This is a genomic window from Pseudomonas arvensis (assembly GCF_056688935.1).
On sequence record NZ_CP162038.1, the window covers coordinates 5,692,321 to 5,807,663 of the forward strand.

The 115,343-nt window shown below is 60.8% G+C and carries 108 protein-coding genes and 1 pseudogene (2 of these 109 only partly in view); 69 read left to right on the forward strand and 40 right to left on the reverse strand.

Going from position 1 to position 115,343, the window contains the following annotated elements:
- The 4 genes from AB3G88_RS25910 to rarD all read left to right on the forward strand — a co-directional run.
- Positions 1-470: the 3' portion of a TOBE domain-containing protein gene (locus AB3G88_RS25910; protein WP_480452239.1), read on the forward strand. Its footprint begins 295 nt before the window's first position; 470 of the gene's 765 nt are visible here — the last part of the coding sequence; its start codon lies beyond the left edge, outside the window; the stop codon is at positions 468-470.
- A 79-nt stretch (positions 471-549) separates the two neighbouring features.
- Positions 550-2,448 (forward strand): PhoX family protein, encoded by a 1,899-nt coding sequence (locus AB3G88_RS25915; protein WP_480452242.1) that lies wholly within the window; start codon positions 550-552, stop codon positions 2,446-2,448.
- 161 nt (positions 2,449-2,609) lie between these two features.
- The gene (locus AB3G88_RS25920; protein WP_099585709.1) at positions 2,610-3,584 is read left to right on the forward strand and encodes a serine/threonine protein kinase; all 975 of its coding nucleotides are present in this window, start codon (positions 2,610-2,612) and stop codon (positions 3,582-3,584) included.
- A 22-nt stretch (positions 3,585-3,606) separates the two neighbouring features.
- Complete coding sequence (gene rarD / locus AB3G88_RS25925) at positions 3,607-4,491, forward strand: EamA family transporter RarD (RefSeq protein WP_099585710.1); 885 nt, start codon at positions 3,607-3,609, stop codon at positions 4,489-4,491.
- 111 nt (positions 4,492-4,602) lie between these two features.
- On the opposite strand, the gene AB3G88_RS25930 is transcribed toward rarD, so the two are convergent.
- Positions 4,603-5,115, reverse strand: a complete 513-nt coding sequence (locus AB3G88_RS25930) for a glycine cleavage system transcriptional repressor (RefSeq protein WP_480452245.1) — start codon at positions 5,113-5,115, stop codon at positions 4,603-4,605.
- Positions 5,116-5,380: 265 nt separating this feature from the next.
- On the opposite strand from AB3G88_RS25930, the gene AB3G88_RS25935 reads away from it, so the two are divergent.
- Positions 5,381-7,558, forward strand: coding sequence for a malate synthase G (locus tag AB3G88_RS25935; protein ID WP_480452247.1), 2,178 nt, complete (start codon positions 5,381-5,383; stop codon positions 7,556-7,558).
- A gap of 95 nt (positions 7,559-7,653) precedes the next feature.
- On the opposite strand, the gene AB3G88_RS25940 is transcribed toward AB3G88_RS25935, so the two are convergent.
- Complete coding sequence (locus AB3G88_RS25940; protein ID WP_158878562.1) at positions 7,654-8,100, reverse strand: response regulator; 447 nt, start codon at positions 8,098-8,100, stop codon at positions 7,654-7,656.
- 246 nt (positions 8,101-8,346) lie between these two features.
- Between AB3G88_RS25940 and AB3G88_RS25945 the strand changes: the two genes are divergently transcribed.
- The 8 genes from AB3G88_RS25945 to AB3G88_RS25980 all read left to right on the forward strand — a co-directional run bounded on the left by AB3G88_RS25945 (position 8,347) and on the right by AB3G88_RS25980 (position 17,309).
- On the forward strand, positions 8,347-10,269 hold the full coding sequence (locus AB3G88_RS25945) for a putative nucleotidyltransferase substrate binding domain-containing protein (RefSeq protein WP_480452250.1): 1,923 nt from the start codon (positions 8,347-8,349) through the stop codon (positions 10,267-10,269).
- A complete protein-coding gene (locus AB3G88_RS25950) occupies positions 10,266-10,973 on the forward strand; it encodes a 3'-5' exonuclease (RefSeq protein WP_099585714.1) in 708 nt (235 codons plus the stop codon). Before AB3G88_RS25945 ends, AB3G88_RS25950 begins: the two co-directional genes overlap by 4 nt.
- Before the next feature lie 100 nt (positions 10,974-11,073).
- Positions 11,074-11,592, forward strand: coding sequence for an RNA polymerase sigma factor (locus AB3G88_RS25955; protein ID WP_112192600.1), 519 nt, complete (start codon positions 11,074-11,076; stop codon positions 11,590-11,592).
- Positions 11,589-12,557 (forward strand): FecR domain-containing protein, encoded by a 969-nt coding sequence (locus AB3G88_RS25960; RefSeq protein WP_112192601.1) that lies wholly within the window; start codon positions 11,589-11,591, stop codon positions 12,555-12,557. Before AB3G88_RS25955 ends, AB3G88_RS25960 begins: the two co-directional genes overlap by 4 nt.
- Positions 12,558-12,740: 183 nt before the next feature.
- Positions 12,741-15,170 (forward strand): TonB-dependent siderophore receptor, encoded by a 2,430-nt coding sequence (locus tag AB3G88_RS25965; RefSeq protein WP_480452253.1) that lies wholly within the window; start codon positions 12,741-12,743, stop codon positions 15,168-15,170.
- Positions 15,171-15,232: 62 nt separating this feature from the next.
- Complete coding sequence (locus tag AB3G88_RS25970) at positions 15,233-16,336, forward strand: PepSY-associated TM helix domain-containing protein (RefSeq protein WP_480452255.1); 1,104 nt, start codon at positions 15,233-15,235, stop codon at positions 16,334-16,336.
- Positions 16,333-16,515, forward strand: coding sequence for a hypothetical protein (locus tag AB3G88_RS25975; RefSeq protein WP_112192604.1), 183 nt, complete (start codon positions 16,333-16,335; stop codon positions 16,513-16,515). The genes AB3G88_RS25970 and AB3G88_RS25975 overlap by 4 nt, the downstream gene beginning before the upstream one ends.
- Before the next feature lie 164 nt (positions 16,516-16,679).
- Positions 16,680-17,309 carry a glutathione S-transferase gene (locus AB3G88_RS25980; protein ID WP_112192605.1) on the forward strand — a complete coding sequence of 210 codons (630 nt, stop codon included), beginning with the start codon at positions 16,680-16,682 and terminating at the stop codon, positions 17,307-17,309.
- A gap of 162 nt (positions 17,310-17,471) precedes the next feature.
- On the opposite strand, the gene creD is transcribed toward AB3G88_RS25980, so the two are convergent.
- The 4 genes from creD to rloA2 are packed head-to-tail and all read right to left on the reverse strand — an operon-like array spanning position 17,472 to position 21,514.
- Positions 17,472-18,845 (reverse strand): cell envelope integrity protein CreD, encoded by a 1,374-nt coding sequence (gene creD, locus AB3G88_RS25985; protein ID WP_400527272.1) that lies wholly within the window; start codon positions 18,843-18,845, stop codon positions 17,472-17,474.
- Positions 18,846-18,896: 51 nt separating this feature from the next.
- Positions 18,897-20,336: a two-component system sensor histidine kinase CreC gene (gene creC, locus AB3G88_RS25990; RefSeq protein WP_099585722.1), complete on the reverse strand. Its 1,440-nt coding sequence runs from the start codon at positions 20,334-20,336 to the stop codon at positions 18,897-18,899.
- Positions 20,336-21,004, reverse strand: coding sequence for a two-component system response regulator CreB (gene creB, locus AB3G88_RS25995; RefSeq protein ID WP_099585723.1), 669 nt, complete (start codon positions 21,002-21,004; stop codon positions 20,336-20,338). The genes creC and creB overlap by 1 nt, the downstream gene beginning before the upstream one ends.
- Before the next feature lie 9 nt (positions 21,005-21,013).
- A complete protein-coding gene (gene rloA2, locus AB3G88_RS26000) occupies positions 21,014-21,514 on the reverse strand; it encodes a retropepsin-like aspartic peptidase RloA2 (protein WP_099585724.1) in 501 nt (166 codons plus the stop codon).
- Positions 21,515-21,686: 172 nt separating this feature from the next.
- On the opposite strand from rloA2, the gene AB3G88_RS26005 reads away from it, so the two are divergent.
- Positions 21,687-22,574 carry a 1-acylglycerol-3-phosphate O-acyltransferase, YihG family gene (locus AB3G88_RS26005; protein ID WP_480452259.1) on the forward strand — a complete coding sequence of 296 codons (888 nt, stop codon included), beginning with the start codon at positions 21,687-21,689 and terminating at the stop codon, positions 22,572-22,574.
- Here AB3G88_RS26005 and AB3G88_RS26010 read toward each other — a convergent pair.
- The gene (locus AB3G88_RS26010) at positions 22,571-23,143 is read right to left on the reverse strand and encodes a DUF2780 domain-containing protein (protein ID WP_480452261.1); all 573 of its coding nucleotides are present in this window, start codon (positions 23,141-23,143) and stop codon (positions 22,571-22,573) included. The genes AB3G88_RS26005 and AB3G88_RS26010 overlap by 4 nt on opposite strands.
- 130 nt (positions 23,144-23,273) lie before the next feature.
- Here AB3G88_RS26010 and AB3G88_RS26015 point away from each other — a divergent pair, with 130 nt between their 5' ends.
- From AB3G88_RS26015 to AB3G88_RS26045, 7 genes are all read left to right on the forward strand, one after another.
- Complete coding sequence (locus AB3G88_RS26015; protein WP_158878554.1) at positions 23,274-23,900, forward strand: sigma-70 family RNA polymerase sigma factor; 627 nt, start codon at positions 23,274-23,276, stop codon at positions 23,898-23,900.
- The gene (locus AB3G88_RS26020) at positions 23,897-24,574 is read left to right on the forward strand and encodes an anti-sigma factor (RefSeq protein ID WP_480452264.1); all 678 of its coding nucleotides are present in this window, start codon (positions 23,897-23,899) and stop codon (positions 24,572-24,574) included. Before AB3G88_RS26015 ends, AB3G88_RS26020 begins: the two co-directional genes overlap by 4 nt.
- Before the next feature lie 76 nt (positions 24,575-24,650).
- Positions 24,651-25,109, forward strand: a complete 459-nt coding sequence (locus AB3G88_RS26025; protein ID WP_112192609.1) for an anti-sigma factor domain-containing protein — start codon at positions 24,651-24,653, stop codon at positions 25,107-25,109.
- A 251-nt stretch (positions 25,110-25,360) separates the two neighbouring features.
- The gene (locus AB3G88_RS26030; RefSeq protein ID WP_480452268.1) at positions 25,361-25,801 is read left to right on the forward strand and encodes a hypothetical protein; all 441 of its coding nucleotides are present in this window, start codon (positions 25,361-25,363) and stop codon (positions 25,799-25,801) included.
- Entirely contained in the window at positions 25,802-26,161 is a 360-nt protein-coding gene (locus AB3G88_RS26035; protein ID WP_480452269.1) for a hypothetical protein, read from the forward strand.
- Positions 26,162-26,295: 134 nt separating this feature from the next.
- Positions 26,296-27,270, forward strand: coding sequence for a hypothetical protein (locus AB3G88_RS26040; RefSeq protein ID WP_480452272.1), 975 nt, complete (start codon positions 26,296-26,298; stop codon positions 27,268-27,270).
- Complete coding sequence (locus AB3G88_RS26045; protein WP_112192611.1) at positions 27,271-27,624, forward strand: hypothetical protein; 354 nt, start codon at positions 27,271-27,273, stop codon at positions 27,622-27,624.
- Between the two features lie 50 nt (positions 27,625-27,674).
- On the opposite strand, the gene fdhA is transcribed toward AB3G88_RS26045, so the two are convergent.
- From fdhA to AB3G88_RS26085, 8 genes are all read right to left on the reverse strand, one after another.
- A complete protein-coding gene (fdhA, locus tag AB3G88_RS26050; protein WP_480452275.1) occupies positions 27,675-28,874 on the reverse strand; it encodes a formaldehyde dehydrogenase, glutathione-independent in 1,200 nt (399 codons plus the stop codon).
- A 182-nt stretch (positions 28,875-29,056) separates the two neighbouring features.
- Complete coding sequence (gene purU, locus AB3G88_RS26055) at positions 29,057-29,914, reverse strand: formyltetrahydrofolate deformylase (protein ID WP_016977808.1); 858 nt, start codon at positions 29,912-29,914, stop codon at positions 29,057-29,059.
- A 10-nt stretch (positions 29,915-29,924) separates the two neighbouring features.
- Entirely contained in the window at positions 29,925-30,557 is a 633-nt protein-coding gene (locus AB3G88_RS26060; RefSeq protein ID WP_112192612.1) for a sarcosine oxidase subunit gamma, read from the reverse strand.
- A gap of 123 nt (positions 30,558-30,680) precedes the next feature.
- Positions 30,681-33,698: a sarcosine oxidase subunit alpha gene (locus tag AB3G88_RS26065; protein WP_480452278.1), complete on the reverse strand. Its 3,018-nt coding sequence runs from the start codon at positions 33,696-33,698 to the stop codon at positions 30,681-30,683.
- Entirely contained in the window at positions 33,695-33,997 is a 303-nt protein-coding gene (locus tag AB3G88_RS26070; RefSeq protein WP_065885450.1) for a sarcosine oxidase subunit delta, read from the reverse strand. The genes AB3G88_RS26065 and AB3G88_RS26070 overlap by 4 nt, the downstream gene beginning before the upstream one ends.
- Positions 33,998-34,012: 15 nt before the next feature.
- Complete coding sequence (locus AB3G88_RS26075) at positions 34,013-35,263, reverse strand: sarcosine oxidase subunit beta (protein WP_010207084.1); 1,251 nt, start codon at positions 35,261-35,263, stop codon at positions 34,013-34,015.
- 22 nt (positions 35,264-35,285) lie between these two features.
- The gene (gene glyA, locus AB3G88_RS26080) at positions 35,286-36,539 is read right to left on the reverse strand and encodes a serine hydroxymethyltransferase (RefSeq protein ID WP_099585735.1); all 1,254 of its coding nucleotides are present in this window, start codon (positions 36,537-36,539) and stop codon (positions 35,286-35,288) included.
- Positions 36,540-36,693: 154 nt separating this feature from the next.
- Positions 36,694-37,422 (reverse strand): TraX family protein, encoded by a 729-nt coding sequence (locus AB3G88_RS26085; RefSeq protein ID WP_480452281.1) that lies wholly within the window; start codon positions 37,420-37,422, stop codon positions 36,694-36,696.
- A 90-nt stretch (positions 37,423-37,512) separates the two neighbouring features.
- Between AB3G88_RS26085 and AB3G88_RS26090 the strand changes: the two genes are divergently transcribed.
- On the forward strand, positions 37,513-38,553 hold the full coding sequence (locus AB3G88_RS26090; RefSeq protein ID WP_099585737.1) for a threonine aldolase family protein: 1,041 nt from the start codon (positions 37,513-37,515) through the stop codon (positions 38,551-38,553).
- A 176-nt stretch (positions 38,554-38,729) separates the two neighbouring features.
- Entirely contained in the window at positions 38,730-38,927 is a 198-nt protein-coding gene (locus AB3G88_RS26095) for a hypothetical protein (protein ID WP_099585738.1), read from the forward strand.
- Positions 38,928-38,983: 56 nt separating this feature from the next.
- Here the strand turns inward: AB3G88_RS26095 and gbcB are convergent, their stop codons facing one another.
- Positions 38,984-40,084, reverse strand: coding sequence for a glycine betaine monooxygenase reductase subunit (gene gbcB / locus AB3G88_RS26100; RefSeq protein WP_017738440.1), 1,101 nt, complete (start codon positions 40,082-40,084; stop codon positions 38,984-38,986).
- 282 nt (positions 40,085-40,366) lie between these two features.
- On the opposite strand from gbcB, the gene gbcA reads away from it, so the two are divergent.
- From gbcA to AB3G88_RS26170, 14 genes are all read left to right on the forward strand, one after another.
- Entirely contained in the window at positions 40,367-41,662 is a 1,296-nt protein-coding gene (gbcA, locus tag AB3G88_RS26105) for a glycine betaine monooxygenase oxygenase subunit (protein WP_099585739.1), read from the forward strand.
- An 860-nt stretch (positions 41,663-42,522) separates the two neighbouring features.
- Positions 42,523-43,017, forward strand: coding sequence for a type II secretion system protein (locus tag AB3G88_RS26110; protein ID WP_099585740.1), 495 nt, complete (start codon positions 42,523-42,525; stop codon positions 43,015-43,017).
- A complete protein-coding gene (locus AB3G88_RS26115) occupies positions 42,992-43,372 on the forward strand; it encodes a type II secretion system protein (protein WP_480452285.1) in 381 nt (126 codons plus the stop codon). The genes AB3G88_RS26110 and AB3G88_RS26115 overlap by 26 nt, the downstream gene beginning before the upstream one ends.
- Positions 43,359-43,865 carry a type II secretion system protein gene (locus AB3G88_RS26120; RefSeq protein WP_177411501.1) on the forward strand — a complete coding sequence of 169 codons (507 nt, stop codon included), beginning with the start codon at positions 43,359-43,361 and terminating at the stop codon, positions 43,863-43,865. The genes AB3G88_RS26115 and AB3G88_RS26120 overlap by 14 nt, the downstream gene beginning before the upstream one ends.
- Positions 43,866-43,939: 74 nt before the next feature.
- On the forward strand, positions 43,940-45,463 hold the full coding sequence (locus tag AB3G88_RS26125; protein WP_480452288.1) for a lytic polysaccharide monooxygenase: 1,524 nt from the start codon (positions 43,940-43,942) through the stop codon (positions 45,461-45,463).
- Positions 45,464-45,643: 180 nt separating this feature from the next.
- Positions 45,644-46,075, forward strand: coding sequence for a type II secretion system major pseudopilin GspG (gspG, locus tag AB3G88_RS26130; protein WP_112192618.1), 432 nt, complete (start codon positions 45,644-45,646; stop codon positions 46,073-46,075).
- Positions 46,076-46,081: 6 nt separating this feature from the next.
- A complete protein-coding gene (locus tag AB3G88_RS26135) occupies positions 46,082-46,546 on the forward strand; it encodes a transglycosylase SLT domain-containing protein (protein ID WP_480452290.1) in 465 nt (154 codons plus the stop codon).
- Complete coding sequence (locus AB3G88_RS26140; protein WP_480452292.1) at positions 46,543-47,727, forward strand: type II secretion system F family protein; 1,185 nt, start codon at positions 46,543-46,545, stop codon at positions 47,725-47,727. Before AB3G88_RS26135 ends, AB3G88_RS26140 begins: the two co-directional genes overlap by 4 nt.
- Positions 47,728-47,731: 4 nt before the next feature.
- Positions 47,732-49,369, forward strand: coding sequence for a GspE/PulE family protein (locus AB3G88_RS26145; protein ID WP_099585746.1), 1,638 nt, complete (start codon positions 47,732-47,734; stop codon positions 49,367-49,369).
- On the forward strand, positions 49,350-50,075 hold the full coding sequence (locus AB3G88_RS26150; RefSeq protein WP_480452294.1) for a hypothetical protein: 726 nt from the start codon (positions 49,350-49,352) through the stop codon (positions 50,073-50,075). Before AB3G88_RS26145 ends, AB3G88_RS26150 begins: the two co-directional genes overlap by 20 nt.
- Positions 50,072-50,626 carry a hypothetical protein gene (locus AB3G88_RS26155; protein WP_480452297.1) on the forward strand — a complete coding sequence of 185 codons (555 nt, stop codon included), beginning with the start codon at positions 50,072-50,074 and terminating at the stop codon, positions 50,624-50,626. Before AB3G88_RS26150 ends, AB3G88_RS26155 begins: the two co-directional genes overlap by 4 nt.
- Positions 50,627-50,632: 6 nt before the next feature.
- Complete coding sequence (locus tag AB3G88_RS26160; RefSeq protein ID WP_191959344.1) at positions 50,633-51,169, forward strand: hypothetical protein; 537 nt, start codon at positions 50,633-50,635, stop codon at positions 51,167-51,169.
- On the forward strand, positions 51,166-51,657 hold the full coding sequence (locus tag AB3G88_RS26165) for a hypothetical protein (RefSeq protein ID WP_480452300.1): 492 nt from the start codon (positions 51,166-51,168) through the stop codon (positions 51,655-51,657). Before AB3G88_RS26160 ends, AB3G88_RS26165 begins: the two co-directional genes overlap by 4 nt.
- Positions 51,658-51,675: 18 nt before the next feature.
- A complete protein-coding gene (locus tag AB3G88_RS26170) occupies positions 51,676-53,595 on the forward strand; it encodes a secretin GspD/PilQ domain-containing protein (RefSeq protein WP_099585751.1) in 1,920 nt (639 codons plus the stop codon).
- Between the two features lie 46 nt (positions 53,596-53,641).
- On the opposite strand, the gene etfB is transcribed toward AB3G88_RS26170, so the two are convergent.
- From etfB to AB3G88_RS26200, 6 genes are all read right to left on the reverse strand, one after another.
- Positions 53,642-54,412 (reverse strand): electron transfer flavoprotein subunit beta, encoded by a 771-nt coding sequence (etfB, locus tag AB3G88_RS26175; protein WP_480452302.1) that lies wholly within the window; start codon positions 54,410-54,412, stop codon positions 53,642-53,644.
- A gap of 10 nt (positions 54,413-54,422) precedes the next feature.
- Positions 54,423-55,643 (reverse strand): electron transfer flavoprotein subunit alpha, encoded by a 1,221-nt coding sequence (gene etfA / locus AB3G88_RS26180; protein ID WP_191946804.1) that lies wholly within the window; start codon positions 55,641-55,643, stop codon positions 54,423-54,425.
- Positions 55,643-57,595 carry a dimethylglycine demethylation protein DgcB gene (dgcB, locus tag AB3G88_RS26185; RefSeq protein WP_480452305.1) on the reverse strand — a complete coding sequence of 651 codons (1,953 nt, stop codon included), beginning with the start codon at positions 57,593-57,595 and terminating at the stop codon, positions 55,643-55,645. The genes etfA and dgcB overlap by 1 nt, the downstream gene beginning before the upstream one ends.
- A gap of 171 nt (positions 57,596-57,766) precedes the next feature.
- The gene (dgcA, locus tag AB3G88_RS26190; RefSeq protein WP_099585755.1) at positions 57,767-59,827 is read right to left on the reverse strand and encodes a dimethylglycine demethylation protein DgcA; all 2,061 of its coding nucleotides are present in this window, start codon (positions 59,825-59,827) and stop codon (positions 57,767-57,769) included.
- Between the two features lie 15 nt (positions 59,828-59,842).
- A complete protein-coding gene (locus AB3G88_RS26195) occupies positions 59,843-60,373 on the reverse strand; it encodes a DUF5943 domain-containing protein (protein WP_480452307.1) in 531 nt (176 codons plus the stop codon).
- Between the two features lie 69 nt (positions 60,374-60,442).
- Positions 60,443-61,420, reverse strand: a complete 978-nt coding sequence (locus AB3G88_RS26200) for a dipeptidase (RefSeq protein WP_099585757.1) — start codon at positions 61,418-61,420, stop codon at positions 60,443-60,445.
- A 220-nt stretch (positions 61,421-61,640) separates the two neighbouring features.
- On the opposite strand from AB3G88_RS26200, the gene AB3G88_RS26205 reads away from it, so the two are divergent.
- Both AB3G88_RS26205 and AB3G88_RS26210 read left to right on the forward strand, forming a co-directional pair.
- Entirely contained in the window at positions 61,641-62,042 is a 402-nt protein-coding gene (locus AB3G88_RS26205) for a lysozyme inhibitor LprI family protein (RefSeq protein WP_112192629.1), read from the forward strand.
- Positions 62,043-62,083: 41 nt separating this feature from the next.
- Positions 62,084-62,500 (forward strand): DUF3010 family protein, encoded by a 417-nt coding sequence (locus AB3G88_RS26210; RefSeq protein ID WP_480452310.1) that lies wholly within the window; start codon positions 62,084-62,086, stop codon positions 62,498-62,500.
- A gap of 25 nt (positions 62,501-62,525) precedes the next feature.
- On the opposite strand, the gene AB3G88_RS26215 is transcribed toward AB3G88_RS26210, so the two are convergent.
- Positions 62,526-63,719 carry an AAA family ATPase gene (locus tag AB3G88_RS26215; protein WP_112192631.1) on the reverse strand — a complete coding sequence of 398 codons (1,194 nt, stop codon included), beginning with the start codon at positions 63,717-63,719 and terminating at the stop codon, positions 62,526-62,528.
- 68 nt (positions 63,720-63,787) lie between these two features.
- Positions 63,788-64,732: a GlxA family transcriptional regulator gene (locus AB3G88_RS26220; protein WP_160385001.1), complete on the reverse strand. Its 945-nt coding sequence runs from the start codon at positions 64,730-64,732 to the stop codon at positions 63,788-63,790.
- Between the two features lie 193 nt (positions 64,733-64,925).
- Between AB3G88_RS26220 and AB3G88_RS26225 the strand changes: the two genes are divergently transcribed.
- The 5 genes from AB3G88_RS26225 to AB3G88_RS26245 all read left to right on the forward strand — a co-directional run bounded on the left by AB3G88_RS26225 (position 64,926) and on the right by AB3G88_RS26245 (position 68,870).
- Complete coding sequence (locus AB3G88_RS26225; RefSeq protein ID WP_191959337.1) at positions 64,926-65,870, forward strand: choline ABC transporter substrate-binding protein; 945 nt, start codon at positions 64,926-64,928, stop codon at positions 65,868-65,870.
- 73 nt (positions 65,871-65,943) lie between these two features.
- Positions 65,944-66,831, forward strand: coding sequence for a 3-dehydrocarnitine:acetyl-CoA trimethylamine transferase CdhC (cdhC, locus tag AB3G88_RS26230; protein WP_480452312.1), 888 nt, complete (start codon positions 65,944-65,946; stop codon positions 66,829-66,831).
- A gap of 64 nt (positions 66,832-66,895) precedes the next feature.
- Positions 66,896-67,861 (forward strand): L-carnitine dehydrogenase, encoded by a 966-nt coding sequence (locus tag AB3G88_RS26235; RefSeq protein ID WP_099585765.1) that lies wholly within the window; start codon positions 66,896-66,898, stop codon positions 67,859-67,861.
- A 13-nt stretch (positions 67,862-67,874) separates the two neighbouring features.
- On the forward strand, positions 67,875-68,351 hold the full coding sequence (locus AB3G88_RS26240) for a thioesterase family protein (RefSeq protein WP_480452315.1): 477 nt from the start codon (positions 67,875-67,877) through the stop codon (positions 68,349-68,351).
- 255 nt (positions 68,352-68,606) lie between these two features.
- Positions 68,607-68,870, forward strand: coding sequence for a hypothetical protein (locus AB3G88_RS26245; protein WP_017735989.1), 264 nt, complete (start codon positions 68,607-68,609; stop codon positions 68,868-68,870).
- Positions 68,871-68,975: 105 nt separating this feature from the next.
- Here AB3G88_RS26245 and gbdR read toward each other — a convergent pair whose 3' ends face one another.
- On the reverse strand, positions 68,976-70,079 hold the full coding sequence (gbdR, locus tag AB3G88_RS26250; RefSeq protein ID WP_099585767.1) for a choline metabolism transcriptional regulator GbdR: 1,104 nt from the start codon (positions 70,077-70,079) through the stop codon (positions 68,976-68,978).
- A gap of 524 nt (positions 70,080-70,603) precedes the next feature.
- Positions 70,604-71,980: an L-serine ammonia-lyase gene (locus tag AB3G88_RS26255; protein ID WP_158876711.1), complete on the reverse strand. Its 1,377-nt coding sequence runs from the start codon at positions 71,978-71,980 to the stop codon at positions 70,604-70,606.
- 4 nt (positions 71,981-71,984) lie between these two features.
- Between AB3G88_RS26255 and AB3G88_RS26260 the strand changes: the two genes are divergently transcribed.
- The 4 genes from AB3G88_RS26260 (at position 71,985) to choV (ending at position 75,438) form a co-directional block, all read left to right on the forward strand.
- Positions 71,985-72,200 carry a hypothetical protein gene (locus tag AB3G88_RS26260; RefSeq protein WP_143522468.1) on the forward strand — a complete coding sequence of 72 codons (216 nt, stop codon included), beginning with the start codon at positions 71,985-71,987 and terminating at the stop codon, positions 72,198-72,200.
- 196 nt (positions 72,201-72,396) lie between these two features.
- Positions 72,397-73,344 carry a choline ABC transporter substrate-binding protein gene (locus AB3G88_RS26265; protein WP_099585769.1) on the forward strand — a complete coding sequence of 316 codons (948 nt, stop codon included), beginning with the start codon at positions 72,397-72,399 and terminating at the stop codon, positions 73,342-73,344.
- A gap of 73 nt (positions 73,345-73,417) precedes the next feature.
- The gene (gene choW / locus AB3G88_RS26270; RefSeq protein ID WP_010207125.1) at positions 73,418-74,263 is read left to right on the forward strand and encodes a choline ABC transporter permease subunit; all 846 of its coding nucleotides are present in this window, start codon (positions 73,418-73,420) and stop codon (positions 74,261-74,263) included.
- The gene (gene choV / locus AB3G88_RS26275; protein WP_480452319.1) at positions 74,260-75,438 is read left to right on the forward strand and encodes a choline ABC transporter ATP-binding protein; all 1,179 of its coding nucleotides are present in this window, start codon (positions 74,260-74,262) and stop codon (positions 75,436-75,438) included. Before choW ends, choV begins: the two co-directional genes overlap by 4 nt.
- A gap of 153 nt (positions 75,439-75,591) precedes the next feature.
- Here the strand turns inward: choV and AB3G88_RS26280 are convergent, their stop codons facing one another.
- Complete coding sequence (locus AB3G88_RS26280) at positions 75,592-77,526, reverse strand: BCCT family transporter (protein ID WP_250926185.1); 1,935 nt, start codon at positions 77,524-77,526, stop codon at positions 75,592-75,594.
- A 389-nt stretch (positions 77,527-77,915) separates the two neighbouring features.
- On the opposite strand from AB3G88_RS26280, the gene betI reads away from it, so the two are divergent.
- From betI to yccS, 10 genes are all read left to right on the forward strand, one after another.
- Positions 77,916-78,509 carry a transcriptional regulator BetI gene (gene betI / locus AB3G88_RS26285; protein WP_032884029.1) on the forward strand — a complete coding sequence of 198 codons (594 nt, stop codon included), beginning with the start codon at positions 77,916-77,918 and terminating at the stop codon, positions 78,507-78,509.
- Positions 78,510-78,619: 110 nt separating this feature from the next.
- On the forward strand, positions 78,620-80,092 hold the full coding sequence (gene betB / locus AB3G88_RS26290; RefSeq protein WP_480452321.1) for a betaine-aldehyde dehydrogenase: 1,473 nt from the start codon (positions 78,620-78,622) through the stop codon (positions 80,090-80,092).
- Between the two features lie 144 nt (positions 80,093-80,236).
- The gene (gene betA, locus AB3G88_RS26295; protein ID WP_480452324.1) at positions 80,237-81,931 is read left to right on the forward strand and encodes a choline dehydrogenase; all 1,695 of its coding nucleotides are present in this window, start codon (positions 80,237-80,239) and stop codon (positions 81,929-81,931) included.
- Positions 81,932-82,123: 192 nt separating this feature from the next.
- Entirely contained in the window at positions 82,124-83,566 is a 1,443-nt protein-coding gene (locus AB3G88_RS26300) for a TldD/PmbA family protein (protein WP_250926158.1), read from the forward strand.
- Entirely contained in the window at positions 83,566-84,882 is a 1,317-nt protein-coding gene (locus tag AB3G88_RS26305; RefSeq protein ID WP_480452326.1) for a TldD/PmbA family protein, read from the forward strand. The genes AB3G88_RS26300 and AB3G88_RS26305 overlap by 1 nt, the downstream gene beginning before the upstream one ends.
- 190 nt (positions 84,883-85,072) lie before the next feature.
- The gene (locus tag AB3G88_RS26310) at positions 85,073-85,963 is read left to right on the forward strand and encodes an alpha/beta fold hydrolase (protein ID WP_480452328.1); all 891 of its coding nucleotides are present in this window, start codon (positions 85,073-85,075) and stop codon (positions 85,961-85,963) included.
- Positions 85,964-85,998: 35 nt separating this feature from the next.
- Complete coding sequence (gene mdtD, locus AB3G88_RS26315) at positions 85,999-87,426, forward strand: multidrug transporter subunit MdtD (RefSeq protein ID WP_099585776.1); 1,428 nt, start codon at positions 85,999-86,001, stop codon at positions 87,424-87,426.
- 130 nt (positions 87,427-87,556) lie between these two features.
- A complete protein-coding gene (gene dbpA, locus AB3G88_RS26320) occupies positions 87,557-88,894 on the forward strand; it encodes an ATP-dependent RNA helicase DbpA (protein ID WP_244643590.1) in 1,338 nt (445 codons plus the stop codon).
- Between the two features lie 53 nt (positions 88,895-88,947).
- A complete protein-coding gene (locus AB3G88_RS26325; protein WP_099585778.1) occupies positions 88,948-90,126 on the forward strand; it encodes a BaiN/RdsA family NAD(P)/FAD-dependent oxidoreductase in 1,179 nt (392 codons plus the stop codon).
- 221 nt (positions 90,127-90,347) lie between these two features.
- Positions 90,348-92,531, forward strand: a complete 2,184-nt coding sequence (gene yccS, locus AB3G88_RS26330; protein WP_480452330.1) for a YccS family putative transporter — start codon at positions 90,348-90,350, stop codon at positions 92,529-92,531.
- A gap of 4 nt (positions 92,532-92,535) precedes the next feature.
- Here yccS and AB3G88_RS26335 read toward each other — a convergent pair whose 3' ends face one another.
- Positions 92,536-93,273: a substrate-binding periplasmic protein gene (locus AB3G88_RS26335; RefSeq protein ID WP_099585780.1), complete on the reverse strand. Its 738-nt coding sequence runs from the start codon at positions 93,271-93,273 to the stop codon at positions 92,536-92,538.
- A 201-nt stretch (positions 93,274-93,474) separates the two neighbouring features.
- Here AB3G88_RS26335 and AB3G88_RS26340 point away from each other — a divergent pair, with 201 nt between their 5' ends.
- The gene (locus AB3G88_RS26340) at positions 93,475-93,927 is read left to right on the forward strand and encodes a GNAT family N-acetyltransferase (protein ID WP_480452333.1); all 453 of its coding nucleotides are present in this window, start codon (positions 93,475-93,477) and stop codon (positions 93,925-93,927) included.
- 82 nt (positions 93,928-94,009) lie between these two features.
- Here the strand turns inward: AB3G88_RS26340 and AB3G88_RS26345 are convergent, their stop codons facing one another.
- From AB3G88_RS26345 to AB3G88_RS26355, 3 genes are read right to left on the reverse strand one after another with little or no spacing between them, the layout of a single operon-like run.
- Positions 94,010-94,306 (reverse strand): winged helix-turn-helix domain-containing protein, encoded by a 297-nt coding sequence (locus tag AB3G88_RS26345; RefSeq protein ID WP_099585782.1) that lies wholly within the window; start codon positions 94,304-94,306, stop codon positions 94,010-94,012.
- 19 nt (positions 94,307-94,325) lie between these two features.
- Complete coding sequence (locus AB3G88_RS26350; RefSeq protein ID WP_017735682.1) at positions 94,326-94,826, reverse strand: M48 metallopeptidase family protein; 501 nt, start codon at positions 94,824-94,826, stop codon at positions 94,326-94,328.
- Positions 94,827-94,869: 43 nt separating this feature from the next.
- On the reverse strand, positions 94,870-96,975 hold the full coding sequence (locus AB3G88_RS26355) for a putative bifunctional diguanylate cyclase/phosphodiesterase (protein WP_480452336.1): 2,106 nt from the start codon (positions 96,973-96,975) through the stop codon (positions 94,870-94,872).
- Positions 96,976-97,283: 308 nt separating this feature from the next.
- Here AB3G88_RS26355 and AB3G88_RS26360 point away from each other — a divergent pair, with 308 nt between their 5' ends.
- From AB3G88_RS26360 to AB3G88_RS26370, 3 genes and pseudogenes are all read left to right on the forward strand, one after another.
- Positions 97,284-97,949 (forward strand): polysaccharide lyase family 7 protein, encoded by a 666-nt coding sequence (locus tag AB3G88_RS26360; RefSeq protein WP_099585784.1) that lies wholly within the window; start codon positions 97,284-97,286, stop codon positions 97,947-97,949.
- Between the two features lie 543 nt (positions 97,950-98,492).
- Positions 98,493-98,699: pseudogene (locus tag AB3G88_RS26365) on the forward strand (carbamoyltransferase C-terminal domain-containing protein); the annotation flags it as partial.
- Positions 98,683-99,900 carry an MFS transporter gene (locus tag AB3G88_RS26370; protein ID WP_480452338.1) on the forward strand — a complete coding sequence of 406 codons (1,218 nt, stop codon included), beginning with the start codon at positions 98,683-98,685 and terminating at the stop codon, positions 99,898-99,900. The pseudogene AB3G88_RS26365 and the gene AB3G88_RS26370, both read left to right, overlap by 17 nt.
- Positions 99,901-100,013: 113 nt before the next feature.
- On the opposite strand, the gene fba is transcribed toward AB3G88_RS26370, so the two are convergent.
- From fba to tkt, 6 genes are all read right to left on the reverse strand, one after another.
- The gene (gene fba / locus AB3G88_RS26375) at positions 100,014-101,078 is read right to left on the reverse strand and encodes a class II fructose-bisphosphate aldolase (RefSeq protein ID WP_099585785.1); all 1,065 of its coding nucleotides are present in this window, start codon (positions 101,076-101,078) and stop codon (positions 100,014-100,016) included.
- Between the two features lie 124 nt (positions 101,079-101,202).
- The gene (locus AB3G88_RS26380; RefSeq protein ID WP_099585786.1) at positions 101,203-101,535 is read right to left on the reverse strand and encodes an MliC family protein; all 333 of its coding nucleotides are present in this window, start codon (positions 101,533-101,535) and stop codon (positions 101,203-101,205) included.
- Positions 101,536-101,595: 60 nt separating this feature from the next.
- Entirely contained in the window at positions 101,596-101,823 is a 228-nt protein-coding gene (locus tag AB3G88_RS26385; RefSeq protein ID WP_099585787.1) for a hypothetical protein, read from the reverse strand.
- A gap of 29 nt (positions 101,824-101,852) precedes the next feature.
- Positions 101,853-103,016: a phosphoglycerate kinase gene (locus AB3G88_RS26390; RefSeq protein WP_099585788.1), complete on the reverse strand. Its 1,164-nt coding sequence runs from the start codon at positions 103,014-103,016 to the stop codon at positions 101,853-101,855.
- A gap of 17 nt (positions 103,017-103,033) precedes the next feature.
- Positions 103,034-104,092, reverse strand: a complete 1,059-nt coding sequence (gene epd, locus AB3G88_RS26395) for an erythrose-4-phosphate dehydrogenase (RefSeq protein ID WP_480452342.1) — start codon at positions 104,090-104,092, stop codon at positions 103,034-103,036.
- A gap of 138 nt (positions 104,093-104,230) precedes the next feature.
- The gene (gene tkt / locus AB3G88_RS26400; protein ID WP_099585790.1) at positions 104,231-106,228 is read right to left on the reverse strand and encodes a transketolase; all 1,998 of its coding nucleotides are present in this window, start codon (positions 106,226-106,228) and stop codon (positions 104,231-104,233) included.
- A gap of 271 nt (positions 106,229-106,499) precedes the next feature.
- Between tkt and AB3G88_RS26405 the strand changes: the two genes are divergently transcribed.
- The 5 genes from AB3G88_RS26405 (at position 106,500) to AB3G88_RS26425 (ending at position 111,492) form a co-directional block, all read left to right on the forward strand.
- Complete coding sequence (locus AB3G88_RS26405) at positions 106,500-107,495, forward strand: ArsR/SmtB family transcription factor (protein ID WP_099585791.1); 996 nt, start codon at positions 106,500-106,502, stop codon at positions 107,493-107,495.
- Positions 107,496-107,513: 18 nt separating this feature from the next.
- Positions 107,514-108,704, forward strand: coding sequence for a methionine adenosyltransferase (gene metK / locus AB3G88_RS26410; RefSeq protein ID WP_099585792.1), 1,191 nt, complete (start codon positions 107,514-107,516; stop codon positions 108,702-108,704).
- Positions 108,705-108,919: 215 nt separating this feature from the next.
- The gene (locus AB3G88_RS26415; RefSeq protein ID WP_099585793.1) at positions 108,920-109,270 is read left to right on the forward strand and encodes a hypothetical protein; all 351 of its coding nucleotides are present in this window, start codon (positions 108,920-108,922) and stop codon (positions 109,268-109,270) included.
- Positions 109,271-109,365: 95 nt separating this feature from the next.
- Positions 109,366-111,030: an NAD-dependent DNA ligase LigB gene (gene ligB / locus AB3G88_RS26420; RefSeq protein WP_480452346.1), complete on the forward strand. Its 1,665-nt coding sequence runs from the start codon at positions 109,366-109,368 to the stop codon at positions 111,028-111,030.
- Positions 111,031-111,096: 66 nt separating this feature from the next.
- The gene (locus tag AB3G88_RS26425; protein ID WP_099585795.1) at positions 111,097-111,492 is read left to right on the forward strand and encodes a DUF1090 domain-containing protein; all 396 of its coding nucleotides are present in this window, start codon (positions 111,097-111,099) and stop codon (positions 111,490-111,492) included.
- A 6-nt stretch (positions 111,493-111,498) separates the two neighbouring features.
- Here the strand turns inward: AB3G88_RS26425 and AB3G88_RS26430 are convergent, their stop codons facing one another.
- Positions 111,499-111,948, reverse strand: a complete 450-nt coding sequence (locus AB3G88_RS26430; protein ID WP_099585796.1) for a c-type cytochrome — start codon at positions 111,946-111,948, stop codon at positions 111,499-111,501.
- Between the two features lie 128 nt (positions 111,949-112,076).
- Here AB3G88_RS26430 and mltA point away from each other — a divergent pair, with 128 nt between their 5' ends.
- On the forward strand, positions 112,077-113,264 hold the full coding sequence (gene mltA / locus AB3G88_RS26435; protein WP_480452349.1) for a murein transglycosylase A: 1,188 nt from the start codon (positions 112,077-112,079) through the stop codon (positions 113,262-113,264).
- A 53-nt stretch (positions 113,265-113,317) separates the two neighbouring features.
- Here the strand turns inward: mltA and AB3G88_RS26440 are convergent, their stop codons facing one another.
- Positions 113,318-113,704, reverse strand: coding sequence for an MAPEG family protein (locus tag AB3G88_RS26440; RefSeq protein ID WP_099585798.1), 387 nt, complete (start codon positions 113,702-113,704; stop codon positions 113,318-113,320).
- Between the two features lie 185 nt (positions 113,705-113,889).
- On the opposite strand from AB3G88_RS26440, the gene AB3G88_RS26445 reads away from it, so the two are divergent.
- Positions 113,890-115,149, forward strand: a complete 1,260-nt coding sequence (locus AB3G88_RS26445) for a cation:proton antiporter (RefSeq protein ID WP_480452352.1) — start codon at positions 113,890-113,892, stop codon at positions 115,147-115,149.
- On the opposite strand, the gene AB3G88_RS26450 is transcribed toward AB3G88_RS26445, so the two are convergent.
- Positions 115,143-115,343 carry the final stretch of a formate/nitrite transporter family protein gene (locus AB3G88_RS26450; protein WP_158879138.1) on the reverse strand. Its footprint extends 687 nt past the window's final position, so the window shows 201 of its 888 coding nt (coding positions 688-888); the start codon falls outside the window, past its right edge — the gene reads right to left on this strand; its stop codon occupies positions 115,143-115,145. The genes AB3G88_RS26445 and AB3G88_RS26450 overlap by 7 nt on opposite strands.

Below are 115,343 nucleotides of genomic sequence, written 5' to 3' on the forward strand. Positions count from 1 at the left end.
ACGAAGCCGCCAGTGACTTCAATCTGTTGGGCCGCCTGATGCTGCGCACCAGTGCACGCAACCAGCTGCATGGCCAGGTCAGCGCGATTGAAAGCCACGGCCGCAATGATCTGATTCATTTGCAACTCGCGGGTGGGCTGACCCTCACAGCCCAAATCACCCATGACAGCACGCAACGGCTGGAGCTGGAGATTGGCGTGGAAGTCGTCGCACTGATCAAGGCCGGCTGGCTGGAATTGCTCGCATCGCACAGCGCTGCAACACTCGGACACAATTGCATGAGCGGTACGGTAGACGCCATTCTCCACGCCGAGGACGGCCCCAGCGAAGTGCGCATCGCCCTGCCCAATGGCCCGGTTTTATGCGCCCTGGCGCAGCCCGACGTACTCAAGGCCCTGGACGCCACCGAAGGCCGGGAGATCCACGTGCAATTCGCCCCCAGTCATGTATTGCTCGGTACGCCAGTCTGAGCCGCAGAGTTCTTCAAACTGCAACAACTTCGTCACACCCGCTCCTTATGGTGTCTGCAAAAACCGCAGGGAGCCTGAGATGAGCCTATTAGAAGAAAACCAAGCCACCGACCTTGAGCAGATGGTTGGCCTCACCCGCCGCCGCTTTATCGGCGCCGGCGCCTTGTGCGGTGCCGCGATGTTCCTGGGCGGCAACCTGTTGAGCCGCAGCGCCCTGGCCGTGAATGCCGCTTCCGCCAGCCCGCTGCTGGGGTTTGCCAGCATCGCCGCCGCGACCAGCGACACCATCACCTTGCCGCCGGGCTACAGCGCCTCGGTGTTGATCAGTTGGGGCCAGCCGCTGCACAAGAGCGCGCCGGCCTTCGATCCGTCCGGCAACGGCACGGCCAAGGCCCAGGAGCAACAATTCGGCGACAACAACGACGGCATGAGCCTGTTCGCCTTCCCTGGCGACGACAACCGCGCGCTGATGGCGATCAACAACGAATACACCAACTACCGCTACCTCTACGCCCACAGCGGCGCGCCGCAATCGGCCGAAGACGTGCGCAAGGCCCAGGCCAGCGAAGGCGTGTCGGTGATCGAAGTGCGGCGCAAGGGCGACACCTGGCAGTTCGTCCAGGATTCACGCTACAACCGCCGCATTCACGGCAACTCGCCGATCCGTCTGAGCGGCCCCGCTGCCGGCCACGACTGGCTGAAAACCAGCGCCGACAAATCCGGCAAGAAAGCCCTCGGCACCTTCCAGAACTGCGCCAACGGCATGACACCGTGGGGCACTTATCTGACCTGTGAAGAGAACTTCACCGACTGCTTCGGCAGCAGCAACCCACAACAAACCTTCGACGCCGGGCAGAAACGCTACGGCGTAGTGGCCGCCAGTAAAGAGATCAACTGGCACCTGCACGACCCACGCTTCGACATGGCCAAGAACCCCAACGAACTCAACCGCCATGGCTGGGTAGTGGAAATCGACCCGTTCGACCCGCAATCCACCCCGGCCAAACGCACGGCCCTGGGCCGCTTCAAACACGAAAACGCCGCCCTCGCCGAAACCCGCGATGGCCGCGCCGTTGTGTACATGGGCGACGATGAGCGCGGCGAGTTCATCTACAAGTTCGTCAGCCGCGACAAGATCAACCACAAGAACCCCAAGGCCAACAAAGACCTGCTCGACCACGGCACCTTGTATGTGGCGATCTTCGACGCGGGCGATGGCGATGCCGACCATCCAAAAGGCAAAGGCCAATGGGTTGAGCTGACCCATGGGAAAAACGGCATCGACGCCAGCACGGGCTTTGCCAATCAGGCCGAAGTGCTGATCCATGCGCGCCTGGCCGCCAGCGTGGTCAAAGCCACGCGCATGGACCGCCCGGAGTGGATCGTGGTCAGCCCCTCCGATGGCCAGGTCTATTGCACCCTGACCAACAACGCCAAGCGCGGCGAAGACGGCCAATCCGTGGGCGGCCCCAACCCACGGGAGAAAAACGTCTACGGTCAGATCCTGCGCTGGAAAGCCAATGCCGATGACCACGGCGCGGCCGATTTCAGCTGGGATTTGTTTGTGGTGGCCGGCAACCCCGGCGTACACGCGGGCAAGCCCAAGGGCGGCTCGTCCAACATCAACCCGCAGAACATGTTCAACAGCCCCGACGGCCTGGGTTTCGACAAGGCCGGACGCCTGTGGATCCTCACCGACGGCGACTACAGCAACGCGGGCGACTTTGCGGGGATGGGTAACAACCAGATGCTCTGCGCCGACCCGGCGACCGGTGAAATCCGTCGTTTCATGGTCGGGCCGGTGGCGTGCGAGGTAACGGGGATCAGCTTTTCGCCGGATCAGAAAACGCTGTTTGTGGGGATCCAGCATCCGGGGGAAACCGGCGGTTCGACGTGGCCGGAGCATCTGCCGAATGGGAAGCCGCGGTCTTCGGTGATGGCGATTCGCAGGGATGATGGCGGGATCGTCGGCGCCTGATAGGGCCCCATCGGGGGCAAGCCCCCTCCCACATGGGAACGCATTTCAAATGTGGGAGGGGGCTTGCCCCCGATGGCGATACTCAAGTCGCCCCCTATCTCAAGCCCGGTGCGTTACCATACTCGGCCGGACGCGGCGCCCTGCTGCCCGCAGGAGTTCCCATGGCCCATCCGTTTGAAACCCTCACCCCTGACCTGGTGCTCGACGCCGTCGAAAGCATCGGTTTTCTCAGTGATGCTCGCGTCCTGGCGCTCAACAGCTACGAAAACCGCGTGTATCAGGTGGGCATCGAAGACGGCGAACCGCTGATCGCGAAGTTCTATCGCCCCCAGCGCTGGACCAACGACGCGATTCTCGAAGAACACCGCTTCACCTTCGAACTGGCCGAATGCGACGTGCCGGTCGTCGCGCCACTGATCCACAACGGTGAAAGCCTGTTCGAACACGAAGGTTTCCGCTTCACCCTGTTCCCTCGCCGTGGCGGCCGCGCGCCGGAGCCCGGCAACCTTGATCAACTGTATCGCCTCGGGCAACTGCTCGGCCGTTTGCACGCGGTGGGCTCCACCCGCCCGTTCGAACACCGCGAAGCCCTGGGTGTGAAGAACTTCGGTCACGACTCACTCAACACATTGCTTGAAGGCAATTTCATTCCCAAAAGCCTGCTGCCGGCCTACGAGTCTGTGGCCCGCGACCTGCTCAAGCGCGTGGAAGAGGTCTACAAGGCCACGCCGCACAAGAACATCCGCATGCACGGCGATTGCCACCCCGGCAACATGATGTGCCGTGACGAGATGTTCCATATCGTCGACCTGGATGACTGCCGCATGGGCCCGGCGGTGCAGGACCTGTGGATGATGCTCGCCGGTGACCGTCAGGAATGCCTGGGCCAACTGTCGGAATTGATGGACGGCTATCAGGAATTCCACGACTTCGACCCGCGTGAATTGGCGCTGATCGAACCGCTGCGCGCCTTGCGCCTGATGCACTACAGCGCCTGGCTGGCACGGCGCTGGGACGATCCGGCGTTCCCCCACAGTTTTCCGTGGTTCGGTAGCGAGCGGTATTGGGGCGATCAAGTGCTGGCGTTGCGCGAGCAACTATCAGCCCTCAACGAAGAACCATTGAAACTGTTTTAACTGCTAGAACAAGGACTCTGCAATGCACGCCGCCAACCCCCGCAAGGGGTACATCCTGGGCCTCAGCGCCTATGTCATCTGGGGCTTGTTCCCGCTCTACTTCAAAGCCATCGCCAGCGTACCCGCCGCCGAGATCATCGTGCACCGCGTGCTGTGGTCGGCGCTGTTCGGCGGCCTGCTGTTGATGGTGTGGAAGCATCCCGGCTGGTTCCGCGAACTGCGCGACAACCCCAGGCGCCTGGCGATCCTGGCCTTGAGCGGAGCGTTGATTGCGGCCAATTGGCTGACCTACGTATGGTCGGTGAACACCGGGCGCATGCTTGAAGCGAGCCTGGGTTATTACATCAACCCGCTGGTGAATGTGCTGCTCGGCATGTTGCTTCTCGGCGAACGCCTGCGTCGTTTGCAATGGGTAGCGGTCGGGCTGGCAGCTGTGGGTGTGGCGCAACAGGTGTGGCAAGTCGGCAGTTTGCCGTGGGTGTCACTGGTGTTGGCGCTGACCTTTGGCTTCTATGGCCTGATCCGCAAACAGGCGCCAGTCAAAGCACTGCCGGGGCTGGTGGTGGAAACCTGGATGCTGGTGCCGATTGCAGTCGCGTGGTTGCTGTTCAACCCGACCGCCCACAGTGCTCAGCTTGAGTTCTGGAGTACATCCGAAGCCTGGTGGCTGGTCGCCGCCGGCCCGGTGACGTTGATCCCGCTGGTGTGCTTCAACGCCGCCGCACGGCATCTGCCCTACACCGCGCTGGGCTTTTTGCAGTATGTTGCGCCGACCCTGGTGTTGCTCGAAGCCGTGCTGCTGTTCGGCGAACACCTGGCGCCCAGCACGCTGCTCGCCTTCGCCTTTATCTGGGCTGGCCTGGTCGTCTACAGCGTCGATGCCTGGCTGACCGTGCGCAAACGCTGATCAAATAACATACAGCATTCTGCAAGCCACAAACGCCGTGGCTTGCAGGCATTAACCCCAAGGTTATCCACAGGCCCATGCAAGTTTTCCATGCATAACCTTGTGGACAGATTATTCCTCGCTGCGCAGCTCCACCATCAAGTCATCCGCCAAGGTTTCCAGGGATAGCTGCAAGCGCTCCAGGGACAACGACGGCGGCACCTGCAACAACGCTTCGGCGCTGAACAACGGATCGCCACTCATGGGGGCCGGGCGCACATCCGTGCTCAAGCGCTCCAGGTTCACGCCTTGCTGGCTCAACAGGGCCGTGATCTCACGCACGATGCCCGAGCGGTCATTGCCCACCAATGTCATCACAATCGACTTGGACGCCGAGGCCTGCCCGGTACTGCCCTCACCCACCAGCACGCGAATGCCATGTGTGGATAAGTCCTCCAGCGCCCCCAACAATGCCTGGCGGCTTTCCGCTGGTACGCTGACCCGCAGGATGCCGGCAAACTGCCCGGCCATGTGGGCCATGCGGCTTTCCAGCCAGTTGCCCCCGTGGGCGGCAATGTTCTGCGCGATGCGCTCGACCAGGCCAGGTTTGTCGGCGGCGATAATTGTGAGTACAAGATGGTCCATGGCGAAGCCCTCTGAATTCAATCTACAAGGTGGACCCGGGAGTCCCCGAAAACAAATCGTGTACCATTTTTATATTTATCTGGAACAATCCAATAGTTTTTTGAGAACATCCCGTTCTCCGCTGTGACCGTACGACCAAAGTGGGTCGCTAAACGACGTATTTAGTCTAATTTTCACAACCGCAAGTCATCATGTAGTATGCGCAACTTGGCACTACATAATGAAAATCTAAAAAGCGCTTAAGCTGTGCAGAGTGAGGCAAGCAATGACTGAACACGTTCAAGTCGGTGGCCTGCAGGTCGCCAAAGTCCTGTTCGACTTCGTGAACAACGAAGCCATTCCCGGCACCGGCATCACTGCCGACCAGTTCTGGGCCGGCGCCGACAAGGTCATCCACGACCTGGCACCGAAGAACAAAGCCCTACTCGCCAAACGCGATGATTTCCAGGCGCGCATCGACACCTGGCACCAGACCCACGCCGGCCAGGCCCACGACCCGGTGGCCTACAAAGCCTTCCTGCAAGACATCGGATACCTGCTGCCAGAAGCCGCAGACTTCCAGGCCTCGACCCAAAACGTCGATGACGAAATCGCCCGCATGGCCGGCCCACAGTTGGTGGTGCCGGTGATGAATGCCCGTTTCGCCCTCAACGCCTCCAATGCGCGCTGGGGTTCGCTGTACGACGCGCTGTACGGCACCGACGCCATCAGCGAAGCCGACGGCGCCGAGAAGGGCAAGGGTTACAACAAGGTGCGTGGCGACAAGGTCATCGCCTTCGCCCGCGCCTTCCTTGACGAAGCCGCGCCGCTCAGCGCCGGCAGCCACGTCGACTCCACCGGTTACAAGATCGTCGACGGCACGCTGATTGTCAGCCTCAAGGGCGGCAGCAACAGTGGCCTGCGTGACGATGCCCAGTTGATCGGTTTCCAGGGCCCTGCGGCCGAGCCGATTGCGATCCTGCTGAAACACAACGGCCTGCACTTCGAAATCCAGATCGACGCCAGCACGCCCGTCGGCCAGACCGATGCCGCCGGCGTCAAAGATGTGCTGATGGAAGCCGCGCTGACCACCATCATGGACTGCGAAGACTCCGTCGCCGCGGTGGATGCAGACGACAAAGTGGTGATCTACCGCAACTGGCTCGGCCTGATGAAGGGCGACCTGGCCGAAGAAGTGGCCAAGGGCGGAAAAACCTTCACCCGTACCATGAACGCCGACCGCGTTTATACCGGCGTGGATGGTCAGGACGTGACGCTGCACGGTCGCTCGCTGTTGTTCGTGCGCAACGTGGGTCATCTGATGACCATCGATGCGATCCTCGATAAAGACGGCAACGAAGTGCCGGAAGGCATCCTCGACGGCCTGGTCACCAGCCTCGCCGCGACCCACAGCCTCAACGGCAACAACACCCGCAAGAACAGCCGCACTGGTTCGGTGTACATCGTCAAGCCGAAGATGCACGGCCCGGAAGAAGCTGCGTTCACCAACGAGCTTTTCGGTCGCATCGAAGACGTGCTGAACCTGCCGCGCAACACCCTCAAGGTCGGGATCATGGACGAGGAGCGCCGCACCACGGTCAACCTCAAGGCCTGCATCAAGGCGGCCAGCGAGCGCGTGGTGTTTATCAACACCGGCTTCCTCGACCGTACCGGTGACGAAATCCACACCTCCATGGAAGCCGGCGCGATGGTGCGCAAGGCTGCCATGAAGGCCGAAAAATGGATCGGCGCCTACGAAAACTGGAACGTTGATATCGGCCTGAGCACCGGCCTGCAAGGCCGTGCGCAGATCGGTAAAGGCATGTGGGCGATGCCCGACCTGATGGCGGCGATGCTCGAACAGAAAATCGCCCACCCATTGGCCGGCGCCAACACCGCCTGGGTGCCCTCGCCGACCGCCGCCGCGCTGCACGCGTTGCACTACCACAAGGTTGATGTATTCGCCCGCCAGGCCGAGCTTGCCAAGCGCGAGCGTGCGTCGGTAGACGACATCCTGACCATTCCTCTGGCCAGCAACACCGATTGGTCCGACGAAGAAATCCGCAACGAGCTGGACAACAACGCCCAGGGCATCCTGGGTTATGTGGTCCGTTGGATCGACCAGGGCGTCGGCTGCTCGAAAGTGCCGGACATCAATGATGTGGGCCTGATGGAAGACCGCGCCACCCTGCGCATCTCCAGCCAGCACATCGCCAATTGGCTGCGCCACGGCATCGTCAACCAAGACCAGGTCATGGAAAGCCTCAAGCGCATGGCGCCGGTGGTGGACCGTCAGAATGCCGGGGATGCGCTGTACCGCCCACTGGCTCCGGATTTCGACAGCAACATCGCGTTCCAGGCAGCGGTGGAGTTGGTGATTGAAGGGAATAAGCAGCCTAATGGGTATACCGAGCCGGTGCTGCACCGTCGGCGTCGGGAGTTCAAGGCTAAAAACGGCCTGTAAATGAAAAAGCCCTGATCGTGAGATCAGGGCTTTTTCTTTGGGGCTTGTAGTGACCAGACTTGCCCCCGATGAGGCCGGCACAGCTACCGACACGCTCAGGAAGCCATCCCCAACTCCCGCTTCACCAGCTTCGCCAACTTCACGCTATCAATCGGCTTGAGCAAAAAATCCACCACGCTCAAATGCATGGCATCAATCACGTCCGGGGCTTCGGCATCGCCGGACATAATGATGATCGGCAGCGCCGCACGGGTGGATTCTCGCACTTGTCGGATCAGTTCCAGGCCATTGCTGGGCGCCATGCGCAAGTCGGTGATCAGCAAACCGATGGAACTGCTCGACTTCAATAAATCCCACGCGGCCTCGCCACTCTCGGCCGTCATGCAGCGAATACCGTCCAGCCCCAGGATTTCCGCCAGCAGTTCGCGTGCGTCCTTGTCGTCGTCGACGATCAACACGCGTTGTGGCGGTAAATCAGGCTCCAGCATCACGGCGCTCAGCGCCTCGCGCTCGGCATCACTCAAAATATCGTGGTCGGACATACGGTTCTCAGCAGTTTTCATCAATCCCCCAGCACACTCGTCAGACATCTGCGGAAGGGCGATCAATGTGCACTTCGTCGGAAAGTTTGCCTAGTGGGTGTTCTACGGGGTTTGGACGATATTCATGTAAGGTTTTTCCCTAGGTGTGTGCCGTTTGTATCGACCTAGACTTACGTCCAATGGGCACCCACCGCGTAGGAGCCGACCATGCAGGACGATAACGACAAAAAAACTGCGGTCACTGTTATGAGTAAAGCTGATGCTTTCACGCAGGCGGGTAAAACCGCCGTGTTGCAGAACATCCACGGCACCCTGCAATTCCTGCAACGTTTCCCGCCATTCAATCAAATGGAAAATGCGCACCTGGCGTTTTTGGTTGAACAGTGTCAATTACGCTTCTTCGGCCCCGGCGAGAGCATTCTCAAGCCATCGGGCGGGCCGGTGGAGCACTTCTACATCGTCAAGCAAGGCCGCGTCGTGGGCGAGCGGCCGGAGTCGGCAGAAACCACCTTTGAAATCACCACCGGCGAGTGCTTCCCCCTCGCTGCGCTGCTGGGCGAACGGGCCACGCGCACTGAGCATAAAGCCGCCGAAGACACCTTCTGCCTGCAACTGAACAAACCGGCCTTTATCAAGCTGTTCGCCCTCTCCAGCCCGTTTCGCGACTTTGCCCTGCGTGGCGTCAGCAGCCTGTTGGATCAGGTCAACCAGCAGGTGCAGCAAAAAGCCGTGGAAACCCTCGGCACTCAATATTCGTTGAACACCCGCCTGGGCGAATTGGCCATGCGCCACCCGGTGATGTGCAGCCCGGACACGCCGCTGCGCGAAGCGGTGACACTGATGCACGAGCAACAAGTGGGCAGCATTGTGATTGTCGACGCGCACCAGGCGCCTCTGGGGATTTTTACCCTGCGCGATCTGCGCCATGTGGTGGCCGACGGCACCAGCAATTTCAGCCAGGCCATCGACAGTCATATGACCCAGGCGCCGTTCTTCCTGACCCCGGACCACAGCGCTTTCGACGCGGCAATCGCCATGACCGAGCGGCATATCGCCCATGTGTGCCTGGTCAAGGACCAGCGCCTGTGTGGCGTGGTGTCCGAGCGCGACCTGTTTTCCCTGCAACGGGTCGACCTGGTGCACCTGGCCCGCACCATCCGCAATGCGCCCAGGGTGGAGAACCTGGTGGCGATTCGCGGGGAGATCGGCCAGTTGGTCGAGCGGATGCTCGCCCATGGCGCGTCGTCCACCCAGATCACTCACATCATTACCCTGCTCAACGATCACACCGTGTGCCGGGTGATCGAGCTGACCCTCGCCGAAAAAGGCGACCCCGGCGTGCCCTTCAGTTGGTTGTGTTTCGGCAGCGAAGGCCGTCGCGAGCAAACGCTGTACACCGACCAGGACAACGGCATTCTGTTCGAGGCCAGGGACGCGGTGGAAGCCGCCGAGATTCGCGGTCGGTTGCTGCCCCTGGCGCAGCAGATCAACCAGAGCCTGGCGCTGTGCGGGTTCAGCCTGTGCAAAGGCAACATCATGGCCGGCAACCCCGAGCTGTGCCTGTCGCGGGCGGAATGGGCGCGGCGGTTTGCGGCGTTTATTCGTGAGGCGACGCCGGAAAACCTGTTGGGTTCGAGCATCTATTTTGATCTGCGGGTGGTGTGGGGCGATGAACAGGGTTGCGAGCACTTGCGCCAAAGCGTTCTGGATCAGGTGGCGGAAAACCGGCTGTTTCAACGCATGCTTGCAGAGAATGCCTTGCGCCAACGGCCACCTGTAGGACGTTTCCGTGAATTCGTGCTGACACGCAAAAGCGGTGAAAAGGCCACACTCGACCTCAAAGTGCAGGGGCTCACGCCATTCGTCGATGGAGCGCGCCTGCTGGCGCTGGCCAATGGTATTCACGCCAACAACACCCTGGAGCGCCTGCGTCAGTTGGTGGCCAAGGAGGTCATCGAGCCGCTGGACGGCGCCGCGTATGAAGAGGCGTACCACTTTATCCAGCAAACCCGCATGCAGCAGCACCAGTTGCAGACCCGCGAGAACCAGCCGTATTCCAATCGCGTCGACCCCGACAGCCTCAACCACCTCGACCGCCGCATCCTGCGTGAATCCCTGCGCCAGGCCCAGCGTCTGCAAAGCAGCCTGACGTTGCGGTACCAGCTGTGAGTTGGTTCGACTGGCTACGTACGAAAAAGCCCGGACTCGATGCCGCGCAACAACGGCGCCTGGAGCAACTGTCCAAGCCGGTGCCGCTGGGCGACACCCCATTGCGCGCCCAACGCTGGGTGGTGGTGGACCTGGAAACCAGCGGCCTGAACCTCAACCGTGATCAGGTACTGTCCATCGGCGCAGTGGTGATTGAAGACGGCGCGGTGGATTTCTCCCAGCTGTTCGAGCGCACCCTGCAACGCGCAGAAACAAAACTCAGCCCCAGCGTGTTGATCCACGGCCTCGGCCCCAGCGCCATCGCCGCCGGCAGTGATCCGGTAGAAGCGCTGCTGGACTTCATGGCATTCGTCGGCGACAGCCCATTGCTGGCTTTCCATGCGCCCTTCGACCAGCACATGCTGGGCCGCGCACTCAAGGACAGCCTGGGTTATCGCTTGGCGCACCCGTTTCTGGATGTGGCCGACATCGCCCCGCTGCTGTGCCCCGAGGCGCATATCCGCGAAGCCGGGCTGGATGACTGGATCAACCATTTCCAGCTGCACGTGGGCGAACGCCATCACGCCAGCGCCGATGCCCTGGCCACGGCGGAACTGATGCTGATTCTGTTCAGCCGTGCGCGACAGCAGCACATCGACTCCCCACAGGCGCTGCAGGAGCGTTTGAGCCAATGGAAACGGCGTAAACGAGCGCCATCGTTTTAATGTCATCTCCCGACGGACGCCAATTGCGCCCACCCCACGCCTCTGACACAATCGCGAATAATTCTCGTTAGTTTAAACCCCTTGTTTATTCGGTGATGCCTTGTCGTCGGCCCAGACCCCACACAGTGAGCTTGTTGGCGCGTTGTATCGCGACCATCGTGGCTGGCTGCTGGCCTGGCTGCGGCGCAATGTGGCCTGCCCGAGCCGCGCCGAAGACCTGAGCCAGGATACTTTCATGCGCCTGCTGGGCCGTGACGAGTTGCGCGAACCCCGCGAGCCTCGGGCATTTCTGGTGGCGATCGCCAAAGGCTTGTTGTTCGACTACTTCCGTCGCGCCGCCCTGGAACAGGCCTATCTCACCGAATTGATGCTGATCCCGGAAAGCGAACACCCGTCCCCGGAAGAACAGCAACTGATCCTCGAAGACCTCAAGGCCATCGACCGCCTGCTCGGCAAGCTGTCGAGCAAGGCCCGCGCCGCCTTCCTCTATAACCGTCTCGACGGCCTGGGTCACGCAGAGATCGCCCAGCGCCTCGGCGTGTCGGTGCCTCGTGTGCGCCAGTACCTGGCCCAGGGCATTCGCCAGTGCTATATCGCGCTGTATGGCGAGCCAACGTGAGTGCGATCAGCGCCAAGCCGGTGTCGGCCCGTGTGCTGGATGCGGCGATTGCCTGGCAGTTGTCCCTGGACTCCGGCGACGGCAGCGCCGTAGAACGCGAAGAGTTCAGCAAATGGCTGGCCAGCCATGAAGAACACGCTCGCGCCTGGCGCCAACTGGGCATGCTCGACCAACGCTTCGGCGTGGCCTCGGGCCCGGCGCGGGCGGCATTGCTGCAATCGCGCGAAGGCATTCGCCAGCGGGTGCGCAAGCTCGGCACTGGCCTGGCGAGTATCGCGCTGGTGTGCGGTCTGGCGTTGTTTGCCGGCGAGCGCTATGTGCCGATCCACTATTGGCTGGCCGACCAGCGCACCGCCACCGGCGAACAGCGCACGCTGAAACTGGCGGACGGCACCCGGATCAACCTCAATACCCACAGTGCCATCGACGTGCGTTTTGATGAAAAACGCCGGCTGATCGTGTTGCAGGACGGCGAAATCCTCGTCGAGACCGGCCACAACGATGCGCGCCCGTTCTACGTGCAAACCCGCGACGGCAGCCTGCGAGCGCTGGGCACGCGGTTTATCGTCAAGCGCGAGGAAGGCGCCACGCGATTGAGCGTTTTGCAATCGGCAGTCGCGGCGCAGCCGGAAGCCTTGCACCAGGAACAGATTTTCAAGGAAGGCCAGCAAGTGCTGATGCGCAGTGACGGCCTCGGCCCACTGCTGGCCGTCACCCCCGCCACCGACGCCTGGACCCGCGGCATGCTGGTGGTCGACAACGCCCGCCTGGGCGACGTGGTGGATGAGCTCAGCCGCTACCGTACCGGCTACCTGGGCGTGGACAAAAACGTGGCTGACCTGCGCATCACCGGCAGCTTCCCGCTGCACGACACCACGCTGGCGCTCAACGCCCTGCTGCCGACCCTGCCGGTGCGGATCGAGCAGCACACGCCGTGGTGGGTGACGGTCAAGGGTAAGCCGTAGGGTCTGTGGTCGCTGGGCGATCGCTATCGGGGGCAAGCCCCCTCCCACATTTTTGCGGGAGGGGCTTGCCCCCGATGAGGTCCTCAAACACCCCACAAAAAATATTTTCGCCCTGCCCTATCACTTTTCGATTCTCGTTCGGCACCTAGGCAATTGAGAAATATTTCCATTCAGGAGCCGCCCATGTCCCGCACGCTAGACACCTTGTTGCGCCCCAGCCTGTTAGCCGTGGCCATTGCCCTCAGCGCCCCGCTGGCCAGCACCTCGCTGTTCGCCGCCGAACAGGCGTCCAGCGTGCGTGCCTACAACCTGCCTGCCGCATCGCTGGCCACGACCCTGAACCAGATCGCCAGCCAGGCCGGCCTCGCGCTGACCCTCAACCCGGCGCTGGCGGCGGGCAAGACCTCGGCTCCGGTCAAAGGCCAGTTCGATGCGCAAGGCGCACTGCGCGAAGCGTTGCGTGGCACCGGGTTGCAGTTGGAGCAGAGCAGCGCTGGGACGTTTACCTTGGTGGCGATTCCCGAGGGGGTTGTGGCGTTGCCGGAGACCAGCATCATTGGGCAGGGCGATAGCGAAAGCGCTTGGGGGCCGGTGGAGGGTTACGTCGCCAAACGCACCGCCGCCGGTACAAAGACCGACACCGCACTGGTCGAGGCACCACGCTCGATCTCCGTCGCCACTCGCGAGCAGATGCAAGACCGTAACGTGCAGAATCTGGACGACGCGGTGAAGTACATGCCCGGTATCGTCTCCGCCAGCTACGGCAGCGACACCCGTTACGACTGGATGCGCGTACGCGGCTTCGAACCCACCCAATTCCTCGACGGCCTGCCGCTGCCACGCGGCGTGTACGCCAACCCGAAAGCCGAAACCTGGAACCTCGACCGCCTCGCCCTGCTGCGCGGCCCGGCCTCATCGGTGTACGGCCAGACCCCGCCCGGCGGCTTGCTGGACATGGTCAGCCGCCGTCCAAGTGCCGAACAGAGCAATGCAATCCAGGTGCAATACGGCAGCGACAACTACCGCCAGATCAACTTCGCCAGCACCGGCAAGATCGACGATGAAGGCCAGTTCCTCTATGGCGTCAGCGGCGTGGTACGGGATGCCGGTACTCAGGTCGATCACATCGATAACAAGCGCTACAACATTGCGCCGAGCCTGACTTGGAACATCGACCCGGACACCAAGCTGACCTTCCTGTCGCAGTTCACCCGCGACGATACCGGCACCACCAGCCAGTTCATGCCGATTCAGGGCACCAAGATCAGTTCCCCCCACGGTGAGGTTTCCCACCACAAGAACCTCGGCGACCCGGACTACGAGTTCTACGACCGTACTTATTACGCGCTCGGTTATGCCTTCGAGCATCGCTTCAACGATACGTGGCAGTTCAAGCAGAACCTGCGTTATACCAAGTCGGACCTGTCGTTCCAGCAACTGACCGTGGGTTCCTATGCGTTCTCCCCGGCTGATGCCGCGGGCAGTATCAGCCGGTCCACCACCAACGTTGACGAGGACATCAGCCAGTTCGCTGTGGACAACAACTTCCAGGCCGACTTCGCCACCGGCGACGTCACTCACACCCTGCTGCTCGGCCTGGACCACCAGCGCACCGATACCTCCTATCGCGCGATCTACGGTACTGCCTCGAACATTAATATCTTCGACCCGGTCAACACCGTGCCGACCGTACGCCCGACCACCGTGAAGCCTTTTTACGACTACAATCAGAAAACCGTGCAAACCGGCCTCTATGTGCAAGACCAGATGGCTCTGGACAACTGGCGCCTGACTATGGGCGGGCGTGAAGATTGGGTGCATCAGGGCACAACCTACTTCAACGACAGCGATGCAACCAACACCGACCGTATCAAACACTTCAGCGGCAACGCGGCGCTGAGTTATGTGTTCGATTCGGGCTTCGTACCGTACCTGTCCTACGCCGAGTCGTTCCAACCGGCGAGCAACGCCGATACAAAGGCGACACAGACGTTCAAACCGACGGAAGGCAAGCAGTGGGAACTGGGTATCAAGTACCAGCCACCCGGTTCCAATACCTTGCTGAGCGCGGCGGTCTACGATCTGACTCAGAAGAACGTGCAGGTCACCACCCTCGGTGCTGGCGGCCAGCAAATAAACAGTCAGACCGGCGAAGTGAAGGTCAAGGGTCTGGAACTGGAGGCAGTGTCTGACGTGACCGAAAACCTCAAGGTCATCGCCGCCTACACCCTGGCTAAATCCGAGGTGCAAAAAGGTATCTACAAAGGCAACCGCCTCACCTTGATGCCCAACCAACAAGCCTCGCTGTGGACCGACTACACCTGGCACACCGGCGTGCTCGACGGTTTCGGCATCGGCTTTGGAGCACGCTACACCGGCAACACCTACGGCGACCAAGCCAACACCTGGCTGGGCAAGGCCAATGCCTATACCGTGTTCGATGGTGCGGTGCATTACGACCTCGGCCGCCTGGACAACAGCCTGAAAGGTGCCTCGGTAAAACTGAACGCTACCAACCTGTTCAACAAGGACTACCTTTCCACCTGTGACGCCAACTACTGCTACTTCGGCGACCAACGCAGCGTAGTCGCCAGCGCCACCTACCAGTGGTAATCGGCTGAGTTAACAACCAGGCCGTCCCGTTGGGCGGCTTTGGTGTGTATGAAGGCTAGAAAATGAAAAGCAAAACCATCCGCCGCTGGTCCTTCCTCCACACCTGGACCAGCCTGATCTGCACCGTATTCCTCCTGCTGCTCGCCCTCACTGGCCTGCCGCTGGTGTTTCACCATGAGATCGACCATCTGCTGGGCAACGAGCCCACGCTGGCACAGATGTCTGCCGATACGCCGCAGCTCAACCTGGAGCAGCTTGTCGCCAAAGCAGAGGCCCATCGACCCGGCGAAGCCATGCAATACCTGGCCTGGGACGAGGACGATCAGAACGGCGTGATCGCGATCATGGCCGCCACCGCCGGCACCGAGCCCAATTCGTCCCACACCTTCATGCTCGACGCGCGCACCGGCGATGCGGTGGAAATGCCCTCGGCCAATGGCGGTTTCACGCTGTTCCTGCTACGCCTGCATGTGGATATGTTCGCCGGGTTGCCGGGCAAGTTGCTGCTGGCGTTCATGGGCGTGCTGTTTGTGCTGGCGATCATTTCCGGCACGGTGTTGTACCTGCCGTTTATGCGTCGCTTGAAGTTCGCCACCGTGCGCCAGGACAAATCCACCCGCCTGCGCTGGCTCGACCTGCACAACCTGATTGGCGTGGTCACCCTGACCTGGGCGCTGGTGGTGGGCGTGACCGGCGTGATAAGCGCCTGCGCCGACCTGATCATCGCCGCCTGGCGCCAGGACAGCCTGAACGCCTTGATCGAACCCTACAAGAACGCTTCGCCGCTGACCCTGCGTGCGCCTGCAACGGAACTGCTGACCATCGCCGCCAAGGCCGCGCCGGGCATGCGGCCGGACTTTATCGCCTTCCCCGGCACGCGCTTTTCCAGCGAGCACCATTACGCGGTGTTCATGAAGGGCAGTACGCACCTGACCTCGCACCTGCTCACGCCAGTGCTGATCGACGCCAGTACCCTGGCCGTCACCGCCATCGCCGAACGCCCGTGGTACATGGACGCCATGGGCATGTCCCAGCCGCTGCACTTTGGTGATTACGGCGGCATGCCGATGAAGATCCTGTGGGCGGTGCTGGATGTGTTGACCATCGTGGTGCTGATCAGCGGGATTTACCTGTGGATCGTGCGACGCAAGGCAGGCAAGGCTTGAAGCCGCGTCAGTCGAATTTCTGGAAGGTGTTTGGCCTTCCGCTGGGGATTGGCCTGCTCAGCGCCGCCGGTTTGTTTGCGGCGCTGCTGGGGGATGGGCTGTGGGATTCGTTGAGTTGGCTCGGGCTGGGCATACCTGCCGCCATAGGTGCCTGGGGGTTGTTCAAGCGGCGCGACTGAGGACCTCATCGGGGGCAAGCCCCCTCCCACATTCTGATTTGTGAACACGTTCAAGTGTGGGAGGGGGCTTGCCCCCGATGAGGCCCATAAAAACCCCCACAATCCCCCTCGCCAGCCACCGCGCAACCCTCTAGGCTAGCCCCAGCCTATTCAGAGGAATGCCCATGTCCGCTCCCAGCATGACCTTGTTTCATAACCCGGCTTCACCCTTCGTGCGTAAAGTCCGCGTGCTGCTGATCGAAACCGGCCAGCAAGATCGCGTCGCCCTGCAAGGGTGCATGCCGACCCCGGTCAACCCGGATGCTCAGGTGGTGCAAGGCAACCCCGTGGGCAAAATCCCGGCCCTGCGCCTGGCGGACGGCACGGTATTGCACGACAGCCGGGTGATCCTCGATTACCTGGACTACCAGCATGTAGGCAACCCGCTGATCCCCCGCGATGGCTCGGCGCGCTGGCGCCGCCTGACCCTGGCGTCGATGGCCGACGGCATCATGGATGCCGCCGTGCTGGTGCGCTACGAAACCACCCTGCGCCCGGTAGAAAAACACTGGACCCCGTGGCTCGACGAGCAGCGCCACAAGATGCGTCGCGCCCTCGCCGAATTGGAGCAGGACGCGATTGCCGAACTGACCAGCCACTTCGACATCGCCGCCATCAGCGTGGCCTGCGCCTTGGGTTATCTGGACTTTCGCCATCCGGACATGCAGTGGCGGTTGGATAATCCCAAGCTAGCTGCGTGGTACGCCGAGGTCAGCCAGCGGCCGTCGATGCAGCAGACCCAACCACCCATGTGAGGTTTCGTGGCGAGGGAGCTTGCTCCCGCTGGGCTGCGCAGCAGTCCCCTTCTTGAGGGCCGCTTCGCGCCCCAGCGGGAGCAAGCTCGCTCGCCACAAAAAATAGCCGGTCAATCCGTGACACCAATGTTGCCTTCATTTGCTGATCCTCGCGCAACCCGATCATTGCACCGCCTCCAGATCAAACACCAACGGCTCAACCTCCTTGCGCTTGCCCACGCCATACCAGTCCAGCTTACGCGTCAGCACCATCACCGTACCCAGCAGACCGAACAGCAACAACGACCCCATCAGCAGCGCGTAATCCTCGGCGCTCAACAGTCCGTACAACAAGCCATACAACGCCGCCAACCCCGCCGAAAACCCCAGGCCATGGATGACGCTGCGCAGCACGTGGCACACATAAAAGCCGATCAACATCACACAGGCACTCGCCGAGATCAGGTACGCCAGGGCAAAGCCCAAGTGCTCGGACAGCGACAACAGCAGCAGGTAGAAGAACGCCAGCGCCACGCCCACCAAGGCGTATTGAATCGGGTGCACCGCCAGGCTCTTGAGCACTTCGAACAAGAAGAAGCCGGCAAAGGTCAGGGCGATAAACAGCAGTGCGTATTTGATCGCACGGTCGCTCTTGAGGTACTGGTCCACCGGGTCGATGAAGTTCACGCCGAAGCTGCGGCTGTTGAAGTCCTCGCAGCTGTTTTCGGACAGGCAACCGCGCAGGGCTTCTTCAAGGTTGGTGGAGAAGAACGAGGTCTGCCAGTTCGCGGTAAAACCTTGGTCGGTAACCTCGCGCTGAGCCGGCAGGAAGTTGCCGATAAAGCTCGGGTGCGGCCAATTGGAGGCCAGCGACACCTGGCTGGTCTTGCCCACCGGCACCACTTGCAGTTGTTCGGTGCCTTGCAGGCGCAGGTCAAAGGCGAAGTCCATGGCGGCCGGTTTCTTGTTGTCCTGCGCCGGCAGTTCGACGTGTACGCCCTCGCCCAGCCACCCCACCTGGCTGCCCGGCGAGAACTCCAGGCGCTGGCTGCCCAGTTCCAGTTTCAGTGCGTTTTCGATGCCGCGGATATCGCTGATGCCCACCGCCAGAAACGCCGGTTCAAAACGGTAATCGGCATAGTTCTCGGTGATGCCCCACTGCTCCGGCAGCACAAAACGCCCGCTGATGCGGTTGTCCGCATGGAACAGTCGCGCCTGGTAAATGCCCCGTGCGCGCAGTTCGGTCTGCACCTTGCCATCGAGCTCAAAACGCTCCGGCAGGAAGTACAAACGACCACGCACTTCACGGGTTTCTTCGTAGCGCTTGTTGAGTTTTTCATTGAGCTTCCACTCGCGCACGGTTTTGCGATACGGCACCACCATCACCGGGCCGGTGAGGCGCTGGGCGTAGCTGGAGCTGCGGGCGATGTCCATCAGTACGCCGTCGCGCAGTTGCTGGCGGTCGCTGATGATGCCGTTGATCATCAGCAACGGAATCAGCAACAGCAGGATCAGCAGCGCAATCGCGCCAAGTTTGAAAAGCAGGCTGCGGTTCATGGGTCTCTCCCTGTTTTGATGGAGGGAGAGTGAGCTGCGCGTGTGGGGGTTTTATGTGGGCAATGTGGAGACTGTGTGGAGATGCAGTTCCACGCGCACGCCGCCGGGGACGTTACCGATCTGCAATGCGCCACCGTGGAGCTTCATCACTTCCTCGACAAAGTTCAGACCCAGGCCCGTGCTTTTGCGTCCGCTGGCCGGGCGTGGCAGCGAATAAAAGCGTTCGCTCAGACGCGGCAAGGCGTAGTCGGGAATCGGTGCGGCCTGGTTGAACAGGCTCACCTGCACTGCGTTGTGGTGCGTCTGCGCCGCGAATTTCAACAGGCCGCCCGGCGGTGTGAAATCCAACGCGTTCTCCAGCAGATTGCCCAGCGCCTGGCGCAGCAGAAAGGGCTCGCCGAACACCTTCACATCCGCCGCGATCGTCTGCTCCACTCGCAAGCCGGCGCTTTCGATCCGTGCACATTGGGCCTTGAGCACTTCGTCGACCAAGGCGGCCAGCGCGATACTTGCCTGCTCTTCCAGGCCCTGGCGTTGTTCCACTTGCGCCAGGTTCAGCAGGCGCTCGATCAACTGTTGCAGGCGTGCGCTTTCGCTGTCGATATTGCCGACAAAACGCTGCTGCTGCTCGCGGGTCATGTCGCCCTGCAACAGCTCCGCCGCGCCGCGAATCGCCGCCAGCGGGCTTTTCAATTCATGGGTCAGGGTGTGCACGTAATGCTCGACGTAGGCCTTGCCCTCCAGTTGCGTGCGCATGTGCTCCACGGCGGTGGATAACTGCTTCAACTCGCCGCCACGGTAGTGAGGCAACTCGGCGCGCCGCCCTTCACTGACCGCCTCGGCATAGGCCGTCAGCCGCCGTAGCGCGACGCTCAACCACCACGACAACAGCGCGCCCAGCAGCAGGCCCAGGATGACCAATCCGGCGCCGTACCACAGCAGGCGCCGCTCGGTGCGATCCACATAAGGCTGCAATGAGCTATTGGGTTTGGCCACGGTGACCACGCCGATGATCTGCCCGTTGTCGCGGATCGGCGCGCCCACGTGCATCACCGATGACGTGGCGTCATCCACATCACTGCGGGTGGAACGGGCGCCGTATTCGCCGCGCAGGGTGAGGTAGACATCGTTCCATTTGGAGTAGTCCTGGCCCACCGCTTGGCCCGTGGAGTCGAGCAACACGATGCCCTTGGCGTCGGTGACGTAGATGCGGTGGTTGACCTGGTTTTTCGGCAGGCCCCAGATGGTCGCGCCCGGCTGGCGGTTGCCGTAGGCCTTGAGCAGTTCCTGCCAGTGGCTTTGGCCAAGGGTGCGGTTTTTCACGTCGTCGCGCAGGATCTCGGCCAACAGGTTGGCGGTGTCCACCAGGGTTTCTTCGGTGGACTGGCGCACGCCGGGGCGGATTTCCTTCATGACGGTGCTGAGCACAAAGTAACCGGTAAGGCCGATAAACAGCGCGTACACCAGGAAAATCCGCAGCCCCAGGCGCATCAGCTGTTGCTCGGGCTGTAGCTGTAGCCCAGGCCGCGATGGGTCTGGATCGGCTCGGCCTGCGCCGCCACGCTACGCAGTTTGCTGCGCAGGCTTTTGATATGGCTGTCGATATTGCGCTCGTAGCCGGCATCCGCCGGTACGCCCACCGCATCGAGCAACTGCTCGCGGCTGAACACCCGCTCGGGTTGCTCCAGCAGGCTTTGCAGCAGGCGGAACTCATGGCGCGTGAGGTTCAGGGGCTGGCCGCGATAGTGGATCTGCATGCGTTCCAGATCCACCTGGAACACTGGCGGTGCAACGCCAGGGCCGACCCGCTTGAGGATCGCCTTGACCCGCGCCGCCACTTCCCGAGGGCTGAACGGCTTGACCACATAATCGTCAGCGCCGATTTCCAGCCCCACCACGCGGTCGATTTCGCCATCGCGGGCGCTGAGGAACATCACCGGCACTTCGGTGAAACGGCGCAATTGCTTGCAGGTTTCAAACCCGCTGATGTCGGGCAGGCCGATGTCGAGGATGATCAGGTCGGCGGGGCTCTGGCGCTGATGGGCCAACGCCTCCTGGCCGAGGCTCAGCCAGGTGGTGGTGAAACCCTCGCCTTGCAGGGCGAATATCAGCGTGTCGGCTATCGCCGCTTCGTCTTCGACAATCAGGATGTGGGGCATTTGGGTCTGTCAGCAGTCCGGTTTGTCGGCAGTGTACCGACGGGCCGGGTTTACCGCTGCGCCAAATTCACGCAGGGCCTTGGCGCCGATCAGCAGCGGGTAGTTGAAGCTGCTGCGGTCGGTGAGGTTGACCTCGACGGTGCGCTTGACGTCGCCCAGGCACATTTCCAGGTCGATCACCGGGCGCTTGGCCACGCTGGCTTCGTCCTTGTCGTCGTCTTCGTCGGCGCGGCTCTTGATCTTGCTGATGCGCGAGACTTTGTGTTCGTAGACTTTGTTGGAAGCGTCCTTGCCGCCGAGGCGGAAGCGCACCCAATCGTCGCCATCACGGGTGAAGGTTTCGATGTCGCGGGCCGACAGCGAGGCGGTCAGCGCGCCGGTGTCCATCTTGGCCTTGAAGGTTTCGCCGATCTCCGGCAACTGGATGTATTCGTAGCGACCGTAAAGGGTCGGCTCGGCGGCCATGACGGGCAGCGCAACGAGGGCAAGCAAGGCAAGGATAGATTTCACGTAGGTGGTTTCCTTGAATTAAGTAGGCGGATTCTAGACCGCAAAAGTGACTGTTAGTTAGTCTTCCCACCGTACCCGGTGCCTTGTGAAACATTCGTCAGGCGTTTTGCGATTTGGCCTCTAGACTCAGCTCTCTTATCATGGCCCGCCCACACGATCCCAAGAGTTGCTTATGCGCCGCCTGCTCACCGGCTGTCTGGTCACCCTGCTGCTGTTGCTCAATACGCTGATCCTGATCGGCCCCTTGCTGGTGTTCGCCCTGCTCAAGCTGGTGGCCCCGGGGCGCTTGCGTGACTACATGTCATGGGCGGTGATGTGGATCGCCGAGACCTGGGCCGAAATCGACAAACTGATCTTCGCACGCTGCATCCCCACCCAATGGGACATTCGCGGCGGCGACGACTTGCGCAGTGACACCTCGTATCTGGTCATCAGCAACCACCAATCCTGGGTGGATATTCCGGCGCTGATCCAGGCGCTTAACCGGCGTACGCCGTTCTTCAAGTTCTTCCTGAAAAAAGAATTGATCTGGGTGCCCTTCCTGGGCCTCGCCTGGTGGGCGCTGGATTACCCGTTCATGAAGCGCTACAGCAAGGCATTCCTGGCCAAGCATCCGGAACTGGCGGGGCAGGATCTTAAAATCACCAAAGAGGCCTGCGAGCTGTTCAAGCGCCAGCCGGTGACGGTGGTCAATTACCTGGAAGGTACGCGGTTCACCGAGGCCAAGCGCACGCAGCAGGGTTCACCCTTCACGCGGTTGCTCAAGCCCAAGGCGGGCGGCGTGGCGTTTGTGCTGGCGGCGATGGGTGAACAACTGGACGCGACCCTCGACGTCACGGTGGTCTATCCGCAGCAGAAGATTCCGGGGTTCTGGGACTTGATCAGCGGCGCAGTGCCGAAGGTGATCATTGATATCCGCACCCGTGAGCTGGACCCGGCGTTGTGGCAGGGGGATTACGAGAACGATCCGGCGTTTCGCCAGACCGTCCAGAACTGGGTCAACCAGCTTTGGAAGGAGAAGGACGCGCGCATCGGGCAACTGCGCGCGGAATCGACTTAGCTGCCGGTGCCCCAGGCCTCGGCCAGCTTGCCCAGCACGGAACTGCTGGCACCCTGGCCGCCCAGGTACTGCAGGATCACCGGGGCGAATTGGCCGATCATGCCACTGTCCATGCCCAGCGCGCTGAACGCAGTGTTGAGGTCGTTGGTGCTCTTCACATTTCCCAGCAGGCCGTCCAGGCCGCTGGTCTTGCTGCCGCCGGTCTGGCCGAGCATCCCGCTCAAGGCACCGAGGCTGCCCAGGGCATTGTTGCCCGATAGCTGATCCAGGCCAGGCACGCTGTTGCCCAACTGCGAGTAGTCGTTGCCGCTCAGTTTGTTCTTGGCCAGGCCCAGCATGGCGCCAGTACCGCCAACGGCTTGTTCGGGGGTGATATTGAGTTGCGAGGTCAGGGCGCTCAGCAGGCCGGCCGTCTCGGAAGACGGCGCGGCGGCAGCGGCTTTGTTGCTGCCGCCCTGCATACCGGAAATGGCATTGGCCGCGTCGCCAAGGCTGAAGCCTGCGGCAAACACCGGGGTTGCCGCCAGGGTCATCAGACAGGAAAGGGCGAAACCGCGTGAAATCTTCATTGAAACAACCTCTGGATATAGGTGCGAAAGCAGGCGTTTGACTGGGTATTCCGGAGGATTGTTCCCATGCCCGCATCCGAATCGCCCTGCCCTACGTATAGGCTTCATACCCCGCCCGGAGCAGGATGGAATGAATGCCCAAGCTGGACTAACCTCTGCCTACCGTGCGCAGTCCCGTCGCCCTCGAAAGAGAGCCTGGAGAAGCCCTATTACCCTCACCGATGCTGACCCGTTGCGGCCCCTGCTGGCCCAATGCGCCTTGGGCAATCGCCAAGCGTTCGAAACGCTCTATCGCACTGTATCGCCACGTCTGCACGGCGTGGCCATGCGCTTCATGGGCCGCCAGGACCTGGCTGAAGAGGTGCTGCAGGAAGCCTTCATACGCATCTGGTACAACGCCTCGCGTTACGAAGCCCACTTGGCTGCGCCGATGACCTGGATGATCAACATCACCCGCAACCTGGCCATCGACCAACTGCGTAAACGCCGCGAACAGCCCCTGGCCGACGGTCAAGAAGACGCCTTGCTCGACGAAAGCCCCAGCGCCCACGACCTGCTCGACAGCGAACGCGACGCCCGCGCCCTCAACCGCTGCCTCGACACCCTCGACGGCATGCAGCGTCAATCGATCACGGTGGCGTACTTCCAGGGCCTGTCGTGCTCGGAGTTGGCCGAACACTTGGCCGCGCCGCTGGGCTCGGTCAAATCCTGGATTCGCCGCGGCATGGAACGCCTGCGCAGGTGCCTCGAATCATGAACTACCAAACCACAGCCCTGCGCCGCGCCCTGGCCGCCGACTACGCCATCGGCCTGATGCCCGCCACCGCCCGTCGGCGTTTTGATGCCCTCTTGCTGGACGATGCCGCATTGCGCGTCGAACTGGGTCATTGGCAGCAAACGCTTGCCAGCCTGACCGGCGGCCTGCCCGAGCAGCCGGTGCCTGAGCATGTATGGGCAGCCATCAACGCGCGGATCGAGCCGCAAGTGCTGCATGTGCCGGCGCAGAAACCGTTCTGGATGAACCTGCGCCTGTTAGCGGCAGCCTTTGGGATCGTGCTCGCGGTGCTGGTCGGCCTGCTTTACCAGCGCGACACATCCGTGGAATACAACGCCACGCTGGTCGCCGCCGACCAGCAACCGGCGCTGCACATCCAGGCGTTTAGCGACCACCTGCAAATCGAACCGCTGGCCTTGGCTGCGGTAGAGCCGACGCGAGACCTGGAGCTGTGGGTCATCCCGCCCGGTGGCAAACCCATCTCACTGGGGCTGGTACCGGCTGCCGGCAAGGGTCGAATCCAGTTGAGCAAGGAACAGCAAGCGCTGCTGACAGCGCCGCTGACCCTGGCCGTGAGCCTGGAGCCTCGGGGCGGCTCGCCGACCGGTCAACCAACCGGGCCGGTGCTGTATCAAGGCCAATTGGCATCACTGTGAGCTGAACCGGGGCCAGGAACCCATCGCGCCCATCGGGGTCAATGACAAGTGTGAAAGCCCTGTCAGGAAAATCTCAATGAGCGCGACACGTCCCACAGTGATTGAACAGAAGCCCCCATTCTGGAACCGCCCCCGCCTGCTTATCGGCGTCTGCGTGGCCCTCCTCAGCGGCCTCGGCGGCGCACTCTACACTCAAGACAACGTCCAATCCGCCGCCACCCTGGTGACCACCACCCAGCAACCGGCTGCGCAAATCAGGGCGCATAAGGATTACCTCGAAGTCGAACCCATCGCCGCCACTGCCCCGGCACCCGACCAAAGCCTGGAGCTGTGGGCCATGCCCGAAGGTGGCCAGCCGGTTTCGCTGGGGCTGTTGCCGGAGGATGGCCAAGGCATCATCGGCTTGAACCCGCGCCAGCAGGCGAGCATCAGCCAGCCGGTGGAATTGATGGTGAGTGCGGAAACCAAAGGTGGTTCGCTGAGTAAGCAACCGACAGGCCCGACGGTGTACCAGGGCGCACTGGCTATTCGCTGATAGCGTAAAACCCGTGTGGGAGGGGGCTTGCCCCCGATGGCAGAGTGTCAGGCAGCCTATGTGTAGCTGACCCACCGTCATCGGGAGCAAGCTCCCTCCCACATTTGATCTTCATCAGCTCATGGGATCGTAGGCATGCGCCTGGACTTAAGTAGTCCATTTCCGAAACGTTAAAACCGCCCCTGCATGCGTCTTACCTCGCTTGTAGCGCCTTCTTATAGTCGTGCGCCACAGTCCTGGAGGTACACGTTATGCAGGGAGCCTATGCATTTATTAATGAACGGCCGCAGCCTTATCCGTTGCTCAAACTGAGCCTCTCGCTCAACCCCAATACCCAAACCAAGTTCGACATCCTCAACCAGCACATTCGCAACACCGTCGTGCTGCCTGGGCAATTAGTCATTATCGGCGACAGCCGAACCGCCGCTTGTACCGCTGAAGAAGCTCGCTTGATGCAATCAGCCGCTAACATCAAACATGCTTTGTTGGCACACTCCGCCACTGATCAATTCCTGATCAAAAACTACGATCAGTTACAGGCCATCATGTCCCATGCGTCTTTGGGCATCGGCAGCGTGAGCAGTGCTTGGAGCAAGCACCTGACGCACGTCGAGCAGACGCTCAAGGAAATCGATGAGTTGCATAAGCAGTACCTGAGGAGCGGTACCGTGAGTGAAACCTGGGGAGACTGAATGGACCCCGTATCTATTGGCATGTTGTCAGGAGCCATCATGCTACTCAGCCTCCCGCTCAACTTTTATGTCATGTTCGATAAGCTCGATGCAGCAGAACGCTATCTGCGATACAGCGCATACATCGTGGGGAATCGACTTACTCTGCGCCGTTTGCCCTTTGAGGGTAGACAAGTGCGCCTCTATGTCGTGGCCACGGTTATTCTTCTGCCAAAACTTTTTCAGTGGAGAAACCTGATACTCACGGAGGATGTTGAAAAGATCCCGAGACGCCTCAGATACTGGATGGTTATACCCTCACTTATTACCCATCTATCAGCCCTGACGATGTTTATCAGTTGGCTGTTAATAAAAGCCTGATCTCCACAAAAGGTAGGTGCAAGCCTAATTCTTCGTAGTCCATTTCCGAAACACTCCCAACATCTCGGCCAGCTTCTTACACCCGCTTTGGCATCTTCATATAGTCGTGCGCCACAGTCCTGGAGGTACACGTTATGCAGGGAGCCTATGCATTTATCAATGAACGGCCGCAGCCTTATCCGTTACTCAAACTGAGCCTCTCGCTCAACCCCAATACCCAAACCAAGTTCGACATCCTCAACCAGCACATTCGCAACACCGTCGTGCTACCTGGGCAATTAGTCATTATCGGGGACAGCCGAACCGCCGCTTGTACCGCTGAAGAAGCTCGCTTGATGCAATCAGCCGCTAACATCAAACATGCTTTATTGGCTCACTCCGCCACTGATCAATTCCTGATCAAAAACTACGATCAGTTACAGGCCATCATGTCCCATGCGTCTTTGGGCATCGGCAGCGTGAGCAGTGCTTGGAGCAAGCACCTGGCGCAGATCGAGCAGACGCTCAAGGAAATCGATGAGTTGCATAAGCAGTACCTGAGGAGCGGTACCGTGAGTGCGAGAAATGAATTTCTGGTTAAGCGCAGGGCTTTGTTTGCGAGGCTCGACACCCAACTCTCGGGGATGGCGCGCTTTGGTACGAGGTTGAAGAATGAAGGTTCGATCAAGAAAATGCTGGGAATTTCCACTAAGAGCTATTGGCATCACGGGGAGATTCGGGGGTATGAGGAAACAGTCAAACGTGTAGCCAAGGCTTCGCAGATATTAAAGAAAGGTACTTACATTGGTCTCGCACTGGATGTGGGGTCGACGGCAATGGAGATAGCGGAGGCGTGTTCCACCGGGCGTGAGCAAGAATGTACGCAAGCGAAATACGTTGAAGGAGGAAAGTTAGTAGCTGGCGTTGGTGGCTCATACTTGGGAGCAAGACTTGGAGCCTCCATTGGCATCGGCGCCTGCATGTTAGTTTTTGGAATACCCACGGCTGGCGCCGGAGCCTTGGCATGTGGCATCGTCGGCGGTGCCACAGGCGGACTAGGGGGGGCTGCGCTGGGAACCGGGCTTGCGCAAAGCACAGGCGATTTCATCTATAAGACTGCGAGGGATTAAATGGTCTGGTTCTACCTCGGTATTGGTTCAGTCATCCTGATGCTGTTGAGCTTTCCGCTGATCTTTTGTGCCATGTACAAAAAGCTGGATGCTGCAGAAGGCTATGTGCAATACAGTACCTACCTAGTCGTGCAAAAACATATCTTTCGTAATGCGCACTTTGACGGACGGCCCCAGCGTGTATTCGCCATGGCCACCATTATTCTCATTCCGAAGATACTTCAATGGAGACGTCTGGTACTTGTGGAGGACGTTGAAAGAATACCAAAACACCTTAGGTATTGGATGGTGATACCAACACTCACTGCCTGCATATCTTTTGCCGGCATGTTTATCAGCTGGTTTTTTATATAAGACTTATCCGTGATAAAAAAGGGCGACTCTAAGTCGCCCTTATCTAACGTTTACGCCGCACTAAACAACTTATGCGGATCAATCACAAACTTCTTCGGCACACCCGCATCGAACTCGCCGTACCCACGCGGCGCGTCATCCAGGCTGATCACCTGCACGCCAACGATCTCGGCGATGTTGATCCGGTCCCACATGATCGCCTGCATCAACTGGCGGTTGTACTTCATCACCGGCGTCTGACCCGTGTGGAAGCTGTGGGACTTGGCCCAGCCCAGGCCAAAACGAATGCTCAGGCTGCCCATTTTGGCGGCGGCGTCGACGGCGCCTGGATCTTCAGTGACGTAGAGGCCAGGGATACCGATCTTGCCCGCTACACGCACCACGCCCATCAGCGAGTTGAGTACGGTGGCCGGGGCTTCGGCCTTGACGCCGTCGTGGCCGTGGCCGCGTGCTTCGAAGCCTACGGCATCGACGGCGCAGTCCACTTCGGGCTCGCCGAGCAGCGCAGCAATCTGCTCGTGCAGCGGTGTGTCGGTGGACAGGTCGGCAATTTCAAAACCCTGCGCCTTGGCGTGGGCAAGACGGATTGGGTTGACGTCGCCGATGATCACCACGGCCGCACCGAGCAAGCGTGCGGAAGCGGCAGCCGCAAGGCCCACGGGACCGGCACCGGCGATGTAGACGGAGCTGCCCGGGCCAACGCCAGCGGTCACGGCGCCGTGATAGCCGGTCGGCAAAATGTCGGAAAGGCACGTCAGGTCGCGGATTTTTTCCATGGCCTTGTCGCGGTCCGGCAGTTTCAGCAGGTTGAAGTCGGCGTACGGCACCAGCACGTATTCGGCTTGACCACCGGTCCAGTCACCCATGTCGACGTAGCCGTAGGCACCGCCCGGACGGCCCGGGTTGACGCTCAGGCACACGCCGGTGTGTTGTTCCTTGCAGGAGCGGCACAGGCCGCAGGCGACGTTGAACGGTACCGAGACCAGGTCGCCGATTTTCAGGTTTTCGACGCCTTTGCCCATTTCGATCACTTCGCCAGTGATCTCGTGACCGAGCACCAGGCCGGTCTGGGCAGTGGTGCGGCCGCGCACCATGTGTTGGTCGGAGCCGCAAATGTTGGTGGAAACCACGCGCAGGATGACGCCGTGCTCAATCTTCCTGCCACGGGGGTCCTGCATTTTGGGATAGTCGATTTTCTGTACTTCGACCTTGCCGTTGCCGAGATACACGACACCACGATTACCAGACATGCTTTCACCTCGCTGTTGTTTTTATGGAACTACGTTGCCCTTGGGGGCAGCGCGTTAAATGCTCGGGTACAGATGCTGTTTCTTGTGTTGTTTGTTGGGCCTCATCGGGGCAAGCCCCCTCCCACATTTGAAGGTATTCACAATTCAAAAGGTGGGAGGGGGCTTGCCCCCGATGGCGTCAGTCAGAGCACCACAGTTCTATTGGCATTCAAGAACACCCGTCGCTCAATGTGATACCCCACTGCCCGCGCCAATGTCAGCCCTTCGATGTCCCGCCCCTTGGCAATCAAATCCTCGGGATAGTGGCTGTGATCCACCACTTCCACGCCTTGGGCAATGATTGGGCCTTCGTCCAGATCGTTATTGATGTAATGCGCCGTGGCGCCCACCAGTTTCACGCCCTTGTTGTACGCCTGGTGGTAAGGCTTGGCGCCCTTGAACCCCGGCAACAACGAGTGGTGAATATTGATGGCCTTGCCATCCAGCTTGCGGCACAGCTCCGGCGACAGCACTTGCATGTAGCGCGCAAGGATCACCAGTTCGGCGCCGGTATCTTCCACCACTTGCCACACTTGACGCTCCTGGGACGGTTTGTCGTTGGGGTCGAGGGGGAAATGGTAGTAGGGAATCTGATGCCAGTCGGCCAAAGGTTTCAGATCGGGGTGGTTGGACACCACCGCGACCACGTCCATCGACAGTTGGCCGATGCGCTGGCGGTACAACAGGTCATTGAGGCAGTGATCGGCCTTGGAGACCATGATCACCACTTTTGGCCGGTAGTTCGGCGCCGTCAGCTCGAAGATCATGCCAAAGGCTTCACCGCGAGTGGCCAGGCCATCGCGGAAACCCTGCTCGTCGAAGCCGTCGGGCTGGCGGAATTCCACCCGAATAAAAAACCGGCCCGAGAGGCGATCATCGAACGAATGGTGCTCGGTGACGTAGCAACCCTGCTCGAACAGGTAGCGGGTGACCGCGTCCACCGTGCCGAGCACGCTGGGGCAGTCGGCAGTCAAAATCCATGTATCAGGGGCGCGGCTCATGGGTCATTCCTCAGGCTTGAACACTCAGGCCGAATTCGGCAGAGGCGTCCTGCAGCCACAGCCACCAGTAATCCGAGAAGCTGCGACGAATCAGCAGTTCCCACGTGTCTTCAGCCGTGTGGCGGATCACCAATTGCGACTTGGCGAACACCGTGCCCACTGCCTTGCCCACCGGGAAGTTGTTGGGATGCACGTCGTAGCTGGTGGACTTCATCAGCACGTCGCGCACGTTCGGGCCGCTCAGCTCAAGAATCTGCTGGCCGCCGCTGACGTTGACGATCTGGATATGCAAATCGCCCAGCGCGGCACGCAGGTTTTGCTCGGCGGCGAATTCTTCACCGCTCGGCACGATCAGCAACCACTCATCCGGGCCGAGCCATTGCAGGCTGGTTTCACCTTTGATGATGACTTGCAGGGCGCCGGGCAGTTCGATGCCCAGGGCCTTGTGCACGCCGGCGGCGAAGGCCGCGTCATGGCCGTCGCCACGAATGGTCAGGTGACCGAGGAGTTTCTTTTCACGCACGGTCACGCCGGCGTTCTTGCGGCCCTTGCCGACCAGGCTGGCGAGGTCGGCGTGGTGCAGCGAGGATTCGGCCTTGGCGCCGTTGGTGGGGCGTTGTTGGTAGACATTGGCTGCTGTCATAAAGCACCTGTTCTGAATTCTGTTGTGAGGCTGATGGCCTCATCGGGGGCAAGCCCCCTCCCACAGGGGATGCATTTCAAAATGTGGGAGGGGGCTTGCCCCCGATGCAGGCAACTCGGTCTATCAGATGTTCTGCCGATCACCCTTAGGATCAAAGAACACCGAAGACACAATCTCCGCCTCGATCACGCTGCCATCCGCCTGCGGTGAGAACACCCGCTCACCGATGCGCTTCAAGCCGCCCTTGACCACGCCCATGGCAAACGAATAACCCAGGGAGTTGTGCGCATAGCTTGAGGTGACGTGGCCGACCATCTTCATCGGGATCGTCTGCTTCGGATCGAACACCAACTGCGCGCCTTCCGGCAGCCACACGGTCGGGTCGATCGGCTTCAAGCCCACCAGTTGCTTACGCTCTTCGCGCACACAGTCTTCACGGTTCATGCCGCGCCAGCCGATCCACGAGAACGGTTTGGTGCGGCCAACGCACCAGCCCATGTTCAGGTCGTCCGGGGTCATCGAGCCGTCGGTGTCCTGGCCGACGATGATGAAGCCCTTCTCGGCCCGCAGGACGTGCATGGTTTCGGTGCCGTACGGGGTCAGGTTGTACTTTTTGCCGGCCTCGACGATTTTTTCCAGCACGCCCATGGCGTAGTCGGCTTGCACGTTGACTTCGTACGACAGCTCACCGGTGAACGAGATACGGAACACCCGCGCTGGAACACCGCCCACCAGGCCTTCTTTCCAGGTCATGAACGGGAAGCCGTCCTTGTCCAAGTCGATGTCGGTCACTTCGCTCAGCAGCTTGCGGCTGTTGGGGCCGGACAGGGTCATGGTTGCCCAGTGGTCGGTGACCGAGGTGAAGTACACCTTGAGGTCCGGCCATTCGGTCTGTTGGTAGATTTCCAGCCACTGAAGAACGCGAGCCGCGCCGCCGGTGGTGGTGGTCATCAGGAAGTGGTTGTCGGCGATGCAGGCGGTGACGCCGTCGTCGAAGACCATGCCGTCTTCCTTGCACATCAGGCCGTAGCGCGCCTTGCCCACGTCGAGCTTGGTCCAGGCGTTGGAGTAGATGCGGTTGAGGAATTCGCGGGCATCCGGGCCTTGAATGTCGATTTTGCCGAGGGTCGACGCATCGAGCAGGCCGACGCTGTCGCGCACGGCCAGGCATTCGCGTTTGACGGCGGCGTGCAGGTCTTCACCGTTACGCGGGAAGTACCATGGGCGTTTCCACTGGCCGACGTCTTCAAACTCAGCGCCGTTTTTCACGTGCCAGGCTTGCAGCGCGGTGTAACGCACCGGTTCAAAGATGTGCCCACAGTGACGGCCCGCCACCGCGCCGAAAGTCACCGGCGTGTAGTTGGGACGGAACATGGTGGTGCCCATCTGCGGGATGGTCACGTTCAGCGAGCGGGCGGCGATGGCCAGGCCGTTGACGTTACCCAGCTTGCCCTGGTCGGTGCCGAAGCCCAGCGCGGTGTAGCGTTTGACGTGCTCGACCGACTCGAAACCTTCGCGGGTGGCCAGTTCGATGGCGGCCGCGGTGACGTCGTTTTGCAGGTCGACGAATTGCTTCGGCGCCCGTGCGGTAGGTTTGTCGTGCGGCACTTGGTAGATCGCCAGGGTTGGCTCTTCCAGACGGCTCAGGGCTTTTGGCAGCGTGCCTTCCACCGGAGCGAAACCGGCTTCGCTGGCCGCGCGAACGCCGCCTTCAAAACCGTCCGCCAGGGAATCACCGAGGCCGTAGACGCCGTTGATGCCACCGACACACACGCGTTTCTGCGGTGCATCGCCCGGAACAAAACCGAGGATGTCTTCACGCCAGGTCGGCTTGCCGCCCAAGTGCGAGGCCAAGTGAACCACCGGGCTGTAGCCGCCGGAACTGGCCACCAGGTCGCAGTCCAGCCACTCGCCAGGGCTGCTGACTTTATGTGCCTTGACGTCAATCGCGGCAATCCGTGCAGCGGTCACGCGCTTGGTGCCACGGGCTTCGACCACAGCGCTGCCGGTGAGGATACGAATGCCTTTGGCGCGGGCTTCTTCCACCAGCGCGCCACGTGGGTTGTGGCGCACGTCAGCCACGGCAACCACTTGCAGGCCGGCGTCGAGCCAGTCCAGCGCGACGCGGTAGGCGTGGTCGTTGTTGGTCGACAGCACCAGTTTCTTGCCCGGCGCCACGCCGTAGCGACGCACGTAAGTCGAGACCGCACCGGCCAGCATGTTGCCCGGCACGTCGTTGTTGCCGTACACCAGCGGACGTTCGCACGCGCCAGTCGCCAGCACGACACGCTTGGCGCGCACACGGTGGATGCGCTGACGCACCACACCAATCGGCGCACGGTCACCGAGGTGATCGGTGAGGCGCTCGTGAATGGTCAGGAAGTTATGGTCGTGGTAGCCGTTGACGGTGGCGCGGGGCAGCAGCACCACGTCCGGCAGGGCTTTCAATTCGGCGATGACGCTGGCAACCCACTCAGCAGCCGGCTTGCCGTCGAGGCTTTCACGCGAGTCCAGCAAGGACCCGCCGAACTCTTCCTGCTCATCGGCGATGATCACGCGGGCACCGCTGCGCGCAGCCGCCAGTGCAGCGGCCAGGCCGGCAGGGCCTGCGCCCACGATCAGCACGTCGCAGTGACGGTTGAAGTTGTCGTAGGTGTCCGGGTCGTTCTCGGTTGGCGAGCGGCCAAGGCCTGCTGCCTTACGGATGTACTTCTCGTAGGTCATCCAGAACGATTGCGGGTACATGAAGGTTTTGTAGTAGAAACCCGGCGGCATCAGCTTGCCGCCAACCTTGCCGAGAATGCCCATCACGTCATTGTTGACGTTCGGCCAGCCGTTGGTGCTGGTGGCGACCAGGCCCTGGTACAACGCCTGTTGCGTGGCGCGCACGTTGGGAATTTGCGTGGCTTCGGTGGCGCCGATCTGCAGCACTGCGTTTGGCTCTTCAGCGCCCGCAGCAAAGATGCCGCGAGGACGCGAGTATTTGAAGCTGCGGCCGATGATGTCGACGCCATTGGCCAGCAGGGCTGCGGCCAGGGTGTCGCCTTCAAAGCCTTTGTAGCTCTGACCGTTAAAGGTAAACGTCAGGACTTTATTACGGTCGATCCGGCCACCGTTGGACAGGCGATTGGTCTGGCTCATACCTTCTCTCCAGAGGCCTTGGCGGTGAATTGTGGCTTCTCACCGATCTTGTAGGTTTCAAGAATTTCGTAGGTGACGGTGTCGCGGGTGGCGTTGAAGTACTGACGGCAACCGGCGGCATGGATCCACAGCTCATGGTGCAGGCCGCGGGGGTTGTCGCGGAAGAACATGTAGTCGCCCCACTCCGCATCGGTGCAGGCATTCGGGTCCAGCGGGCGCGGGATGTGCGCTTGGCCGGAAGCGTGGAATTCCTCTTCGGAGCGCAGTTCGCCACAGTGTGGACAGAAGATATGCAACATAGGAAATTTCTCCTGTTAGTGGGCGACAGCCGCAGCGCCGTGTTCGTCGATCAACGCACCGTTGTGGAAACGGTCGATGGAGAAAGGTGCGGCCAGCGGGTGCATTTCACCCTTGGCGAGGCTCGCGGCAAATACGTTGCCTGAGCCAGGCGTGGCCTTGAAGCCACCGGTGCCCCAACCGCAGTTGAAGAACATGTTCGGTACCGGCGTCTTGGAGATGATCGGGCAAGCGTCCGGCGTGGTGTCGACGATGCCGCCCCACTGACGGTTCATGCGCACCCGCGACAGCACCGGGAACATCTCGACGATGGCCTGGATGGTGTGTTCGATCACCGGGTACGAACCACGCTGGCCGTAGCCGTTGTAGCCGTCGATACCGGCGCCGATCACCAGGTCGCCCTTGTCGGACTGGCTGATGTAGCCGTGCACGGCGTTGGACATGATCACGCTGTCGATGATCGGCTTGATCGGCTCCGACACCAACGCTTGCAGCGGGTGGGATTCGATCGGCAGGCGAAAGCCCGCGAGCGACGCCATATGACCGGAGTTACCCGCCGTCACCACACCGACGCGCTTGGCGCCGATAAAGCCTTTGTTGGTTTCCACGCCGATGCACACGCCGTTTTCCTTGCGGAAGCCGATCACTTCGGTCTGCTGGATCAAGTCCACCCCGAGTGCGTCAGCGGCGCGGGCAAAGCCCCAGGCCACGGCATCGTGACGGGCCACGCCGCCGCGCCTTTGCACGGTGGCGCCGAGTACCGGGTAGCGGGTGTTTTTCGAGCAGTCGAGGTACGGAATCTCGTCGGCTACTTGTTTGGCGTTGAGCAGTTCACCGTCCACGCCATTGAGGCGGTTGGCGCTGACGCGACGCTCGGAATCACGGATGTCTTGCAGGGTGTGGCACAGGTTGTACACGCCACGCTGGGAGAACATCACGTTGTAGTTCAGGTCCTGGGACAGGCCTTCCCACAGTTTCATCGCGTGTTCGTACAGGTGCGCCGACTCGTCCCACAGGTAGTTGGAACGCACGATGGTGGTGTTGCGCGCGGTGTTACCGCCGCCCAGCCAGCCTTTCTCGACCACGGCCACATTGGTGATGCCGTGTTCCTTGGCCAGGTAGTACGCGGTCGCCAGACCATGCCCGCCACCGCCGACGATGACCACGTCGTAGACCTTTTTCGGGGTCGGCGTGCGCCACATCTTCTGCCAGTTTTCGTGATGGCTGAGGGAGTGCTTGAAGAGGCCGAAGCCCGAGTAGCGTTGCATAGTCATTACTCCAAAACCGCGCTCAGCGATAAACCGGGAAATCAGCGCACAGGGCAGACACGTGTTTGGCCACGTTGGCCTCGACATCGGCGTCGCCGAGGTTGTCGAGGATGTCGCAGATCCAGCCAGCCAACTCGACACACTGCGCCACTTTGAAACCACGCGTGGTCACCGCCGGGGTGCCGATGCGCAGGCCCGAGGTCACAAATGGCGACTGCGGGTCATTCGGCACGGCGTTCTTGTTGACGGTGATGTGGGCGCGACCGAGAGCGGCGTCTGCGTCTTTGCCGGTGAGGCCCTGACGGATCAGGCTCACCAGGAACAGGTGGTTATCGGTGCCGCCGGAAACTACATCGTAGCCGCGTTTGATAAACACGCCGGCCATGGCCTGGGCGTTGTCGATCACTTGTTGCTGATAGGCCTTGAAGCCAGGCTCAGCCGCTTCCTTGAAGCACACGGCCTTGCCGGCGATCACGTGCATCAGCGGGCCACCCTGGGCACCAGGGAATACGGCGGCGTTGAGCTTCTTCTCGATGGCTTCGTTGGCCTTGGCCAGGATCAAGCCGCCACGTGGACCGCGCAGGGTCTTGTGAGTGGTGGTGGTGACCACGTCGGCGTACGGCAGCGGGTTCGGGTACAGGCCAGCGGCGACCAGGCCGGCGACGTGGGCCATGTCGACGAACAGCAGCGCGCCGACTTTGTCAGCAATGGCACGGAAGCGCGGGAAATCCAGGGTCTTGGAATAGGCCGAGAAACCGGCCACGATCATTTTCGGCTGGCACTCGACAGCCAGGCGCTCGACTTCGTCGTAGTCGATCAGGCCAGTGTCGGTGTTGATGCCGTACTGCACCGCGTTGTACAGCTTGCCCGAGGACGACACTTTGGCGCCGTGGGTCAAGTGACCGCCATGGGCCAGGCTCATGCCCAGGATGGTGTCGCCGGCATTGATCAGCGCCAGGTACACGGCGCTGTTGGCGGACGAGCCGGAGTGTGGCTGCACGTTGGCGTAATCGGCGCCGAACAGCTGCTTGGCGCGTTCGATGGCCAGGGCTTCAACCTTGTCCACGTGCTCGCAGCCGCCGTAATAGCGCTTGCCCGGGTAACCTTCGGCGTATTTGTTGGTGAGGCCGCTGCCTTGAGCTTCCATCACGCGCTTGCTGGTGTAGTTCTCCGACGCGATCAGCTCGATATGATCTTCCTGACGCTGCTCCTCGGCATTCATCGCCGCCAGCAGTGCATCGTCATAACCCTGGATCTGGTCTTTCTTGCTGAACATCGCGTCTCTCCCAGCCTTTCGTATTGTTGAGGCCCTCGCAGGGCCCTTTGATGCGATGGTAGGGCTGGCGCTGGTAGATCAAATGCCTACGCACGCCACGCAAAGGTGCGTTTACGACATTGCCGGAACAACACACAACAAATGTGGGAGGGGGTTAGGCGATAGCCTGGCGGACGAGTAGCAGCAGGAAGAAATGCAGGGGATAGAGGGTGTACGCCCAGCGGCGCATGGCGGGTGGTGAGGTGCTTGTGGCATGTCGTAATAAGACCAATCCGGCCAATGGCGCGATCAGGCATGCAGCCAATCCCAGCAGCGCCACCGGCGTGCCGCTGTTGAGCAGGATTTGCCACTGATTGGCGGCCACGCAGACCAATCCCGGCAACACACTGAAATACCAAGGCCGGCGAAACACCAGCAGCATCGCCAATGGCAGCAATACACCAAAGAAACCGAACATTAAGTGGGATGAAAACAAAGCCGCTATCGTGACGGCGATCAGCGCCAATCCTCGATCAACCACCGCCTTCTGCTGCCATCCTCGGGCAACCAGCAACCCCAGCGCTAACGTGGGTAGAACGTTCAACGTATCGGCATCCTCGATAAACAACCGATACGGCACTTCGCTGATCACACTGAACAGCAGCAGCCATGCCAGGTAACGCCAATGGCCGGTCACCGGTGCATGCCGGGTGCGATGCAGGTTCGCTGCAATCGCCAGGCAAAACCACGGGAACGCCAGGCGCCCCGGCACGTACAGGCCGTCCAGGCTCAAGCCGACATAGCGCAGGTGATCCAGCACCATGCACAGCAGCGCCAACCACTTGAGCAAATCCAAAGCGCCATCGCGGACACGTCCGACAGGCATCGTTTCAGTCCCGTGCATAATTCCCCAGTGACTTTGCATTTACAGAGCGTGCGCACCCGCGACAATCTTGGTTACAGTGCGCACCAACATCGACCACAGGAATGGGCCATGACCGACAAGAGCCAACAATTCGCCAGTGACAACTACTCCGGGATCTGCCCGGAAGCCTGGGCCGCCATGGAACAAGCCAACCAGGGCCATCAACGCGCCTATGGCGATGATGAATGGACCCACCGCGCCGCCGACGGTTTCCGCAATCTGTTTGAAACCGACTGCGAAGTGTTCTTCGCCTTCAACGGCACTGCCGCCAACTCACTGGCACTGTCGTCCTTGTGCCAGAGCTACCATAGCGTGATTTGCTCGGAAACGGCCCACGTCGAAACCGACGAATGCGGCGCGCCGGAGTTCTTCTCCAACGGCTCCAAGCTGCTCGTCGCCCGCACTGAAAACGGCAAGCTGACCCCGGAGTCGATCCGCGAGATTGCCCTCAAGCGTCAGGACATCCACTACCCCAAGCCGCGCGTCGTGACCCTGACCCAGGCCACCGAAGTCGGCAGCGTGTACACCCCGGAAGAAATCCGCGCCATCAGCGCCACCTGCAAAGAGCTGGGCCTGAACCTGCACATGGACGGCGCACGCTTCTCCAACGCCTGCGCATTCCTCGGCTGCTCGCCGGCCGACCTGACCTGGAAAGCCGGCGTCGACGTGCTGTGCTTTGGTGGTACCAAAAACGGCATGGCCGTGGGTGAAGCCATCCTGTTCTTCAACCACAAGCTGGCCGAAGACTTCGACTACCGCTGCAAACAGGCCGGCCAGCTCGCGTCGAAGATGCGCTTTTTGTCCGCCCCGTGGGTGGGCCTGCTGGAGAACGACGCCTGGCTCAAACACGCACGTCACGCCAACCATTGCGCACAACTGCTGAGCAGCCTGGTAGCGGATATTCCGGGGGTGGAACTGATGTTCCCGGTGCAGGCCAATGGCGTGTTCCTGCAACTCTCCGAACCGGCCATTGCGGCGCTGACGGCCAAGGGTTGGCGCTTCTACACATTTATCGGCAAAGGTGGCGCGCGCTTCATGTGTGCGTGGGATACCGAGGAAGAGCGTGTAAGAGAATTAGCCGCGGATATTCGGAAAGTGATGGAAGCCTGAAACCACGGGCCTTCCAGCGCATTTTCAGAGACTGTTTGTACGTATTTCTGACAGTATCTATCTACCCCTTGCCTTGGTTAGGATCTCGTCACCCCGATTGAACGGACGCGTTATATCGGGGCTGACTGCCTGCCGAATTGTCGGCTGGAAAAGGAAATCCTATCGAGGGCAACACCATGGAAATTCAACGCTACACCACTGACTCGCAACTCCGGAACGACACCAACGCCACACTCGTCAGCCTGGACGATCTTCGAAAGTTGGCGAACGTCGGCGATACCATCATCGAGCCTTCACGACTCTTTACCGTGACCGGTAAAGAATTCGAAATGACAGCATCCGGGGCGTACATCATCAACCTGTTTGTGCGTTAAGCACTGACTGTGGGAGGGGGCTTGCCCTCTCCCACATTTCAGACCGGCGCTGTTAGTCAGAACTCGATACGCACATCACCCTTCGGCACACTGCAGCACGACAGGATGTAACCTTCGGCTTCGTCTTCTTCGGTAATCCCACCGTTGTGCTCCATCTCCACCTCGCCACCCAGCTTCATCACCTTGCACGTCCCGCATATCCCCATGCCGCAGGCTTTAGGAATCAACAGCCCAAGCTTGGCCGCCGCTGCGTGCACGGTTTCGCCCGGCGCCACGCGAATGCTCTTGCCTGACGCAATGAATTCCACCTGATGCAGGTCCGCCAAGTCGACTTCCGGCGCGTCGGCGGCTTGTTCGGCTTGTTCCACCGCATCGGCACGGGCTTCCGGCGGCGTCGCACCGAAGGATTCCTCGTGATAGCGCGCCATGTCGAACCCAGCCACTTCCAGCAGGCGCTTGACCGCGTTCATGTACGGCGTCGGCCCGCAGCAGAACACTTCGCGCTCCAGGAAGTCGGGCACCATCAGTTCGAGCATCTTGTGGTTCAGGTAGCCGCGATACCCGGCCCAAGGCTCGCCCAGGCCGTGCTTTTCGCAGATCAGGTGCAGGCTGAAGTTATCGATCCGCGATGCCATGTGCTCCAGCTCGCGGTGGTAAATGATGTCTTTGGGCGAGCGGGCGCTGTGGATAAAAGTCATGTCGACATTGGCGTTGGTGTCGTAGAACCAACGCGCCATGGACATCACCGGCGTGATCCCCACGCCGCCGCTGAGGTACAACACTTTCGGGCTTGGGAAATCGATGGCATTGAACAGCCCGACCGGGCCGTGCACCGCCAACTCCTGGCCTTCGTGCAACGTGTCGTGCAGCCAGTTGGAGACCTTGCCCCCCGGCACACGCTTGATGGTCACCGAGAAGCTGTACGGCACCGACGGCGAGCTCGAAATGGTGTAGGAGCGCATGATCGGCTGGCCTTCGATTTCCAGCTCCAGGGTGACAAATTGCCCCGGTTTGAAAAAGAACAGGATCGGCTGGTCGGCCATGAAGCAAAAGGTGCGCACGTCCCAGGTTTCCTGGATGACTTTGACGCAACGGACGATGTGCCGACCATTGGCCCAGGTCTGGGTGGTTACTGGATTCAGGAAACTGTTGGACATGCTGATTCTCCACTGCCGATGCTCGGCTTTATGGTGGCGATTCTGCGTAACGCGAGAACCACCCATTTACCTATCTGCGACATTCACATACTTATCGCGACCAGCCCCCAACGACAGGGGGTTGCGCGTCGGGATCAGATTGGGCCATGTCGCCCATGGATAAGGATCGTCGCAACGCCGGCCCCACACTCACTCCCAACAACGACGCTTTCTTTACGCCTTGCTGCAAACCTGATTAGCCACTTATCTCGGCCACACAGAATGGCCATGAGGACACACACGATGGACGTCACCGCAACGTTAAGCTTGGGCGATCCGCTGGAACCCGCACGCAAGGCCACCGCGCAAATGCTGCAAGAGCGCGAGCGCACGTTTTCGCTGCCGCAGCCGTTTTACTCTGATGAGCGGCTGTTTGATATCGACATGCAGGAGATCTTCCAGAAAGAGTGGTTGATCGCCGGCATGACCTGCGAGATTCCCGCCAAGGGCAACTACCTGACCCTGCAAATCGGCAAGAACCCGATCATCGTGATCCGTGGCGCCGAAGGCGTGGTGCATGCGTTCCACAACGTCTGCCGCCACCGTGGCTCGCGCCTGTGCACCAGCGACAAGGGCAAGGTCGCCAAACTTGTGTGTCACTACCACCAATGGACGTACGAACTGGACGGCCGCCTGCTGTTCGCCGGTACCGAGATGGGCGCCGACTTCGACATGAAGCAGTACGGCCTCAAGCCAGTGAACGTGAAGACCGCTGGCGGCTACATCTTCATCAGCCTGGCCGAGAACCCGCCGGCCATTGATGACTTCCTGTCGACGCTGAACCATTACATGGAACCGTACGACATGGAAAACACCAAGGTGGCGATTCAAACCACCTTGTTCGAAAAGGCCAACTGGAAGCTGGTGCTGGAAAACAACCGCGAGTGCTACCACTGCAATGCGTCGCACCCGGAACTGTTGAAAACCCTGCTGGAATGGGACGACGTCACCGACCCGCGCGCCGATCAGGCGTTCAAGGACCACGTGGCCGCATCCGCCGCCGCCTGGGATGCCGAGAAGATCCCTTACGCCCACGCCAGCTTCGGCCTGCGTAACCGCATCGTGCGGATGCCGCTGCTCAAAGGCACCGTGTCGATGACGCTGGACGGCAAGCAGGGCTGCGCCAAGCTGATGGGCCGCATCAAGAACCCGGACCTGGGCTCGATGCGCATCCTGCACCTGCCGCATTCGTGGAACCACTGCATGGGCGACCACATCATCGTGTTCACCGTGTGGCCGATCAGCGCCCAGGAAACCATGGTCACCACCAAGTGGATCGTGCACAAGGACGCCGTCGAAGGCGTGGACTACGACGTGGATCGCATGCGCCAGGTGTGGGACGCCACCAACGACCAGGACCGTCGCCTGGCCGAAGAGAACCAGCGCGGCATCAACTCCACCGCTTACCAGCCTGGCCCGTACTCCAAGACTTACGAGTTCGGCGTGGTGAACTTTGTGGACTGGTACAGCGAACGCCTGCTGAGCAACCTGGGCGCGGCCCCGGCGCCGTATCTCAAAGGCGTGGCCGTACACGACTGATTGAGGTCACTCATAGTCGTCTTACCCCTACCGGGCGAGCGCACCGTTCGCCCCGTAGATACCGTCTTGACTCACACCGGGCAAGCGCGCGTTTCGCCATACACCTCGCCATCGATCAAAATTCAACCAAACCTCCCACAGACCTCTCCCACCCTGCCTCCCAGCCTTTGACCAACAACTTATCCACAAAGCCACCCACAGCAATTGTGGGCAACTGCGTTGCTTGCTCAAAATTAACTGAAGAAAATCCGTGACTTATTCAACTTGACGGGTTTCATCGCACATTGATCAATTTATGATCAATAGCCTACACGCGACGGAATACGTGGTTCACAGCGGTACGCAAACACCTTATCCACAGAACCGCCAACAGACTTTGGGGGCAACTCTGGCCGAGCTGTGGAAAACCATCTCAAACCTTCATAAACCGGGGCATTCACCGGTATTTCGAAGCAAAAGACGCAAATTGATCAAAATACAACCAACCCCATGAAACCCACTGTTTATATGGCCTGCAGCCGATAGCGAACATCTTATCCACAGAACCGCCAACAGAGTTTGGGGGCAACTCGACATCGGGCGCAGACCTTATCCACATCAAAACACCTGTAAAAACCGCCACTTAGCCTGGTCATTTTTCGTACAGCCCGCCACAGGCCTTGATTCCCGTGACCTGTGGACAAGCACAAACACCTTATCCACAGGCACGTGCACAGCGATTGTGGGTAACCACCGCTTATCGGCCAACTGTACAAAAAACACTCATATTAAAACTTCATCTACACTCACTTTTGCAGTTATATCCACTGGCCCGGGTGAGTGCAGAAGTCCTTGGCGCGATAGAGGGAGATAGACCAGTGATGTGGCAGGTTCATTCCAGCCATCACTGCGCCAAAGGTTTTACGCTGATTGAATTACTACTGACGCTGGCCTTGTTGGCCACGCTTTCGACAGTGGCTTATCCGCTGACGGCGTTGATGGGTAAACGCGACCGGGAACTCGACCTGCAACGCTCGTTGCGGGAAATACGCCGTGCGATCGATTCCTACAAAGAAGCCAGCGACGACGGTCGTATTGAAAAAAGCATCAGCGACAGCGGTTATCCACCCTCACTGCAGGTATTGGTCGAGGGGGTCACGGACAAGACCGATCTCAAGGGCAAAAAACTCTTCTTTCTGCGCCGTATTCCCCGCGACCCTCTCTGCGAATGTCCACACCTGTCGCCTGCGCAAACCTGGCAACTACGCAGCTACAAGAGCACCGCTGATAACCCACAAGAGGGAGAAGATGTATTCGACGTTTCGTCCAGCAGCACTCGGGAGAGTTTGAATGGAACGTTATACAGCCAGTGGTAATCGGGGTTTCACCCTGATCGAGTTGCTGGTGGTCATGGCGATCATCGCCACTCTCATGACCCTGGTGACGCCCCAGTATTTTCGCCAGCACACCAAGGCCCAGGAAACCGTACTGCGCCATAACTTGTCCTCCATCCGCCAGGCGCTGGACCAATACCGTGAAGACCACGGCGCCAATCCCGAGTCCCTGCAAGCCCTGGTGGAACGGCGTTATTTGCGCGAAATCCCCATCGACCCCCTGACCGGCAAGCGCGAAACCTGGCGATTGCAGCCTTCCGATGAACAAGGCCTGGGCGACGTGCGCAGCGGCGCCCCCGGCACCGCCAACGACGGGAGCACCTATGCCGACTGGTAAGCACAACCAGCATGGCTCGGTATTCATGGGCATGTTGGTGACGGTGGCCGTGGTGGCCGTGATGCTGATGGAAGCCGGCACGCTGTGGTCCAGCGTGATGCAGCGCGAGCGCGAGTTGGAATTGCTGGCGCGCGGCAATGAGATTCGCCGCGCGATCGGGCTGTATTACGCGGCCGGCAATACCTTCCCCAAGTCCCTCGAAGACCTGGTACTCGACCGCCGTCAACCGACCATCAAGCGCTACCTGCGCCGTGCCTATGCCGACCCGCTGACCGGCAGCGCCGAGTGGGGTGTCATCGCCGGCCCCGGCGACACCCTCATGGGTGTCTTCAGCAAGGCCAGCGGCACACCCTTCAAGCAAGGCAACTTTGCAGTCATCAATCAGAGTTTTACAGGACAAGGCAGTTATCAAGGGTGGGTGTTTCTGTTTGGCCCTGGGCAGAACAACCCTGCAACCCGCATCGCTCCCACGGAGGATCAACTGACCCGATGACACTCACGCAATTGGCACACTGATCGTTCCAGCAGTTCGGAACTTGTTTATCTGAATTGAAGGTGGACTAGAGCATGAATAAGTATACGAAGAGACTTTTCAAATGGACGGTGGCGACCGTGCTTCTGGCACCCGCCTTGAGCTGGGCACATGGTGCGCTGGACTTCCCGGCATCACGCGCGGTGAACTGCCAGGCGACCGGCGGTTACTGGCAATCTGAGGATGGTTCCTCCATCGTCGACAAAGGCTGCCGAGAATCCGCAAAGATATTTAACGGCTCGGCCGCGAAAGTATTCCCCGCGCAGCAATGGAATGAGATTGCCCATATTCCAGAGATCAATAACCCATCCTTGGATCAGATCAAGGCCATCATCAAAGATGGTCAGATCTGCTCCGCCAATGATCACAGGAAAGCCAGCCTGGATAAGCCAACGCCCTATTGGACAAAGACGGAGGTCATGCCTGGGCAATCACTCACGATGCGACTTATCGGCACTGCACCCCATGTGCCGAGCAAGTTTTATGCATTTACGAGCCGACCCGGCTTCGATACGGCTACGGATATATTGAAATGGAGTGATCTGGTACCGCTGGGCCCGGAAGAGCGGTTTACCGTCGCTAAAGAAAACTGGCAGACCCCGCCAAGAATCGCCGGGGCTTCGGGTTACTTTGAAATAGTTAGAACAATCCCGAGTGATGTGTCGGGAAGTGGGTTGATCGTGGGTATATGGGTACGGAATGACCCCAATGGCGAATTTTTTATCTCGTGCTCGGATGTGAATTACCAAGGAGGCGGCGTGCCTGAAGAACCACACAACATTGGTTCATTCATCACTGCCGATATGCAAACGGCCAAGCGCGGAGACTCCGTGCATTTCAGGATCTTTGGTATCGACGCGGCGAGAACGGAACTGGTCAACATCATCCATAAACTTACAGCTTCTAATGAAGCCCCCAGTCAGTGGGGGAAAGAAATCGCCGATAAAGTCAACCCTTCCATCGCCAGGATTGGCGAGTTGGAGGGCACGACAATCAGGTTCAATCAAGCCAACCCACTGATCAACTCGACCTATGTCACCAACAAAGGTTACACACAGGCGATGTCAATCATGCCAGGTGAGGACCCAGGCCCTGTTAATCCGGCACCGCCTGTAGCACGAATCACGGGCCCGACAACATTGAAATCGGGACAAGCCTTTACGTTCAGTGGGGCAGGATCAACGGGTAGCAATGGACGTTTACTCTATGAGTGGGCAGTGCCAGGGATGACAGGCGCACAGAACGGCTCGACCGTCAGCGGCAAGGCATTCAGCGTCACACAAGCAACTACGTTCCCGGTACGCCTGCTTGTTCGCGACCAGCAAAACGGCAAAGTCAACCAGGCGGTGTTGGACTTTACGGTGACGCCAGACGGCGATGACGACGAATATCCAGCCTGGGTAAAAGACGGCGGCTATCGCAGCGGCTCGAAAGTCTCCAATTATGGAATGAAGTTTGAGTGCAAAGAGGGATCTGCGGGCGCATGGTGCGGGCAGAATGAAAACGAACCAGGCAAACCTGGCTCTACGTTCTGGCAGCGCGCCTGGGATGTCAAATAGCTGAACGGGGTGACTTTGCGCCGCACCCAGGTGCGGCGCTCTCTGCTCTCGAAATCGTTGCTATAGTTGATTGACACGTCCTCTATACAGTATGCAGTTCTACCGGCGGTGCCCGCACAACAGCGGGCCGGGAGAGTTATACACAACCGCCCTACCTTGGCACTCCCACAGGGTATTTCCATGCGCACACACTCTTTTATCCACAGCCCCCAACGCGGCTTCACGTTGCTGGAGCTGCTCGTCGTCCTGCTGATCATCGCCCTGCTCGCCAGCTATGTCGGCCCCAAGATGTTCGATCGCCTGGAACTGGCCAAGGTGCAAACGGCCCAGGGCCAGATGAAGTCCCTTGCCGACGCCCTGAACCAGTACCGCCTGGACAACGGCAACTACCCGGACGAAACACTCGGCCTGAATGCGCTGAGCACGCGCCCTGCCAACGCAAACAATTGGCAGGGACCGTACCTGAAAACGCTGCCGCCAGACCCTTGGGGCAACCCTTACCTGTACAAAAACCCCGGCGCCCCGCCCAACGATGCAGAGATCATTTCCCTGGGTCGCGATGGCAAGGCCGGCGGTGTGAACACTTACGCCGACATCGTGTACGGGCTGTGACCCGCCATGCGCACGCTGCGGATGGCCCTGACCCTGCTTTGTCTGTCGGGCATCGCCCAGGCCAACTGCTGGCAGTTGGCAGCCAGTCGTTACCACGTCGATCCGCTCCTGTTGTACGCCATCGCCAGGGTCGAATCCGGTCTCGATCCGATGGCTCGCAACGTCAACAGCGATGGCAGCCAGGACATCGGCCTGATGCAGATCAACAGCCGTCACTTGCCGGCACTGGCGCGGTTCGGCATCACCGAACAGCACTTGATCACCCAGCCCTGCACCAGTGTCATGGTGGGTGCGTGGATTCTTGCCGGGTTTATCCGCGAGCAAGGTTATGGCTGGCAGGCCGTGGGCGCGTATAACGCCGGGGCCAAGCCGGACCGTGAAGCACGGCGCTCGCGCTATGCCCTGGCCGTGTGGCGCTACTACGGCGAGTTGCTGCAACAACGCCAGCAACTGGCCAGGCAAACCCCATGATCGACATCGACGCCCGCATCATTCGCGACGGCCATTTGCAGACGCTGCGTCTGCAAGCCCTCGATTTGCCCCAGGCACGCCAGCAATTACAGGCCGACGGCGCCCAGGTCATTTCGCTGAAGGCGCGCCGCGCGTTCACTTTGCCGAGTCGACGCGCCAGGTTTGCCCTCGGCCTGTTTATCCAGGAACTGGTGGTGCTGCTGGACGCCGGCCTGGTGCTGGTGGAAGCGGTGGAAACCCTGCGCGACAAGGCGCCAGCGGGCGTCAACCGCCAGGTCATGAGCGATCTGCTGGCCTCCATGTATGAAGGCAACTCACTGTCCAGGGCGATGCAGCTCGGGCCGCAGACGTTTCCTTCACTGCTGATTGCCACCGTGGCGTCCTCCGAACACAGCGGTCAATTGGCCGTGGCCTTGCGCCGTTACCATCATTTCGAAGCGCATTTGGAAACCGTCAAAAAGCGCGTCAGCGGCGCCCTGATGTATCCCTTGGTGGTGCTCAGCGTGGGCGCGTTGATCCTGCTGTTTTTGCTGTTCTTCGTGATTCCGCGCTTCGCCTCGGTATTTGATGCGGTCAGCGACCTGCCAGCCACCGCACGCTTCATGGTGTGGTGGGGCGCGCTGGTGGATGCGCGAGGCATGGAGTTACTGATCGGCCTGGCGCTGGCCATCGCGGCACTGGTCCTGATGTTTCGCAGCGCCGGGCTCAAGCGTCGCGCAGCGGGCCTGTTCTGGAAGATCCCCAGCCTGGGCGCCCAGCGCACGCTGTTTATCCTCGCGCGGTTTTATCGCACGGCCGGCATGTTGCTGATGGGCGGGATGCCGGTGGTTACGGCGGTGGAGCTGTCCGGTGCGTTGCTGCCCGTGGAGCGCCAGGCGGACCTGCGCCAGGCCCTGAGCGACATCCAGGCCGGCCAGCCACTCTCCACCGCCCTGGCCCGCCATCAACTGACCACCGCCGTCGCCGAACGACTGTTGCGGGTGGGTGAGCAAAGCGGCGAGCTGGCGGCCATGTGCGAACGGATCGCGCAGTTTCACGACGAGGCACTGGAGCGGGCCATCGAGCTGTTCAGCAAGGTCTTCGAGCCGCTGTTGATGCTGGTCGTGGGCGGGTTGATCGGCTTGATCGTGTTCATGCTGTACATGCCGATTTTCGAACTGGCAGGTTCCATCCAGGGGTAGCGCGATGAGCGAGCAGACACGGCAATGGCAAGCGCTTGCGACGCAACGGGGCATGAGCTTGTCCAACTACCTGTTGGAGGTGCTGGACAAGGCGCCCGACCAATTACCGACGATCGCCCAGCCCCTCGGTCTGCTCGCCATCGCCCCGGAACACCTCAATGAAGACTGGCGTTTCGATCTACTGGCGCTGCCCCAGGCACTGATCCATAACGTATTGCCTGTGGATAACCACGGCCAGCCGTGCCTGGTGCTGGGAGATCCTTTCACCTTGGCCAGCCGACACTGGCTGCAGTCCTCCAAGACCTTGCGCCAACTGCCCCTGGCCATGAGCCTGCCCGGCGCGGTCAAGGCCCAGTTGACTGCGGCCGAAGCCAGCCAACGGGTGATGCAGCCATTTGGCGACGACGCTGAAAGCGCCCTCGTCGGCCAGTCCGCCCAGGAAATATCCCTGAGCAGCATCGCTCGCGACGACAACCCGGTGGTGCGCCTGGTCAACTCCATGCTGTTCGATGCGCTGCAAAGCCGCGCCAGCGACATCCATGTGGAAACCACACCGCAGGGTCTGGTGATCAAGTACCGCATCGACGGCGTGTTGCAGCAGATGGGCCAAGCCGGCGGCATGGACATGGCCGAGCAGGCGCTGTCGCGGATCAAGGTGTTGTCGGAGCTGGACATCGGCGAGCGACGGGTGCCCCAGGACGGACGTTTCAAGATGAAAATCCAGGGCCGCGAGGTGGATTTTCGCGTGTCGATCATGCCCAGCATCCACGGTGAAGATGCGGTGTTGCGGATTCTCGACAAATCCCAGCGCGGCGAGTCGCTGAGCCTGGAAAACCTCGGCCTGGCCACCGACACCATTGCGCGCATCCGCGTACTCGCCAGCGAACCCTACGGCATGCTGCTGGTGACCGGCCCCACTGGCAGTGGCAAATCCACCACGCTGTACGCCGCGTTGTCGGAGACCAATACCGGCGAGAAAAAGATCATCACCATTGAAGACCCGGTGGAGTACGAACTGCCCGGCGTGCTGCAAATCCCGGTCAACGACAAGAAAGGTCTTACCTTCGCCCGTGGGCTGCGCTCGATCCTGCGCCACGATCCGGACACGATTCTGGTCGGGGAAATCCGCGACGGGGAAACGGCAGGCATTGCAGTGCAAGCCGCGTTGACCGGGCATCTGGTGCTGTCGTCGGTGCACGCCAACAGCGCGTTCAGTGTGCTGGAGCGCTTTACCTACATGGACGTGGACCCGGCCAGTTTTGTCGAAGCCCTCAACGGCGTGGTTGCCCAACGCCTGGTTCGGCGCATCTGCCCGGACTGCGGCGTAGACGCTACCCCCGATCCAGACATCGCCCACCTCGCCCAACTGCCCGAGACCCAGCTCAAACAAGGCCACTACCGCATAGGAAAAGGCTGCGAGGCCTGTCGCCACACCGGCTATCGCGGTCGGCTCGCGCTGGCCGAAGTGTTGACCCTGACCGACAGCATCAAGGAGGGCCTGCTCAACCGCAGTTCGGCCGCCACCTTGCGCGAACTGGCCCGTGAAGCCGGCCACGTGTTTATCCGCGATATCGCCCTGGCCCATGCGGCCCAGGGCGAGACCACGCTCAAGGAGGTTCACCGTGTCATTTCCCTTTATTGAGCACGTGGTGGCGCTGCACAGTGCCAGCGCCGAATGGGCGGCTCGCCCACGCTGGCGCGGTGCACGTATCTGGCACGCGCAGCACACCGGCGAGCCATTGGCCGCTTGCGCCGCACTGCTGGAACAGGCACCTCGGGGCCACGTGGGCTTTCTGGACCGGGCCACCGTGCTGCTGGGCTTTCCCCATGTGCACTACCTGATATTGCCGTGGCAAACCGGCCTGTACAGCGCAGGCGATTGGCAGGCATTTGCCGAAGCCACCTTTAGCCAACAGGTCGGCATCGACCCTGAGCACTGGCAGGTGCAAGCCGCCAACGGTCACTTCGGCCAGGCTTGTGTCGCGGTCGCGACTTCACGGGAGCTGCTGCAAGACCTGCGCGACCTGTTCAAGCTGCACCGCTTGCCCCTGGTCACCTGTACGCCGTTGCTGACCGCCGTGGCGCAGCGGTACTGGCGACAATTGCCCGACGACTGCGTACTGGCCGTGCCCGAAGCCGACAGCCTCAGTTGCCTCTACCGACAACAGGGCACAATCGAGCAGCTGTGCGTGATTGCGACCCAACCAGGCAGCACATTGAGCGACAACCTGTTCACCGCCGACCTGCTGGTCGAGCGGCACGCGCTGACCCCGCTGGTCGTCACCAATAACCCTGCGGACAACCGCCTGGGCCCCGTGCACCCCTGGCTGGAGGCATCGACAGCATGAGAACCAGGCTCGTCAGTGCCTGGCAACGGCTGCGCGCCCGCCGTGCACCCGCCGTTGATTTCCAACACGCCACGGCGACGCTTCGGCCACTGGTGACTGCGCTTTGGCTGATGGTTGCGGTAATGATGTTCGGCCTCTGGCGACAGTGGCAACACATGGAGTACCAACAGCAAAAGACCGATGAACTGGAGCAACACTTTATCCAACTCGCCCGCCGCCAGGAGCAGTTGATCCAGGCGGCCATTCGCTTGTCGCCCCAGCAGAAAAAACAGCTGGCAGCCTTCGCCCAACAGAAGGCCAGCCCCTTCGCCCTGATGGATGCCGTGGCCCAGGCCTGGTCGAGAGAAATCGCCCTGACCCGTGTCGAGGTCAACACCCAGGCCCAACTGATTCACCTGGATCTGGAAGCCAAGCAGTTGGGTGATGCGTTTCGCTTCGTGGACCGGCTCAAGGCCCGGCCAGGGGTACAGGTACATCTGCAACAAAGCGCGCTCAAACCCGATGATCCGCAGCACCCGGTGCAGGTCAAACTCAGCGTTGGATCAGGATAGCCAGCCATGGACACCCTCACTCGCTACCTGCCACGTCTGCGCTGGCAACTGATGCAGTGCCAACAGCGCCTGGGCTTCTGGGGCTTGCTGGCGTTGGGTGTGATGTTCACGACACTGGTGATCGAAGTGGCGGTGATTTACCCGGCAGGCGCTACCGACCGCATGCGTCGCCAGGAAATACAGGCCGGCATCGACGAGCAGCCACAGGAGGTGCAGGTCACCGAGCCGGTCGTGGTCGAGCGACTGCCCAGCGCAGACGACTTTGCCCCGCGCCTGGAAAAGCTGCTGGGCGTTCTCACTCAACGCGGCTTTATCATCAAACAAACCACGCTCGCCTACTCCGCCCCCGGCGACAGCGGGCTGCAACGCCTGGATGTGGACATTCCGCTTACCGGCCCGTACACCCTGCTGCGCGACGCCCTGACCGACGTCGCCAAAGAACCGGCCGTGCGCATCGAGCACCTGACTCTGGAGCGCAAGGACATCACCAGCGGCATGCTGAATATCACCCTCAAGGTGAGCGTACTGGGGGTGACGCAATGAAACTGTCGCCGTATTTGCGCGTGCTGTTAGTGCTGACCCTGATCGGCTGCGGCTGGCTGTTCTGGCAGGACAACGCAAACAGCCCCGACACCGCATCAACAGCGGTAATCCGCCCGCCGGTAGCCGCCTTGCCAGCGCCTGTTGTCGAAGCGGGCGCGCCCGTGGTCGAAACGGTTGACCTGTTCCCCGCCCAAACCTGGACACCGCCACCGCCCGTTGCCCCCGTCGACACTTCACCGCCCAAGCCGCCACCGCTGCCCTTCACCGTCAGCGCGCAGTGGCGCTATGAGAGCCAATCGAAAATCGTCGTGCTTCAGGGCAACGGCCGCCAGTACACGCTGTGCAACCGTTGTTCGGTACCCGGGCGCATCGTGCCCGGCAAGATGCTCGACGCGCACTACCGCCTGGACAAACTCACCGACACCGCTGTGGTGCTGACCTACATGCCGCTCAAGCATGCCAGCACTTTGCGGCTGGACACTCACTGACCGGAGCAGGACACGATCATGGCGATACGTACGTGGGTTCCCTTGAGCCTGGCCGTGGCCTTGCTCAGCGCCTGCCAGACTCAACGGGCGATCAAGGAGAGCGACGAGTTGCGCCAGAAGGGCGACATCATCCGCTCCGTCGAAGTGCTGCAAGCCGAAGCCAAACAAGCCCCCGACGACGTGCAATTGCGCACCGCCAACTACAGCAAGCTGGAGTTGCTGGTGGCGCAATACAGCCGCGAGGCCAGCACCGCGCTGATGCGCGGCGACGATGCCGCCGCCATCCGCGCCCTGGAAACCATCCTCAAGTACGACCCCAGTAACCTCGGCGCGCGCCAGGAAATCCAGAGCATCCAGGCGATGAAACAGCTGCGCCCGCAACTGGCACAAGCCTACGAACTGAAGCGTTCCAACCCCGTGGAAGCACTCAACCTGGTGCGCCGGATCATCGCGCAAAAGCCCAACTACCGAGAGGCCCTGGACTTTCGCAATGCCCTGACCCGTGAACTGGTGAGTGCCGACTACCTCAGCGCCGACCTCTCCGAGGCCATGCGCAAACCCCTGAGCCTGGAGTTCAGCGCCCAAAGCCTGACCACGATTTTCGAGACCATTGCGCGCCTGTCGGGGGTCAACTTCGTCATCGACAAGGACGTCAATCCCAGTGCCTCAGCGAGCATGACCGCGAGCCGAACCACCGCCGAAGACGCCCTGAACCTGCTGCTGACCACCCAAGGGTTGGACAAGAAAGTCCTCAACGCCAACACCATTCTGGTTTACCCCCGACGCCCGGACAAAGAACGGGAATATCGCGAGTTGGCCGTACGCACCTTCTACCTTAGCCATGGCGACCCCAAGGTCATCGCCGCCGAGATCAAGCAAGTGCTCAAGCCCAAGGAGGTATTGGTGGACGAACGCCTGAACGCGGTGATTGTGCGCGATGGCCTCGACACCCTGAGCGCGGTGGAAAAACTCGTGGAGGCCATTGATATCGCGCAGTCGGAAGTGACCATCGACATTCAGGTGCTGGAGGTCAGCCTGACCGACGAATTGAACCTGGGCATCCAGTACCCGGAAAGCATCGGCCTGTCCGTGGGCAACCTCGCCAACGTGCCTGCGGGGCTCGCGGGCATCCCGATCAGCGCGTTGCGTGGGATCAATGGCGACAATATCCTGCTCGATTCCGGCAGCACCTCGGCGCGCATCAATATGCTGCAGCGCAGCGGCAACACCGTGACCCTGGCCAACCCCAGGGTACGGGTGCGCAACCGCGAAGAAGCCCAGGTGAACATTGGCGACAAGATCCCCGTGGTCACCACCACCACGGCCAACCAGATCACCACCTCGTCGGTGTCTTACCAGGACGTGGGCTTGCAAATCACGGTCAAGCCCAACATCAGCCTGAGCGATGAGGTAAACCTGGAGTTGAACGTGGAAATGAGCCATATCACCAAGCGCATTCCCGGCTCGGAAAACGTACCGGCCACCTTCGAGCTGGGCTCACGCGCCACCAAGACCCTGCTGACCGCGCGCAACAATGAAACCCAGATCGTCTCGGGGCTGATCCGCACGGCGGATGTCGACGAAGGCTCGGGGCTGCCGTGGTTGAGCCAGATCCCGTGGATCGGCAAGAAGCTGTTTGGCACGAACCAGAATACCCAGCAGAAAACCGAGATCATCCTGCTGCTGACGCCGAGGATCGAACGCAACCTCGACCTGCCGATTTCCCAGATCAGCACCTTTCACAGCGGCACCGAGGCGCGCAGCTCTACACAAGGCATGATCCTGCGCGATACCACCGAGAAGATGATCCTCAAACCGATTGGCGGCGATCCCACGCCGACGCTGCCACCGCCGATGCAGCAGCCGGATGCCACCTGGCAACCGCTGCCGCCACCGCTGCCGGAGTTGGTGCCCAAGCCGGCCCCAGCGCCCCCTTAATCTCAGAACCTTATGCAGATCAAAATGTGGGAGGGGGCTTGGTGGGTTAGCGCACCACGCCTTCTTCTATGAGCAACCTGAGAATCGCCTGGGCACCTTCTTCGGCGCTCACACCTTTGAGCACCTGCCCACCGCCACCACTGGCCTTCGCCGTTGCCGCCTTCATGCGGTCTGCCCCGCTCTTGGCCTTGATCACCTTGAGGCGCTTGGGCCGGGGCTTGGCCGGTTGCAGCGCCGCGTCGGTGAATAACAGGTCTTCTTCAATTTCGACCTCATGGGCCGCCAGTTCGCCGCGCTGCGCCGGGCCGTAGGCACTCTGCCGAGGCTTCGGCGCGGCGTTATCCACCGTCGCCAAAAACGGCAGGCGCACTTTCAGGCGCCGCCGCTGACCACGGGGCAAGGCTTGCAGCACATGGGCCACGCCGCCTTCGATGGACTCCACCTGAGCCAACCCGACAATCAGCGGCCAGCCCAGTTGCTCGGCGAGCAGGAACGGCAGCATCCCCGAGCCCTCACCGGTTTCGGCCTGGCTGCCGGTGAGCACCACCTGGGCGCCGGCCTCGCGCAGGTAGTCACTGAGCACCGGCAAGGCGTCGGCGCCAGCCGGTTGTTCGAGCACGTGCAGTTGCGGCAAACCCATGCCCAGGTAGCTGCGCAAGGTGGGTTCGGCGATGTTGCCGGCGTGCAGCACCTGCAATTTATCCCCAGCCATTTGCAGGCCGAGTTCAACGGCACGCGCATCCTGTTCGGCACGGCGCGGGCGCCCTGACGTGGGGTGGGCGCCGATGGATACCAGGCTGATTACATTCGTGGTCATAGTCATGTCCCTAAGCCGCATCGCGCTTGGCGCCGTTGCGGTAGGCCTCTACCGCATCGATCAACGCTTGCAGAATCGCGGCGCTCTCGCCAATCACCGACAGGTCGGCACGCTTGATCATGTCGCAACCCGGGTCGAGGTTGATCGCCACCACCTTGTCGCAGGCACCGATGCCTTGCAGATGCTGGATCGCCCCGGAAATTCCCACGGCCACATACACCCGTGCGGTGACCCAAGTGCCGCTGGCGCCGACCTGGCGATCACGGGCCATGAAGCCGTCGTCCACCGCCACCCGCGACGCGCCTTCGGTGGCGCCCAGGGCAGCAGCGGTCTGGTGGAACAGGTTCCAATCCTTCACGCCGTTGCCGCCGGAGAAAATGAATTCCGCTTCGGCCATCGGAATCGCCGCCGGGTCCACCGCCACCGCGCCGAGGTCTTCGATACGCGGCAGGCTGCGGGCCAGGGTTGTGGATAACTCCACGGGCAAGACTTCATGGCGCGTGTCGCTGACCGGATCGGCACATTCGACGGCGGCGAGGATCAAGCGTGGCAGTGGCCGCGCCAAGTCTTGCTGGCCGGCACCGGCGCGGCCGATGCACTCGTCACCCTTGATCTGCCACACCCGCGTGGCCGGGCGTTCCTTGAGGCTGGCGGCAAAACGCCGACCCAGCTCACCCCCGCCACTGCGGCTGTCGGGCAGCAGCCAATGGCGTGGGTTGAACTGGTTATCCACAGCCCGCAAACCCTGCACGCGTTGCTCGGGTGAATAACCGTCGAACTCATGCCCATCCAGCACCAGCAGGCGGTCGACACCGGCGGTGGCAAACGCGCTTTCCTTGTGCTCGCCAAACACCACCGCCAACACCGCGCCGTCGTTACCGGCAAGTTGTCGCGCCAGGCCGAGCAGGTCACGGTCGTGGCTGCTCAGACGGCCGCCGACCATGTCCGGCACTACGTTGATGTAGAACGCAGGCGCAGGCACCTGATGCAGCGGCAATTGCACTTCCACCGCCGCCGTACGCTTGGCCGCGCCGCCCTGCTGGGCGCCGCTGCGGTCGATGCGCTTGATGCCGTTGGGGCCGATAAACCCGACGCCATGGACGTTTTTGCGGATAACGCCGTTCGGCCCCATCCAGCTGTGTTGCACAGGCTGCATCGCCGCGTGAAGCGGGTGCAGACGGTTACGGGCGATCCATTCAGCCCGTGGGTCGCGGCGGATAATGTCGCTCATCAGTGCATCTCCGCAGACGTTTGTTGGACAGGACGTTTAGGCACTTTCGCCAGCGCAGTGTCTTCAAGCAACGCGTCAGCCACCAGCTCGGCAATGTCCTTGATCAATGGCCGCGGCTCGACAACACCTTCAAGCATCGCCGTGCATTGCGGGCAACCAACTGCCACCAACTCGGCACCGGTCTCGCGGATATCGTCCATGCGCATATCCGGGATCCGTTGCTTGCCAGGAATGTCCGTGATCGGCGCCCCGCCGCCACCGCCGCAGCAGCGCGAACGGAAGCCCGAGCGTTGCATCTCCTTGACCTCGATCCCCAGCGCCCGCAGCACTTGGCGCGGCGCCTCGTATTCGCCGTTGTAGCGGCCCAGATAGCACGGGTCGTGATAGGTCACGCTGCTGCCTTTGTGCTGGCCCAGGTTCAGCGCGCCGTCACCGATCAGCTCGGCCATGAAGGTGCTGTGGTGCTGTACGAGGTAGTTGCCGTTGAAGGCGCCGTATTCGTTTTTCAGCACATGGAAACTGTGGGGGTCGCAGGTGACGATGCGTTTGAAGCTGTACTTGGCCAAGGTCTGGATATTGCGCGTGGCCAGCAGTTGGAACGTCGCTTCATCGCCCAGGCGACGGGCGACGTCGCCGCTGTCGCGCTCTTCCAGGCCGAGCACGGCGAAGTCGACGTTGGCGGCTTTGAGCACTTTGACGAACGCACGCAGGGTGCGTTGGTTGCGCATGTCGAAGGCTCCGTCGCCGACCCAGAACAGCACGTCGGTGGTGCCCTTGTCACTGAGCAACGGCAGGTTCAGATCCGCCGCCCAGTTGAGGCGACCGCCCGGTGCAAAACCGCCAGGGTTGTCGGTGGCGATCAGGTTTTCCAAGACTTCGGCGCCTTTGTTCGGGGTGGCGCCTTTTTCCAGAGTGAGGTGGCGACGCATGTCGACGATGGCGTCCACGTGCTCGATCATCATCGGGCACTCTTCCACGCAAGCGCGGCAGGTGGTGCACGACCACAGGGTCTCGGCGTCCACCAGGCCGTTGACGATCGGTTGATGCGGGTTGCCGCCGTGTTCGCCAATCGCCTTGCCCGGATACGGGCTGCCGGCGAACTTGGCATCGGTGCCACCAGCCAGGCCGACCACCATGTCCTGGATGAGTTTTTTCGGGTTCAGCGGCTGGCCGGCAGCGAACGCCGGGCACGCCGCTTCGCACTTGCCGCACTGCACGCAGGCGTCAAAGCCGAGCAGTTGGTTCCAGGTGAAATCCTTGGGTTTCTCCACGCCCAGCGGCGCGGATTTATCGCTGAGGTCCAGCGGTTTCAAACCGGTGGAGCGCCCGCCACCGAAGCGTTCGGCACGGCGGTGCCAGGCCAGGTGCAGGGCACCAGCGAAGGCGTGCTTCATCGGCCCGCCCCAGGTCATGCCGAAGAACATTTCGGACACGCCCCACAGCACACCCACGCTGAGCAACGCCGCGAGCAGCCAGCCACCGAAGTCGGCGGGCAGAATCCCGGCCACCGGCAGCGTCACCAGGAAGAAACTCACCGAGAACGCCATCAGGCTTTTCGGCAGGCGCATCCATGGGCCTTTGGACAGGCGTGCGGGCGGGTTGCGCCGACGCAGGTACATAAAGATGGCGCCGACAAACATCAACACCGAAGCCAGCAGCAAGGCGTAGCCGAGGATGCGGTTTTGCAGGCCGAAGCCATGCACCAGAATCGCCAGCAGCGCCGACAGGACAAAGCCCAGCGCCGTGGCGACGTGGGTGTTGGCGATGTATTTATCGCGGGCGACCACGTGGTGCAGGTCGACCATATAGCGCTTGGGCATGGCCAACAGACCGCCGAGCAGGTCGACCTTGGAGGCACGGCCACGGCGCCACATGTTCACGCGGCGCAGCGCGCCGAGGACGGCGAGGCCCAGGGCGGCAAACAAGAGAATAGGCAGCAAGGTGTTCAACATGGTGAAGCTCCCACAGACCACACAGGTCTACTGTGAAACCGGCCTAAATGTGGGAGGGGGCTTGCCCCCGATAGCGGTGGGTCAGCTACAGCTGTATCAACTGACACTCCGCCATCGGGGGCAAGCCCCCTCCCACATTTGAAACCAATCCCACATTGGTTCGGTGTCGGGTCAGAAATCCTTGCACAAGCGCAGGGCGTCGTAGATCGCAGCGTGGGTATTGCGCTGCGCCACACAGTCACCGATGCGGAACAGCAAGTACCCCTCGCCCGCTTCGCTCAGGCACGGCTGCGGTTTGATCGCGAACAGCGCTTCAACGTCGATCTGGCCCTTGTTGCGCGACCCTTCCTTGAGCCCGTAGTAGATGGCTTCGTCCGGACGCACGCCGTTCTCCACCACCACCTGGTCCACCACCCGCTCCTCTTTGGCGCCGGTGTATTCGTTCTCCAATACCGCCACCAGCTTGTCGCCTTCGCGGTAGACCTTTTCCAGCATCATGTCGCCGGTCATGATCACTTCTTTGGGGTACATGCTGCGGTAGTAGGTCGGGAACGACGTACCGCCAATCGCCACGCCTGGCTTGATGTCGTCGGTGACGATTTCCACCTGGCAGCCTTTGTCGGCCAAAAAGTCCGCCACCGACATGCCGGTGAATTCACAGATGGTGTCGTAGACCAGCACGTTCTTGCCCGGCGCGACTTTGCCGTCGAGCACGTCCCAACTGCTCACCACCAGGCCTTCGGCGGCGCCCCAGTGTTCGTTCTGCTCGATAAACGGATGCCCGCCGACCGCCAGCACCACCACGTCCGGACGCAGGTCCAGGATGGTCGCGGCATCGGCCGCCACGCCCAGGCGCAGGTCGACTTTCAAGCGCGCCAGCTCCAGCTGGAACCAACGGGTGATGCCGGCGATCTGGTCGCGTTGCGGCGCCTTGGAAGCGGTGGTGATCTGCCCGCCGATAAACTCTTTTTTCTCCAAAAGGGTCACGTCGTGGCCACGTTCGGCCGCCACGCGCGCGGCTTCCATCCCCGCAGGGCCGGCACCCACCACGACCACTTTGCGTTTCGGCCCGGTGGATTTCTCGATGATGTGCGGTACGCCCATGTATTCACGGGAGGTCGCGGCGTTCTGGATGCACAGCACATCCAGGCCCTGGTACTGGCGATCGATGCAGTAGTTGGCGCCGACGCACTGTTTGATCTGGTCGATCTGGCCCATCTTGATCTTGGCGATCAGGTGCGGGTCGGCGATGTGCGCACGGGTCATGCCGACCATGTCCACATAGCCGCCTTCCAGAATGCGCGTGGCCTGGTTCGGGTCCTTGATGTTCTGCGCGTGCAGTACCGGAACCTTGACCACTTCCTTGATGCCGGCCGCCAGGTGCAGGAACGGCTCCGGCGGGTAGCTCATGTTCGGGATTACGTTGGCCAGGGTGTTGTGGGTGTCGCAACCCGAGCCCACCACGCCGATGAAATCGAGCATGCCGGTGTCGTCGTAATACTTGGCGATCTGCTTCATGTCCTCGTGGGACAGGCCGTCCGGATGGAACTCGTCACCGCACAGGCGCATGCCCACGCAGAAGTCATCACCGACTTCGGCGCGCACGGCCTTGAGCACCTCCAGGCCGAACTTCATGCGGCCTTCAAAGGTGCCGCCCCATTCGTCGGTCCGCTTGTTGACCCGCGGGCTCCAGAACTGGTCGATCATGTGCTGGTGCACGGCGGACAGTTCCACACCGTCCAGGCCACCGGCCTTGGCGCGTTTGGCGGCGCTGGCGTAGTTGCCGATCACGCGCCAGATCTCTTCCGGCTCGATGGTCTTGCAGGTTGCGCGGTGCACCGGCTCACGCACACCGGACGGCGACATCAGGGTCGGCCAGTTGAAGCCGTCCCAACGCGAGCGTCGGCCCATGTGGGTAATCTGGATCATGATCTTGGCGCCATGCTTGTGCATGGCATCGGCCAGGTTCTGGAAGTGCGGGATGATGCGGTCGGTGGACAGGTTCACCGAGCTCCACCATTCCTGGGGGCTGTCGATGGCAACCACCGAGGAACCGCCACAGATTGCCAGGCCGATACCGCCCTTGGCTTTCTCTTCGTAATACTTCACATAGCGGTCGGTGGTCATGCCGCCGTCGGTGGCATACACCTCGGCGTGTGCGGTACTGAGCACGCGGTTGCGGATGGTCAGTTTGCCGATCTGGATCGGCTGGAACATTGCTTCGAAAGCCATGGCACGGTCCTCGGCTTACAACGGCTTGACGGTGAACAAACCATCATCGTGGCCCTCTTCGGAGCCTCCGTAGACTTGTTCGGCGACGGTGCGGATCTTGCTGCCACGGGCCTCAAGAATCTGGTCCATGGCGCCGGCAAACCAGCCGGTGAACATGTAGTCCACCTTGCGCCCGACCTTGCCGTACACGTAGACGAATGCCGAGTGTTCGAGCTTGACGCTGGCGGTGCCTTTGTCGAGGTCCATGTCCTGGATCTTGAACAGGCCCCAGCCGCGTTGCGACAGGCGCTTCATGTAGTGCTCGAACACCGCGACGCCTTCCAGGCCGTGGCACTCGGCTTCTTTTTCACACCAGTGCCAGGCGGATTTGTAGCCGGCCTTGTAGAGGATCTCGGCGTAGGCGTCGGCGCCCAGCACTTCTTCGATGCCCATGTGGTTGTTGACGAAGAAATGGCGCGGCACGTACAGCATCGGCAGGGCGTCGGAGGTCCAGACACCGGTTTCGCTGTCGACTTCGATTGGCAATTGCGGGGCGATTTTGGCCATGGAAACTTAACTCCAGAAAATTCTTAGGTGTGCCCTCGACGCGAACGGTCGAGGGAAAAATGCGGTGGCTTATTCGCCCCAGACGTCCTTGAGCACGTTGACCCAGTTCTCGCCCATGATCTTGCGCACCACGCGCTCGCTGTGGCCGCGCTTGAGCAGGGTTTCGGTGAGGTTGGGGAACTCGCCCACGGTGCGGATGCCCAGCGGGTTGATGATCTTGCCGAAGCTGGTCAGGCGGCGGGCGTAGCCCTTGTCATGGGTCAGCATTTCGAAGAAATCCTGGCCATGGCCCTGGGTAAAGTCGGTGCCGATGCCAATGGCGTCTTCGCCGACGATGTTCATGGTGTATTCGATGGCTTCGGCGTAGTCGTCGATGGTCGAATCGATGCCCTTGGCGAGGAACGGCGCGAACATGGTCACGCCGACAAAGCCGCCGTGGTCGGCGATGAATTTCAGCTCTTCATCGGACTTGTTGCGCGGGTGCTCTTTGAGCCCGGACGGCAGGCAGTGGGAGTAGCACACCGGTTTTTTCGATTCGAGGATGACTTCTTCGGAGGTTTTGGAGCCGACGTGGGACAGGTCGCACATGATGCCGACGCGGTTCATCTCGCCAACGATCTCGCGACCAAAACCCGACAGGCCGCCGTCGCGCTCGTAGCAACCGGTGCCCACCAGGTTCTGGGTGTTGTAGCACATCTGCACCACACCGACGCCGAGCTGCTTGAAGATCTCGACGTAGCCGAGCTGGTCTTCAAATGCATGGGCGTTCTGGAAGCCGAAGATGATGCCGGTCTTGCCCAGTTCCTTGGCCTTGCGGATGTCGGCGGTGGTTTTCACCGGGATTACCAGGTCGCTGTTCTCGCGGATCAGGGTCTGGCTGGCGACGATGTTATTGATCGTGGCCTGGAAGCCTTCCCACACCGACACGGTGCAGTTGGCGGCGGTGAGGCCACCCTTGCGCATGTCCTCGAACAGCTCGCGGTTCCACTTGGCAATAATCAGCCCGTCGATAACGATGCTGTCGGCGTGAAGTTCGGCTGGGCTCATCAGGCTGTCCCCTTATTGGCGATTCATGCGCCGAATCGTCTGCCGGCGCTTTGGGGCCAGCATATGCCCAGGGGCAACCTGAGCCGGGTGCAAAAACGACAGGGGAATTGCCGAAAGCGTCAATCCGCGACAAAGGCTGTTAAGAGAGGTCTGACTGGCGGCTGTTATTTGTCTTACGCTTGAGCCAGAATTCCCGCATCACCTGATATGAGACGGCGCAATGAAATCGATTTTCCTGGCTTTGGCACTCATCGCAACCGGCGTCCACGCGGCCGAAGACACCGACAGCACGCCGTGCGATGGCATCGAAAGCGACACGCAAACCCTGGAATGCGCCTCCTATAACAAAACCACCGCTGAGCAATTGTTGAAAGACAACTACCAGGCCCTGCTGGAACGCATGGGATCGACCTACGGCCACGACAAGACCAAGCTGGCGGACATTACCGCTCGTCTGAAGGACGCCCAACAGAAATGGGAAAAGCTGCGTGACGCCGATTGCGCGGTGGACACCTTCCCGGCGGTGAGCGGCAGCAAGGCGTATGCGATTGCACAAAATGATTGCCTGGCGCGGATGAGCGATGAGCGGTCGGAGTTTTTGGAGTCGATTGGGCAGGAATAAGCGACAATCCCCGCCACTTTTAATCTGAACCAAGGCCATTCATGAGCATCTGTGGCATCGAAATCAAAGGCAGCGAAGCCATCATCGCGGTCGCCTCGCTGGACAACCAGACGCTGACCCATGTCGCTCTGGCCACCAAGAAAATCGCCCTGGAAGACGACGATGAGGCAGCCAACGTCAAAGCCTTCGCCGCTCAGGTGAAGGCGTTTGTGCAGGCCAACGCCATCACCCGCATCGCGATCAAGAAGCGCGGCAAGAAAGGCGAGTTCGCCGGCGGCCCGACCACGTTCAAGATTGAAGGGGTATTTCAGCTGCTGGACGGGGTTGAGGTGACCTTGCTGTCGCCGCAGACCATCAACGCGCAGAACAAGAAGCACAGCTTTGAACTGCCGGCCACGCTGAACAAGTATCAGCATGAAGCCTACAAGGCGGCGTGTTCGGCTCTGCTAAAAAAATAAGCCCCCTCCCACATTCAGGCCCAGCTCACAGTGGATTCTGGTTGTTTTTAGTGCGGTGCTTGTGCAGCAGCCAATCTCCAAACGCCTTGTCTTCCAGCGCATACCCGCCCCGGCTCGACTTCCATACCAACTCCTTGTCACGCAAGGCATCGATACAGGCCTGAATCGTCTGGGTACCCGGCACCACATCGCTGCCCATATCCTCCAGCGCCTTGCTGACCGCGGTGATTGTGCTGTCGGTAAACGGCGCAAAGGGTTCATTGCTGTGCAAGCGTTCCACCATCACCTGCAGCACCGCACGCTGAGGGATGGTCAGGGCGTTCCAGGCGCTTTCGAATTCGGTCCACACTCCCGCGCGCAGCAATTCGGCGCGGCTGTGCAGCAATTGGCCCAGATTGCTCGCCTCGCCCAGCTCCAATGCGACTTCACCGATGATGGTACGCAGCATCTCGGGGCGACGGCCGACCAGCTCGAAGGCGGCGTCGATATCCGCCGCCTTGAACTGGTTGGTCTTGGCCAGGTGGGCATTCAGGTGCGCCGTATAGGCTTGGGTGAACTCTCTGCCCAGCAGTGGAAACGGCGTGATGCTGGAGCCGAAGAACGGCTGGCTCTTGCCCAGGACCAGATGGGCCAGCTTGTCGCGGTTGGAACCGGTGAACACCAGGTGCAAGCCACTGCCGTCCTCGTCACGGCCTTGGTTGAGCTGATCCCGGGCGGCCTTCAGCGCGAACATCGCGTTGATACCGGAATCGCTGCTTAATGCGTGCTGCGCTTCGTCAATCACCAGCACCACGGGTTTTTCGGCAGCGCTGTGGAGCAACTCCAAGGCCTGGGTCAACGTCGCGCCAACGGGCAATTGGGGCTTGCTGAAGTCCCAGGACAAGGTACGCAGAAAGCTCAGTTTCTCGATTCCAATGTTCTTGGCCAGCTTGCGAATGCCTTTTTCATAGGGAACCAGAGCAGTGGCAATAGCACTGGCGATCAAGTCCGCCGGATCTTTGTCTTTGTCAGCCCACAGGTCGACATACACGGCAAGCCAACCCCGAAGCTGACATTCCGGGATCAAATCTTCACGCAAAAACGTACTTTTACCAGTGCGGCGTGGCGCGGCGAGAAACAGGCCAGAGGTGAAATCCTGAATCCCGGCCCCCACAAGACCATCGGCAATGCTGCGCGCCAGGGCGGGGCGGCGGAACACAAAGCCGCTGTGCTTGGACATGGTTTTATACTCAATTATGGAAAGGACTATAAATTATAGCTGTGAGTATAATTGACTATAATTGCCGGTCAAACCACCTCCCGTCGCCGATCCTCCCTTGGGCACTTCGCAAACCTTGCCCGATAGCTGCGAGTGAAGTACGACGGTGACTCAAACCCGCAGGCAATGCTCACCTCCAGCACGCTCATGTCGCTTTGACGCAAGAGCTGCCGGGCTTTTTCCAGGCGCAGGCCGAGGTAGAAGTTGCTTGGCGTGTCGTTCAGGTGCAGGCGGAATAGCCGCTCCAACTGGCGTCGGGTGACTTTGATCGCGTCGGCCAGGGCCAAGGTGCTCAGGGGCGGCTCGGTGTGCTGCTCCATCTCGCCGATCACGTGGACCAACTTTTTGTTGTTGATGCCGTAGCGCGTGGCGATCTGCATGCGCTGGTGATCTTTGCGTGGGCGGATGCGGCCGAGCACGAATTGTTCGGAAACCTGGATGGCAAGCTCCGGGCCGTGGGCCTGGGCGATCAGGTCGAGCATCAGGTCGATGGACGCGGTGCCGCCGGCGCAGGTGATGCGGCGGCGGTCGATCTCGAACAGTTCCTGGGTCACGGTCAGGTGAGGATAGGACTCCTTGAACGCATCGATGGCTTCCCAGTGCAGGGTCAGGCGATGGCCTTCGAGCAGGCCGGCTTCGGCGAGGACGCAGGCGCCGGTGTCGATGGCGCCGAGGGTCACGCCGTCGTGGTCGAGGCGGCGCAGCCAGTGTTCCAGTGCGGGAGTGGCGAACTGCAACGGTTCGAAGCCGGCCACCACCAGTAAGGTCGCGCCTTTTTTCAGCGGTTCCAGCGCGGCGTCGGCGTTGACCGACATGCCATTGCTCGCCAATACCGCGCCGCCATCGGCACTCAGCACATGCCAACGGTACAGCTCGCCACGAAAGCGGTTGGCCACCCGCAGCGGCTCCAGCGCAGAGATAAAGCCAATGGCCGAAAACCCCGGCATCAGCAAAAAGTAGAAATCCTGGGACATGGTGGCGCTCTCGTCGGACGGGCAGCGTGGCACTGTGATACTCCCGTTCCGGGGCGGATTCAAGGGGGCAGGTCGCTGCAGTGCAAGAGGTGGTCGCCGCCGTGCGTTTTGCCGGCCCCTGGCTTGCGTAACTTGGCTGCACGGCGCACAAAGACGCCGGACCCCACAATAACGACCTGCCGAGGGATCCACCATGAATCGACTGATCAGCCGCTGCGTGCTTGCACTCAGCGCCAGCGCCATTTTGAGCACCAACGTAATGGCAGCGGATGCCGCTTCATGCCAGAACGTGCGCATGGGCGTGGTGAACTGGACCGACGTCATCGCCACCAGTGCCATGACCCAAGTATTGCTCGACGGCCTCGGCTACAAGACCAAACAGACCAGCGCCTCCCAGCAAATCATCTTCGCCGGCATCCGCGACCAGCGCCTGGATATGTTCCTGGGTTACTGGAACCCGCTGATGACCCAGACCATCACGCCGTTTGTCGACGCCAAGCAAGTCAAAGTCCTCGACAAAGCCAGCCTGGAAGATGCCCGCGCCACCCTTGCCGTGCCGACGTACCTGGCCGACAAGGGCCTGAAAACGTTCGCCGATATCGCCAAATTCGAAAAGGAACTGGGCGGCAAGATCTACGGGATCGAGCCGGGCTCGGGGGCTAACACCCAGATCAAGGCGATGATTGCCAAGAACCAGTTCGGCCTGGGCAAATTCCAACTGGTGGAGTCCAGTGAGGCCGGCATGCTCGCCGCCGTGGACCGCGCCGTGCGCCGCAAGGAAGCCGTGGTGTTCTTCGGCTGGGCGCCGCACCCGATGAACGTCAACGTGGCGATGACTTACCTCACCGGCAGCGATGACGCCCTCGGCCCGAACGAAGGCATGGCGACGGTATGGACCGTGACCTCGCCGACCTACGCCGAACAGTGCCCCAACGTGCACAAGTTGCTGACCAACCTGACCTTCACCGCCGCCGACGAGAGCCGGATGATGCAGCCGTTGCTGGATCACAAGGACGCTATCGAGTCCGCCAAGCAGTGGCTCAAGGATCACCCCCAGGACCAGGCGCGCTGGCTGGAAGGCGTGACCACCTTCGACGGCAAACCGGCTGCAGCCAACCTGCAACTGACCAGCAAATAACCCGCTTTCCATCACCGTTTCGCAGCCCGCACAGGCTGCGAACGGTTTCACCACGCCTGCAAGGAACCGCCCCATGAACCACGACGTCATCATCACCTGCGCACTCACCGGTGCTGGCGACACGACCGCCAGAAGCCCACACGTGCCGGTCACCCCCAAACAGATCGCCGCCGCTGCGGTGGAAGCCGCCAAGGCCGGCGCCACCGTGGTGCATTGCCATGTGCGCGACCCCGAAACCGGTAAGTTCAGCCGCGACGTAGCGCTGTACCGCGAACTGATGGAGCGCATTCGCGAGGCCGACATCGACATCATCGTCAACCTCACCGCGGGCATGGGCGGCGACCTGGAGATAGGCGGCGGCGAGAACCCGATGGAGTTCGGTCCCAACACCGACCTGGTCGGCCCACTGACGCGCCTGGCCCACGTCGAAGCGTTGCTCCCGGAAATTTGCACCCTGGACTGCGGCACCCTGAACTTCGGCGACGGCGACACGATTTACGTGTCCACCCCGGCGCAACTGCGCGCCGGGGCCAAACGCATCCAGGAACTGGGCGTTAAGCCTGAACTGGAAATCTTCGACACCGGCCACCTGTGGTTCGCCAAGCAGATGATCAAGGAAGGCCTGCTCGACAACCCGCTGTTCCAACTGTGCCTGGGCATCCCATGGGGCGCGCCGGCCGATACCACCACCATGAAAGCCATGGTCGACAACTTGCCCGCCGACGCAGTGTGGGCCGGCTTCGGCATCGGCCGCATGCAAATGCCAATGGCGGCGCAGGCGGTGCTGCTGGGCGGCAATGTGCGAGTCGGCCTGGAAGACAACCTGTGGCTGGACAAGGGCGTGCTCGCCACCAACGGCCAGCTTGTGGAACGGGCAAGTGAAATCCTCAGCCGTCTGGGGGCACGGGTCCTGAGCCCGGCCGAGGGCCGCGTGAAGATGGGCCTCACTAAACGCGGTTAAAAAAATGTGGGAGGGGGCTTGCCCCCTCGCACATGGGTTCTTCACATTATTCAGGAATGTCTCCATGCGCTTTATCACTGAGATCAAAACCTTCGCCGCCCTCGGCAGCGGTGTTATCGGCAGCGGCTGGGTGTCCCGCGCCCTGGCCCACGGGCTGGATGTGGTGGCCTGGGATCCGGCGCCCGGCGCAGAAGCGGCACTGCGCAAACGTGTCGCCAATGCCTGGGGCGCGCTGGAGAAGCAGGGCCTGGCACCGGGCGCATCACAGGACCGCCTGCGCTTTGTCGCCACTATCGAAGAGTGCGTAAAAGACGCGGATTTCATCCAGGAAAGCGCCCCGGAACGCCTGGAGCTGAAACTGGAACTGCACAGCAAGATCAGCGCAGCCGCCAAGCCCGATGCATTGATCGGTTCGAGCACCTCCGGCCTGTTGCCGAGTGAGTTCTACGAGGGTTCGACCCACCCGCAACGTTGCGTGGTCGGGCACCCATTCAACCCGGTGTACCTGCTGCCGCTGGTGGAAGTGGTGGGCGGCAAAAATACCGCGCCGCAGGCAATCCAGGCGGCGATCAAGGTGTACGAATCCCTTGGCATGCGCCCGCTGCATGTGCGTAAGGAAGTCCCCGGTTTTATCGCCGACCGGCTGTTGGAAGCGTTGTGGCGCGAGGCGCTGCACTTGGTGAATGACGGTGTGGCCACTACCGGCGAAATCGACGATGCGATTCGTTTTGGCGCCGGCTTGCGCTGGTCGTTCATGGGCACCTTCCTCACCTACACCCTGGCGGGCGGCGATGCCGGCATGCGCCACTTCATGGCGCAGTTCGGGCCGGCATTGCAGTTGCCGTGGACCTACCTGCCCGCGCCGGAACTGACCGACAAGCTGATCGACGATGTGGTCGATGGCACCCGCGATCAGTTGGGTGATCACAGCATTTCGGCGCTGGAGCGCTATCGTGATGATTGCTTGCTGGCGGTGCTGGAAGCAGTGAAAACCACTAAGGAAAAACACGGTATGACCTTCGCCGAATAACGGACAACTCACCATGCCTGCATTGATCACCTACACCACCCCAGTCCTCCCCGACTGGGTCGACTACAACGGCCACCTGCGCGACGCGTTCTACCTGCTGATTTTCAGCTACGCCACCGACGCGCTGATGGACACCCTGGGCCTGGACAGCGACAACCGCGAAGCCAGCGGCCACTCGCTGTTCACCCTGGAACTGCACCTGAACTACCTGCACGAGGTAAAACTCGGCGCCAAGGTTGAGGTGCACACCCAACTGATCGCCCACGACGCCAAGCGCCTGCACCTCTATCACAGCCTGCATCCAATGGGCGAAGAACGGGAACTGGCGGGCAACGAGCAAATGCTCTTGCACGTCGACCTGGCCGGCCCGCAGTCGGCGCCGTTTACCGAGGCGACGCTGGGAAAAATCATCGCCCTGCGCGCCGAACAAGCGGACCTGCCCAAGCCCGCCCTCCTCGGCCGGGTCATTGGTTTGCCCGCTAAAAAATAACCGGCAAAAAAAGCCCCGATCCAGCCGTGACTGGATCAGGGCAGAGGTGCCTTGTGAGAGCGTTACATCCCGAGGGTGACCAAACCATCAAGCTGTGTGCCTGGATGCAGTGTGCCGGTAAGTGCCGTCCGCAAATGGCCCGAAAACGACACGCTCATAGCCATCTGAGGCATTCGCGCATTCTGCCCTTGCCGACCGCCGGAGTGGCTACCAGAATCGAGGTCGAACCCCGCTCCCCTCACCAGGATAAACGTCATGATGCATGCGGATTTGATTGATCAGGATGACCTGCTGGGCCAACTGCGCTCACTGGGTTTCGAAGTCTCCAGCGGCTCTACTGCCGAGCAGGCCTGTGAATGTGCCGTACGCGGTTTGAGCGAAGCGCGGGCCAAGGCGCTCAAGGGTATGGTTGAGCAGATGTACACCGGCAGCGCGACGATTTTGCCGGCGGTGCGTCAGGCGATTGATAAGCAGCTGTTGCCGGCTTTGGTGCAGTTCAAGCAGAACTCTGGCGCCTGATAAACCGCTATCGGGGGCAAGCCCCCCCCACATTTTGACCGCATTCGCATGTTGAAACTCGGTCAACTATGGGAGGGGGCTTGCCCCCGATGCAGGCGACTCGGTCTAGAGCCTCACGCTGGCAAAAGTCGACTCATTGCGCGCCTGGCTCAACGCCGACATCGGCCCCGCCAATGGCGCCAATACCAGCGCCTGCGGAATCGGCATCATCGCCACCTGCTGGGTGGTGTTGGAACCGACGCGCTCATCCCGTGGCGGAATGCCGAAGTATTCGCGGTAGCACTTGGAGAAGTGCGGCGTGGAGACAAACCCGCACACCGACGCCACTTCGATGATAGACATCGGCGTCTGCTTGAGCAGTTGCCGTGCGCGAATCAGGCGCAGCTTGAGGTAGTAGCGCGACGGCGAGCAGTGCAGGTATTTCTGGAACAAGCGCTCCAGCTGGCGCCGCGACACGGCGACGTACACCGCCAGCTCGTCCAGGTCGATCGGCTCTTCCAGGTTGGCTTCCATCAGCGCGACGATTTCCTGCAGCTTCGGCTGGTTGGTGCCAAGCATGTGCTTGAGCGGCACACGCTGGTGATCCTGTTCGTTGCGGATGCGCTCGTACACAAACATCTCGGAAATGGCGGCGGACAATTCACGGCCGTGGTCGCGGCTGATCAGGTGCAGCATCATGTCCAGCGGCGCGGTGCCGCCGGAGCTGGTGAAGCGGTTGCGATCGAGGGTGAACAGGCGAGTGCTCATGGCCACACGCGGGAAAGCTTCCTGCATCGACGCCAGGCATTCCCAGTGCACGCTGCAGTCAAAGCCGTCGAGCAAGCCGGCGCAGGCCAGGGCCCAACTGCCGGTACACACGGCGCCAAGGCGACGGGACTGGCGCGCCTGGCTTTGCAGCCACGACACGTGTTCACGGGTAACGGTGCGCTGGATACCCACGCCGCCGCACACGATCACCGTGTCCAGGGCCGGGGCTTTGTGCATGGAGGCATCGGGGGTGATTTGCAGCCCGTCGCTGGCCCAGACCTGGTTGCCGTCGACACTCAGGGTTGTCCAGCGATACAGCTCGCGGCCGGACAGTTGGTTGGCCATGCGCAGCGGTTCCACGGCCGATGCCAGGGAAATCAGCGTGAAATTGTCCAGCAGCAAAAAGCCGATGGATTGAGGCGCACGGTTCTGGGGTTGGGCCCCTGAGTTGAACGACGTCATCGCGGTATCTCCTCACACAAAGCGGGTGATGGCCTCAGGCGAGGCTCTTGTTATTGCGCTCTTCGTCGGTAAAGAAGAGAGGCTTTGAATGGATAGAGCAAATGCCGTGCCTAAAATTGAATGGCTATTCAATAAATCCTGAAAACGACCTGTTGATGCCTCTATATAAGCCCGCGCGGGAAGTACGGGATATGGCTTGAAATGATGTAGGAGTAGGTCCGCTCAAGGGGCGTGAGCAGAACGGTAGCACTTGTGGGAAGGCGCTTTGAGGCGTGTGGGATAAGCCTGTCACCCCAAGCACGGGCGACAGCAGGTCGAGGGAAAATCGTTTGGAAGCTACTTATCTGTTTGCGACGCGCTAAAAGGTGGCGCTTTTGGCTTGGGTGTTCAATTTATGAGCAGTGTTGGGCGGACTACCGCTATCGGGGGCAAGCCCCCTCCCACACTTGAATATATTCACAATTCAAAGGGTAGGAGGGGCGGTGCGACGATTCGACTCGCCCCCGATTAGCAGCAACTCGGTCTCAGCACTCCACCGCGCTGACCGCCAAGCCACCCCGCGACGTCTCTTTGTACTTGTCATGCATGTCCGCGCCGGTATCGCGCATGGTGCGGATCACCCGGTCCAGGGAGATAAAGTGCTGCCCATCGCCACGCAAGGCCATTTGCGCCGCGTTGATCGCTTTCACCGCCGCAATCGCGTTGCGCTCGATACACGGCACCTGCACCAGCCCGCCCACCGGGTCGCAGGTCAGGCCGAGGTTGTGCTCCAGGCCGATTTCGGCGGCGTTGCACAGTTGTTCCGGCGTGGCGCCGAGGATCTCGGCCAGCCCGGCCGCGGCCATGGCGCACGCAGAACCCACTTCACCCTGGCAGCCGACTTCGGCGCCGGATATCGAAGCGTTCTTCTTGCACAGAATCCCCACCGCCGCCGCGCTGAGCAGGTAGTCGACCACGTTGGCTTCGGTGACTTCGTCGCTGAATTTCATGAAGTAGTGCAGCACGGCCGGAATAATCCCCGCCGCACCGTTGGTAGGGGCGGTGACCATGCGACCACCGGCAGCGTTTTCTTCGTTGACCGCCAGGGCAAACAGGTTGACCCACTCCATGGCGCTCAAGGTCGAGCCGATCACATTGGGTTTGCCCAGCTCCTGCAAGCTGCGGTGCAACTTGGCGGCACGGCGACGCACATTGAGGCCCCCAGGCAGGATGCCTTCGTGCTTGAGGCCCTGCTCCACGCAGTCCTGCATGGCGCGCCAGAGCTTCATCAGGCCGCTGCGGATTTCTTCTTCGGAGCGCCAGACCTTTTCATTGGCCATCATCAATTGGGCGACGCGCAGGTTGTGGGTCTTGCACAGCTGCAACAGCTCCACCGCGCTGGAAAAGTCATAGGGCAGCACGGTGCGGTCCATGTCCGCCACGCCGCTTTGCGCCTGGGCTTCATCCACCACAAAACCGCCGCCGACCGAGTAATAAGTGTCGCGGTACAACTCGCCGTCATCACCGGACACCACCAAGGTCATGGCATTGGGGTGAAAGGGCAGGTTTTCGTCGAGCAGACGCATGTCCCGTGCCCACACGAATGGCACCGGCAAACGCCCGTCCAGCAGCAGGGTGTCGGTTTCGCGCAGGGTGTGGATGCGCACGCCGATTTGCCCGGGATCGATTGCGTCCGGCCATTCGCCCATCAGGCCCATGATCGTGGCGGTGTCGCTGCCGTGGCCGATGCCGGTGGCCGACAACGAGCCATACAGCTGAACTTCGACGCGCCGTACTTGTTCCAACAATTCACGTTCACGCAGTGCCTGGACGAACAAAGCCGCGGCGCGCATGGGGCCGACGGTGTGAGAACTCGAAGGCCCGATGCCGATCTTGAACAGGTCGAAAACGCTGATAGCCATTAACGTGAAACTCCTCGATAAGCACGGGCCGGGCTTGAACGAGCTGCTACGCTCAGATCGCCCAGATGGCGGCATCATCAAGGTTTTATCTGCCGTCACGGCGTCTCACACCGACGCACCCATGCTCACCAGCGTCGCACGCGTGCGAACACCTGTTTTGGCCGTTTTCAGCGGTGCAGATGGGCAAAAACTGCGGTTTTACCTTGGGAAAAACCTGTAAGCGACGTCACCGACACTGGATACGACCCTCCCTGTACTGGATACGACGCCCCCTGTAGGCGTCAGATTTTCACTGGTACATGATCAGTCTCGACTCGTTGGCAAGGCACCGTGGCAGAGCTGTTGTCGCACGCTCCAACCGCAACCCTTATAAAGCGCGGCGCAAGCCGCCAGAAAAAACACAGGAGTCTACCCAGATGAAAGGTTCACCCTCGTTGTTGTTGGCCGCCATGCTGAGTCTGCCAGTCATGGCACACGCTGCAGAACCGGAACAGTGCAAGACCGTCAACTTCTCCGATGTCGGCTGGACCGACATCACCGTCACCACCGCGACCACCAGCGAAGTCCTCAAGGGCCTGGGCTACAAGCCGCGCACCACGATGATTTCGGTACCAGTGACCTACAAGTCCCTGGCCGACGGCAAGAACATGGACATCTTCCTCGGCAACTGGATGCCGACCATGGAAAACGACATCAAGCAGTACCGCGATGCCGGCACCGTGGAAACCGTGCGCGCCAACCTGGAGAACGCCAAGTACACCCTGGCGGTCCCCGAAGCGCTGTACAACAAGGGCCTGAAAGACTTCGCCGATATCGCCAAATTCAAGGATGAGCTGGGCGGCAAGATCTACGGCATCGAGCCGGGTAACGACGGCAACCGCACCATCCAGACGTTGATCGACAAAGACGCCTTCGGCTTGAAAACCGCCGGTTTCAAAGTGGTCGAATCCAGCGAAGCCGGCATGCTCTCCCAGGTTGAGCGCGCCTCCAAGCGCGACCAGGCCATCGTGTTCCTCGGCTGGGAACCGCACCCGATGAACACCCGCTTCAAGATGAAGTACCTGACCGGGGGTGACGATTCGTTCGGCCCCAACTACGGCCAGGCCACCATCTACACCAACGTCCGCAAGGGCTACACCCAGGAATGCAGCAACGTTGGCCAACTGCTGAAAAACCTGTCGTTCACCCTGAACATGGAAAGCACCCTCATGGGTAACGTCCTGGACGACAAGATGAAGCCCGACGCAGCGGCCAAGGCCTGGCTGAAGAAAAACCCGCAAGTCCTCGACACCTGGCTCGCCGGTGTCACCACCGTTGACGGCCAACCTGGCCTTGCTGCCGTAAAAGCGTACCTCGACAAGTAAGTAACGCCGTTGTCCCCGGGGCGGTGCGCTGCCCCGGGATGTTTTCCCTCTTCGCATGTGGACATTCACTACCATGCTGACTGAACAGAAAATCCCACTAGGCCAGTACATCGCTGCCTTCGTCGAATGGTTGACCCAACACGGCGCCAACTACTTCGACGCAATCGCATCGACACTGGAAACGATGATCCACGGCGTGACGTTTGCGCTGACCTGGTTCAATCCGCTGGCATTGATCGGTCTGATTGCGCTGCTGGCTCACTTTATTCAACGTAAATGGGGACTGACTGTTTTTGTCATTGCCTCCTTCCTGCTGATCCTCAACCTGGGGTACTGGCAGGAAACCATGGAGACCCTGGCGCAGGTGCTGTTCGCCACCCTGGTCTGCGTGGTCATCGGCGTGCCGCTGGGCATTGTTGCCGCGCACAAACCGATGTTCTACACCATGATGCGGCCGGTGCTCGATCTGATGCAGACCGTACCGACCTTCGTCTACCTCATCCCTACCCTGACCCTCTTCGGGCTGGGTGTGGTGCCTGGGTTGATCTCCACGGTGGTGTTCGCGATTGCCGCGCCGATCCGCCTGACCTACCTGGGTATCCGTGATGTACCGCAAGAGTTGATGGACGCCGGCAAGGCCTTTGGCTGCTCGCGCCGTCAGTTGCTCTCGCGCATTGAACTGCCCCACGCCATGCCGAGCATTGCCGCCGGCATTACCCAATGCATCATGCTGTCGCTGTCGATGGTAGTGATCGCCGCGCTGGTCGGCGCCGATGGCCTCGGCAAGCCGGTGGTCAACGCGCTGAACACCGCCGACATCGCCCTGGGCTTTGAAGCGGGCCTGGCGATCGTGCTGCTGGCCATCATGCTCGACCGCATCTGCAAACAACCCGACGCCAAAGTAGGGGGTGATGCATGAGCATTATCCGATTCGACAATGTCAATGTGATCTTCTCCAAAGACCCACGCGAAGCCCTCAAGCTGCTGGATCAGGGCATGAGCCGTAACGAGATCCTGAAAAAGACCGGGCAGATCGTCGGCGTGGAAAAAGCCAGCCTGGATGTACAGAAAGGCGAAATCTGCGTGCTGATGGGCCTGTCGGGCTCCGGCAAGTCGAGCCTGCTGCGCTGCATCAACGGCCTTAACACCGTCAGCCGTGGCCAGTTGTTTGTAGAGCATGAAGGTCGCCAGATCGACATCGCCTCCTGCACCCCGGCCGAGCTGAAAATGATGCGCACCAAGCGCATCGCCATGGTGTTCCAGAAGTTCGCCCTGATGCCGTGGCTGACGGTGCGCGAAAACATCAGCTTCGGCCTGGAAATGCAGGGCCGTCCCGAGAAAGAACGGCGCAAGCTGGTGGACGAGAAACTTGAGCTGGTGGGCCTGACCCAGTGGCGCAACAAGAAGCCGGACGAGCTCTCGGGTGGCATGCAACAGCGCGTCGGCCTGGCCCGCGCCTTGGCGATGGACGCCGACATCCTGCTGATGGATGAACCCTTCTCCGCCCTCGATCCGCTGATCCGCCAGGGTTTGCAGGACGAGTTGCTGGAACTGCAACGCAAGCTGAGCAAGACCATCGTGTTCGTGAGTCACGACCTCGACGAGGCGCTCAAGCTGGGCAGCCGCATCGCGATCATGAAAGACGGCAAGATCATCCAGTACAGCGTGCCGGAAGAGATCGTACTCAACCCGGCGGACGACTATGTGCGCACCTTCGTCGCCCATACCAACCCGCTGAACGTGCTCTGCGGCCGCAGCCTGATGCGCACGCTGGACAACTGCAAACGTGTGAATGGTTCGGTGTGCCTCGATCCGGGCGGCGACTCGTGGCTGGACCTGGCCGAAGGCAACACCATCCAGGGCGCTCGCCAGAATGGCGTGGTGATGAACCTGCAGAACTGGGCGCCGGGGCAAGCGGTTGAAGGTTTAGGCCGGGTGCCGACGCTGGTGGACTCGAATATCGGCATGCGCGATGCGTTGCAGATTCGCTACCAGACGGGGAATAAGCTGGTGTTGCATGACAACAACAAGGTGGTGGGGATTCTGGGTGACAGCGAGCTGTATCACGCCCTCCTCGGCAAGAACCTGGGCTAACAAACACTGCAAAACCAATGTGGGAGGGGGCTTGCCCCCGATGGCGGTGCATCAGTAACAAATGTACTGACTGACACACTGCTATCGGGGGCAAGCCCCCTCCCACATTTGAAATCAATGGTGTCAGTGAGGACACCACAAGGCTTTCAACTATCAGCTATAGACACGGCCAAGGAGCTGCCGATGGCTTTCAAACTGATCGAGCACGTCCCGGGTAATCTGCTCCTGGGCGAAGCCCATCAGGTCGTACTCTTGAGGCCCGTTGTGCAGGTACACCTCGGCGCGGTAATAGCGGGTGCGTTCTTCTTCAGGCAAGTCGCTCGGCGCCGCCGAGTAAGCGTCCAGGCTCACTTCGTAGACAAACGGGTTGCCCTCTTCCATCTCGATCCGCACACCGATGCAGCGCTTGGATTTACCCAGCAGCGTCTGCACTTCCAGCCCCTGATCACGCAGCGCAATCGCGGCTTCTTCCAGCGCAGGCGTTACGTGCTTGTCCATAAAGCGCTGCACGGTGGCCTGGCTCGGTTGCAGGTCCAGGGCGGTCAAACGCTCGCTGAAACCACGACGCCCACGTTCAGCCAATTGCGCCTGCTCCTGTTCGATCGCCGCGTCCTGGCGCATGGCCTTGTGCAAACCGAACATGAAGAAAATCAGCACCACCGAAAACGGCAGCCCCGCCAACACCACCATGGTTTGCATGGCTTCGAAGTTGCCGGCAAACAGCAGGCCGATGGTCACCAGGGTGATCACCGCCGACCAGAAGATCCGCAGCCAGTGCGGCGCATCTTCATCCACGTTGCCGCCTTTGCACGAAAGGTTGGCCATCATCACCGCGCCGGAATCCGCCGGGGTCAGGAACAGCACGAAGCCCACAAAGATCGACACACCGATGACGATTTTCGACGCCGGGTAGTGCTCCAGCAGTTGGTAGATCGCCATGGACGGTTGTTCCAGGGCCGTCTTGCCCAACTCCACCGCCCCCTGGTTCAGCACCAGGTCCAGCGCCGAGTTACCGAAGATCGACAGCCACGCCAGGGTAAAGCCCAGCGGGATCAGCAGCACGCCGGCCACCAGTTCACGCACCGTACGACCACGGGAAATACGCGCGATGAACATGCCTACGAATGGCGCCCAGGAAATCCACCAGGCCCAGTAGAACAGGGTCCACAGGCCCATCCAGCGCTCGGTCTTCTCACCGTCGCCTTCGTACACATACAGGTCGAAGGTTTTCAGCACGATGCCGTTGAGGTAGTCACCGGTGTTCTGCACCAGGCCATTGAGCAGGTGCAGGGTCGGGCCGAACAGCAGCACAAAGATCAGCAAACCGCTGAACAGCACGATGTTGAGGTTGGACAAGCGACGAATGCCGTTCTCCACACCCGACACGGCGGCGATGGTCGCCACGGTGCTCATCACGATGATCACGATCAGCAGGTTGGTGTTGCTGTGTTCCATGCCGAACAGGTTTTCCAGCCCGGACGACACTTGCAGCGAGCCAATCCCCAGGTTGGTCACCAGACCCAGCAGGGTCACGAACATGCCGAAACCGTCCACCGCGTGGCCAGCCGCACCTTTGACCCAGCGCTCGCCCATCAGCGGGTACAACGCCGAGCGCAAGGCCAGCGGCTGGTTGTGGCGGTAGGCAAAGTAGGCCACGGCCAGGCCGACCAAGGCATAGATCGCCCAGCCATGCAGGCCCCAATGCAGGAAGGTCAGTTGCAACGCCTGACGCGCCGCACCATTGCTGGCGGCCGCGCCTTCGGGCGGGTTGAAGTAGTGATCCAACGGCTCCGAGGCGCCGAAGTACAGCAACGAGATGCCGATGCCCGACGAGAACAGCATGCCGGCCCAGGCGCCGTAGCTGAAATCCGGGGTGTCGTCCTTGCTGCCCAGTTTCAACTTGCCGTAGGACGAAAACGCCAGGCCCACCACGAATACCAGGTAAGCGGCGATGACCACCATGTAGTACCAGCCGAAGCTTTTCGACAGCCACGCCTGGGCAATGCCGAGCATGCGCCCGGCCTCCTGCGGGGCGATGATCAGGATGGCGGTCAACAACAGGATCAGCGCGGTGGAGGTGTAGAACACCCAACCGTTGACCCGCACCTTTTCCGGCGGGGTCTTTATAAGAGAGGCAGAACTCATGGCGCAGATGCTCCGGGCAGTGCGAGAGAGAAACACAAGGCAACGGTTATCCCAGGCCATCGATTTTTCGGCAGTCGACGGACGGGTGTTATAAAGACACCCCGAAAATTCTTGCGCCCCGTCGATGCGGTGCCAGGCGCTCAGGTGGCCTGTTTCAAGGGTTTTCCAGGTGTCAGATGTCGCAGCTCCCGGGTAGGAAATACCTGTAGGCAGCGACCATTTGTCGCAGAGCTTATTCTTTGTTGATTGAACGTTCAATCAAAACAAAATAGACTGGCCATCAAGCCGACGGACGTTCATCGCCCATCGGCAGGCCTAAGGAGAGGTGCTACATGCCCAAGGTCGGTATGCAACCCATACGCCGCCAGCAGTTGATCGAAGCCACGCTGACGGCCATCGATCAGGTCGGGATGGGCGATGCCAGCATTGCGCTGATCGCCCGTCTGGCCGGCGTTTCGAACGGCATCATCAGTCACTACTTCAAGGACAAGAACGGCCTTATTGCAGCGACGATGCGCTACTTGATGAACGCGCTGATTGAGAACGTCCACGAACGCAGGCTTGCGCTCACGGACGACAGCCCACGGGCACATCTTCAGGTGATCATCGAGGGCAACTTCGATGCCAGCCAGGTCAACGGCCCGGCAATGAAAACCTGGTTGGCCTTCTGGGCCACCAGCATGCACCACCCGTCATTGCACAGGTTGCAGCGGATCAACGATCAACGTCTGTATTCCAACCTGTGCTGCCAGTTCCGCCGAACGCTGCCGCTGCCGCACGCACGCAAAGCAGCCCGAGGCCTGGCGGCCCTGATCGACGGTTTGTGGTTGCGCGGCGCCCTGTCGGGAGACGCTTTCGACACAGCGCAGGCGCAACGGATCGCTTACGAATACATGGATTTCCAATTGGCCAAGCAGGTGAGTTAGAGCACACATAACCGCTCAACCCCTGAACTGCCGTCGCTCAGTGTTGCCACACCCTTATGGCCCACTTGGCGGCGGTCAACGCCAACCACTTATGCACTTGCGAGGACTTTATGGCCCGTTTCGAACTGCAAAAACTCTACATTGACGGCGGCTACAGCGACGCTGGCAGCGATGCCACCTTCGAAGCCATCAACCCGGCTAACGGTGAAGTTCTCGCCCAAGTGCAACGCGCAACGAAAGAAGACGTTGAACGTGCCGTGGTCAGCGCCGAGAAAGGCCAGAAAATCTGGGCCTCCATGACCGCCATGGAGCGTTCGCGCATCCTGCGTCGTGCCGTCGACATCCTGCGCGAGCGCAACGATGAGCTGGCCGCCCTGGAAACCCTGGACACCGGTAAAGCCTTCTCCGAAACCAAGTACGTCGACATCGTCACCGGCGCCGACGTGCTGGAATACTACGCAGGCCTGGTGCCGGCCATCGAAGGCGAGCAGATCCCGTTGCGCGACACTGCCTTTGTCTATACCCGCCGCGAGCCGCTGGGTGTGGTTGCCGGTATCGGCGCGTGGAACTACCCGATCCAGATCGCCCTGTGGAAATCCGCACCGGCCCTGGCTGCCGGTAACGCGATGATCTTCAAGCCAAGCGAAGTGACGTCGCTGACCACCCTGAAACTGGCCGAGATCTACACCGAAGCCGGTGTTCCAGACGGTGTTTTCAACGTCCTGACCGGCAGCGGCCGTGAAGTCGGCACCTGGCTGACCGAGCACCCGCGCATCGAGAAAATCTCGTTCACCGGCGGCACCGACACCGGCAAGAAAGTCATGGCCAGCGCGTCGAGCTCTTCGCTCAAAGACGTGACCATGGAACTGGGCGGCAAGTCCCCACTGATCATCTTCGACGACGCCGACCTCGACCGCGCCGCCGACACCGCGATGATGGCCAACTTCTACAGCTCCGGCCAGGTCTGCACCAACGGCACACGCGTGTTTGTTCCAAAGCACCTGCAAGCAGCCTTTGAAGCCAAGATCGTCGAGCGTGTTGCGCGCATCCGCGTCGGCAACCCGGAAGACGAAAACACCAACTTCGGCCCGCTGGTCAGCTTCGCCCACATGGAAAGCGTGCTCGGCTACATCGCCAAAGGCAAAGAGCAAGGCGCCCGCCTGCTGTGCGGCGGCGACCGCCTGACCGACGGCGACTTCGCCAAAGGCGCGTTCGTGGCACCGACTGTGTTCACCGACTGCACTGACGACATGGTGATCGTGCGTGAAGAAATCTTCGGCCCGGTGATGAGCATCCTCACCTACGAGACTGAAGAAGAAGTGATCCGTCGCGCCAACGACACCGACTTCGGCCTGGCTGCCGGCCTGGTCACCAAGGACCTTAACCGCGCCCACCGCGTGATTCATCAGTTGGAAGCCGGTATCTGCTGGATCAACGCCTGGGGCGAGTCCGACGCGAAAATGCCGGTCGGTGGCTACAAACAATCCGGTGTGGGTCGTGAGAACGGCATCAGCTCGCTGAACAACTTCACCCGCATCAAATCGGTACAGGTTGAGCTGGGCGATTACGCGTCGGTGTTCTAAGAGCCCGAGCCTTGTACTGCCTTTGAGGCCGCCATCGGGGGCAAGCCCCCTCCCACACTTTGATTTGTGAACACATTCCAAATGTGGGAGGGGGCTTGCCCCCGATGAGGCCCGACCTGACCAACTTCAAAGAGGGTGCATCCAATGTCCCAAGAATACGATTACATCATTGTGGGTGCCGGCTCTGCCGGTAACACCCTGGCGACCCGTCTGACCGAAGACGAAGGCGTCACCGTCCTGCTGCTGGAAGCCGGCGGCCCCGACTACCGCATGGACTTCCGTACCCAGATGCCCGCCGCCCTGGCCTTCCCGCTGCAGGGTCGCCGCTACAACTGGGCCTACGAGACCGATCCAGAGCCACACATGGACGGCCGCCGGATGGAGTGCGGTCGCGGCAAAGGCCTCGGCGGCTCCTCGCTGATCAACGGCATGTGCTACATCCGTGGCAACGCCATGGACTACGACAACTGGTCGAAGCTGCCAGGCCTGGAAAACTGGACCTACCTCGACTGCCTGCCGTATTTTCGCAAGGCCGAAACCCGCGATATCGGCCCCAACGACTGGCACGGCGGCGATGGCCCGGTCAGCGTGACCACGCCTAAAGCCGGCAACAATCCACTGTTCCACGCCATGGTTGAAGCGGGCGTGCAGGCCGGTTACCCGCGTACCGAAGACTTGAACGGCTATCAGCAGGAAGGTTTCGGCCCGATGGACCGCACCGTCACGCCGAACGGCCGTCGCGCCAGTACCGCTCGCGGTTACCTGGACACCGCCAAGAAGCGTTCGACCCTGACCATCGTCACCCACGCCCTCACCGACAAAGTGCTGTTCGAAGGCAAGCGTGCCGTTGGCGTGCGTTACCTGATCGGCGCGGCTGAAGAGCGCATTGAAGCCCGTGCACGCAAGGAAGTGCTGGTGTGCAGCGGCGCAATTGCCTCGCCGCAACTGCTGCAACGCTCCGGCGTCGGCCCGGCCAAATTGCTGGAAAGCCTCGACATCCCGGTGGTCCACGACCTGCCCGGCGTCGGTGAAAACCTGCAGGACCACCTTGAGCTGTACCTGCAATATGCGTGCACCCAACCGGTGTCGCTGTACCCGTCGCTGCTCTGGTACAACCAGCCGGCGATCGGCGCCGAATGGCTGTTCAACGGCACCGGTATCGGCGCCAGCAACCAGTTCGAAGCGGGCGGTTTTATCCGTACCCGTGAAGAGTTCGAGTGGCCGAACATCCAGTACCACTTCCTGCCGGTCGCGATTAACTACAACGGCAGCAACGGCGTGAAAGAGCACGGTTTCCAGGCGCACATGGGCTCCATGCGTTCGCCGAGCCGTGGCCGCATCCAGCTGAAGTCCAAGAACCCACGGGACTACCCGAGCATCCTCTTCAACTACATGGCCACTGAGCAGGACTGGCAGGAATTCCGCGATGGCATCCGCCTGACCCGTGAAATCATGCAGCAGCCGGCCCTGGACCAATACCGTGGCCGCGAAATCAGCCCAGGCATTGAAGTGCAAACCGATGAGCAGTTGGACACGTTCATCCGCGAGCACGCCGAGACCGCGTTCCACCCGTCCTGCTCGTGCAAGATGGGCACCGACGAGATGGCCGTGGTCGATGGCGAAGGTCGCGTGCATGGCATGCAAGGCCTGCGTGTGGTCGATGCTTCGATCATGCCGATCATCACCACCGGCAACCTGAACGCGCCGACGATCATGATCGCCGAGAAAATCGCCGACAAGATCCGTGGCCGCCAGCCATTGCCGCGCAGCACGGCTGACTACTATGTAGCAGGCGGTGCGCCGGTGCGCGGCAAGCCGATGCGTGAGATTGCGCAGTAACTGATAGACCGCGGCGCTTCCATCGGGGGCAAGCCCCCTCCCACACTTTGATTTGTGAATACATTCCAAATGTGGGAGGGGGCTTGCCCCCGATAGGGCCCGAACAAACAACGCACAACCACCTCCCTTGATCAGCTCCCAGCCCAGGCCTACTCTGTCTGCCTGCGCTGAGCCGCCCACAAGGAAGGCCCCATGTTCGACCACCACGCCACACTCAAACGGCACTTCAGTGCCCTGCGCACCTGCGCCGAGTTCTTCTCCCTGCGCTACGTGCGCGAATCCGGCCAGTACCTGTCGGTGCGCAAGAACGTCGCCGAACCGCCCCACTTGAGCCACGACGAAGGCGCCATGCTCACCGTGCGTCTCAACGGTGTTGAAGCCTACGCCGCGACCAACGATATCTCCCTTGCCGGCCTGCAAGCCGCCCTTGAGCGTGCCGAACAGCAAGCCCGGCAGATCAAGCCTCATGCCCTGCTCGACCTGCGCGACCAACACGTGTCCAGCGACGTGGCCGACTACCTGTCGCCCGATCTCAGCCAGCCCTTCCCGTCGCTGAGCGACTGCTACCAACTGCTCGGCGACGAATCGGCCGCCGTGCCCAGGGATGAGCGTCTGGTCAGTTGGGATGTAAGCCTCGGCCTGACCCACGTCGAGCAGATCTACCTCAACACGGCCGGCGCCGAACTGCGCCAGGCCCAGCGTTTTGTGTTCCCCGGCGTCAACGTCACGGCCTTCGACGGCAACGACAGCCAGACCCGCACGCTCGGCGGCAGTAACTTCGGCCAGCAAGGCGGGTTTGAGGTGATCAACCGCTTCGGCCTGGTCGGCGCCGCGCCGCGCATTGCCGACGAAGCCCTGCAACTGCTGCTCGCGCCGAACACGCCACAAGGCCCGCGCGACCTGCTGCTGATGCCGGACCAGATGATCCTGCAGATTCACGAGTCCATCGGCCACCCACTGGAGCTGGACCGTATCCTCGGCGACGAGCGCAACTACGCCGGCACCAGTTTTGTGAAGGCCAGCGACTTTGGCCACCTGCAATACGGCTCCAGGCTGCTCAACGTGACGTTCGACCCGGACATTCCCGAGCAACTCGCCAGCTACAGCCATGACGACGACGGCACCGCCGCCAGCAAGCAATTCCTGATCCGCGAAGGGCTGTTGATCAAGCCATTGGGTGGAGCGCTGTCGCAATTCCGATCGGGCATGAGCGGCGTGGCCAACAGCCGCGCCAGCAGTTGGAACCGCGCACCGATCGACCGCATGGCCAACCTGAATATCGAGCCCGGTGACAAGAGCCTCGCGCAGTTGGTGGGCGGCATCGAAAGCGGCATCCTGATGTCGACCAACCGTTCCTGGTCCATCGACGATGCGCGCAATAAATTCCAGTTCGGCTGCGAATGGGGCCAGTTGATCGAAAACGGCGAACTCAAAGGCGTGGTGAAGAACCCCAACTACCGGGCGATTTCCGCGCAGTTCTGGCGCAAGCTCAGCGCCGTGGGTGACGCCAGCACCTCCAAGGTGCTGGGCACGCCGAACTGCGGCAAGGGTGAACCCAACCAGGTGATCCGCGTCGGCCACGCCTCGCCAGCCTGCGTATTCAGCAACGTAGATGTATTTGGGGGAGATGCCTGATGAACAACTTCACGGCATTGGTGCAGTGGCTCAAGCAAGCCATCACCGACAAGGAACAATTTCACCTGGGCTACGCGGCGGAATCGTCCGAGTTCGTGCGCTTCAACCACGCCAAGGTGCGGCAGGCCGGGCAAGTGCAGCAGGCCAGCCTCAACCTCAAATTGATCAACGATGGCCGCCATGCCGACCTCGGCATCACCCTGGCCGGCGAGCCTGAGCTGGATCGCCAGCGCCTCGCCGCCGGCCTGCAACAGCTGCGCGAAACCTTGCCGCTACTGCCTCTCGACCCGTATCTATTGCTCAACCAGAACGCCTGGCACAGCCACAACGAACAGGCCCAGCCGTTGCCCGACCTGGGCCTCGTACTGGAGGACATCAGCCAGGCTGCCGACGGCGTGGACCTGGTCGGGATCTATGCCGCCGGGCCGATCAGCCGTGGCTTTGCCAGTTCCGACGGAGCCTTCGGCTGGCACCAGGCCAATAGCTTCAACTTCGATTTCAGCCTGTTCCATGCCAACGGCGAAGCGGTAAAGGCCAGCTACGCCGGGCATACCTGGGACAGCGCGGAATTCGCCCGCCGCTTGCAACAGGCCCGCGACCAGCTTGAGTTCCTCGGCCGACCGCTGCATACCCTGCCACCCGGAGAGTACCGCGCCTACCTGGCCCCGGCGGCACTGGAAGAAATCATCAGCATCATCACCTGGGGTGGTTTCTCCGCCCAGGCCATCGCCAGCAAAGGCAGCTCGCTGCAAAAACTGTACGCCGGTGAGCAACACCTCAGCCCGCTGGTAACGGTGAGCGAACAGATCAGCGGCTCCCTGAGCCAGGCGTTTTCCAGTGAGGGCTACCCGCGCAGCGATGTCACGCTGATCAACGCCGGCAAGGCCGACGGCCAACTGGTGAACTCGCGCAGCGCCGCCGAATATGACCTGAGCGCCAACGGCGCCGGCAGCGACGAATCCCCCAGCGCCTTGCAGATGGCCGCAGGCAGCCTGGCCCAGACCGAGATCCTCAAGCAGTTGGGCACCGGCCTGTACATCAGCAACCTGTGGTACCTGAACTACTCCGACCTGCCGGCCGCACGCCTGACCGGCATGACGCGCTTCGCTACGTTCTGGGTGGAAGACGGCGAAATCAAGGCGCCGGTCAGCACCATGCGTTTTGATGACAGTGTCTACAGCTTGCTGGGTTCGCAGTTGGAAGCGCTTACCGCCGAGCGCGAGTTGCTGTTGTCGGCCAGTACCTATGGGCAGCGCAATACTGCGTCCAACCTGCTCCCCGGCGCCTTGGTAAAACGCCTGACGCTAACCCTCTAAACACTGCAAACCCAATGTGGGAGCCGGATAGCCCCCTCCCACATTGCTTAGCGTGATTTCAGAGACTTCGTTTCACCTATTCCTACCGCCAAATCCCATCTCACACGTCTCCCCGTGCAGCCTGTTGTCGCCTGCAAAAAACCTCGTTATAACGGTTAGTGGCATACCGCCACACACCGGAAGTGATGCGATGAACCATGGAAGTTTCGTCATACAAAAGCTGTTCAAACACTACAACGTTCACGTGGAGCAACTGGGTCACGACCCGCAAAAGAAGACGGTGCTGATGGTCAATGGCGCGCTGTCCACCACGCGCTCCTTCGCCCGCACCAGCAAATGCCTGGCTGAGCAGTTCAATGTACTCATGTTCGACTTGCCATTCTCCGGCTACTCCCGCGAGCACAACACCGACCTGGACCTGGTGACCAAGGACGACGAAGTACAGATGCTGCGCGCCCTGGTCGAGCGTTTCGAGGTCAACCACTTGGTGTCGGCCTCCTGGGGCGGCATCTCCACGCTGCTGACCCTGGCGCACAACCCGCCGTCCATCGAAAGCTCGGTGGTGATGGCCCTGGCGCCCAACCTCAATCAAGCGATGCTCGACTATGTGGAGCGTGTGCGCGTGCTGATCGAGGCCGATGACAAGTCCGCCGTCGGCCACTTGCTCAACGAGACGGTCGGCAAATACCTTTCGCCCCGGCTCAAGCGCAACAACCATCGGCACCTGTCGACCATGGCCACCACCGAGTACCGGCAGGCGCGCTTTCATATCCATCAGGTGCTGGGCCTGGGCGACGGCAACTACCTGCCCGCACTGCGGCAGATTGAAACGCCGGTGCATTTCCTCAACGGCGCCCTGGACGAATACACCCCGGCTGCCGAAGCCCAGTTGTTCAAGCAGTACGTGGCGCGCAGCAGCTTTGCCGTGGCCGAGCACACCGGCCATTTGCTCGATCTGGAGTCCCGCGAGGCCGCGTTGTCGGTGCACCGCGCCCTGCTGAATTACCTGGTGGGTGAGCACGCGACGTTGTCGGACTTAGACGAACCGCCAGTGGGAAAAAGCGCGACGGATGGCGCATAATCGCCAACACATAGCCTGCTAACAAAAGGGTTCCCATGCCGAATCGCGTCCCGCTCGATGCCAAGACCGCCCGCTGGCTCCCCTGGGTGGTGGCGATTGCCTTCTTCATGCAGTCGCTGGATGGGACGATTCTGAACACCGCACTGCCGGCCATGGCGCGGGACCTCGCCGAGAACCCGCTGCGCATGCAAGGCGTGGTGATCGCCTACATGCTCACCGTCGCCCTGCTGATCCCGGCGTCGGGCTGGATCGCCGACCGCTTCGGCACCAAGAAAATCTTCTTTGGCGCGATCATGCTGTTCAGCATCGGCTCCTTGCTGTGCGCGTTGTCCAGCAGCCTGACCATGCTGGTGGGCGCGCGGGTGGTCCAAGGTTTGGGCGGTGCGTTGATGCTGCCCGTGGGCCGGCTTGTAGTCTTACGTGCTTACCCACGCTCCGAGCTGGTGCGAATCATGGGCTTCATCACCATTCCCGGCCTGCTCGGCCCCTTGCTAGGCCCGACCATGGGCGGCTGGATGGTGCAATACCTGACCTGGCACTGGATCTTCCTGATCAACCTGCCGGTGGGCATGATCGGTTGCTACGCCGTGTGGAAATTCATCCCCGACCTGCGCGGCAGCGAGCGCACGCGCTTCGATGGCATCGGCTTCCTGCTGTTCGGCGCGGCGATGGTGCTGATCACTATCGCCATGGAAGGCCTGGGCGAACTGCACCTGCCGCACCTGCGGGTGATGTTGCTGCTGTTCGGCGGGCTGGCGTGCCTGGCGGCGTATTGGCTGCGGGCCGGGCATATCGACAATGCGCTGTTCTCGCCGGTGCTGTTCAAGACGCGCACCTTTGCCGTGGGCATTCTGGGCAACCTGTTCGCCCGGCTGGGCAGCGGCGCGCTGCCGTTCCTGGTGCCGCTGCTGTTGCAGGTGGCGCTGGGCTATTCGCCGTCGCAGGCCGGCATGAGCATGCTGCCCCTGGCGGCGGCGGCGATGTTTGCCAAGTCGGTGGCGCGGCCGCTGATCGAGCGCCTGGGTTATCGCATCGTGCTCACCGGCAACACGCTGGCGCTGGGCCTGATGCTCGCCAGCATGGGCCTGGTCACGGAACAAACGCCCTACCCGTTGCTGCTGGGCATGCTCGCGGTGCTGGGGGCGATCAACTCCCTGCAATTCACCGCGATGAACACCGTGACCCTGATCGACCTCGACGACGCCCAGGCCAGCAGCGGCAACAGTCTGCTGTCGGTGGTGGCGCAATTGTCCCTTAGCCTGGGCGTGGCCTGTGCCGGTGCGCTGCTCGGCGGGTTTACTGCCGAAGCGGGCAATGATGGAGTGGACAGTATCCTCGGCGCTTTCCAATTGACCTTCCTCACCGTGGGCATCATGGCGATGCTGGCGGCGGCGATCTTCCTGCAACTGTCGCCAAAAGACGGCAAACGGGTGGCCAACCCGGACCAACATATCGAGCATTAACCGGCGGCTCGTCTAGAACTTGCAAGGAAATTCCCACGGTACTGGTACACTGCGCGACATTTTGTTTTGCAGAGCCAGTCCCGTGACCACCATCGCCACCGCTTTTAATACTTTGCCGCTCTCCGCCGCCATGCTGGCTAACCTCGACTCGCTGGGTTATGTCGAGATGACGCAGATCCAGGCGCAAAGCTTGCCGGTGATCCTCAAGGGGCTGGACCTGATTGCCCAGGCCAAGACCGGCAGCGGCAAGACCGCAGCCTTCGGCATCGGCCTGTTGAACCCGATCAACCCGCGCTACTTCGGCTGCCAGGCGCTGGTGATGTGCCCGACCCGTGAACTGGCCGACCAGGTGGCCAAGGAAATCCGTCGCCTGGCCCGTGCCGAAGACAACATCAAGGTCCTGACCCTGTGCGGCGGCGTGTCCCTCGGCCCGCAGATCGCGTCCCTTGAACACGGCGCCCACGTGATCGTCGGCACTCCGGGCCGCATCCAGCAACACCTGCGCAAAGGTTCGCTGGTGCTGGACGGCCTGAACACCCTGATCCTCGACGAAGCCGACCGCATGCTCGACATGGGCTTCTACGACGCCATCGAAGACATCATCAGCAAAACCCCGCCACGCCGCCAGACCCTGCTGTTTTCGGCCACCTACCCGGTGAGCATCAAGCAGTTGGCGTCCAAGTTCATGCGCGCACCGCAGCAAGTGAAGGCCGAAGCCTTCCACTCCGATGACCAGATCGAGCAGCGTTTCTTCGAGATCTCGCCGGAAGAACGCATGGACGCCGTGACCAAGGTGCTGGCGCACTTCCGCCCAGCCTCCTGCGTGGCGTTCTGCTTTACCAAGCAGCAAGTGCAGGAAACCGTCGACCACCTGACGGCCAAGGGTATTTCCGCCGTTGGCCTGCATGGCGACCTGGAACAGCGCGACCGTGACCAGGTGCTGGCGATGTTTGCCAACCGCAGCACCTCAGTGCTGGTGGCCACTGACGTCGCCGCCCGTGGTTTGGACATTGATGCGTTGGACATGGTGATCAACGTCGAACTGGCCCGCGACTCGGAAATCCACATCCACCGCGTTGGCCGGACTGGCCGTGCGGGCGAGACCGGTATCGCCATCAGCCTGGTGGCGCCGTCCGAAGCGCACCGCGCCCAGGCCATCGAGCAACTGCAGAAGTCGCCACTGAACTGGGACCAACTGGACAACCTCAAGCCGCAAAGCGGCGGTCCGTTGCTGCCGGTGATGAGCACGCTGTGCATCGCCGCTGGCCGCAAAGACAAGGTGCGTCCGGGTGACATCCTCGGTGCACTGACCGGCGACGCCGGCATCCCCGGCGCTCAGGTCGGCAAGATCGCGATCTTTGACTTCCAGGCGTTCGTGGCCGTGGAACGTGGCATCGCCAAGCAGGCGTTGCAGCGCTTGAATGACGGCAAGATCAAAGGCCGTTCGTTGCGCGTGCGCATCCTGTAAGAAATCTCCAACCCAATGGAGATCCAAATCAGAATTTGCATGAGGACACCGTTTTGCGCTCGACCGAAGTTGTGATCATTGGCGCCGGCGCCGCAGGCTTGATGTGTGCGCTGACCGCCGCCGGGCGTGGGCGTAAGGTGATGTTGATCGACCATGCGAACAAGGCTGGCAAAAAGATCCTGATGTCCGGCGGTGGCCGCTGCAATTTCACCAATATGTACACCGAGCCTGCCAACTTCCTCTCGCACAACGCGCACTTCTGCAAATCCGCCCTGGCCCGCTACACCCAGTGGGATTTCATTGGGCTGGTGGCCAAGCACGGCGTGCCGTATCACGAGAAGAAGCTCGGCCAACTGTTCTGCGACAACAAGTCCAGCGACATCCTCGGCATGCTGCTCGACGAGTGCATCCAGGCGGGCGTGAACATGCACCTGGACACTTCGGTGCAGGAAATCGCCAAGGTCGACAGCGGTTATCAATTGCAGACCACCTTGGGCGAACTGCGCTGCGAATCCCTGGTGATCGCCACCGGCGGCTTGTCGATACCGACCTTGGGCGCCACCGGTTTTGGTTATCAAGTGGCCAGGCAATTCGGCCACGAACTACTGCCGACCCGCGCAGGCCTGGTGCCGTTCACCATCACCGATCAGCTCAAGGACTTGTGCGGCGAGTTGTCCGGCACCTCCGTGGATTGCCTGGTCAGCTGCAACGACCAGAGCTTTCGCGAGAACATCCTGTTTACCCACCGTGGCCTGAGCGGGCCGGCGATCCTGCAGATTTCCTCGTATTGGGAATCCGGCGACACCGTGGAAATCAACCTGCTGCCCGACCACGACGCCCACACCTGGCTGCAACAGCAACAGGCCGAGCGCCCCAACAGCGAGCTGAAAACCTTGCTGGGTGAGATCTTCACCAAGAAGATGGCCAACCTGCTGGCAGAGACGTGGTTTGTGTCCAAGCCGATGAAGCAGTACACCCACGCAGAGATCGCCGACATTGCGCAGAAGCTGGGCAGTTGGCAGCTGGTGCCGGCGGGTACCGAGGGTTATCGCACCGCCGAGGTGACGTTGGGCGGGGTGGATACGCGAGAAGTGTCGTCCAAGACCATGGAGTCGCTGAAAAGCCCTGGGTTGTACTTCATTGGTGAAGTGCTGGATGTGACCGGGCACTTGGGTGGGTTTAACTTCCAGTGGGCGTGGGCGTCGGGTTACGCTGCTGCGCAGTACGCCTAGAGGATGTACTCGGTCAAATGTGGGAGGGGGCTTGCCCCCGATGGCGGTGTATCAGTCAAAGATGTTCTGGCTGACACACTGCTATCGGGGGCAAGCCCCCTCCCACATTTTGATTTGAGGTGTGCCAGGGAATAAATTGCAGTGAGATGTGATCACCACCCTTGCCGTGGCGTCCTTGATAGCTCAATTTAACGGCATCGTCCCGGAAGACTCACGACTTCATGTCATCGACCTCGTTCAAGCAGTCCATGCGGCGCCTGTGGGCCCTGGATAAATTCAGCTACAGCATTCGGGTATTCATCGCCCTCACCGGCAGCATGGCGCTGTGCTGGTACCAGGATGAAATGACGCTGCTGATCCCGCTGTTCCTGGGGATTATCGCCAGCGCCCTGGCCGAGACCGACGACAGTTGGCAAGGCCGCCTCAACGCCCTGGCCGTGACGCTGGTGTGTTTCAGCATCGCCGCGCTGTCGGTGGAGTTGCTGTTCCCTTTTCCCTGGGTTTTCGCCATCTCCCTGGCCCTGGCGACGTTCGGCCTGACCATGCTCGGCGCCTTGGGCGAACGTTATGGGGCGATTGCCTCGGCCACTTTGATTTTGTCGGTCTACACCATGATCGGCGTGGACCAGCGTGGCGGCGCCGTCAGTGATTTCTGGCATGAGCCATTGCTGCTGGTGGCCGGTGCGGCCTGGTACGGCGCGTTGTCGGTGCTGTGGCAGGCGCTGTTTTCCAACCAGCCGGTGCAGCAGAGCCTGGCGCGGTTGTTCCGCGAGTTGGGGCGCTATCTCAAGCTCAAATCGTCGCTGTTTGAACCGATCCGCCAGTTGGATGTGGAAGCGCGCCGCCTGGAACTGGCCCAGCAAAATGGTCGGGTGGTGGCCGCGCTGAATGCGGCGAAGGAAATCATCCTGCACCGCGTGGGCAACGGCCGACCGGGGTCGAAGGTCAGCCGCTACCTCAAGCTGTACTTCCTCGCCCAGGACATCCACGAGCGCGCCAGTTCCTCCCACTATCCTTACAACGCCCTCGCCGATGCTTTCTTCCACAGCGACGTGCTGTTCCGCTGCCAGCGCCTGCTGCGTCAGCAAGGCAAGGCCTGCCAGGCCCTGGCCGAGTCGATCCAACTGCGCCAACCGTTCATCTATGACGACAGCTTCGCCGAAGCCCTCAGCGACCTGAATGCCTCCCTGGAACACCTGCGCATCCAGAGCAACCCGGCCTGGCGCGGCCTGCTGCGCTCGTTGCGCGCGCTGGCGGCCAACTTGTCCACCCTCGACCGTTTGCTGGGCGATGCGAGCAACCCGGACGCCCTGGCCGACGCCACCGACAGCAACCTGCTGGACCGTGCGCCGCGCAACCTCAGGGAAATGTGGACGCGCCTGCGCACGCAACTGACGCCGACGTCGCTGCTGTTCCGCCACGCCTTGCGCCTGTCCCTGGCATTGACCATCGGCTACGGCACCTTGCACGCCATCCATGCTTCCCAGGGTTACTGGATCATCCTCACCACCCTGTTTGTGTGCCAGCCCAACTACGGCGCCACGCGGCGCAAGCTCGGCCAGCGGATTATCGGCACCGCCATCGGCCTTACCGTGGCCTGGGCGCTGTTCGACCTGTTCCCCAACCCCTTGGTGCAGTCGATGTTCGCCATCGCCGCTGGCCTGGTGTTCTTTATCAACCGCACCACCCGCTACACCCTGGCCACGGCAGCGATCACCTTGATGGTGCTGTTCTGCTTCAACCAGGTGGGGGATGGCTACGGGCTGTTCCTGCCAAGGCTGTTCGATACCTTGCTCGGCAGCTTGATCGCGGGCCTGGCGGTGTTCCTGTTCCTGCCGGACTGGCAAGGCCGCCGACTGAACAAAGTGCTGGCCAACACCCTGACCTGCAACAGCATCTACCTGCGCCAGATCATGCAGCAATACGCTGCCGGCAAGAGCGACGACCTGGCCTACCGCCTGGCCCGCCGCAACGCGCACAACGCCGACGCGGCGCTGTCGACCACCCTCGCCAATATGCTGATGGAACCGGGGCATTTCCGTAAGGAAGCGGATGTGGGGTTCCGTTTCCTGGTGTTGTCCCACACCTTGCTCAGTTACCTGTCAGGGCTCGGTGCGCACCGCGACACGCAATTGCCGGCCGAAGTGCGCGAGCATCTCATCGACGGCGCGGGCAAAACGCTCGCGGCGAGCATTGATGAAATCGCGACAGGATTGGCCAACAAGCAGCCCATTGCGATCCAGAGCGACGCCGAGGAAGCCCTGGCGGCGGACCTGGAGCAGATGCCGGACGAGATAGATGAAGGGCAGCGGTTGGTGCAGACGCAGTTGGCGTTGATTTGTCGGCAACTGGGGCCGCTGCGAACATTGGCGGCGCATTTGATCAAGGACACCAGCGCGGCTTAGGCCGCTACATCCCATGAGCCTTCATCAACCGCGCATAACTGCCATCAGCCTTCATCTTGGCAATCTCGCGATCAAAGCTCGCGACAATCTGCGCATGCTCTGGGTTCTTCAGGCTCACCAGGATATGCAGGCTGTTTTCACTCAGCGGCTGGGGCAGGAACTCCACCGAATTGCGCACCCGCGCCGATTCCCGTGACAGGTAAAAGCGCGCCACATATTCATCCTCCACCGTCAGCCGCACGCGCTGCGCCGCCAGCATCCGCACGGCCATGGCAAAGTTATGCACAGGGACTTTCTGCAACTGCGCGTCACCATCGAACGCCGCCGAATACGCATAACCGCGCACCACGGCGATGGGGTAGTCGTGCAGTTGCTGCAGGTTCTGATACTCGATGGGATCATCACGGCGCTTGATAAAGCGCACGCGGTTGAGCAGGTATTCGCCGGAGAACTGCCCCAATTGCGTACGGGCGTCGTCGTACCAGGCGTTGATCAGCACGTCATAGCGCCCGTCACCCACGCCCATCAGCGCGCGAGCCCAAGGCACCTGCTCGAAATCACTGGCATAGCCGGCGCGGGCCAGGGCCGTGCTGACAATGTCGGTGGCCAAGCCACCGTTGATCAGCGTGGCATCGGTAAAGGGCGGCCAGGCATCCGCGACCAGACGCAGGCGCTGTGCACATGCAGGCGTCGCCAGCAACAACACTCCCATCAAAGCAACGGCACGAGACAATCGCGGCATGCTCAAAATCCTTGGCGGACAGGCGGTGGCCTTAGCTCAGGCTGCGCCTGAGGTTCTAACATTAGCTCAGATTACACAAAGAAACGGCTGGCGCATGCACTCAATGATGGCAAATTGATTTCACTCACAAAAATAGTTGATTTAGACACCACCGCGCGCCGCGCTTACTATCCAGAACAGACATTCACGTGAGAACACACCATGACAGTCGATTGGGTCTGCAAACATCACACTGACCTGGGCAAGGAGCAGCTGTACGCCATCCTGCGCCTGCGCGGCGAGGTCTTCGTTGTCGAGCAGAAGTGCGTTTATCAAGACATCGACGGGCAAGACCTAGCGGGCGACACCCACCACCTGATGGGCTGGAAAGACGATGAACTGGTAGCCTACCTGCGCCTGCTGGATCCGGAGTCCCAAGGCGGCGATGTGGTAGTTGGCCGGGTGATCGTCGCGCCAGTGGCGCGGGGGACCGGGCTGGGGCACGCGATGATGGAAGAAACGCTCAAGCAGATTGAAGAGATCTGGCCGGATACGCCGATCTTTCTGTCAGCCCAGGCGCATCTGCAGGGGTATTACGGACGGTATGGGTTTGTGGTGGCGGGTGAGGAATACCTTGAGGATGACATTCCACATATTGGTATGCGGCGGGTTTGAGGGCCTTATCGGGGGCAAGCCCCCTCCCACATGCGGGAGGGGGCTTGCCCCCGATGGCGTCAGCCGAAACAGTGCAAAAGCTTCAGGGATACCCCAACACCTGCTTCACCGAAGCCAGATTGCCTTCGATCCAACGCCGATCAATTGCGCCCCAATCACGAATCCGATAGTGCCCGGCATGGTTACGGGCACCGTCCTCTTGCTCGAATTCACACACGATATCCAGGTCAGCCAATGCCGCAATCGTGTCCTGCGCCGTGCGCCGAGGCATGCCGGTGGCGTCGGTCAGCGCCGGCACACTGCTGGCCAGCCCACTGTCGATCAGGTACGCCACGTACAGGCGGCGGTAGAAGCTGCTTTTGGTCTTGCTCACATCCATGGTCAGTCGCCTTGTGCGGTCAGGGTTTGCCCTGCAGGTCGCGATACGTGAGGTACACCCGCAGGTCGAATTCCACCTGGTGGTAACCCGGCATCATGTAGTCGCAGAGTTTGTAGAACGCCTTGTTGTGGTCCGATTCCTTGAAGTGTGCCAGTTCGTGCACCACGATCATGCGCAGAAATTCCGGCGCGGCGTCCTTGAACAACGCAGCAATGCGGATCTCTTTCTTGGACTTGAGGTTGCCGCCCTGCACCCGCGAAATCGTGGTGTGCAGGCCGAGGGCGCGGTGGGTCAGGTCCAGGCGATTATCAAACAGCACCTTATCGATGGCCGGCGCGTTGCGCAGGTGTTCCTGCTTCAAGGCCAGCGCGTAGGCGTACAGGGCTTTGTCGCTCTGCACCGCGTGGCGCTCGGGGTAGCGCTGCTCCAGGTAGGCACCCAACTGGTCCTTGGCGATCAGTTGGCGTACCTGCTCCTGGAGGGCGGCGGGATAGGCCTGGAGGTATTTCAGCGCGGTCATGGAGGTCTGCAACAGGGTTCGAATGGGCGCCAGTGTAGCGAATTCAGCGCATGCGGGCGCGAGACCAGTCGACCACTTCATCGGCCATCAGCGGTTGTGCCGCCCACGGCCCTTGGATAAACGGGCAGCCATGGGCCTTGAGCCACTGAGCTTGTTCCTGGGTTTCCACGCCTTCGGCCACCACGACCACATCAAAATGCCCACACAGCTCGATAATGCTGCGCGCCATCGCCGTGTCCCTCACCGAACCCGGCAGGCGCGCAACCAATTGCGGGTCAAGTTTGAGGGTGTCGAACGCCAAGTCACGCAGATGCGACAAGGAGCACTGCCCCGCGCCGAAGTCATCCAGCGCAATGCGTACGCCGATGCGGCGCAGCAATTTAAGCTGTTTGGCGGCCTCTTCCAGGTTACTCATCAGGCAGTCTTCGCCGATTTCCACCTCCAACTGGTGCGTCTGCAGCCCATACCGCTCCATCATCTGCTGCAACTGGTTCGCCAGGTTGGGCATGTTGAACTGGCTGCTGCTCAGACTCACGCTCAATACCAATTCGTCATCGAAGGCGCTTTGCCACATCTGACGCTGGGCAGCGACCTGCTGATAAATCCACGCGCTCAGTTGGCTGATCAGCCGCGCCTCTTCCAGCAACGGTAAAAACAGCCCTGGCGGCACGTCGCCGACGCTGGGGTGCTGCCAGCGCAACAACGCCTCGACGCCGCGCAAGCGTCCATCCGCCAGGGAAACCTGGGGCTGATAGACCAGGGTGAACTCCCTGTTTTGAATCGCCGTGCGCACACTGTCTTCGAGCATCAGCCGCGAGCGCGCACGGCCGTTCATTTCCTGGTCGTAATAACGATATTGCTGACGGCCTGCGCGCTTGGCTTCGTACATGGCGATGTCGGCCGCACGCAGCAAACCATTCAGATCCGAGCCGCAATCCGGGTAGGTCGCAATGCCGATGCTCACGCCGAGCATCACATCCAGACCGTCGACCTGCTGGCACACCGAGACGCGCTCGATCAGCTTCTCCGAAATCTTTGCCGCCTGCTCCGGGAATTCCAACTCCAGCAGCGCGGTAAATTCATCACCGCCCATGCGGCCGATAATGTCGTAGGAGCGCAGGCAGCCCTGCAATTGCTCCGAGACCCAGCGCAGCACCCGATCACCGGCGTCATGGCCCAGGGAATCGTTGACCCGCTTGAAGCCGTCGAGGTCCAGGTACAGCAACACCAGGGACTGCTCCGTGCGCTCGCTGCGCAACAGTGTGTTTTCCACTGCCTGATGGAAGCCGCGCCGGTTCAGCAGCCCGGTCAGTGGGTCGGTGACGGCCTGGAATTCCAACTGCTGATGCAAGTGGCGGACCTCGGACATGTCCAGCACCGTCACCACCATAGCCTTCTGCTCGGCGGGCAACGGCGCGCAGGACAGTGCCACCGGCACCTGCTGGCCACGGCGGGTGCGCAGCAGCGCATCGTGCAGACGCCAGGTTTCGCCCTTGCGATAACCGGCGTACATCTGCGAGTCCAGCCAGGCGGGCACATGGGGTTTTTGCAGGAAACTTAGGAAGTCCTGATCTTGCAACTCCTGGATCGTGGCGTTGAGCAGCCGCGAAATCGCCGGGTTGGCGTATTCGATCACGCCCTCCTCACTCACCACCAGAATGCCCTCGGCGGCGTTATCCAGCACCGACGCATTAAAGGCCCGCGCGGACTCCAGGTCATGGCTCAGGCGCTGCAACGCCCGGCGATTGCGCTGGTGCTCCAGCAACGCCTGGACCTTGGGCTTGAGGATATGCGGGTCGAAGGGTTTGAACAGGTAGTCGATGGCACCACTGGCATAGCCTTCCAGCACGGCGGCGGGCGACTGGGCGTTGGCACTCAGAAAGATGATCGGGGTCATGCGCGTGCGCTGGCTGCCGCGCATCAACCGCGCGACTTCGAAGCCGTCCATGCCGGGCATCATCACATCCAGCAACACCAAATCGACTTCATGTAGCAGCAACAACTCCAGGGCTTCCATCCCGGATGCGGCGGTGATCACCTGCCAGTCATCGCGTTGCAAAAGCGCACGCATGCTGATCAGGTTTTCCGGGTAGTCATCGACCACCAGAAGAACCGAACTGCCATCGCCGTGATGTGGAGCGCATTCCATGCTGGGACTCTTCCTTAGGTCTAATCCGGTCATTTCTGACAGAAAACCCGGACAAACATCAAGGCCTCACTCTAGCCCCGGATCCTGAAAATCAGAAGTGACGTGGATGCCATCATTGCGCCAAAGTTCAGTCAGCCGACTAACGGTCAACCTCTGCAGCCCACGGTTCATGGGAAACATGGCTTTTTGGCATTCCTATGGCGTCAATAAATTGCCAGCAAATGTTTAACAACTGGACGGCCACCGCCTATAAAGAACCTGTCAGGCCCCCGGGCCAAAGCCGTCACCCCCTGTAAAAGGCCAACGCCATGATCGACCTCTCCACGTGGAACCTGAGCATTCCGGTCGGCTCGCCCCCCGCGACTATCGACACGCCAAAGCTGCTCAGCGGCTTCAACGACCAGTATTTCCAGGCCGAAGGCAGCAACGTGCAATTCTGGACCCCCGTCACCGGCACCCGCACCGAAAACGCCATCTACCCGCGCAGTGAATTGCGCGAAACATACGCCGACGGCCGCCTGCGCAACTGGACCTACCCCGACGCCGACAACTTCCTGCGCGCCACCCTGGCCGTGAACCAGGTGCCCTCCAGCGGCAAGATCGTCATTGGCCAGATCCACGCCTATGACAGCCAAAAACCACTGATCAAGCTCGAATACCAGTTCAAGGAAAAGACCCAGACCGGCAACATCGTCGCCAAAGTGCGCATGCGCCCGGATGAAGATGAAAGCCGCGTGATCATCGTCGCGTCCAATGTGCCGCTGGAGAAAAGCTTCACTTACGTGATCAACCTCAACAAGGCTGGGCTACTCAGCGTGTACGCCGCCGACAGTGAATGGAACGAGCGCATCGGCGCGGCCTGGGCGGCCAAGCCGCTGTATTTCAAGGCAGGCGCGTATGTGCAGGACAACAGTGGGGACAGCAAGGAAGGGGCGAAGGTGACGTTTGCGAAGTTGGATATAGATCACGAGTGAAGTGTCCGGTGGTGCCAAGGACGATTCCTCGGTGAAGCTACCTTGGTAAACACACCGCGATTCCTGTGGGAGCCGCAGATATGCATGGCTATCGCGGGCAAGCCCCAACGCCGGTCAGTTAAGAGATAAAAAGACAAAAAGTTTTGTCCTTAACTGACTCGCGCTGTTCACTTAAGAATTGCTGACTATTCCTCAAGCAACCGGGCAACCCGGAGTCTGAGAAAGACTCCGGATTTTTATGCATGTCGCTGAGGGATTGCGATATGTGAACCGCAACGACAACCTAAACTTCGGCACATGTGCTACTTGATGTTACAGCCTTGTGTATTAGTGAGCATTGTTAAAAATCAGCGAGGGAGCGAAATGTAGGAAATACCAATCAGAACAATCCGGTACTTTCCTACAAAAACACACAAAGACTCAGCTGAAAAAAAATACAACCCAAGAAATAGAAGTTGACAATCACAATAAGCCCTCATACGGTTTAAGCGCATCGCAAATCTGCGAAGGCAATAACACTGAGGAACGAATGAATCGCAGAATCGTCGCATGCATCAATTGCTGAGCGCCTATCGTGCTGTGTCAGGAGTCGGAGTACTGTGCAACACCTCTTTGAACTTTAACGGACGCGGCTTTATAAATAGGCTGAGCGACTTGTATCGATTCGCCAGTGAGCATGAGCTCGACGGCTTCGTATTTGAAGACACACTTTTTCTTCATTCAGATCGGCATCATGAAAACGTCAAGTAAGCTTATTTGCGTACAAGCGCTATCCAGCTTTTCACTATGGCTTGATATTTTTTTAATCTTCACGGCTCCCGTGTATCTATGGCATGCCTCATCTTCATCGATAGCGTTCCTGGCTTTTTGCCTTGGTGCCCCGATGTTGTTTCTAGGCCCTATAGTAGGAACGCTGATAGATCGATATGACGTAAGGAAAACACTATTATCCGGCGCCTTATTCCGCACACTGTCTACCATAGCGCTAGCAGTTTCTCCGGACCTCCAGACCTTTTTGCTTTTCGTCATATTCAAAGGCGTGTCAAACTTATTCTACTTCCCCTCGATAACTATTGTAGTTCGGCAATTGATACATGCTGAGGAGCGCAAATCTTTTTTCAGCCACGTAAGTGTATTTGATCAATCTTCCAAAATTTTCGCGCCGTTATTTGCTGGTGTGTTAACGGCAGCATTATCACCTAAGGATTTATTCTTTTTTTCGGCTGCCGCCGTTTTACTAACCGTCCCATTCCTAAGGTCTATTTGCCTTGCATTCCGAACGCAAATTAAGGGCACCTCTTCAAAAGCCCTGCCACTTTATCGCGACCTGGCAAGAGGATTCTCTATATTCAATGCCTTACCCTTTCAATTACGCATGGGTTTTTTGTACTCCCTGCTAACTTCGCTGGCTTTAGGCATTTACGACCCGCATTTGGCGTCCTTTCTAGCCTATGAAGGTTTACCTCCAGTTAACTTTTCAATAATCGTCTCAGCAACAGCCGCAGGTGCAATATGTGCCGCATTGCTGATGAAATTCAAATTGAACAACTTCGATGAGATTCTTCTTCGGTCAGGCGCGTTAGTGGTTTTCTCTACAGCATTAATTCTGACCGCAGCTTTGGTATTTTTTCAACTGCCTGGAAGATCCTATCTCTACCCATTGGTTTGGTTTTTGAATGGCGTTGGCTACGAGACACTAATAATATCTTCGAATATAATTCTTCAGCAGTTATGCCCTGCTGACAATATCGGAAGAGTTTCCATGTCTTTCAGAAGTATCCAAGTACTATGTGTTATAACGGGACCTTCTTTAGGAACAATACTAATAATCGCAGGTGGTCGCCCAGCACCTTTTGTCGTGGCTGCAGGCATGACACTTTTAACTGCATCGGCGTCCATTGCGGTCTATTTATATTTTTACAGAAAACAAGCGCACGCACCTACCAGCTAGTGCAAAAATCAAACAATCATCCCGTGAGCCTCCTGCCTCTCAAACTTATCTAGTCAAATCTCAGCCACAAAAAAGCCCGCATCGCTGCGGGCTTCTTTTTAAACGACAGAGGTTCAGTTCACCTTAGCGTTCAACTCACCTTTCAAATACCGCTGATACATCGCTTCCAACGATACCGGCTTGATCTTCGAAGCATTACCCGCAGTACCAAACGCTTCGTAGCGTGCGATACACACATCACGCATCGCGGTCACGGTGGCGCCGAAGAATTTACGTGGGTCGAATTCGCTCGGGTTGGTGGCCATCAGGCGACGCATTGCGCCGGTGGACGCCAGGCGCAGGTCGGTGTCGATGTTGACCTTGCGCACACCGTGCTTGATGCCTTCGACGATTTCTTCAACTGGTACGCCGTAGGTTTCTTTGATGTCGCCGCCGTACTGGTTGATGATCGCCAGCCACTCTTGCGGGACCGAGGAAGAACCGTGCATCACCAGGTGGGTGTTGGGGATGCGCTTGTGGATTTCCTTGATACGGTCGATGGCCAGCACGTCGCCGGTAGGCGGCTTGGTGAACTTGTAGGCGCCGTGGCTGGTGCCGATGGCGATGGCCAGGGCGTCGACCTGGGTCTTCTTGACGAAGTCGGCGGCTTCTTCCGGGTCGGTCAGCATCTGGCTGTGATCCAGCACGCCTTCGGCGCCGATGCCGTCTTCTTCGCCGGCCATGCCGGTTTCAAGCGAACCCAGGCAACCCAGCTCGCCTTCAACCGAGACGCCGCAGGCGTGAGCCAGGGCCACGGTTTGTTGGGTCACGCGCACGTTGTATTCGTAGTCGGTCGGGGTCTTGCCGTCTTCGCCGAGGGAGCCGTCCATCATTACCGAGCTGAAGCCCAGTTGGATGGAGCGCTGGCACACGTCAGGGCTGGTGCCGTGGTCCTGGTGCATGCACACCGGGATGTGCGGGAATTCTTCGATGGCTGCCAGGATCAGGTGACGCAGGAACGGGGCGCCGGCGTATTTGCGCGCACCAGCCGACGCCTGGACGATCACTGGGGAGTCGGTCTTGTCAGCGGCTTCCATGATGGCGCGCATCTGCTCAAGGTTGTTGACGTTAAAGGCTGGGACGCCGTAGCCGAACTCGGCTGCGTGGTCCAGCATTTGACGCATGCTGATAAGTGCCATTGTGTTGTCTCTCCCGGTCGAGGGTCGTTAATCGTGCAAGCCTGCCGTAGCGGCGGCTGCTATTCAAGTTATTGCCGGTCAGGTTTTGCATGCCTGGCCTGCTGAATCGTTATTGCTGTCAGGCTTATTGGGCTTTGCAGCCGCGCCCGATCAAATCGTCGGTAGCCACCCAGTAAACCAGGCCTTCCTCACCTTTCGTGTGAAACGCCAATTGGTCGTTGCTGTACAGCACGCCAGAAGCCGCAACATCCTGTTTAAGGCGGTAAACCTGGTCGGAACCACCGAGGCGTACATCCACCTCGGATTTGGCCGCATTGGCAAAGCGCCAGTTGACCTCGGCCTTGCTGTCGCAGGTCCAGGTGGTCCACTTGTCGGCAGGTTCTGCCTTGTTGAACATGTTCATGCTGCTGCAACCGGCCAGTAGGGCCAGGGCTGCCAGGGCGAAAACGCCTTTCATTGCCAATCCTCGCAGCGGCGCCAAAGGCCACCGATGCTGTCGGTTAGTTGATCAGACCCGTCAAGGGCAACCCTGTTCCTGACCGTTGGGCGCGGAGTCGTATTTCTCCAGCCGCTCATTGCCGATGCGCTTGTTGATCACCGGCATGGTCTCGGCTTGCCAGTCCGCCTGGTAGCAGCTCGTTTTCTGCTGCGATGCCGGCTTTCCAGCCTGCTGCGCCGCGCTTGGCGTGCTGCCGCAACCGGCCAAAAGGCCCGCTGCGATCACCAGTGCCAACGACTTGATCATGGGAATGCTCCTTTTCCTGATCACGGGCCTTAACCTTTGGCTCGGGTTTCCAGCACTTCAACGGCAGGCAGGACTTTGCCTTCGACGAATTCAAGGAATGCGCCGCCACCGGTAGAAATGTAGGAGATACGGTCAGCCACGCCATATTTATCGATGGCCGCCAGAGTGTCGCCACCGCCGGCAATGGAGAAGGCCGAGCTTTCAGCGATGGCGTTGGCCAGCACTTTGGTGCCGTTGCCGAACTGGTCGAATTCGAACACGCCAACCGGGCCGTTCCACAGGATGGTCTGGGAGGCTTTCAGCAGTTCCGCGAAGTTGGCTGCAGTTTGCGGGCCGATGTCCAGGATCATGTCGTCTTCAGCCACGTCAGCGATGAGCTTGACGGTAGCGGCGGCGCTTTCGGCGAATTCCTTGGCTACCACCACGTCTACTGGCAGCGGCACACTGACTTTGGCAGCGATGGCGCGGGCGGTGTCCAGCAGGTCCGGCTCGTACAGCGACTTGCCCACCGGGTGGCCGGCAGCGGCCAGGAAGGTGTTGGCAATGCCGCCGCCGACGATCAATTGGTTGCAGATCTGGCTCAGGCTGTTGAGCACGTCCAGCTTGGTGGACACCTTGGAGCCCGCCACAATGGCAGCCATCGGCTGGGCCGGTGCGCCGAGGGCTTTGCCCAGTGCATCCAGTTCAGCAGCCAGCAGCGGCCCAGCAGCGGCGACCTTGGCGAACTTGGCCACGCCGTGGGTCGAACCTTCAGCACGGTGGGCGGTACCGAACGCGTCCATTACAAACACGTCGCACAGGGCCGCATATTGCTGGGCCAGTTCGTCGCTGTTCTTTTTCTCGCCTTTGTTGAAGCGCACGTTTTCCAGCAGCACGAGGTCGCCGGGCTTCACGTCAACGCCACCCAGGTAGTCAGTCACCAGTGGCACGTTGCGGCCCAGGGCATTGCTCAGGTAATCGGCTACAGGCTTGAGGCTGTTTTCTTCCGAGAACTCACCTTCGGTCGGACGACCCAGGTGGGAGCAGACGATGACGGCTGCACCTTTTTCCAGGGCCAGCTTGATGGTCGGCAGCGAAGCCCGGATCCGCGCATCGCTGGTGACAACACCGTCTTTGACTGGGACGTTGAGGTCTTCGCGAATCAGTACGCGCTTACCTTGCAGATCGAGGTCGGTCATCTTCAACACGGTCATGGGTCGCAGTTCCTGAGTTACTGTTGTTGAGGTTGTTTAGAGGCGATGTGCAGATAATGTTCCGCAACATCCAGCATACGGTTGGCAAACCCCCATTCGTTGTCGAACCAAGCCAGGATGTTCACCAACCTGGGGCCGGAAACGCGAGTCTGGCTGGCATCGACAATCGCCGAATGCGGGTCATGGTTGAAATCGCAACTGGCGTGGGGCAACTCGGTGTAGGCCAACAGGCCTTTGAGCGGGCCGCTGGTGGCGGCGTCGCGCAGGATCCGGTTGACCTCGGCCGCGTCAGTGTCGCTCACGGTTTGCATGGTGATATCCAGGCAAGACACGTTCACCGTCGGCACCCGTACGGCTTTGGCCTGGATTCGCCCGGCAAGTTCCGGCAGCAGTCGCTCGATGCCGCGCGCCAGGCCGGTGGACACCGGAATCACTGACTGGAACGCCGAACGGGTGCGGCGCAGGTCTTCATGATGATAGGCGTCGATCACAGGCTGGTCGTTCATCGCCGAGTGGATGGTGGTGATCGACACGTAATCGATGCCGATCGCCTGATCCAGCAGGCGCAACAGCGGCACGCTGCAGTTGGTGGTGCAGGAAGCGTTGGATACCAGCAGCTCATCGCCGGTCAGGCAATCCTGATTGATGCCGTAGACGATAGTGGCGTCGACATCCGCCTCGCTGGCCATCGGCTGGGAAAACAGCACACGCGGCGCGCCGGCATCGAGAAAACGCTGGCCGTCGGCGCGGGTGTTATAGACACCGGAACATTCCAGCACCAGGTCGACGCCCAATGCTTTCCAGTCGATGCCTTCGGGGGTGGCACTGCGCAAGACCTGCACGCAGTTGCCATTAATATGCAGACAATCGTCTTCAACCCGCACTTCGCCAGGGAAGCGGCCGTGAGTGGAGTCAAAGCGTGTCAGGTATTCGATGCTGGCCATGTCGGCCAAATCGTTGATCGCGACAATTTCAAACCCGGCAGCCGCCCCTCGCTCGAACAGAGCACGCAAGACGCAACGACCAATGCGGCCGTAGCCGTTGAGTGCAACTTTGTAGGGACGCGGTTGGGGCATGGGGTTCTCGATCAAGGTTAGTTCGGTGTCGAATGTTCTGACGCCATCGCGGGCAAGCCCGCTCCCACATTAGACCGCGATCCAAATGTGGGAGCGGGCTTGCCCGCGATAGCGCCAGTACAGACAACGCAGACTGACTTAGTCTTCCAGCAGCTCTTCAGCCTGACCCAGGATGTTTTCCAGGGTGAAACCGAATTCTTCGAACAAGGCTGGCGCCGGCGCCGACTCACCGTAGGTGGTCATGCCGATGACGCGGCCTTCCAGGCCCACGTACTTGTACCAGTAGTCGGCGTGAGCCGCTTCGATGGCAATACGCGCGCTGACCTGCAACGGCAGGACCGATTGCTTGTAGCCAGCATCCTGGGCTTCGAACACGCTGGTGCACGGCATGGACACAACGCGCACGTTACGGCCCTGGGCAGTCAGCTTGTCGTAGGCCTGAACGGTCAGGCCGACTTCGGAACCGGTGGAGATCAGGATCAGCTCCGGCTCGCCGATGCAGTCCTTGAGCACGTAGCCGCCACGCGCGATGTCGGCGATCTGTGCGTCGGTACGCACTTGGTGTTGCAGGTTCTGACGCGAGAAGATCAGCGCCGACGGGCCGTCCTTACGCTCGATGGCGTGCTTCCAGGCCACAGCGGATTCCACCGCGTCGGCTGGACGCCAGCAATCCAGGTTCGGCGTGGTACGCAGGCTGGTCAGTTGCTCGACCGGCTGGTGCGTCGGGCCGTCTTCGCCCAAGCCAATGGAGTCGTGCGTGTAGACATGGATCACACGCTTCTTCATCAGCGCGGCCATACGTACTGCGTTACGTGCGTATTCCATGAACATCAGGAAGGTCGCGCCGTACGGCACCAGGCCGCCGTGCAGGGACACGCCGTTCATGATGGCGCTCATGCCGAACTCGCGCACGCCGTAGTACATGTAGTTACCGCTGGCGTCTTCGGCCGAGACACCTTTGCAACCTTTCCACAGGGTCAGGTTGGAACCGGCCAGGTCGGCCGAACCGCCAAGGAACTCAGGCAGCAGCGGGCCGAAGGCATTCAGGGTGTTCTGGCTGGCTTTACGGCTGGCAATGGTCTCGCCCTTGGCCGCAACTTCGGCGATGTAGGCCGAGGCTTTTTCCGAGAAGTCGGCAGGCAGATCACCGGCGAGGCGGCGCACCAGCTCATTGGCCAGCTCTGGGAATTCGGCGGAGTAGGCAGCAAAACGCTGGTCCCACTCGGCTTCGGTCGCCAGGCCTTTTTCCTTGGCGCTCCACTCGGCGTAGATGTCAGCCGGGATTTCGAACGGGCCGTGGTTCCACTTCAGCGCTTCACGGGTCAGGGCGATTTCCGCGTCACCCAGCGGGGCGCCGTGGCAGTCTTCCTTGCCTTGCTTGTTCGGCGAACCGAAACCGATAGTGGTCTTGCAGCAGATCAGGGTTGGTTGCGCGCTCTTGCGAGCGGTGTCGATGGCGGTCTTGATCTCTTCCGGATCGTGGCCGTCGACGTTGCGGATCACCTGCCAGTTGTAGGCTTCGAAACGCTTTGGCGTGTCATCGGTGAACCAGCCTTCGACTTCGCCGTCGATGGAAATGCCGTTGTCATCGTAGAAGGCGATCAGCTTGCCCAGGCCCAGGGTACCGGCCAGGGAAGCGACTTCGTGGGAAATGCCTTCCATCATGCAGCCATCACCCAGGAACACGTAGGTGTGGTGATCAACGATGTCGTGGCCAGGACGGTTGAACTGCGCGCCCAGGACTTTTTCAGCCAGCGCGAAGCCAACAGCGTTGGCCAGGCCTTGGCCCAGGGGACCGGTGGTGGTCTCGACGCCTGGGGTGTAGCCGAATTCCGGGTGGCCCGGTGTGCGGCTGTGCAGCTGGCGGAAGCTCTTGAGGTCATCAATGGTGACGTCGTAGCCGGTCAGGTGCAGCAGCGAGTAGATCAGCATCGAGCCGTGGCCGTTGGACAGCACGAAGCGGTCACGGTCGGCGAACGACGGGTTGCTCGGGTTGTGTTTCAGGTAGTCACGCCAAAGTACCTCGGCGATATCCGCCATGCCCATCGGGGCACCGGGATGGCCGCTGTTGGCTTTTTGCACGGCATCCATGCTGAGGGCACGAATGGCGTTGGCACGCTCACGACGGCTGGGCATCGCTGTTCTCCTGAGGATTTGAATAAAGAGTGAATAAAAAGAAACGCAAAAAAGGACCGGCATTTTCCCTCAGCCACCGCCTGCGGGCAATGACAGATAGTCACTTGAGGCTGTTTTTCCTGTGCGTTGCCGGCAATCGCCTGCAGAAATCGGCAACTTGTTCGTCTAACGGTTATAGCGGCGGCTTATAACCGCCACTTATCGATCAATATCAAAACTTTTTGATATTGGCCTTGCGAGGATATGCACCCGTCACTAGACTGCTGGCCTTATGAACCTACCCGTGCCCTCACTGCGTCCCGACGACGGCGATGAACTGGCAGCCTTGTGCAAGGCCGCTGGGGACCCGTTGCGCCTGAACGTCTTGCGTGCGCTGACCAACGATTCCTTCGGCGTACTGGAACTGGCGCAGATCTTCGCCATCGGCCAGTCCGGCATGAGCCACCATTTGAAGGTGCTGTCCCAGGCCGACCTGGTAGCCACGCGCCGCGAAGGCAATGCAATTTTTTACCGCCGCGCCCTGCCCCACACCGACCTGCTCGGCGGCAAGCTGCACGCCGCCCTGCTCGAAGAAGTGGACAACCTGAGCCTGCCAACCGACGTACAGTCGCGCATCGGCCAGGTCCACGGGCAACGCGCAGCGGCGAGTCAGGACTTTTTCGCACGGGTGGCCGAGAAGTTTCGTGCGCAGCAAGACCTGATCGCCGGCCTGCCGCAGTACCGCGACAGCGTGCTGGCGCTATTGGACAAGCTGAGCTTCAGTGATGAGGCGACGGCATTGGAAGTCGGGCCTGGGGATGGCGGCTTTCTGCCGGAGTTGGCGCGCCGCTTTCATCAGGTGACCGCGCTGGACAACAGCCCGGCGATGCTCGAACTGGCGCGACAGTTGTGCGAGCGTGAATCGCTGGGCAATGTGACCCTGCAACTGGCTGACGCCTTGAGCGGCACGCTGATCAAGGCCGACTGCGTGGTGCTGAACATGGTCTTGCACCATTTCGCCGCTCCCGCCGACGCATTAAAGCAAATGGCCGGGTTGCTGCACCCCGGCGGTAGCCTGTTGGTTACGGATTTATGCAGCCACAACCAGAATTGGGCCAGGGAGGCCTGCGGTGATCTCTGGTTGGGTTTTGAACAGGACGATCTGGCCCGCTGGGCCACCGCTGCGGGGCTCGTTCCCGGGGAAAGCCTCTATGTAGGCTTACGTAATGGTTTCCAGATCCAGGTTCGCCATTTTCAGCGACCGGCTGGCGACACTCACCATCGGTAATATCAGGAAAACATCGAGATGAGCGAATACTCCCTTTTCACCTCCGAGTCCGTGTCTGAAGGGCATCCGGACAAAATCGCCGACCAGATTTCTGATGCGGTGCTGGACGCCATCATTGCTGAAGACAAGTTCGCCCGTGTGGCGTGCGAGACTCTGGTGAAAACCGGTGTAGCGATCATCGCCGGCGAAGTGACCACCACCGCCTGGGTTGACCTGGAGCAGATCGTCCGTGACGTGATCACCGAGATCGGCTACACCAGCTCCGACGTCGGCTTCGACGGCGCGACCTGCGGTGTGATGAACATCATCGGCAAGCAGTCCCCGGACATCAACCAAGGTGTCGACCGTGCCAAGCCAGAAGACCAGGGTGCCGGTGACCAAGGCCTGATGTTCGGCTACGCCAGCAACGAAACTGAAGTGCTGATGCCAGCACCGATCACCTTCTCGCACCAGCTTGTGCAGCGTCAGGCCGACGCGCGTAAATCCGGCCTGCTGCCTTGGCTGCGCCCGGACGCCAAGTCCCAGGTGACCTGCCGCTACGAAGGCGGCAAGGTGGTGGGTATCGACGCTGTCGTGCTGTCGACCCAGCACAACCCTGACGTGTCCTACGCCGACCTGCGTGAAGGCGTGATGGAGCTGATCGTCAAGCACGTACTGCCGGCCGAACTGCTGAGCAAAGACACCCAGTTCCACATCAACCCGACTGGCCAGTTCATCATCGGTGGCCCGGTGGGCGACTGCGGCCTGACCGGTCGCAAGATCATCGTCGACAGCTACGGCGGCATGGCGCGTCACGGCGGCGGCGCGTTCTCCGGTAAAGATCCGTCCAAGGTTGACCGTTCGGCCGCCTACGCCGGTCGTTACGTGGCCAAGAACATCGTTGCGGCTGGCCTGGCCGAGCGCTGCGAAATTCAGGTGTCCTACGCCATTGGTGTGGCCCAGCCTACGTCGATCTCGCTGAATACCTTCGGCACCGGCAAGATCAGCGACGACAAGATCGTCAAGTTGGTGCGTGAGATCTTCGACCTGCGCCCGTACGCGATCACCACCATGCTCGACCTGCTGCACCCGATGTACCAGGAAACCGCAGCCTACGGCCACTTCGGTCGTACCCCTGCGCAAAAGACTGTCGGCGACGACACCTTCACCACGTTCACCTGGGAAAAAACCGACCGCGCCAACGACCTGCGCACCGCCGCCGGCCTGTAAGCACGCGTTGCACCCAAAAGCCCTGCCGGGTTCGCCCGGCGGGGCTTTTTATGGCCTGCGCGACCCCTTTCACATTTTTTGGATCCAAACCTTGCAGGCCCAATGATGGCCCTCTAGAATCCGCGCCCTCTCGGGCCCTCTAACCTTATCTGGATATTGACCTGCGCCAGCCCGGGATAGACACGTGCACAGGCAATCGAACATTGAGGTTTTTCATGCGCATCTCCACGCTCGCCCCTGCTGCCCTTCTGCTCAGCCTGTTCGCCCTGCCGGCCCACGCCGCTGACCTGAGCGCACTGAGTGGCGCCCTGACCTCCCAGCTGGGCGGCGGCAACTCCGGCGACTGCCAAAAACAAGCCGCAGACCTGCAAACCAAGATCGATGCGGCCGAAGCCAGCAAAGACACCTTGAAAGTGAAGGCCTTCAAAGCGGCGCAAGACCAGATCAACAAAGGTTGTGACAAACTTTCCGAGGCCCAGGCCAAAGCCGACGCCAAGCAGCAAACCCAAGAGGCCAAGGCTGATAAGCCGGATGCCGTGAAAGCCTTGGGCGGTCTGTTCAAGTAAGTAGAAACACCCGGTAAAAAGCCCCGCACTGTCGGGGCTTTTTTGTGGCCGTGAGGTTCATTTAGGCTGGGCACCCTTTCCGAGCAAGGATGCTCATGATGCGTTTATTGGTTGCCCTGTTACTCAGCACGTTCCCCTTATTGGCATCGGCCGAAGACTGCCCCGACGAGGCCAGGACACAGGTCGACACCCTGGCCGAACAGGTCCGCCTGTGGGATGACAGCTACCACCGCCTCGGCCAATCCCCCGTCCATGATGAGCTCTACGACCAGGCCCGCCAGCGCCTGACCCATTGGCGCCAGTGCGTCACTCCAACCCCCTCGAAACCTGATAACCCACTGGCTAGCGCTCGGGGCACCTTGCCACACCCGGTTGTGCATACCGGCCTGGAAAAACTCCTGGATGAACAGGCCGTCGGCGCCTGGCTGGACACCCGACACGACGTGTGGATCCAACCCAAGGTCGACGGCGTTGCAGTGACGCTGGTGTACCGTCAGGGCCGCTTGAAGCAGGTGATCAGCCGCGGCGATGGTACTCTCGGCCAGGACTGGTCAGCCTCCGCCCGCAGGATCCCCGGCATTGTCCAGCAACTGCCGGAGCCCATCGATGTGGTGCTGCAAGGCGAGCTGTATTGGCGCCTCGACGACCACGTGCAATCAGCCCTGGGCGGGCTCAATGCCCGCAGCAAGGTGGCCGGCCTGATGAACCGCCGACAGTTGAGTAACGCCGACGCCGCCGGTATCGGCCTGTTTGTCTGGGCCTGGCCGGACGGCCCGGCCGTTTTTACCGAACGCCTGGCCATCCTGGCACACTGGGGTTTCACCGACAGCCAGCGCTATAGCCAGCCCGCCCGGACAATCACCGAAGCCGCGCACTGGCGCACCTATTGGTACAACCACACACTGCCCTTCGCCAGCGACGGGGTGGTACTGCATCAGGCATCACGGGCGCCCGCCAAGCGCTGGCAAGTCAGCGCACCCTACTGGGCTGTCGCCTGGAAGTACCCCGCTTCCAGGGCCTTGGCCCTGGTCCGCAAGGTGCAGTTCAAGATCGGCCGCACGGGGCGCATAACGCCGATTCTGGAACTGGAGCCAGTGCGGCTGGACGACCGACAGATCAGCCGGGTCAGCGCCGGCTCGCTGAAACGCTGGCAGGCGCTGGATATTCGCCCTGGCGACCAGGTTTCCATCAGCCTGGCAGGCCAAGTGATCCCGCGACTGGACCAGGTGATCCTGCGCAATACCAAACGGATCGACCTTCCTGTCCCCGACCCGCAGGACTTTCACGCCCTGAGTTGCTGGCAACTGGACCCAGGCTGCGAAGAACAGCTGCTCGCACGCCTGACCTGGCTGAGCGGCAACCAGGGCCTGGCGTTGCCGCACATGGGTCGCGAGACATGGAACATATTGATCCAGGCCGGTCTAATCGCAGGCTTTCTCGATTGGTTAACCCTGGATACGACAGAGCTTGCTAACATTGATGGCTTGGGTGAGCGCAGCCGCGCACGACTGCTCGACAGCCTTCACAGCGCTCGGCAACGACCCTTTGCACAATGGCTCAAAGCCTTGGGTGTGCCGCCTGCGGCCCGCAGCAATCTGGAGGGCAACTGGCAGACGCTGGTCGCCAGAGATACCCAGGCCTGGTTGGCCATCGATGGCATAGGTCCGGGGCGTGCAGCGCAACTGAGCGCTTTTTTCCGCGATCCACAAGTACTGGCTTTGGCTGAAACATTACGCGTGGCAGGAATAGACGGGTTTTAAACCCCGCCCAGCCACCCTTAAACCACCGCAGAATTCACCCTGCACTTTGCGACCCTGGAGCTCCACATGAAATTCCTCGCCCCTTTTGCCCTGCTGACCGTCGCAAGCTTCATGGCCACGCCACTGCTGGCCGCTGAAGAAGCCCCCCAACTCACCGGCTGCGCCGCCAAGCGCCAGGCCATCAGCACCCAGATCGAACAAGCCAAGGCCCACGGCAACAGCGCCCAACAGGCCGGCCTGGAAAAAGCCTTGAGCGAAGTCACCGCCAACTGCACCGACGCCTCGTTGAGAAAGGAGCGGGAAAACAAAGTGCTCGACGCCAAGCACGAGGTCAGCCGCCGTCAGGCCGACCTCGACAAGGCGATGAAAAAAGGCGACTCGGAGAAGATCAACAAACGTAAGGACAAACTCGCCGAGTCCCGCAAGGAACTGCAGGACGCCGTGGAAGAACTCGACCAGTAAAACCGGTCAGTGGTCACGAAACTGTTTATGGCAGGCACTGCAGGCGTCTTCGACTTTCTGTACGGCAGGCGAAAGGTTACTGGCCTTGTAGGGCTGCACCTGGCTGGCGATCACCAACTCGCCGGTGGCCGCTTCCAGGTCGCGAGCCAATTGCTGGAATTGCGCCTGTTTTTGCCACACGTCATCCTTGGCGCTGGTGTGATCTTGCTCGCGCACGCTCGGAAAATGCTTCCATGGTTCATGGGACAACGCATCGAGCTTGACCGCGCCTTCGGCGAATTTCGCGCCGTCGAACGGAATGCGTCCACGCAACATGCCGCCCAGGTCTTCGCCGGTCTTGAGCATCTGCTTGAAGATCGCCTTGCGCTGGCCCAGGGGCGAATTCGGATCGACGCCACCGCAGGCAGACACCGCCAGGCAGGCCAACAGTACAACCGTCATTTTTTTAAAAGTCATGGTGGCTCAGGGTCACGGGAAACGGCGGCCAGTATCCTCGCCCCGCCCGCAAAGACCAATAGCCCTATTAATAACAAGGGTTGCCCAAGAGCGCCAAGGCGCGGGCAATCGTTTCAGGAAATACGTGTATGAGTCTCATGTTGAAACCCTGGAGCCGCCGTCTGGCGTGGGCTCTGCCGATGATTGCGCTGCTGGCCGGCTGCGACGCAGGCAAGGACACCGGTAAAGACACAGCTAAAGATGAAGCAGCCAAACCCCATGCCGTTGCCACTTACGTCAGCGCCCCCTGGGAAGCGCTGCCGACGGTATCCGACAGCGACCTGCTGGCCGGCTTTGAATCCTGGCGCAGCGCTTGCCAACGCCTCAAGGCCGACCCGGTATGGGGTGCGACCTGCGCGGCGGCAGCCAGCGTGCCGGGCAATGCCGTAGCGGTGCGCGGTTTTCTCAAGGAGCGCCTGGATGTGTTCGGGCTGCGCTCGGCTGATAACACCCCAAACGGCTTGATCACCGGCTACTACGAACCGGTCTACCCCGGCAGCCTGACCAAGAACGCCACCGCCCATGTGCCGGTGTATGGCGTGCCGGATGACCTGATCATCGTCAACCTGGAAAGCATCTACCCGGAACTCAAGGGCAAGCGTCTGCGCGGTCGCCTGGAAGGCCGCGTGCTAAAGCCTTACGACGATGCCAGCGCCATCAACGGCCAAGGCTCCAGCGCCAAGCCGATTGCCTGGTTGACCCAGCCGATGGACCTGCAATTCCTGCAGATTCAGGGCTCGGGGCGCATTCAACTCAAAGACGGGCGTCAACTGCGCGTCGGTTACGGCGACCAGAACGGCTACCCCTACCGCCCTATCGGCCGCTGGCTGGTGGAGCAAGGCGAGCTGAAGAAAGAAGACGTGACCATGGGCGCCATCAGTGCCTGGGCCAAGGCGCACCCGGAGCGAATCCCGGAGTTGCTGGCGAGCAACCCCAGCTACGTATTCTTCAGCGCCCGCCCCGACAGCAACGAAGGCCCACGCGGTTCGCTGAATGTGCCGTTGACCGCCGGCTACAGCGTGGCGGTGGATCGCAAGGTGATTCCGCTGGGCAGTTTGTTGTGGTTGTCGACCACCAAGCCTGACGGCACGCCGTTGGCACGTCCGGTTGCGGCACAGGATACGGGTGGTGCAATCACCGGCGAAGTGCGTGCGGACTTGTTCTGGGGCACCGGCGATGCGGCAGGTGAACTGGCCGGGAATATGAAGCAGCAAGGGCAAATCTGGATGTTGTGGCCCAAGGGCGCGGCGTTGCCACAGGTTCCGGAGACCCTCTAAGTCAAATGTGGGAGGGGGCAAGCCCCTTCCCACAAGTGGATCTGCGTCACAGGTCAGATCGAGACAAAGAAGAAACTCGCAATCAACGCCATGCCGACAGACCACACCACCGAGCGCAGTATCGCCCAGTCGGCCAGGTAGCAAATGATGTACAGCAGGCGGCTGGTGATAAACAGCACGGCCAACACATTGATGGTCACCAGCTCGGCCGTACCGGCCAGATGCGCGATAATCACCGCCGCCGCAAACGCCGGGGTGACTTCAAAGCCGTTGAGTTGCGCACTGTGGGCACGCTTGGCAACCCCTTGCAGGGTGTCCAGAAAAGCACGCGGGTCGTGGTTCTGCCGAGGCCCGAACTTGCCCTGGCTGAACTTGGCCACACCCGTACACAGGTAAGGCAGAAAAATTGCGATCAACACACACCAGAAAGCGACCGTCATCACTCATTCCTTTTGTCGTTTTAAACAGCGATTAGAGTTTTAGCACTAAACATACCAAACCGCACTTACCCGCTAAGAGCCGCCCCGCACCAAAAGGTTCTATCGTGCGCGGTGCAACCTCATGCCGCTGCTGCGGTCCATCCCCCCACTCATCACTGATCTTCCTTCCACTCCAAGGACCCCGGATGCTTGAACTTGTCGCCGCCTTCATTTGCCTCACCACCCTGCTCACCTACGTGAACTTCCGCTTTATCGGCCTGCCGCCCACCATCGGCGTCATGGTCACGGCCCTGCTGTTTTCCCTGATCCTGCAAGGCCTGAGCGTGCTCGGCTACCCCGGCCTGGAGGAACGCATCCAGCAACTGATAGGCCAGATCGACTTCGGCGACCTGCTGATGAACTGGATGCTGTCGTTCCTGCTGTTCGCCGGTGCCTTGCATGTCAACCTCAGCGACCTGCGCAGCTACCGCTGGCCCATCGGCCTGCTGGCAACCTTCGGCGTGCTGATCGCCACGGTAGTGATCGGCAGCCTGGCGTACTACATCTTTGCCCTGTTCGGCTGGCACGTGAGTTTCCTCTACTGCTTGCTGTTCGGCGCGCTGATCTCACCCACCGACCCGATTGCGGTGTTGGGTGTGCTGCGTACTGCCAATGCGTCGAAACCGCTTAAAACCACCATCGTCGGCGAGTCACTGTTCAACGACGGCACAGCGGTGGTGGTCTTTACCGTCCTGCTGGGCATCGCGCAATTGGGCGAGACGCCTACCGTGGGCGCCACAGCCATGCTGTTCGTCCACGAAGCCGTTGGCGGCGTGGTGTTCGGCGGGCTCATCGGCTACCTGGTGTACCTGATGATCAAGAGCATCGAACAGCACCAGATCGAAGTCATGCTGACCCTCGCCCTGGTGATCGGCGGCTCGGCCATGGCCACCGAGCTGCACGTCTCTGCACCGATTGCGATGGTGGTGGCCGGGCTGATCATCGGCAACCTGGGGCGCAAGCTGGCGATGAACGACATGACCCGGCGCTACCTGGACGGTTTCTGGGAATTGCTCGACGACATGCTCAACGCCTTGCTGTTTGCACTGATCGGCATGGAACTGCTGCTGTTGCCGTTCAATTGGCTGCACGTGTTTGCGGCCAGTTTGCTGGCAGTGGCGATCCTGCTTTCGCGCTTGCTGACCGTAGCCCCGGCGATCCTGCTGCTGCGCCGCTGGCGCGCGGTGCCGCGCGGGACCATCCGCATCCTGACCTGGGGCGGCTTGCGCGGCGGGGTTTCGGTGGCATTGGCGTTGGCCCTGCCACTGGGCCCGGAGCGCGACTTGCTGCTGAGCATCACCTACATCGTGGTGCTGTCCTCGATCCTGTTGCAGGGGTTGAGCATCGGCAAGCTGGTCAAGCGCGTGACGCGGGACGAGGCCCAGGCCACGCCTGACGTTCACTGATCCTGGTCGATACGCTGCGGATGCCTTGGGTCCGCAGCCTTCTTGCCCGGCAGGCTGCCTTCGCTGCGAATCTGCGCATGGCTGATCAAGGCAAAGATAAAGCTGCCCCCGATGATGTTGCCGGCCAGTGTCGGGCCGGCAAACACCAGCCAGAAATCCTTCCACGGCAGCTCGCCGGCAAACACCAGATAAGA

Coding starts and splice junctions, on each gene's coding strand:
- AB3G88_RS25915 (WP_480452242.1), top strand. CDS start 550: ATGAGCCTATTAGAAGAAAACCAAGCCACCGACCTTGAGCAGATGGTT.
- AB3G88_RS25920 (WP_099585709.1), top strand. CDS start 2,610: ATGGCCCATCCGTTTGAAACCCTCACCCCTGACCTGGTGCTCGACGCC.
- rarD (WP_099585710.1), top strand. CDS start 3,607: ATGCACGCCGCCAACCCCCGCAAGGGGTACATCCTGGGCCTCAGCGCC.
- AB3G88_RS25930 (WP_480452245.1), bottom strand. CDS start 5,115: ATGGACCATCTTGTACTCACAATTATCGCCGCCGACAAACCTGGCCTG.
- AB3G88_RS25935 (WP_480452247.1), top strand. CDS start 5,381: ATGACTGAACACGTTCAAGTCGGTGGCCTGCAGGTCGCCAAAGTCCTG.
- AB3G88_RS25940 (WP_158878562.1), bottom strand. CDS start 8,100: ATGTCCGACCACGATATTTTGAGTGATGCCGAGCGCGAGGCGCTGAGC.
- AB3G88_RS25945 (WP_480452250.1), top strand. CDS start 8,347: ATGAGTAAAGCTGATGCTTTCACGCAGGCGGGTAAAACCGCCGTGTTG.
- AB3G88_RS25965 (WP_480452253.1), top strand. CDS start 12,741: ATGTCCCGCACGCTAGACACCTTGTTGCGCCCCAGCCTGTTAGCCGTG.
- AB3G88_RS25970 (WP_480452255.1), top strand. CDS start 15,233: ATGAAAAGCAAAACCATCCGCCGCTGGTCCTTCCTCCACACCTGGACC.
- AB3G88_RS25980 (WP_112192605.1), top strand. CDS start 16,680: ATGTCCGCTCCCAGCATGACCTTGTTTCATAACCCGGCTTCACCCTTC.
- creD (WP_400527272.1), bottom strand. CDS start 18,845: ATGAACCGCAGCCTGCTTTTCAAACTTGGCGCGATTGCGCTGCTGATC.
- creC (WP_099585722.1), bottom strand. CDS start 20,336: ATGCGCCTGGGGCTGCGGATTTTCCTGGTGTACGCGCTGTTTATCGGC.
- creB (WP_099585723.1), bottom strand. CDS start 21,004: ATGCCCCACATCCTGATTGTCGAAGACGAAGCGGCGATAGCCGACACG.
- AB3G88_RS26005 (WP_480452259.1), top strand. CDS start 21,687: ATGCGCCGCCTGCTCACCGGCTGTCTGGTCACCCTGCTGCTGTTGCTC.
- AB3G88_RS26010 (WP_480452261.1), bottom strand. CDS start 23,143: ATGAAGATTTCACGCGGTTTCGCCCTTTCCTGTCTGATGACCCTGGCG.
- AB3G88_RS26015 (WP_158878554.1), top strand. CDS start 23,274: ATGAATGCCCAAGCTGGACTAACCTCTGCCTACCGTGCGCAGTCCCGT.
- AB3G88_RS26020 (WP_480452264.1), top strand. CDS start 23,897: ATGAACTACCAAACCACAGCCCTGCGCCGCGCCCTGGCCGCCGACTAC.
- AB3G88_RS26025 (WP_112192609.1), top strand. CDS start 24,651: ATGAGCGCGACACGTCCCACAGTGATTGAACAGAAGCCCCCATTCTGG.
- AB3G88_RS26030 (WP_480452268.1), top strand. CDS start 25,361: ATGCAGGGAGCCTATGCATTTATTAATGAACGGCCGCAGCCTTATCCG.
- AB3G88_RS26035 (WP_480452269.1), top strand. CDS start 25,802: ATGGACCCCGTATCTATTGGCATGTTGTCAGGAGCCATCATGCTACTC.
- AB3G88_RS26040 (WP_480452272.1), top strand. CDS start 26,296: ATGCAGGGAGCCTATGCATTTATCAATGAACGGCCGCAGCCTTATCCG.
- AB3G88_RS26045 (WP_112192611.1), top strand. CDS start 27,271: ATGGTCTGGTTCTACCTCGGTATTGGTTCAGTCATCCTGATGCTGTTG.
- fdhA (WP_480452275.1), bottom strand. CDS start 28,874: ATGTCTGGTAATCGTGGTGTCGTGTATCTCGGCAACGGCAAGGTCGAA.
- purU (WP_016977808.1), bottom strand. CDS start 29,914: ATGAGCCGCGCCCCTGATACATGGATTTTGACTGCCGACTGCCCCAGC.
- AB3G88_RS26060 (WP_112192612.1), bottom strand. CDS start 30,557: ATGACAGCAGCCAATGTCTACCAACAACGCCCCACCAACGGCGCCAAG.
- AB3G88_RS26065 (WP_480452278.1), bottom strand. CDS start 33,698: ATGAGCCAGACCAATCGCCTGTCCAACGGTGGCCGGATCGACCGTAAT.
- AB3G88_RS26070 (WP_065885450.1), bottom strand. CDS start 33,997: ATGTTGCATATCTTCTGTCCACACTGTGGCGAACTGCGCTCCGAAGAG.
- AB3G88_RS26075 (WP_010207084.1), bottom strand. CDS start 35,263: ATGCAACGCTACTCGGGCTTCGGCCTCTTCAAGCACTCCCTCAGCCAT.
- glyA (WP_099585735.1), bottom strand. CDS start 36,539: ATGTTCAGCAAGAAAGACCAGATCCAGGGTTATGACGATGCACTGCTG.
- AB3G88_RS26085 (WP_480452281.1), bottom strand. CDS start 37,422: ATGCACGGGACTGAAACGATGCCTGTCGGACGTGTCCGCGATGGCGCT.
- AB3G88_RS26090 (WP_099585737.1), top strand. CDS start 37,513: ATGACCGACAAGAGCCAACAATTCGCCAGTGACAACTACTCCGGGATC.
- AB3G88_RS26095 (WP_099585738.1), top strand. CDS start 38,730: ATGGAAATTCAACGCTACACCACTGACTCGCAACTCCGGAACGACACC.
- gbcB (WP_017738440.1), bottom strand. CDS start 40,084: ATGTCCAACAGTTTCCTGAATCCAGTAACCACCCAGACCTGGGCCAAT.
- gbcA (WP_099585739.1), top strand. CDS start 40,367: ATGGACGTCACCGCAACGTTAAGCTTGGGCGATCCGCTGGAACCCGCA.
- AB3G88_RS26110 (WP_099585740.1), top strand. CDS start 42,523: ATGTGGCAGGTTCATTCCAGCCATCACTGCGCCAAAGGTTTTACGCTG.
- AB3G88_RS26115 (WP_480452285.1), top strand. CDS start 42,992: ATGGAACGTTATACAGCCAGTGGTAATCGGGGTTTCACCCTGATCGAG.
- AB3G88_RS26120 (WP_177411501.1), top strand. CDS start 43,359: ATGCCGACTGGTAAGCACAACCAGCATGGCTCGGTATTCATGGGCATG.
- AB3G88_RS26125 (WP_480452288.1), top strand. CDS start 43,940: ATGAATAAGTATACGAAGAGACTTTTCAAATGGACGGTGGCGACCGTG.
- gspG (WP_112192618.1), top strand. CDS start 45,644: ATGCGCACACACTCTTTTATCCACAGCCCCCAACGCGGCTTCACGTTG.
- AB3G88_RS26135 (WP_480452290.1), top strand. CDS start 46,082: ATGCGCACGCTGCGGATGGCCCTGACCCTGCTTTGTCTGTCGGGCATC.
- AB3G88_RS26140 (WP_480452292.1), top strand. CDS start 46,543: ATGATCGACATCGACGCCCGCATCATTCGCGACGGCCATTTGCAGACG.
- AB3G88_RS26145 (WP_099585746.1), top strand. CDS start 47,732: ATGAGCGAGCAGACACGGCAATGGCAAGCGCTTGCGACGCAACGGGGC.
- AB3G88_RS26155 (WP_480452297.1), top strand. CDS start 50,072: ATGAGAACCAGGCTCGTCAGTGCCTGGCAACGGCTGCGCGCCCGCCGT.
- AB3G88_RS26160 (WP_191959344.1), top strand. CDS start 50,633: ATGGACACCCTCACTCGCTACCTGCCACGTCTGCGCTGGCAACTGATG.
- AB3G88_RS26165 (WP_480452300.1), top strand. CDS start 51,166: ATGAAACTGTCGCCGTATTTGCGCGTGCTGTTAGTGCTGACCCTGATC.
- AB3G88_RS26170 (WP_099585751.1), top strand. CDS start 51,676: ATGGCGATACGTACGTGGGTTCCCTTGAGCCTGGCCGTGGCCTTGCTC.
- etfB (WP_480452302.1), bottom strand. CDS start 54,412: ATGACCACGAATGTAATCAGCCTGGTATCCATCGGCGCCCACCCCACG.
- etfA (WP_191946804.1), bottom strand. CDS start 55,643: ATGAGCGACATTATCCGCCGCGACCCACGGGCTGAATGGATCGCCCGT.
- dgcB (WP_480452305.1), bottom strand. CDS start 57,595: ATGTTGAACACCTTGCTGCCTATTCTCTTGTTTGCCGCCCTGGGCCTC.
- dgcA (WP_099585755.1), bottom strand. CDS start 59,827: ATGGCTTTCGAAGCAATGTTCCAGCCGATCCAGATCGGCAAACTGACC.
- AB3G88_RS26195 (WP_480452307.1), bottom strand. CDS start 60,373: ATGGCCAAAATCGCCCCGCAATTGCCAATCGAAGTCGACAGCGAAACC.
- AB3G88_RS26200 (WP_099585757.1), bottom strand. CDS start 61,420: ATGAGCCCAGCCGAACTTCACGCCGACAGCATCGTTATCGACGGGCTG.
- AB3G88_RS26205 (WP_112192629.1), top strand. CDS start 61,641: ATGAAATCGATTTTCCTGGCTTTGGCACTCATCGCAACCGGCGTCCAC.
- AB3G88_RS26210 (WP_480452310.1), top strand. CDS start 62,084: ATGAGCATCTGTGGCATCGAAATCAAAGGCAGCGAAGCCATCATCGCG.
- AB3G88_RS26215 (WP_112192631.1), bottom strand. CDS start 63,719: ATGTCCAAGCACAGCGGCTTTGTGTTCCGCCGCCCCGCCCTGGCGCGC.
- AB3G88_RS26220 (WP_160385001.1), bottom strand. CDS start 64,732: ATGTCCCAGGATTTCTACTTTTTGCTGATGCCGGGGTTTTCGGCCATT.
- AB3G88_RS26225 (WP_191959337.1), top strand. CDS start 64,926: ATGAATCGACTGATCAGCCGCTGCGTGCTTGCACTCAGCGCCAGCGCC.
- cdhC (WP_480452312.1), top strand. CDS start 65,944: ATGAACCACGACGTCATCATCACCTGCGCACTCACCGGTGCTGGCGAC.
- AB3G88_RS26235 (WP_099585765.1), top strand. CDS start 66,896: ATGCGCTTTATCACTGAGATCAAAACCTTCGCCGCCCTCGGCAGCGGT.
- AB3G88_RS26240 (WP_480452315.1), top strand. CDS start 67,875: ATGCCTGCATTGATCACCTACACCACCCCAGTCCTCCCCGACTGGGTC.
- AB3G88_RS26245 (WP_017735989.1), top strand. CDS start 68,607: ATGATGCATGCGGATTTGATTGATCAGGATGACCTGCTGGGCCAACTG.
- gbdR (WP_099585767.1), bottom strand. CDS start 70,079: ATGACGTCGTTCAACTCAGGGGCCCAACCCCAGAACCGTGCGCCTCAA.
- AB3G88_RS26255 (WP_158876711.1), bottom strand. CDS start 71,980: ATGGCTATCAGCGTTTTCGACCTGTTCAAGATCGGCATCGGGCCTTCG.
- AB3G88_RS26265 (WP_099585769.1), top strand. CDS start 72,397: ATGAAAGGTTCACCCTCGTTGTTGTTGGCCGCCATGCTGAGTCTGCCA.
- choW (WP_010207125.1), top strand. CDS start 73,418: ATGCTGACTGAACAGAAAATCCCACTAGGCCAGTACATCGCTGCCTTC.
- choV (WP_480452319.1), top strand. CDS start 74,260: ATGAGCATTATCCGATTCGACAATGTCAATGTGATCTTCTCCAAAGAC.
- betI (WP_032884029.1), top strand. CDS start 77,916: ATGCCCAAGGTCGGTATGCAACCCATACGCCGCCAGCAGTTGATCGAA.
- betB (WP_480452321.1), top strand. CDS start 78,620: ATGGCCCGTTTCGAACTGCAAAAACTCTACATTGACGGCGGCTACAGC.
- betA (WP_480452324.1), top strand. CDS start 80,237: ATGTCCCAAGAATACGATTACATCATTGTGGGTGCCGGCTCTGCCGGT.
- AB3G88_RS26300 (WP_250926158.1), top strand. CDS start 82,124: ATGTTCGACCACCACGCCACACTCAAACGGCACTTCAGTGCCCTGCGC.
- AB3G88_RS26305 (WP_480452326.1), top strand. CDS start 83,566: ATGAACAACTTCACGGCATTGGTGCAGTGGCTCAAGCAAGCCATCACC.
- AB3G88_RS26310 (WP_480452328.1), top strand. CDS start 85,073: ATGAACCATGGAAGTTTCGTCATACAAAAGCTGTTCAAACACTACAAC.
- mdtD (WP_099585776.1), top strand. CDS start 85,999: ATGCCGAATCGCGTCCCGCTCGATGCCAAGACCGCCCGCTGGCTCCCC.
- dbpA (WP_244643590.1), top strand. CDS start 87,557: ATGCTGGCTAACCTCGACTCGCTGGGTTATGTCGAGATGACGCAGATC.
- yccS (WP_480452330.1), top strand. CDS start 90,348: ATGTCATCGACCTCGTTCAAGCAGTCCATGCGGCGCCTGTGGGCCCTG.
- AB3G88_RS26335 (WP_099585780.1), bottom strand. CDS start 93,273: ATGCCGCGATTGTCTCGTGCCGTTGCTTTGATGGGAGTGTTGTTGCTG.
- AB3G88_RS26340 (WP_480452333.1), top strand. CDS start 93,475: ATGACAGTCGATTGGGTCTGCAAACATCACACTGACCTGGGCAAGGAG.
- AB3G88_RS26345 (WP_099585782.1), bottom strand. CDS start 94,306: ATGGATGTGAGCAAGACCAAAAGCAGCTTCTACCGCCGCCTGTACGTG.
- AB3G88_RS26350 (WP_017735682.1), bottom strand. CDS start 94,826: ATGACCGCGCTGAAATACCTCCAGGCCTATCCCGCCGCCCTCCAGGAG.
- AB3G88_RS26355 (WP_480452336.1), bottom strand. CDS start 96,975: ATGGAATGCGCTCCACATCACGGCGATGGCAGTTCGGTTCTTCTGGTG.
- AB3G88_RS26360 (WP_099585784.1), top strand. CDS start 97,284: ATGATCGACCTCTCCACGTGGAACCTGAGCATTCCGGTCGGCTCGCCC.
- AB3G88_RS26370 (WP_480452338.1), top strand. CDS start 98,683: ATGAAAACGTCAAGTAAGCTTATTTGCGTACAAGCGCTATCCAGCTTT.
- fba (WP_099585785.1), bottom strand. CDS start 101,078: ATGGCACTTATCAGCATGCGTCAAATGCTGGACCACGCAGCCGAGTTC.
- AB3G88_RS26380 (WP_099585786.1), bottom strand. CDS start 101,535: ATGAAAGGCGTTTTCGCCCTGGCAGCCCTGGCCCTACTGGCCGGTTGC.
- AB3G88_RS26385 (WP_099585787.1), bottom strand. CDS start 101,823: ATGATCAAGTCGTTGGCACTGGTGATCGCAGCGGGCCTTTTGGCCGGT.
- AB3G88_RS26390 (WP_099585788.1), bottom strand. CDS start 103,016: ATGACCGTGTTGAAGATGACCGACCTCGATCTGCAAGGTAAGCGCGTA.
- epd (WP_480452342.1), bottom strand. CDS start 104,092: ATGCCCCAACCGCGTCCCTACAAAGTTGCACTCAACGGCTACGGCCGC.
- tkt (WP_099585790.1), bottom strand. CDS start 106,228: ATGCCCAGCCGTCGTGAGCGTGCCAACGCCATTCGTGCCCTCAGCATG.
- AB3G88_RS26405 (WP_099585791.1), top strand. CDS start 106,500: ATGAACCTACCCGTGCCCTCACTGCGTCCCGACGACGGCGATGAACTG.
- metK (WP_099585792.1), top strand. CDS start 107,514: ATGAGCGAATACTCCCTTTTCACCTCCGAGTCCGTGTCTGAAGGGCAT.
- AB3G88_RS26415 (WP_099585793.1), top strand. CDS start 108,920: ATGCGCATCTCCACGCTCGCCCCTGCTGCCCTTCTGCTCAGCCTGTTC.
- ligB (WP_480452346.1), top strand. CDS start 109,366: ATGATGCGTTTATTGGTTGCCCTGTTACTCAGCACGTTCCCCTTATTG.
- AB3G88_RS26425 (WP_099585795.1), top strand. CDS start 111,097: ATGAAATTCCTCGCCCCTTTTGCCCTGCTGACCGTCGCAAGCTTCATG.
- AB3G88_RS26430 (WP_099585796.1), bottom strand. CDS start 111,948: ATGACTTTTAAAAAAATGACGGTTGTACTGTTGGCCTGCCTGGCGGTG.
- mltA (WP_480452349.1), top strand. CDS start 112,077: ATGAGTCTCATGTTGAAACCCTGGAGCCGCCGTCTGGCGTGGGCTCTG.
- AB3G88_RS26440 (WP_099585798.1), bottom strand. CDS start 113,704: ATGACGGTCGCTTTCTGGTGTGTGTTGATCGCAATTTTTCTGCCTTAC.
- AB3G88_RS26445 (WP_480452352.1), top strand. CDS start 113,890: ATGCTTGAACTTGTCGCCGCCTTCATTTGCCTCACCACCCTGCTCACC.